The sequence below is a fragment of the Neolewinella aquimaris genome (assembly GCF_014197245.1).
GTDB lineage: Bacteria > Bacteroidota > Bacteroidia > Chitinophagales > Saprospiraceae > Neolewinella > Neolewinella aquimaris.
Genome location: NZ_JACIFF010000006.1, coordinates 230,686 through 346,028, shown reverse-complemented (window position 1 = coordinate 346,028; position 115,343 = coordinate 230,686). Strand labels below are relative to the sequence as shown.

Here is a 115,343-nt window from a genome sequence, read left to right as displayed (position 1 = left end):
CGGCGAGATAGCAGTCTTGTCCGATCTGTGGCGTGTGACCCCGCACGGGTATGATAAGGGCCATGAAATCAGATTAAGTCGTCTTCGTCCTCCTCCTGCGCCTTGCGGCGGCGGCTGCGCTTTTTGGTAACCGGCTTTGCCTTCGGCGGGGGTGGTTTCTTGATCTTGGAAATTACCTTATTCGGTCCTTCCCTCCGTTCACTGGCCATACGGGCCAGGTCCTGAGCGGTTACGTCCATTGCGCCGCTGGCCTGGAGACGCATTCCTTCCAGACTTTTGGTGGTAGTGGGTACGGCTTCCAGTCGCTTCCGATCGATGAGCTTACCGGTAACGGAGCAAACGCCGTACACCTTGTTCTTGATCCGCAGCATGGCATTCTGCAGGTCCTGCACCTGGTCGCGTTTTCGCAGTACCTGTTCGTTTAGCAATTCGAGCTGGCTCACGGAACTGCTGTCCTGAGTATAGTCGGCACCAAACCCTTCGGTGATGTTCTCCGAAAACTCACTGACCTGATCACGGAGCATTTGGAGCTCCTTCTTGGCCTGTTGGTAGGTATCCTTGATGATTACTTTGAACTCTTCGAGTTCTTCGTCGCTGTATCTTTCCATGTCTTAAACTCAATCTGTACGGTAGTCAGGTTAAAGCCGGCGGCTTCTTCCCCGCTAATCCTCGGGCCATAATACGTCCGGCCGGCGTTCAATGTTATGTTTTTTTACGTTTAATGCAAATCTGATGCCCCTTTGTTGACGTTACCACTTGAATAGAGTCACATTCCCGGGGCGTTGTGTGACCAGCATTGTACTTTTGCCCCCCCTAAAAAGATCACCCCATGGCCATCATGATAACCGACGACTGCATCAACTGCGGAGCCTGCGAACCGGAATGCCCGAACAACGCAATTTATGAGGGTGGCGTAGAATGGACGATCTCCGACGGTACGACCATCAGCGCTCCCTATACGATCGAAACCGGAGAAACCATCGACCCCGACGAAGATCAGGAACCGGTGAGCGACGAATTTTACTACATCGTTCCGGATAAGTGCACCGAGTGCGTTGGGTTTCACGAGGAGCCCCAGTGTGCCGCGGTCTGTCCGGTAGACTGCTGCGTTCCCGACCCCGAGCGGGAAGAATCGGAATCGATTCTCGCTGCCCGTCAAAAGACGTTGCACGCATAAACGCGACATTTTCCGTTACTTGAAGCGGGGCAGGACTGTCCTACCCGATCTAAACTTCGTCCGTGCTGCGTCCTACCCTCGCTCTCTGCTTCGTCTTAGCCCTTCAGTTACTTTCCGCCCAGGGAGCTCCGTTGCCCACCAACGAGGAAGGTTACGACCTGATCCGCCGCCTACACCTCCGGTACGGCTTCGAGGGGTTTACCGCTCCCGCGGCCGACCTGAATTTGCGTCCCGCGAGCCGAGGGGATCTCGTGAGACTGGCCAAGACCTACCTGGAACTGCACGGCAGCGAGATGTCGACCGTAGACCGGTACCGGCTACAGGGTTTCTTCGACGACAACAACGAGTGGCTCAGTTTACCGTCACTGACCGAGACGGACGACGGCGACCGTGCGCCGTTCTGGATCGGCGACGACTTTGCTACCGCATCGGAGGAGTCGCCGCTGTACCGTGTCTCCAAGCGGGCACCCATATTCGGCACCTTTTACCAGACCCCGTCCTTCCTGTACCAGTATAACCAGAAAGACTTCTACCTCCGCGTCAACCCGATCGTAGACGCGCGCTACGGGCAGATGACCGACGATGAGCAGGCCTACCTTTTCAACCGCCGCGGATTGCGGTTGCGGGCGGGTTTCGACGACCGGCTGTTTCTACACTTTGAAATTCTGGAGACTCAGTTTGGAGCACCCAACTACATCCGGAATTTTTACCGACGCATTGGTTCCTTGCCCAATGCCGGACTCGTGAAGGACAACCTCAAAATCGATTTTGCCAAAATCAAGCGGGGATACGACTACCTGAACGGGGCGGGATACCTGTCCGCCGACGTGACGCGCCACGTCGGGGTACGCCTCGGGTACGGGCAGCACTTCATCGGCTACGGAGAGCGCAGCCTTTTCCTCAGCGACTTCAGCAACAACTACCCGTTTTTGGAGATCAACTGGCGCATCTGGAAATTACACTACCGCAACCTGTTCGCGGAATTGACTAGTGGACCGCAGGATGTTCCGGGTGGCGACACGCTCCTTCCCAAGAAATTTCTCGTTGCGCACCACCTGTCGATCAATATCGGCAAGCGGCTTTCGGTTGGCCTCTTTGAGGCGGTGGTCCTCAACCGCGATAATGGATTCGAACTTGCTTACATCAATCCCATCATACTCTACCGGACGGTCGAGGGGAGCGTAGGTTCACCGGACAATGTGGTGATTGGGCTGACCGCAGCCTACCAACTTCCCTTCCGAACGGAGGTGTACGGTCAGTTCATCCTGGACGAATTTAAGTACAACGAATTGTTTGTGGAGAAGCGGGGCTGGTGGGCCAATAAGTGGGCTTACCAGATTGGTGCCCGCCACGTGGATGCGTTCGGCATCGACCAGCTTGACCTCGTTGCCGAGCGGAACGTGGCACGACCCTATATTTTCTCCCACGAAGGTTCGAGCAGCTACACTCACTTCGCCATGCCGTTAGCGCACCCGCTGGGAGCAAATTTCGAGGAAAACCTCATCGGCTTCGATTACCGGCCGCTTCCCCGCCTGAACCTCTACGCCCGTGCCTACCTCATAGAGCAGGGAGAGGGCAGCGACGGGATCGTGGTGGGTGAAAACCCCAATCAATCCAGCGATTTGCGCAATGCTACTTACGGCAACGAGATCGGCCAGGGCGTGCATTACTCCAACACCATCATACAGTTGCGCGCCGGCTACGAACTGCGCCCTAACCTCTGGCTGGAGGGCGAATACTTTACCCGCAACAAGGATTCCGACCAGGACGCTCGCGATTTGGAAACGACCCTGATCAATCTGGGCATCCGCTGGAACGTAGCCCGCCGCCCGGAGGCTTTCTAGGAAGTGGGTTGGTGGCTCCTGCGTACCCGCCCTGTAAGCTTTTCTTTGCTGTTCTAATTGCTATGCCCTATGCCGTTACCCTCTCCCGCGTTTGTAATTGAAGAAGATAAACTGCGCCGTAACCTGGAATTGGTGTCCGACGTAGCGGCGAGTGCCGGAGTGGAGATCATTCTGGCCCTGAAGGCCTTCGCGTACTGGCCTGCTTTTCCGACCATTGCGGAGTATTTGCCGGGAGCAACGGCGAGTAGTCACAATGAGGCGATGCTGATCCAGAAACACTTCGGGCGGCGGCCCCATGTTTATGCTCCGGTGTATCGGCCCGCGGAATTCCGGGAACTTGCGGGTTTGGCGGAACACCTTACGTTCAATACCCTGACCGAACTGGAGCGGTACCGGAATACCTGGGAAGACCTCGGCACCAGCGTAGGGCTCAGGGTAAACCCGGAATATAGCCCCGTAGAAACCGACCTGTACAACCCCTCCAATAAACACGGTCGCCTGGGTGAAACCCTTCCTAATTTACCTACGCGGCCCCCGAAAGGACTGAAGGGAATCCACGTGCATACCCTCTGCGAGAGCGATGCGGCGGCCACGGCGACCCTGATCGAGCGGACGCGGGCGCAGTTCGGTCACTACCTGGAGCAAATGGAATGGCTGAACCTGGGCGGCGGTCACCTCATGACCCGGGAGGGCTACGATGTACAGGGGTTGGTTGCTTCCCTAAAGGCTCTGCGCCAGCGCTATCCCCATTTGAAAATTACCCTGGAGCCCGGAAGCGCTCACATTTGGCAAACGGGATATTTGCAGTGCACCGTGCTGGATATTGTGAACAATTACGGGTCGGCGACCCTAATGCTCGACGTGAGTTTTACCTGTCACATGCCGGATACCCTGGAGATGCCCTACCGGCCGGTGGTGCGGGGGGCGAGTGCTGAGGCGGCGGATGGATACCCCTACGCGTACCGTCTGGGTGGCATGAGCTGCCTGGCCGGCGACTACTTAGATACTTACTTCTTTACTCAACCGGCGCGAGTGGGCGACACGCTGGTGTTCGAGGATATGGCGCACTATACAACCGTAAAATCTACCATGTTTAACGGGGTTCCGCATCCGGACATCCTGATGGTGGATGCGGAGGGGGAAGTGGTTACGCGGCGGAGTTTCGGGTATGCGGATTATGAGGGGCGGATGGGGTAGGAATTTTGCGCCCGGATATTTTTCGGTGGACTCGGCGGACGAGCCTCCTGCGTCGGTCGGCCGACGAGGGGAGAACCGGTTCGGCGACGAGGCCGACTAGTGTTTTGCGGAGTTGATGAAGTAGACGCCGGCGAGTAGGACCGCTCCGGCGACCATCGACTGTGCCGAGATGACTTCCCCGTTGAAGAGTCCGCCGAGCATAACCGCGACGACGGGATTGACGTAGGTGTTGGTGGAAACCTTATCGGCGCTCACCTTGCCGAGCAAGTAGTTGAACGCGGTGAAAGCAGCAATGGACCCAAAGACCACCAGGAAGAGCCAGGAGTAAGCGGAGCGGGCGGTGATTTGGGTGTAGCTCCAGCCGTCCCATTCGTTGAGGGAGAGACTGAATATTCCCAGAAAAAGGCCGGCTACGATCATCTGCATGGCGGTGGCACGTACGCGGTTGGGTCCGAGATCGAGCCGCTGCCGCAGGAGCATTCCTGCTCCCCAGCAGAGCATTCCGGACACGATGCCGATGAGCCCCTTGATCGATTCAGCTCCCCCGATGGCAATGGGCTGGGAGATCAACAGGGCCATTCCGCAGATGCTGACGAAGGCGCCAACGAAGGCTTTCACTGAGGGGCGACTGTCCAGTACGAGCCACATCATCATCATGACGACCAGCGGCTCGAAGGCAATAATGAGGGAAGTGGTACTGGTGGGGATGTACTGCTGTGCCCACACCACGGCGCCGGTACCGACGCTCAACAGGAGCACACCGATGATTCCGGAGTTGAGGAGGTAACGGCCCCGGGGGAGGGTACGGTCTCCCCTTAGTACGGTGTAGCCGTAAAGCAAAAATCCGGCAAAGAGAAAACGGGTAGCGCCCATTCCGAACACCGGGATGGAATCGATCGCCCAGTAGTTGGCCAGATAGGTAGCTCCCCAGACGAAATACGTGGTAAAGAAAGCGAGGATGATGAGGAGGCGGTCACGTCCCATAACTAGGCGTACTTTTGCGGGAAATCAAGATTGAGTGATGACCGACTTCGCAAGAATACTTTCCAGCGCCGCTTTAGTTCTGCTCTGCCTGGGCTTTTTTGGTTGCGACCGTTCCGGGGCAACCGATAAGGCCCCCGCAACTGCCACTAGCAACTCCGTAAAGGGAGAAGCGTCCACCGGGGGGCTGAACATCGTATTCGTAAAAGTAGACAGCCTGCAGGCCGGGTACACCCAGGTGGCCGATGAGCTGACGCGGTTGGAAGAAAACTTCAACAAGGCGGAGCAGAACCACAATGCCCGGGTGGCCGCCTTCCAGAAAGAAGTGCAGCGGGTGCAGAATCAGGTACAGCAGGGTCTGCTGGCCCCGAACAAGATTCAGGCCGAGCAGCAGCGGATGGCCAAGAAAGAACAGGAGATCATGCAGCAGCGCGAAATCGCGCTCGGTAGCATTCAGGAGGACCAGCTTCGGATACAGCAGCAGTTCTCCGAGCGGGTCAAGGCGGTGCTCGAGGAGTTGCAGGCGGAGAATAACTACGACTTTATTCTCAATCAGGGTCAGAATTCCGCCGTCCTCATCACCAACGACCGGTACGACATTACGAACCTCGTGCTCGAACGGCTTAATGCTTCGCAGGACAGTCTGCAGTAGATCACCGCATGTCGTTGCCCCTCCTCTTTAAGATCGGTTTTTTGTCGGTAGACATCTGGGACGTCTTCGATGTACTCATCGTAGGGTACCTGATCTACTGGTTGTACCGGCTGCTGCGGGGAAGCATCGCGCTGAACATTTTCGTGGGGATCGTAGCCTTGTTTTTCAGCTACCAGGCGTTTACGGCCCTGGGAATGGACCTGCTGAGCAACATCCTCAATCAGTTTATTCAGGTAGGATTCATCAGCCTGATCATTATTTTTCAACCGGAGGTGCGGCGGTTTCTGCTCCTCCTCGGCAGCGGCACGATCAAGCAACGGGACAGTTTCTGGAATCGTCTGCTGGGCAGGGAGGAGTTCGAGCGGGATAAGGCACCCCAGACCGCCGTAGTCCGGCGCGCGTTTCTGCGGATGGCCCGACAGCGGACCGGGGCCCTGATCGTCTGTACGCAGGAGGCCGATCCGAGCACCGTGATCACGGGCGGCACGGACTTGAATGCCGACATCAGTTACGGGCTGCTGGTCAGTATTTTTAATAAGGAGAGTCCGCTGCACGATGGTGCGGTGCTGATCTCCAATCGCCGCATTGTGAAAGCCAGTGCAATTCTACCGGTGTCCGAGAACAGCGAATTGCCCACGGCGGTAGGCTTGCGTCACCGTGCCGCCGTCGGGGTAACGGAGAAGATCGACGTGGCCTGCTTTATCGTCTCGGAAGAAACGGGTAAGATCTCCTTTGCTTACGGAGGGGTACTGGAACGCGGCATCTCGGAGGAGCGGCTTACGGAGTTACTCGATATGTACCTCTAAAATACCGACTCCTTGTTGCGGCCGATGACGAAGTACAGCAGGGCACCCAGGAAGGGAACAAAGAAAATAATGGCGCCCCAGATGAGTTTTTTCTCCAGGGGATAGGGCTTCTTGATGAGGTCGAGGACGGCGAGCACGATGATGATGAGGGCCAGGATGCTGCCGATGGCCCAGATGCCAATGCCGCCGGCAACGGCTTCGCCGGTACTGACGTCTTCGCCGCAGGCAGTGAGGAGGGTCAGAAGGGGTACGAGGGGAAGGAAACGACGGATATTCATGGTTTGCTGAGTTTGTGATACAACCTCGTTGGTGGGTCGCGGTGTTCGTTGTGACTGGAGATCGCCCCCTTGGCTATCGGGGAGGCAGCCTTGTACTTAACTTAACCGAATGACCACCCAGCAATACATCGACCAACACCGCGACCGCTTTCTTGAAGAGCTCAAAACACTGATTCGCATTCCGAGCATCAGTACCGCCCGCGAGCACGATAAGGATACCCACCACTGCGCCGTACAGGTACAGGAATACCTCGTGCGGGCCGGGCTCGATCGGGCCGAGCTCTACCCTACCGACGGCCACCCCATCGTGTACGCGGAAAAGATCGTTGACGAAAAGGCCCCCACGGTCCTCATCTACGGCCACTACGACGTGCAGCCCGCCGATCCGCTCGACGAATGGGAAACACCCCCCTTTGAACCGACGATCAAGAAAACGGAGAACCACCCCGACGGGGCAATTTTCGCACGGGGCGCGACCGACGATAAGGGACAAATGTTCATCCACCTCAAGGCCGTGGAAGCGATGATCCAGACCGACAGCCTCACCTGCAACGTCAAGTTTATGATCGAGGGGGAGGAGGAGATCGGTAGTCCCAATCTGGTTCCCTTCATCAAAGAGCATAAGGAGAAGCTAAAGTCGGACGTCATCCTGATCTCCGATACGAGCCTGCTGAGTAAGAAGCACCCGAGCGTGACGGTGGGCCTGCGCGGCCTGACTTACCTCGACGTAAAGGTGCGCTCGGCGCGGGCCGATATGCACTCCGGTTTATTCGGCGGAGCGGTGGCCAACCCCATCAACGTACTCTGCGAGATGATCGCCAGCCTGAAGGACGAGAACAAACACATCACCATCCCCGGCTTCTACGACGACGTGCGCTTCCCCAGCGACCGCGACCGCAAACTGATGCAGGACGCGCCCTTCGACGCCCAGGAATACATGAATTCGCCCGGCGTCTTCGGCCTGGAGGGAGAAAAAGGATACACCACCTACGAGCGCACCGGCATCCTTCCCACGCTGGACGTTAACGGCATCTGGGGCGGATTTACGGGGGAGGGATCAAAAACGGTGATTCCCGCTGTAGCCAACGCCAAGATCAGCATGCGCCTGGTGTCGAAGCAGGATCACGAGAAGATCACCAAACTCTTCTCCGATCACTTCAAAAGCATCGCTCCGGAATCCGTTAAGGTCGAGGTGATCCCCCACCACGGCGGCAACCCGTACGTGACTCCCACGGATACGCCGGAGTACAAAGCGGCCGAGGAGGCCATTCAGCAGACGTTCGGAGAAACGCCCGTACCGATGTACGAGGGAGGCTCCATTCCCATCGTCGCCCAATTTAAAGAAGTACTGGAAGTAGAGACCATCCTGATGGGCTTCGGCTTCGATACCGACGGACTGCACAGCCCCAACGAGCACTTCGGACTGTGGAACTTCTACAAGGGGATCGAGACGGTACCGGCGTTCTTCAAGGCCTACGCAGCCAGGAAATCTTAAATATAAAATTTCACATTTAAAATTTTCAGCTGCGCACCCCACCCTCTTCGATGTACTGCTTGCGGACCAACTCGTCGACGGTAGCCTCCCGCACGTTCAGGATGGCACCTGAGAAGAACAGCGTCTTACCGGCCAGGGCGTGGTTGGCGTCGAGGGTTACGATCTTGTCGTCCCAGTCGATGACCTTCGCGTTTACGGCTTTTCCGTTGGAATCGGTGAGGGTGATGTACTGCCCGCGTTCCAGCAATCCCGGTTCGATCTGTTCGCGTTCGTTGTAAAAAATGGAGATGGGGGCCTCGAGCACGTGATCGGGACTGACCTTACCGTATGCGTCGTCGGGAGCGAGTAGAAAGCTGAATCCCATACCGCTCTTCAGGCCGAAAATGCGGCGTTCCCAGGCGGGCAGCATTCGTCCGGTACCGAACATAAATTTGAATGGGTAATTCACGTCCATCCGTTCCAGCAGCGTACCCGAGGGGCCGCCGTCGCGGACTTCGTAGGTCATGGTTACGATGGCGTGGTCGTCGATGGTCATGGTCGTAGATTCAGGATATAGAGGCTATAAAACGGAATTGCGGGAAAAGTTGGGCGGGAACGCAGGAGCGGTACAATTCGGAACCCGAGCTGGCGGGGAGGTCAAACGATTTCGGAATTTGCCGACGAATAGCGGTACGGAGAATGTTGTATTTTCCCAGCCCTAACTACCGCAACATATGTACCGTATTCTCTTACCCCTTCTTCTTTTCGCTTTCCCCTCCCTACACGCACAGACGCGGTTGGTCGCCGATCCCGCCATTAGCGCCGACCACGTGGCCTTTGCCTACGCGGGCGACCTCTGGGTGGCGGACCGCGACGGAAGCAACGTGCGCCGGCTTACCATCGGCGAGGGACGGGAATCTCATCCGGTATTCAGTCCGGACGGTCAAACCATCGCCTTCACCGGAGCCTACGACGGCAACCTCGATGTGTATACGGTACCCACCACGGGCGGCATTCCCAAACGGCTGACCTGGCACCCCTACCCCGACGAGGTGCAGGCCTTCACGCCGGACGGGAAGGGCGTGCTCTTCACCTCCAAACGCGACGTCTTCACCAATCGCTACAACCAGTTGTTCACCATCGGACTTGAGGGGGGCGAAGTGACGCCACTGCACCTGCCGACCGCCTTTCAGGCGGATTACTCCGCCGACGGCAACTACCTGGCCTATACGCCGCTCGGCGATCGCTCGTCTATGTGGAAAAACTACCGGGGAGGTACGGTATCGCGCGTCTGGGTGTACCAAATGGCCGACAGCTCAGTCGTCGAGATTCCCAAACCGGAGACCGGGAGCAACGACAACTTTCCGCAGTGGCTCGACGGGAAGGTATACTTCCGCAGCGACCGCGACGGAGAGTACAACCTTTACAGCTACGATCCGGCGACCCGAGCTACCGACCGGCTGACCGCCTTTACCGACTTTCCAGTCATTGCGCTGAACGCGGGAGCGGGATCGATCGTGTTCGAGCAGGCGGGGTACCTCCACACCTACGACCCCGGAACCCGCGAGGTGAATCGGGTGGAAATCGACTTTGCGGCCGACGTACTTGACGTGCGTCCCCGGTACGTGACGGGCGGACACCACGTGCGCTCCGCCGGAGTTTCGCCGACGGGGAAGCGGCTGGTTTTCGACTTCCGTGGCGAAATACTCACGGCACCCGCCGAGCAGGGGGACGTAGATAACCTCACGCGTTCTCCCGGAGCCCACGAAACGTATCCGGCCTGGTCTCCGGACGGGAAGACGATCGCGTTCTTTAGCGACGCTTCCGGGGAATATGCATTGCACCTGCGCGCCGCCGCCCAGGAGACCACACGGGAAATTGCCCTGAACGGTACGGGATTTTACGCTCACCTGCACTGGTCTCCCGACGCGAATCACCTGGCGTTCGTGGACAACGGCCGTAACCTCTACGTGCTTAACGTCGCCAGCGGACAGGTGAAAAAGGTGGATCAGGATGTGTTCTACTATCCCGGAGAGTACCGCGACCTGTTCGGGTCCTGGTCGCACGACGGGAAGTGGCTGGCCTACTCTAAGATCACGTCAACCAATTTCGAGCGGGCGTACGTATATAATCTTGCGACGGGCGAATCAACTCCCGTTACCGATCCCTTGGTAAATGTTACGGAGCCTGTATTCGATCCTTCCGGTAAGTATCTGTACCTGACGGCTTCAACGGATGCGGGTCCGGTCGTCAACTGGTTCCAGCAGTCGAGCAACGACATGCGCGCCACGAATGGCATCTACCTGATCACCCTGCAGAAGGATGTCGTGTCGCCCATCTTCCACCGAAACGATCGCGAAGGGGAGGACGACGACGCGCAGTTTGAGGCCGCCCTGGAGAAGGAACGAAGTGCGGACAAGCCCAAAAAACAAGCTCAAGAAACGGAAGCACGGGATACCGTTGTCGCTCCCCTGGTGATCGACTTTGACGGACTGGAGACGCGAATCGTTCACCTGCCCCTGCCGAACGGCAACTACGACAACCTGGCCGCACCGGCCGAGGGCGTACTGATGTTTCTATCGCACTCAGATGAGGGATCCTTGATCAACTCCTACTCCCTGGAGGAGCGGGAGGCCACCGAGCTCATTCCCGCCGACTGGTTCGAGGTGACCGCCGACGGAAAAAAACTCTTCGTCGGAAGTTACGGCCGCTGGGGTGTTACGAGCAGGGAGGAGCCTACGTTGGAGGATCTGAAGAGTCCCGACGATTACAGTCTTTCCGTCAAGATCGATCCGGCCGCGGAGTGGAAGAATATTTTCCACGAGATGTGGCGCGTAAACCGCGATTACTTTTACGACCCGAATATGCACGGCGTGGATTGGACGGCCATGAAGCAGAAATACGAGCCCTTCCTCGCCGCAGTGAGGACCAGCGACGACCTATACCGCGTAATGGAATGGATGGGCAGCGAACTCGGCGTGGGCCATCACCGCTTCGGCAGCCAGGGAGAGCCCCTGCGCGAAGTCGAAGAAGTGAAGGGTGGCCTGCTGGGAGCGGATTACACCACGGCGAACGGGCGCTACCGTTTCGCTAAAATATACGGAGGGCTCAACTGGAACCGGGACCTGGCCTCTCCCCTCACCGAGCCCGGCGTGAACGTGAAAGTGGGCGAATACCTGCTGGCGGTCGACGGAGAAGAACTGGTGGCGGGCGACAACCTGTACCGCCTGTTCGAGCGCACGGCGGGCCGGATCGTAGAACTCACGGTAGGCCCCAACGCCGATGGAACAAACTCCCGTAAGGTGATGGTCACGCCAGTCGAAGACGAGTACGACCTGCGCAACCGCGACTGGGTGGAGGGCAACCTGAAAAAGGTGAACGAGGCCACCGACGGGAAAGTGGCGTACGTCTACGTTCCCAACACCGGCGGGGGTGGGTTCGAATACTTCAAGCGCTACTTCTTCCCGCAGGTCGATAAACAGGCCATCATCGTGGACGAGCGCTTTAACGGGGGCGGGCAGATTGCCGATTACTACATCGAGCTACTGATGCGGCCCTACCAGAACAGCTGGACCTACCGCTACGGACAGGATCAGCATGCTCCGGTAGCCTCCATTCGGGGACCCAAGGTGCTGCTCGTCGACGAGACCGCCGGCTCGGGCGGCGACCTGTTTCCCTATTTGTGGCGGCAGAATGAGCTCGGGCCCATGATCGGCAAGCGCACCTGGGGCGGACTGGTTGGCGTACTTGGTTTCCCCGAATTCATCGACGGGGGATCGGTAACCGCCCCGAACGTAGCCTTCTGGGACAAGGACGGCTACCGGGTGGAGAACGAAGGCGTCGCGCCGGACATCGAAGTGGAGCAATTTCCGAAGGACGTGATGGCCGGCCGTGACCCGCAACTGGAACGAGCGATCGAGGAAGTGATGAAGCAGTTGCGAGAGCACCCGACGCCACAGCCGGAGCGTCCGGCCTTTGAGAAACGGGGATCGGCTAAATTTTAAATTGCCAATTTCTAATTTTCAATTTAAAACTGCTGATTCCCCTCCCCTTCCTTCTGGTCGTCGTTGCGCACGCGGCTGCGGCGGTTCTGGGCTTTGAAGTCGATGGCTCCGAACTTGTGGCTGAAGTTGACGCCGAAGCTGCGGAAGGGGATCGTGAAGGAGCTTTCCTGTTCGAAATCGTCTCCGCGGAGGCTGGAAGCAAACACCTTGTCTTCACTGAAGGGGGTGATGATGCGGAGGCCGACGGAGGTGCGTTCGCTGAGGTCGTAGTTGAGGCCCACGCCGTAGATGCTGAAGCTCGGGTTGCTGCCCTGGAGGGTCTGCTGGGGTCCGCGGCCGAAGACGAAGAAATCAGCCCGCAGTTTGTCGCTGAATTTGTAGCTGCCGCCGCCGTTGCCGCTGATGAGGTCGGCCGAACGTTCCAGTTGCTCGCCGCCGACGAAGCCCGTTCCGTTGTAGCGACCGTAGTTGATGCTGGCGCGGAGTTGCAGCTTCTTCCAGAGCGTGAAGGAGGTGAAAAAGTTGGTGCCGTAGGTGTCGCTGCTGCCGATGTTGAGGAAGGTGGTCGTGCTGGCGACGCCGTCGTCGTCGATGGTCAGGAAGCTCTCGATGAGGTCCTTGGTGCCGCGGTAGTAGACGGAGGCGTTGATGACCACCCCCTTGATGTAGGTATTGTAGGCCAGTTCGTACTGGTCGACCACTTCGGGCTGAAGGTCAGGATTACCAATCTGGAGGGAGTTGGGATCGGAGATGGCCGTGAAGGGGTTGATGTAGAAAAGACTTGGCCGCTGGATGCGCTGGTTGTAGCTGCCCTTGAGGTTGCTGAACTGGCTGAGCTTTCTGCTCAGGATGATGCTGGGCAGGAAGTTTTGGTAGCTGTTCTCGAAGCTGGGATTCTCGCTGCGGAACTCTCCGCCGATCTCGGTAGCTTCGTAGCGGGCGCCGGCGACGAGTCCCCAGTTGTCGTTAACGGTCCAGTTGGCGCTGAGGTAGGCGGCGTAGACGTCCTGGTCGTAGAGGAAGAGGTCGGTCAGTTGGGGCGAGTCCGTGAAGGTGCCGCCGTCGTTTGGTTTTACCTGGGTGCGGTAGTCGCTGTCGATGCGGCGGATGACCGTCTTTACTCCGGTCTCGACCTTTAATTTCTCGCCGGCGGGGTGGACGTAATCGAGCTGGCCGGTGTACTCCAGGTTGAGGCCGTCGTTGGTGTTGATGAGATCGCGCTGGTAGATGGGCAGCTCGCCGGTCTGGTCGACGATGTTGTCGGTGCGGCTGTCCTGTCCGCTGACCTGGAAGGCGAGGATGAGTTCGCGATCGGGCTGATCGGGGAAGGTGCGGCGGTAGTCGAGGGTGCCGTCGAATCCGCTGTTGGCATTTTCGCTGTCGTTGAAGCGGGAGAAGCTGACGTTGTCGCCCTCGCCGTAGGTGTCGATCAGGCCGGTCGTGATGCCCTCGCCGCTGCGGGCGAAACGGTTGTAGCGGCCGCTCAGGTTGAGGCTGTTGTAAGCGTTGAAATCGTAGAAGGCCCCGACGTTGCCGTTGGCGCCGAAAAAGCCGGATTCATTTACCCCACTCTGGGTCAGCTGGCGGATGGGTCCGCTGGTGCCGAAGTCAGTGCGGCGGAAGTCGATGAGCGCGTCCCGTTTCCAGCTCCAGAAGCCGTTGACGCCGCCGTTGATGCCGAAGCGGCCGACGAGGGCGTTGACGTTCAGGCCGAAGTTGTTCTGGCGGGTGCCGAGGCTGGAGTTGACGGTGCCGGTGAAGCCCTGGGCGTCCTTTTTCTTGGTGATGATGTTGATGATGCCGCCCGAGCCCTCGCCGTCGTAGCGGGCCGAGGGGGTGGTGATCACCTCTACCGATTTGATCTGGTCGGAGGGGATGCTTTTGAGGGCATCGGCTACGCTGGTGGCGAAGATCGTCGACGGGCGGCCGTTGATGAGGATGCGGAGGTTGGAGGAGCCGCGCAGGCTGACGTTTCCTTCGAGGTCGACGCTCAGCAGGGGTACCTTGCGCAGTACGTCGCTGGCATCGCCACCCTGGTTGGTAGCGTCCTTCTCGGCGTTGTAGACAAGTTTGTCGATGCGGTTTTCGATCAGGCTGGCCTCGCCGGTGACTTCGATGCCTTCGAGCATGACGGCGTCGTTGGCCAGGGCGATGGGGGCAAGCTCGAGGTCGGGGCTTTTCTTGGTGGTCTTCACCTCGGCGACAGTTTGCTCCGTGTAGCCGATGAAGGAGGCTTTGATCTGGTACTCCCCTACGGGAATGTCGGTCAGTTTGAAGCTTCCGTCGGGCTCGGTAAGGGTACCGTTGATCTGGGTTGCTCCGTCGGCGGCCAGCAGGACGATGGTTGCATACTCGACGGGGTCGCCGGTCTGGGCGTCGGTGACGGTGCCCTTGATGGTGCCCTTGATCGCGGGCGGACCGCCGGCGCCGGGGAACTGCGCGAGGAGGGAGGTCGTGCAAAGGCAGAGAAGAAGTAAGAGTGTTTTCATAACAGTGCGATCGGGGCTAAGTAGTGGTAGGATTACGTCCCTAGCATTCCCCTTGTTTCAGGCTTTTCGGGCTGTTCGACGAACGGCGTGGAATACTCTACGATCACCGCTCGTCCGACGGGTTCCCGATCGAAGGCAGCCCATCGGGCAACGGGGAGTTATGCCCTATTTTTGGCCATGCCCGACAACCTTCCCCTACACCACCAGGCCCGCTCGTCCGAGGAAATGACTGCCATCGCGGCGGCTAATTTTAGCGAACTGAGTCGTCGCCGCACCGTCCGCGATTTTTCCGATACGCCGGTTTCGCGCACCGTGATCGAGCACATCGTGCGCACTGCCGCCACCGCCCCCTCCGGTGCCCACAAGCAGCCGTGGCACTTTTGCGTGGTCAGTGACCCGGAGATCAAGCGGCAGATCCGGGAGGCGGCCGAGAAGGAGGAGTACGACAATTACCACGGCCGCATGTCGGAGGAGTGGCTGGAGGACCTGGCCGTGTTCGGGACCGATTGGCATAAGCCCTTTCTGGCTACCGCTCCCTACCTGATCGTAGTGTTCAAAAAGGCGTACGACGTGGGGGAAGACGGCAAACGGCACAAGAACTACTACGTCAACGAATCGGTCGGCATCGCCTGCGGCTTCCTGATCGCGGCCATTCACCGGGCTGGGCTGGTTACGGTGACCCACACCCCCAGTCCGATGAATTTTCTGCAGAAAGTGCTCGGTCGACCGGAGAACGAGCGGGCCTACCTCCTGCTCCCCGTGGGCCTGCCGGCGGAGGATGCCCGGGTGCCAGCGATCGAGCGGAAAGCGCTGGATAAGGTGCTAACTTGGTACTGACTTATCCGTTATATTAGCTGACGCAATCTTTTGCCATGTATATGCCTCCCCTGCCCGATGCGCTGCTGCCGGTTTATTCTTCCAAACGGTTAACCGAGGAAGAATTTGCAGCATTGTGCCGGGAAAGACCGGATTTGCTGGCGGAACTTGAAGTAGACGGAAGACTAAAAATTATGAGTCCGGTAGGGGGCCTAACTGGCAATCGCGAAAACGAGTTTAATGCAGATTTGACGCTTTACGCGCGAGCGCAGGGCGGCAAGGCGTTCAGTGCCAGTACGGGGTTTCGTTTACCCGATGGTTCGATCCGATCCCCCGACGCTGCTTATTTGTCGGACGCCCAGCTCAGCCAACTTTCTCCCGAGCAACTGGAGAAATTCATTCCGGCCGTGCCGGTTTTTATCATCGAAGTACTATCTGTTTCCGACGGTTTACGGGAGGCGGAAACCAAAATGCGCGACACCTGGATCGCCAACGGCGTCCGCCTGGCCTGGCTCGCCGACGTAGACAACCAACGGCTGTGGATCTACCGCGCCGACCACTCCGTTGAACTGGTGAGCCCCCTCGACCGCACCATCACGGGGGAGGACGTGCTGCCCGGATTCACCTTCGATCTTAATCTGCTGACTTAGCTTTAGGGCATGTGGACATGTCACAAATGCCAGCGCCCCTTCCGCCGGCCCCAGCAGCAACATATCTGCAGCGAAAAGACCATCGACGAGATCTTCGCCGGCAAGCCGGATAACGTGATCCTGGCCTTCGATGACGTGCTCCTCGCCACGGCCGATTGGGAGCCTAACCTCATCACTCCCGCCCGCCGCGCCATCATGTTTACCAACAAACGGGCCTGGATGGTCGTGCGCCCGATGGCTAAGGTGCTGGAACTGAGCTTCTTTACCGGCAACGTTATCCACAGTCCCGTGCTGCACCGCTCGGCCCCGGATACAATGGGGAAGACGAAATACCGCCACTCCATCCGCCTGGGCGGCCCGGGAGAACTTTCCACGGAGGCCATCGACCTCATGCGGAAGGGCTACAATTACAGCAACCGCTGAGGCGTGTTCCCCACCCTTTTGCCCATCTTTGCCCCATGGCTACGAAACTCTGGCAGAAAGACTACCCCCTCGACCAACGCATCGCCGACTTCACCGTAGGCCGCGACCGCGAACTCGACCTCGAACTGGCCCCCTTCGACATCCTGGGCAGCATCGCGCACGTCACAATGTTGGAGGAGGTCAGACTGATCGACGGGCCGGCGGCGCGCAGGTGCAAGGAAAAATTGCGGGAGCTGTATCCACTGGCACGCAATGGCCAGTTCGCCATCGAAGATGGGGTGGAGGATGTGCACAGTCAGGTCGAACTCATGCTCACCCGCGCCCTCGGCGACGACGGTAAGAAGATCCACTCCGGCCGCAGTCGCAACGACCAGGTGCTGGTGGACCTGCGGTTGTACTTCCGCCACCGTATTCAGGGCATCGTAGAGCAGACCGAGGAACTTAGCCGTACCCTCACGGAACTAAGCGAGGAACACCACGATAAGCTCATCCCCGGCTACACTCACCTCCAGATCGCCATGGTAAGCAGCTTCGGACTATGGTTCGGCGCCTACGGGGAAGCCCTCATCGACGACCTGCGGTTGTGGAAAGCCGCCTACGATTCCGTAGACCAGAACCCCCTCGGTTCCGCGGCCGGTTACGGCTCCAGTTTTCCGCTCGACCGGGATCGGACGACGGAACTGCTCGGTTTTCGGGAACCGGTCGTGAATGTAGTCGCCGCGCAGATGGGTCGCGGCAAGACTGAACTAACCGTGGCCTTCGCCATTGCGGGACTGGCCCAGACGGTGGGAAAAATGGCTATGGACGTCTGCCTCTACAGCAGCCAGAACTTCGGCTTTCTGCAGTTGCCCGACGACCTTACCACCGGCTCCAGCATTATGCCGCACAAGAAAAATCCCGACGTATTCGAGCTGCTTCGCGGCCGCTGCAATCTGCTGCAAACCCTACCCGCCCAGATGGCCCAGCTGACCGGCAACCTGCCCAGCGGCTACCACCGGGATTTTCAATTGCTTAAGGAGGCCATCTTCCCAGCTCTGGATCAGCTGGAGGATGGGTTGGCCATTGCTCTTTACGCACTGCCCCGCACCCGCGTCCGCGCCCAGAGTTTGCCGACGGATCCACGTTATACCTACCTGTATAGTGTAGAGGCGGTGAATAAGCTCGTACTGGAGGGCGTCACGTTTCGCGATGCCTACGTGCAGGTCGGTAAGGATATTGAAAACGGCACCTTCGTGCCACCTACTGAGTTAAAGCACACTCACCTGGGTAGTCTGGGGAATCTGGGTAACGATCGGATCGCGCAGAAACGCAAGGCGGTGATGGAGGGCTTTAATTTTGACCGGAGCGAGCAAGCCCTGCACGCGTTAACTAGAAAGGGTGGTGAAAGACTGTAAGCCTCCTGCCTGCCGGACTATCCGCGGCGTCCCGATAACGATAAGCTGCCCGCTCTCCAAGGATGGTAGAGGCTATGCGTAATGGAACTGAGTGCCATCCGCTTACTTAGCAATTCCGGCACATTGGCGTTATCTGCATTTAGGTACAGGTAGGACTGGCCGGTTTCTTCGGCAATGCTGCGGACAAGTGTGGTTTTGCCAACTTGTCTTGCACCGAGAACAAGCACGACTTTTCCCCTCCCTAGGCGGGGTTTAATTAGTGGAGCGAGCAGTCGATGAATAATAGTAGCGGTTGTAATCGCTAAATCAATATAAAATTAGCGATTACGGCCGCTCAATCGCTATCTGATTACACCTCCTGCAATTCCACCAGCTTGCGGTAGGCCCCGCCCCGCTCCAGCAGTTCTCCGTGGGTGCCCCGCTCGATGATGCGGCCGCGGTCGATCACGACGATCTGGTCGGCGTTCTGGATGGTGGATAGGCGGTGGGCAATAACTAGTGCCGTGCGCCCCTGCATGAGTCGTTGGAGTGCCTCCTGGACCAGGCGCTCGGATTCGCTATCGAGGGCCGAGGTGGCCTCGTCAAGAATGAGGATGTCGGGATTGCGCAGTACGGCGCGGGCGATGGTGAGCCGCTGTCGCTGCCCGCCGCTGAGTTTGCTGCCGCGGTCGCCGATGTTGGATTGGTACCCCCCGGCCATGGCGGCGATGAAATCGTGAGCGTTGGCGACCCGCGCAGCCTCCTCTACTTGCTGCGGCGAAACTCCCTGCATACCGAACACGATGTTGTTGTAGATCGTGTCGTTAAAGAGGATGGCTTCCTGGCTGACGATGCCGAAGCGGGAGCGCAGTTCATCTAGTTTGAAGTCCCGCAGGTTGCGGCCGTCGAGGGTGATGTGGCCGGAGGTGGGATCGTAGAAGCGGGGCAGCAGATCGGCGATGGTGCTCTTGCCACCGCCGCTGGCGCCCGCCAGGGCGACGGCCTTGCCCCGGGGGATTTCCAGGTCGATGTGCTGGAGGATTTCGGGGCCGTCGGGGCGGTAGCGGAAACCGACGTCGTGGAATTTGATGCCGGAGAAGGTCGGCTTTTCTCCTGAATGCGCTGTACCTGCGTTCCCGCCCAAATTTGGAGGCAGCGGGTCGACTGAAGTCGACGCTACTGGGGGCGGGTCGACTGAAGTCGACGTTATTAAAGGGTTTTTTACGTCGAGGACCGATTCGACCCTTTCCAGTGCGCCGAGCCCTTTTTGCACGTTGTACCACGCCTTGGAGAAATTCTTGGCGGGGTCGATCACCATGTAGAAGGCAAAGATGAAAGCGATGAAGGTGCCCGCCTCCATGGTGCCGGCGAAGACCTCCCGCGAACCGTACAGCAACAACAGCGCGACCGTAGCGATGCCCAGAAATTCCGTGAGGGGGCTCGAAAGATCGCGGCGCCAGAGCAGGCGGATCAGGCGGTGGCGGTAGGTATCGTTGATCTCCGCGAAGCGGCGGGACTGATACTCTTCGGCACCGAAACTTTTGATGATGCGCAGTCCGCCGAGGCTCTCCTCCGTGCGGCTGACGATCTCGCCAAGCGTTTCCTGCACCTCCCCACTGCTGCGCTTCAGTCGCTTGCCGATGCCGCCGATGACCACACCGGTGAAGACCATGAGGCCGAAGACAAAAAGGGTCAGGGATGGACTGACGATGATCATGAAGGTCAGCGAACCGATGATGATAAAAGGCTCGCGGAAAATGGCCTCCAGTACGTTGAGAATGCTGCTTTCCACCTCCTGTACGTCGCCGGTAATGCGACTGAGCAGGTTGCCCTTTCGCTCCTCGGTGAAGTAGCCGAGCGGGAGGTGGAGCAGGTGGCTGTACAACTCGTTGCGCAGGTCGCGGATGATGCCGTTGCGCACCGGCGACATGAAAAAAAGCGCCAGGTAGCGGAAGATGTTTTTGAGGAGGAAAGACAGCAGGATCAGTCCACACACGTATAGCAGGGCCCGTTCCCTACCCTGCTCCGTGATCCACTGGGTGACCAGGTAGCCACCGTACTGCTCCAGGTCGGCCAGGGAGTCGATCGTTTCGGGGGAGGTGGTTACCGGCTCCGTCTGTTCGAACAGCAGGTTAAAGAAGGGCTGGAAAATGGGAATGGACACGACGGTAAATACGGCCGTAAGAATGTTACACGCGATGGCCAGCGCCACGAGGCCGCGGTAGTTGCCCATGTAGCCGAGAAGTCGGCGGAAGGATTGCATGGGGCGAAGATACGAAGGGGGGGCAGGGATTGAGGGGGGAGAGGGGGTGAGGGATTGAGGGATTGAGGGATTGAAGGGGGTTACCTTTGACGGATGATTCAGATTCAATCTTCAACTTTTGATTTTCTGCGGCGGCTGGCGGAGAACAATGACCGGAACTGGTTTGCGGACCACCGTGGGGAATACGACGCAGCGCGGGAGAACGTGGCTGAGTTTTCGGATGCGCTGCTTGAGCGCTTGCGGGAAACCGACGTGATCAGTACGGAAAACGGGAAGAAGTCGCTCTTTCGGATTTATCGTGACGTGCGCTTTAGTAAGGATAAGCGGCCGTATAAAACCAATATTGCGGGGAGTTACACGCGGGATGGGCTGCAGCGGCGGGGCGGGTATTACTTTACCTTTTCTCCGGCGGAAAGTATGGTCGGTGGTGGCTTTTACGGTATTGAAAAAGAGGATCTGCGGCGTATTCGTCAGGAGTTAGGCGGGGACGCGGGTCCCATGCGGGAAATCCTGGGAGCGGAGCAATTTGGTAGGCTGTACGGTCACTTGCGGGGAGAACAGCTTAAGACGGCACCCCAGGGTTACGCTAAGGATCATCCGAACATCGACTTATTGCGGTACAAGCAGTTTTTTGCGGCGCGCAACTTCACGGAAGCTGAGGTGCTTGCCCCGGATTTTCTTGATCGCGCAACGGAAACCCTCATCGGGCTTCGCCCCTTTTTCGATTACTTCAGCGAGGTGCTCACCACCGACGCGAACGGGGAGAGCCTGATCGGGTAAGGCCCGGAGCAATCGCGCGATATATTGCGGCCCAATTCACTCCGCTATGGCCTACTCCCTACTTGTTGTTTCCGATTACCGCGACAGCCTCAATGCCGTGCGGCCGGAGGGCCGGTGGTTCGTGGAACTGTCGAGGAACTACGGTTACCGCATTTCGCTTATGACCCGTCGCGAGGGTGCCAACTACCTGGACGAACTGGAGGCGGCGGGCGTGCGCATCATCGACTGGCATCCGGAGTCTAAATTCGGCAAGGCCGATCGTGACCGCATTCGGGAGGAACTTCACCGGGGCGAATACAACATCATCCACCTGTTCAATAACAAGGCGATCGCCGCCGGCGTACGCGCCGCGAAGGGGTGGCCGGGGAAGGTGGTTACTTACCGGGGCTACACCGGGAACATTCACTGGTGGGATCCGGGGGCTTACCTGCAGCACCTGAATCCGCGGGTCGATCTCATTACCTGCGTGAGCGGGGCGGTGAAGGAAAGTTTTGATCGTCAAAGGTTCTTCGACGACCGCAAGACGGTGGTCGTAGGAAAGGGTCACGATCCGGCCTGGTACGCCGATGTGGAACCGCTGGATCTGCACCGCAGCTTCGACATCCCCGCGGATAAACTCGTGGTCATCATCCTGGCCAACGCCCGGCGGATGAAGGGGATGGATTACCTGGGCACGGCCATCCGGCGGCTTCCGGCGGAGTTGCCTATTCACTTTCTCTTCGTCGGCCGCGGACTGGAGACGACGGAGTTGCGGGTCGACCTGGCCGACAGTCCCTACCACGACGAGGAGGACTACACCTTCACCGGCTTTCGGGAGGATGCGCTTTCCCTGCTCGCCGCGGCGGACATTAGTTTGCTGCCCAGCGTCAAGGGGGAGGGGCTGAGTAAGGTATTGCTGGAAAGTATGTTCCTGGGCCGGCCTACCATCATGACCGACATTGGCGGCAACCGGGGTCTCGGCATCGACGGTGAGACGGCGCTGATCGTTACCGCCCGCGATGAGGATGCGCTGGTCGGGGCCATCACCCGGCTGGCGGAAGACGATGCATTGCGTAAGCGGCTGGGGCCGGCCGGACGGGCGTACATTACCGAGCACTACCGGGCGGAGCAGTCTGCCCGTGAGCTCGACGCGGCCTACCGGCGGGTCATGCAGGGGTGACGGGGAATGACGTTTCACATTTTGCAGTGCACGCCTTACCTTACCACAGCAAAACCACCATCAATGCAGTACCGCTATTTAACCTTACTCTTCCTGCCTGTTCTTCTGCTTTCTTGCGGAGGCGGCGAAGCCACCAGGGCCGACGATATGGCCACCCCGGAAGAGGTGATGACTTCCGCCGGAGAACCCATGATCGAGGGCAGCGGCGAATGGACCGACCTGCTCGCGGGCGACATCGGCGACAACTGGCACACCTACGGCAAGGACGCCCCGGGAGCCGCCTGGAAGGTCGACGACGAAGGCGCATTGTACCTCGACGCATCCAATAAGGGTGAGCACGGCGTCGTAGGCGGCGGCGACCTTGTCACCAACGAAAGCTACGATAATTACGAATTCGAACTCGACTGGAAGATCGGCGAGTGCGGCAACAGTGGCATCATTTACAACGTCATCGAGCACGACACCCTCCCCTACCCCTGGCTGTCCGGTCCCGAAATGCAGATCCTCGACAACTCTTGCCACCCCGACGCTGAGATCGTGACCCACCGCGCGGGCGACCTCTACGATATGATCACCGGCGAACCCGAGAACGTGAAGCCGGCCGGCGAGTGGAACTCCATCCGCCTGGTCGTGAAGGACGGCTACGTCGAGCACTGGCAGAACGGAGAGCGGATCGTCACCTACACCGGTGAGGGCGAGCCCTGGAAAGCGATGATCGCCGAGTCCAAATTTAAAGACTATCCTACCTTCGGATCTTCCACCTCCGGAAAGATCAGCCTGCAGGACCACGGCGACCCCGTTTGGTTCCGCAACATCCGCATCCGCGAGCTCAGCTCGAAGTAGACTTACCTCACTGCACCAAATATTTTAGATCATGCTTGTTGATTCACCTTCCGCCGGTAGCGTTTCCGGTATTCCCGCCAACCGCGACCGGCTCTTTCTTGCCGCCTGTGTCTCGCTGGTGGTTACTTCCATGACCTTCGCCATTCGGGCCGGCATCCTCACCGAACTCGGTACGACCTTCGAGCTCACCGGCCCCCAACTCGGCTGGGTAAACAGCATGGCCTTCCTCGGATTCCCCATCGCGATGGTCATCGGCGGACTCCTCTACAATAATATCGGTCCCCGGAATATGATGTGGACGGCCTTCGTGTGCCACCTCCTCGGTCTGATCCTGACCATTTACGCCGGCGACATCGGCCCCCTGAGCGGCTTCTGGGGTCTCATGATCTCAACCTTTTTCATTGGCTTCGCAAACGGATCGGTGGAAGCAGCCTGCAACCCGATGGTGGCGGACATGTACCCGGAGAAAAAGACGCAGATGCTCAACCGCTTTCACGTCTGGTTCCCCGGTGGCATCGTCATCGGCTCGCTGGTTGCCCGCTTCTTCGGCGAGGCCCTTGGCTGGCAGGGGCTCATCGCTACGATGTTTATCCCTACCATCATTTACGCGGTCCTGATTTTCGGACAGGAGTTCCCGAAGGCGAGCGCCATCAGCAACGACACGCGGGAAAACATCCGCAGCCTTGCCAGTCCCCTCTTCCTGTTCATCGTGGTCTGTATGACCCTTACGGCCACCACCGAATTCAGTACGACTCAGTGGGTCGAGAAGATCCTGGGCGCCAGCGGTGCCAGTCCGATGATCGTGCTGGCATTGGTTACGGGACTGATGGCCGTCGGTCGCTTCTTCGCCGGACCGATCGTGCACAACCTTAATCCTACGGGAGTACTGCTCATTAGCGCGGTACTGTCGACCATTGGCATTTACCTCCTGAGCACACTAACCGGCGGGTCGGTGTACTTCGGCGCCATCGTTTTTGCCCTCGGCATCTGCTACTTCTGGCCCACCATGATCGGATTTGTCGGAGAGTACATTCCCCAGACGGGTGCCCTCGGCATGTCGCTGGTGGGCGGTGCCGGCATGCTCGCCCTTGTAATTTGGAACCCAATCATCGGAGGCTGGCTCGACGACGCCAAGGCCACCGCCGAAGTTGCGGGTGCTACTGGACCCGAAGCGGACATCATCGCGGGACAGGCTACCCTATCCACCATGATGTGGTTCCCCATCATCCTCATCGTCCTATTTGCCGGCCTCTACATCTACATGAAGAACCGCCCGAAGGTGCATGCGGACGAGGCCATCCTCAATCCGGATGCCATGTCTACTCCCGGCTCCGCCCGGTAGTTTCTGCATAAGGCAGCTGTGGCGGGTCCGCAGGTGCAATGGAAATGCCTACTCCAATGCTTTTGGGGTGGGCATTTTTTTTGATCAAGGACGAGGCCCTCCGGGCCGACCCTGTACCGCCGGACTCTCCAGCGCGTAAATACTACGTTTGCGTACCTTCCTTTTCTTAGGGACAGACGACACGGGTCATAGAAAGTCACCGTCAAGCGGAAGACCGCTGAAACCACAACAACGCGCATGAAACACCAGAAAAACTTCCTCTTAATTTTGGTGACAACGCTGGCGCTGTTTGGCTGTCACATGCTCCGGGCACAGACAGTCGACATTGTACCCCGCCCTCAGGAAATTCTGATTGGCGAAGGGAGTTTTATGGTCGATGAGCAGGTCCAAATTGCCGCCTCCGCGAAAAGCAGGGAAACGGCCGTCATCCTGCAGAATTACATTGCTGAAATAACGGGATACCAGGTTGACATAGTTGAAGCTACGGGGCTGGGAAGTAACATTATCGGCTTCGAATTGGATGAAGAACTAGCGGAGGAGGCGTATCGGCTGGTGATCACAGACAAAGGGGTACTGATTCTCGCCGCGTCCGCTGCCGGTTGGTTTTATGGCGTACAGAGCTTGGTTCAGTTGTTCCCCGATCGTACGGATGTGCCGGAGCGCGTTTCCACCTTTCGGATCCCCGCCCTAACCATCAACGACGCACCCCGCTTTTCGTGGCGGGCGTTCATGCTCGATGAGGGGCGATTCTTTAAGGGGGCCGAGCAGGTAAAGCTTCTGCTTGATGAAATGGCCCACTTGAAGATGAACGTGTTTCACTGGCACTTGGTCGACGATCAGGGGTGGAGGATCGAAATCAAGAAATACCCACTACTCACCGAGATTGGTTCCAAACGCAAAAGCTCTCAGGTTGGGCCCCTAAAGTGGGAAAGCCCCATCCAGTCGGCGGAACCACACGAGGGATTCTATACGCAGGAGCAGATCAAAGAGATCGTAGCGTATGCGCAGAAGCGGCACATCACCGTCGTTCCCGAGATCGAGATGCCGGGACACTCGAGTGCGGCCATCGCCGCCTACCCGTGGTTGGGTACGGCCAAGAAGGAAATCGAGGTGCCGATCAGGTTTGGGGTCAGTGAGGATGTGTACGACGTCAGCGATCCGAAAGTAATTGAGTTCCTCACGGACGTGCTTGATGAGGTGATCGAGCTATTTCCTTCAGAGGTTATTCACATCGGTGGTGACGAGGTCAAATACACCCACTGGAACTCCTCAATCTCCGTCCAAGAGTACATGCAAGAAAACGGGCTGGTCACTCCCGCCGAATTGCAGGTTTTCTTCACGAACGGCATCTCCCAATATTTACAGCGCAAAGACCGCAGGATGATGGGCTGGAACGAGATCATGGGGCACCAACTTCACGACTACCAGGATGCGGCAAAGACCAAGTCCGATCAAAAGTTAGCGGAATCCACCGTCGTTCACTTCTGGAAGGGTGACCTGGAACTGGCCACCCAGGCAGCCGAGTCCGGTTTCGAGATCGTTAACTCGATCCACAGCAGTACTTACCTCGACTATAGCTATACCAGTATTCCCCTTTCCAAAGCCTACGCCTTCGACCCCGTTCCGGAAAATCTGGACCCCAGGTACAACGATAATATCATCGGCACCGGCTGCCAAATGTGGGGAGAATGGATCCCTACCGACGGTCAGATGCATTTCCTGGCTTTTCCGCGTATCGCCGCCTACGCCGAAGTAGGGTGGACGGAGGTGGAGAACAAGGATTTCGACGCCTTCAAAACAGCATTACCCCGACTGCAGCAGCGGTGGTCGCGCAAAGGGATTTATTATGCGCCGGACTCGGTGGTGGAAGGTGAATCGACCGCTAGCGAGTAAGGTGATGCCAAGGATGAGCCCTTCTAGGGCGACCCTGAGATGCGGGCGATACAGGGTCGGCGCAGAGCGCCTCATCCTTGAGACCGCCGCAAAGAGCACCGCCACGACGGGGCGCTATTTATTGGGCGGACTAACCATACTTGAGAAGATGAACCGCTTCATTGATTTCTTGAAGCAACTCTTTCTTGAAGAGGATAAACTGCCCCCTCATCTTTAACGAAAAACTGAATTTCTACTTCGTCTTCCTGAGTGATTTCAGCAATCATTTTATCACCGGCCCATATTTCTGCCACCAGATTTTCTCTATCTGGAACGCTCGCTATTTCGATAGTTATATTCATCATTCGATTAAGCTTATGAATGTTTTACGGTCGGCACTGAATCTTGCGCCTAGTCCGTTTGGTGCCCTTATCATATCGGTAACGATGATCACTCAACAAAAAAAGCCGCTCCCCCCATCCGGGAAAGCGGCTTTTCAGACTTCCGATGCGTTGCGGAGGCTGGACTGGTGCTTAATCCAGGCTACCCGCACGCTTACCGGCGGAGTAGTTGATCTTGAGCTGGTTGCTCTTGCGGAGCTTGGTCTTGACGTCCTGTACGATGCCCATGGTCACGTCGCCGTCGACACGTAGGGAGGAGGTGATGCGGGGGCGCTTGTTTTCGGGCAGTTTTACCTTATGCTGCTCGAGGAACAGGGGGATGTCATCGACGGTGGAGATCTTGTCGCCCAGTTGGATGCGGGGGGACGTTCCGTAGACCGACTGGTACTGTTGGGTGGGACGGCCGATGTAGATGTAGTTGACGAGAGATTTCTCGTCGAGTTTCGTGAGCTGGGTGGCTTCGGGGGTATTGACCTGCAATTTGAGGTCGGAGTCCCGGAGTACCGTTACCATCATGAAGAAGAAGAGCAACATGAAGATAATATCCGGCAGCGAGGCGGTGGAGATGGCGGGCGACGACTTACCGCGCTTCTTGCTAAACTTGGACATAGTAGCTGTATATTTTTTAGTTCGATGCTAGGGGCTAGATGATCCCGGTGAGCATTTTGGTGGGCGGCGGCCAGGATAGAGAGGGCCGGGCAGTTGAGACACTTACCCGGCCCTTCGATCTTGGTTTACTGCTCCTCACCGAAGTTGGTGGGTTCCGCTTCGGAAAGTACCATCGGTATTTCGTCGCGGATCGCCTTCCGCTGGGCGAAGGGCATTTCCTCGGAGTAGGGCTGTCCGTAGCGACGTTCTGACAACTCGTCCCAGAGTTCGTCGTAAGCGCCCTTTAGCTCGTTGTAGACGGCCAGGTAGGTATCGTAGTTGGTACCGCGGTCGTTCTTCAGCGAGATGATGGCGTTACGGGGTCCTTCAGCCAGGTCGGGACGCTTGGTGGGATTCATGATGAATTCCTTGGCGCGTTCGCGTAATTCGCCAATGCGGGCCGGCTCCTCGCGGACGAGCAGCTGGTTCTGTGCGTTAACGAGTACGGAGAATACGTTGCGCTCCTTGAGCCGCGTGATGTCGGGTTCTTCGTCGGACCAGGGTGGCAACTTCACGAGGATACCCTTGTCTTCAGCAATAGTGGTCGTGACCAGGAAGAAGATCAACAGGAGGAAGGCGATATCCGCCATCGAGCCTGCATTGATCTCGTTATTCATCCGGTCTCTCGTTTTGGTCTTTGCCATGGTCGTAGTCGGTTTGTAAATGTTACTTAAAGATACCGCGAATGCCGAACACTATAAGCGTCAGGAAGGCCAGGCCGAGCATGATGAGCGCGGTGAGGATTGACCCACTGATGAACTTCAGGTTACCGGGAGTAATGGTGGCTTCCTGAGAAGTTTCGAACTTGTTGATGGCGTTGAGGATCTCGGGGTCGGTTGGTTCTCCGTTGCCCATGGAATAACCGATGAACATGATGAGTACCAGACCGATGAGTCCGGCGATTCCCTTGAGCGAACCCTTGGGGTTACTGGCCATTTGGGTGATGCCGAAGATCAGCGCTACCACGAAAGCCAGGCCGGTCAACAACAGCGACACGTAGATGCCGAAGTCGAAGATGCTGGTGTCGTAGGCTTCGGGTGATTTATCGTTCTGCAGGAGCAGTTCCCGGGTAGTGGCGTCGGCCGAGAAGATCGCGGCCAGGAAGATAACGGTGATCAGCACTCCAATCCCGAAGGCCATCGCTTGGCCGTACTTGTTCAAAAATGAATACATAATTGATTGGATTTTGCGAGCGACCGATTAAAGCCGGGGACGGGTGAAGGTATTGTTGGTGGCCATAATGTCGACCAGTGCGATAGTGGCGTCCTCCATCTTGTTAACGATACCGTCGATCTTGTTGACGATGTAGTTGTACAGGATCTGCAGGATAATGGCGACAACCAGTCCGAATACCGTAGTCAGCAGGGCTACCTTAATACCACCGGCAACAACTGCGGGGCTCAGGTCACCTACCGTCTCGATGCGGTTAAAGGCCTGGATCATACCGATTACCGTACCCATAAATCCAAGCATGGGAGCAATGGCGATGAAGAGCGCGATCCACACGAGGCCGCGTTCCAGCAGGCCCATCTGTACCGAGCCGTAGCTCACGATGGCCTTTTCGACGGCATCAGGACCTTCGGCGCTGTGACGAAGTCCTTCGTACAGTACGCTGGCGGTGGGGCCGGGGGTAGACTTCGCGACTTCCTTCGCTCCCTCTACGTCGCCTGCTTCGAGGCGTTCGCCAATACGGGATAGCAGTTTGTCGGTGTTGGTGGAAGCGAGGTTGAGGGTGATGATCCGCTCAATACAGAACGCAAGACCGAGGATCAGACAGATGAGTACGATCGCCATGAAGCGCCAGTCCCCATCGATGAAGTTTTTCTTCAGAACCTGAAAGCCTTCGGATTCTTGTGCTGCCAGGTCCGCTGCGGAGAAGGCTACCAGCGAAAGAACCGCCAGTGGTTTAAATAGATGTCGCATAGCCGTATTTGAGGTTTGACGAAATTGTTTGCGTAATAATAAGATGATGACGACACGCATCCTGGCGTGAGGTACTGCGGAGAAGAAGGGATTCGAACCCTCGATACGGGGATACCGTATATACGCTTTCCAGGCGTACCTCTTCAACCACTCGAGCACTTCTCCTAATAAAATTCTTGTCAATGACGGCCGTCATCCATTGATGAAAGCCGGGAGTTGTGGTGAGTTGAGGGGGGTTACCGTATAAACGCGTTAGCCTGCGGCTGATCGTCGTTCCTCCTCTGAGTTCCAGGCGTACCTCTTCAACCACTCGAGCACTTCTCCTAATAAAATTCTTGTCAATATACCGCTTCTCCATTAAGAGGCGGGGCAGCGCCGTTCAGTCGGCCAGGGCCGCGGGCATAGACGCAAAAATTGTAAAAACGATCAACAAAACAAAATTTTTATCGGCCCCCGATGAAATAAGCAGCTGCCATTGGTCGTCTTTCTCTTCCCCTCAAGCTAAGACATTTTCCGCAAAGCGGTCAAGTTCAAACAGTTGCCGCGCATTCGCGGAGGTTATGTCTGCTACTTCCTTCACCGGCAATTCCCAGAGATCAGAAATTTTTTTCGCGATGTGGGTCAAATAAGACGTTTCGTTGCGCTTCCCCCGGTAGGGAGAGGGTGCAAGATATGGCGCGTCGGTCTCTAAAACGATTCGATCTTTGGCTACGGCCCTAATGACCGGATCCAGCCCCCCGTTTTTGAAGGTGGCTACCCCCCCGATTCCCAGGTAAAATCCGTAGTCCAGGGCCCGTCTTGCCTGTTCCTCATCCCCGGTAAAGCAGTGGAATACCCCACGCAGCCTTTTGTCCCCAATTTTTTCAATCAACTGCAGAAGTTCGTTCAGGGCCTCGCGGGCATGGATGCTGATGGGAAGTCCGTACTCGATCGCCCAGTGGCACTGCCGAAGGAAAGCGTCTTCCTGCTGTCTCCGGAAAGTTTTGTCCCAGTAAAGGTCCATGCCGATTTCACCGATCGCCACCCAACGACGCTCCTTGAGCCGGCGCTCTACCTCGGCCAGCTCCTCCTCGTAATCGGCCCCGACGCTGACGGGATGCAAGCCGATCATGGCCCGGCAGAAGTCCGGATGTCGGCTTTCGAGTTCCAACATCTGCTCGTGGGTGCTGCGATCGATGGCGGGCATTAGGGCCAGCCTTACCCCGGCTTCCCGCGCCCGCTGGAGCATTGCTTCACGATCCTCGGAGAACTTGTGGCTGTAAAGGTGGGTGTGGGTATCGATTAACATTTTGGGGAGGGTAACTGGGTGCCATACCTTTGCGACTATGGCTAAGAAGAAATTTTACGTCGTATGGATGGGCCATGTTCCCGGTGTCTACACCGACTGGAAATCCGCCAAGCAGCAGGTCGACGGCTACAAAGGTGCAAAGTATAAATCCTTTCCCGACCGCGGTCAGGCCGAAGCGGCCTTCAAAAACGGATTCGGCAGCTACATGAAGCAGGCGCTCTCCGCTTCTTCCGGAAATTCATCGCTCCCGCGTCCCCGCCAGAGTAGTTTTCCGACGACCGAAACGATCATCGGTAAAAGCATCAGCGTCGATGCCGCCTGCTCGGGCAACCCCGGTAGGATGGAATACCAGGGCGTCACCACCTCCGGTAAACGGCAGATATTCCACCGGGCCTTCCCGCTGGGCACCAACAATGTCGGCGAGTTTCTGGCCCTCGTACACGGGCTGGCATTCCTGCAAAAACAGCAACAACCCGACCTACCCATCTACACCGATTCAAAGATCGCCATGGGCTGGATCAGGAAGGGGAAGTGTAAGACCACCCTACCCCGGAACGCCAAAACCGAAGAGCTCTACGCCCTCATCGACCGCGGCGAACAGTGGCTACGCGACAACAAGATCACCAACCCCATCTATAAGTGGAAGACCGAAGTATGGGGCGAAATTCCAGCGGATTTCGGGCGAAAATAATCGTCCCGCCACACCACCAAAAAACAAAGTCTCCCGCCAAAGGCGACTACCAACAAGCCCACGAGCGAGACTAACCGCCGACGGCGACTACCAGCGAGACTGCGAGCGATACTAACCGCCAAAGACGACTACCAGCGAGCCTGCGAGCGAGACTAACCGCCGAAGGCGACTACCAGCAAGCCTGCGAGCGAGACTCCTACCCTCTCACAAATTTCATCCGGTACTTCAAATCAATGTCCCCCTTCCTGATCTTTTCGAGTTTGCGCTTGACCAGTCGTTTCTTCAAGGGTTTGAGCATTTCGGTGAAGAGAATGCCTTCGATGTGGTCGTATTCGTGCTGGACGACGCGGGCGTTCATGCCGTTGAAGGTGCGGGTATGGGTGTCAAAGTTTTCGTCCTGGAACCGGATGGTGACTTCCTCGGGACGGTCGACGTCTCCGGTGATGTCGGGGATGCTGAGGCAGCCTTCTCCGTAGCTCCAGTCGTCGCCGGCTTCTTCGAGGATTTCGGCGTTGATGAAGACCTGGTGGATGCCTTCCTCCTCCTTCCCTTCCTCCTGCATGGGTCGGCTATCGATGACGAACAGGCGGATGCTCCGTCCGACCTGGGGCGCGGCCAGGCCTACCCCATTGGCTTCCTCCATGGTTTCCCACATATCGGAGATGAGCTGCGCCAGATCCGGATAGTCCGGCGTAATGGGTTGGGCGACTTTTTTTAGTACGGGCTGGCCGTAAGCGTAGATCGGTAAGATCATCTATTTCAATTTGCACTTGAGTACACGAGTGGACCGGGGCAAGTTTACCTTCTTTCCTCCAAAAAATCCTGCAGAATGATGGCAGCCGCAATGCGGTCGACCTGCGTTTTGTCGCGCCGTTTCTTTTTCTTCATTCCCATGGCCAGCATGCTTTCCCGGGCACGGCGACTGGTGTTGAATTCGTCCTGGCGGTGGATGGCAATGCCCGGAAAGCGTTTCCGAAATTTGCGCTCGAAACCGACGATCTCCGTTTGAATCGGATTGGTACTCCCATCCAGCGCCCGGGATTCACCGACGACCAGGTCACTGACCTCTTCCACCTGCAGGTAATTTTCCAACCAGTCGAACAGCTTTCCGGTCGGAACGGTTTCGAGGCCGCTGGCAATGATCTGCAGGGGATCGGTGGCCGCGACGCCGCACTTTTTAATTCCGTAATCGATGGCTAGAATGCGCATGGCCCGAAGTTAGGTGGTTTCGACTTCGAGCACTTCCGTTTCGGATTCCTCGTGGCTGAATCGGTTGGCAAACCGACGAATGCCCCGGCGGGATTTGTACATCAGCCACATCATGACGGGTACGACCACTAGGGTGAGGAAGGTAGCGAATACGAGTCCGTAGATGACGGTCCAGGCCATCGGTCCCCAAATAGCGGTATTGTCGCCGCCGATAAAGAGCCGGCCGTCCCAGTTCGCGATGAAGCTGAAAAAGTCGAAGTTGAACCCAACGGCCAGCGGAATAAGCCCCAGCACGGTGGTGATGGCCGTCAGCAGTACCGGGCGTAAACGGGTCGCCCCGCCCTCGATGATGGCCGCGCGGATGTCGCTGAGTTCCAGCTCGGAGATCTTGTCCAGCCCCTGCTCCTCCACCTTTTCCTGCATGAGCAGCGTGGTGTAGTCGATCAGTACGATGGCGTTGTTCACGACCACCCCCGCAAGCGAGATGATGCCCACGCCGGTGAAGACCACGGAAAAGGTGCCGCCGAAGAAGAAGTAGCCCAGCAGTACCCCGATGGTAGAGAGAATTACCGAAGTAAGAATGATGAAGGGGGAGCTGATGCTGTTGAACTGGGCCACGATGATGATGAAGATCAGGAAGAGCGCGAAGACGAAGGCCCCGAGCAAAAATCCGACGTCCTCCTGCTGTTGCTGCTGCTCGCCGGTGAACTCGTACTCGAATCCCTGGGGCAGGTCGTAATCCTGCAGGGCGGCGTCGATCTCGGGAATGATGTCGTTGGCGACGTACCCTTCGAGCAGGTTGGAACTGATGGTGATGACGCGGTCGAGGTCCTTGCGCTTGATGGAGCTGTAGGTGGAACTGTAGTCCACGCTGGCTACCGTACTGATTGGCACCTGCGTGATGCGGCCGGTAGCGGGGTCACGGAAGGTGATGCGCTGGTTGAGCAGGTTCTCCACCTTGTTGCGGTCCCGTTCGTTGAGGCGGATGTAGATCGGGTACTCGTCTTCCCCGAGTTTGTACTTGCTGATCTCCTTACCGTAGACGGAAGTGCGGAGGGCGGAAGCGATTTGGAAAGTCGATAGCCCGTACCGCCGCGCGGCCTGCCGGTCGACCTTCACGAGCAACTCCGGTTTGCCGATCTTAATGTCGGCGCTCAGTTGTTCGATACCGGGGATGCCCTGGAGGTTGATGTAATTAATAACGTCGTCCCCGAGGGTTACCAGCCGGTCAATGTCTTCTCCGCTGATCTCAAGGTTGATGGGCTTGCCGGTTGCGGGTCCGTTGGCGTTCTGGTCGACGCTTACCTTGACGCCGGGCAGTCCCCGGACCGTCTGCCTGATTTCTTCCAGGATGGTGCGCGTGCTTACGTCCCCCCGGTCCCGGAAGGGAACGAAGCTGACGGTGATCCGCGCCTTATTTGGCGTAAAACCCGGTTCGGGCGGGGTATTGGGGTCGGAAGTGTTCTCACCGATCTGGGTAAGGACGGCCTCCACGATGTCGTCGTAGGGTTCGAGCAGGTCCAGGATGCGGGTTTCCAGGACCTTGGTCACTTCATCCGTGGCGCCGATGTCGGAACCGAGGGGCAGTTCCACGAAGGCATTCACGTAAAGGGGGTCGGCGGAGGGGAAAAACTCGATCTGTGGAGGGAATAGAACGGTAAGTACGAGCGACAGCACGAGCAAACCGACGGTACCCACGATCATCGACTTGCTGAAGCGCAGGGCAAAACCGATGAAGCGGTCGTACTTTTTTTCCAGCCAGGGCAGGAAGCGGTCCTGGAACACGAAGGAACCCGGCCGCAGCAGGAAAAAGTAAACCAGGGTCACCACCGAAGCAATGACCATCAGGTTGAACAGCCAGGCGGCGCCCAGCAGCAAGCCGATCAGTCCGATGACCATCATGGCGCCGGCGGTGATGAGGGTCGACCGCACCTTGCGCCGACGGCCGGCCGCCGATACGGCCCGTTTGTCTACCCGCATCAACCGGCTCGCCAGCACGGGATTAATGATGAGGGCTACGATAAGCGATGACAGCAGGACCAGGATCAGCGTAATCGGAAAGTACTTCATGAACTCCCCTACAATACCCGGCCAGATGGCCAGCGGCATGAAGGCGGCCAGAGTAGTCGCGGTGGAAGCAATGATGGGCCAGGCCACCTCGCCCGCGCCGTACTTTGCCGCCCGGTCGGACACTTCGCCCAGCTGCATGTACCGGTAAATATTTTCAACGATTACGATGCCGTTATCGACGAGCAAGCCCAGCGCCAGGATGAGGGCGAACAGCACCACGATGTTGAGGGTAACGCCGCTGAGCCAGATCCAAAGGATGCCCATGAGCATGGACAATGGAATGGCGATGCCCACGAACAGGGCGTTGCGTAGGCCCAGAAAGAAAAGCAGGACGACGACCACCAGGATTACCCCGGATATGATGCTGTTCTCCAGGTTGTCGACCTCGCTGCGGGTGTTGTCCGACTGGTCGTTGAAGTAAGTGATGCTCAGGTCGTCCGGGAGTTGTTGCTTCACCCGCGCTACCGTTTCGTTGACGCCGTCCGAGGTACTCAGAAGGTTTTCGCCGGAGCGTTTGATCACGTCGAGACTGATCACCGGCAGGCCGTCGGCCCGGGCGATACTCTTGGGATCCTCGTAGCCGAAGGTAACCTCAGCGATATCGCGCAGGTACACCAGCCGCTGGTTCTCGTTTTTGACGATGGTACCGGACAGTTCTTCGGCGTCACTGAATTCACCCACGACGCGGATGGCCCGGCGAACGCCGTTGTTGACGATCTCTCCGCCCGACAGCGTAAGGTTCTCCCCCGTAATGGCGTTCTCAATGTCCTGAAAGCTGATCTGCAGGCTTTCCATTTTACGCACGTCGACCGCGATCTCGATCTCGCGCTCCTGGATTCCCTTCAGGTTTACGGCGCTTACGCCGTCGACGTTCTCGATCTCGTCCTCCATGAGTTCGGCGTAGCGCCGCAGCTCTTCCGGGGGGAAGTCGCCGCTCATATTAATGGTTACGATGGGGAATTTGGAGAGGTTGATCTCCAGTACCGTGGGGTCGGTGTCGAGGTCGGTGGGCAGTTCCGCCTTGGCGATGTCTACCGCGTCCTTGACGCGGCGCAGGGCATCGTCGAAGTCTTCGTCGGAGTTGAACTCGACCGTGATGACGCTGAAATCCTGGATGCTGGTCGACCGGATCACCTTCACGCCGTCGACGCCCTGGAGTTCCTTTTCCAGGGGGCGGGTGACGAGACTCTCAATGTCGGCGGCCGAGTTGCCGAAGTAGGGCGTGTTAATGTAGACCTGGGGCAGCTCGACTTCGGGGAACTGCTCCTTCGGGACCTGCTCGTAGGCGTACAGACCGAAGATCAGGATCATGATCGCCAGCAGGAAGACGCTGGTGCCGTTGTCGACCGCTAAGTTGGTGAGCCCGAAGGTCCGTTTCTGCTGGTTCGCCATTATTTGGTCGGATTGTCGGTGGTGCCAGTCTGTACGGGCGATTGGCTGAGGGCGATCGGCTGTCCGTCGGTGAGTCCGCGGCTGCCGCTGGTGATGATCCGCGCGCCGGCGTCCAGGCCACTCTCGATCACGGCCCGGTTGTTGTAGTTCCGGCCGGTGCGCACGTACGTTTTGCGCGCCACCAGCTCACCATCGACCTCCTGGGCGGTAAACACGTAGCGCTGGCCATCGACGTCCTGCTGGATTTGGTCCTGGCTCACGACGATCAGGTCCTGGGCTTCGAAGTCGAGCACCTCTACTTCCGCCAGGAGGTTGGCCTTTAGTTGGCTCACGTACTGCCGCGGTACGTCCACTTCGATTTCGAAGGTGCGGTTGGCGGGATCTACGGTGCGCCCGATACGGCTGACCGGGGCATTGAATTCCAGGTTCAGGGCGGGAACCTTCACCTTTACTTGCTGGCGCAGTTTCACCTTGGTGAGCAGGTCTTCGGGGGCGTCGGCCACTACGTCCAGGTCGTTGGTGTTGATGATCGAGAGAATCGGTGCGCCGGGCATGGCACTTTCCCCGGTACGCATCATTACCTGTTCTACGGTACCGCTGAGGGGGGCGTAGACGTTGCGTTTGTTGGCCTGCACGTCGATGCTCTTCAGCTGCTGCTGCAGCCGCTCGTAGTTGTTCTTGGCCTGCAGGTACTGAATTTCCGAGCCGATGTTTTGGTCCCAAAGTTTCTGCTGCCGTTCGTAGATGGTCTTGGCCAGACTGGCGGCGGTTTCCAGTTCCGCGCGTTGGGTCTCGGTACCTTCTACGTCGAGGGTAGCGACGAGCTGTCCCTTGCGGATCGGGTCGCCCTCTTCAAAGTTCATCCGCAGGATTCGGCCGGGAATTTCCGGACTGGCCACCGCACTTTCCGAAGCCCGGACGGTAGCCTGTACCTCGGCAAAGTTGGAAAAGCTGCTGGGGGCCACGGTTTCGTAGGCCACCAGGGTGGCGTTGGGGGCGAAGGAGGGATCCACTTCCGCCAGCTTCACTTCCAGGTCTTCCACTTCCTTGGTGAGGGTGCGTAGTTCGGCGCGGCGGGTGCGCAGCGCTTCCTGGATTTCCTCCGCCGTTTCCGGGTTCGTTTCTTCCGGGGCGGGACCGCAGGTGCTGAGCAACAGGGTAAAGAGCAATGAAACCGAGAAGTATCTCATGATGGTATGGTGTAGCTTGGTGAACGGGCGCCGGGTGGCATCCTTTCTAGCGCCCGAGGGCGAGGTAAAGGTCTTCTTTGGCGACCAGGGTGTCGTACAGGGCGTTGAGGTAGTTGGCCTGGGCTTCGTACAGTTGCTGTTCGGCCTGCACGGTTTCTATGCTGCTGCCGACGCCTTCGCGGTACTTGATCTGCGTGGTGTCGTAGATCCGCTGGGCGAGGTCGAGGTTCTCCCTGGTCACCTGCATCCGCTGGCGGGCGGTGTTAAAGGTGCCGCGGGCATTGCGTACTTCCAGGTCGATGCTGCGGGCGACGTCGTCACGCTGATTAACCACCTTTTCCTTATCGAGGCGGGCACGCTGGAGCCGGGCGCTGCGTCCGCCGAAATCGTAAATAGGGATCACCGCGGAGACACCGACTACCACCGTTGGTGCCCAGAAGCCGTCGGTAAAATTATTGCCCTGGTACTGGTACTGGGCGGCGGCGGAGGCATCGAGCCGGGGCAGGTAGGCGGCCTTCTGGAGGTCAATGTTAAGGTCCTGGAGCGCGATGGTCTGGTCCAACAGCCGAATCTCACTGCGCTGCTGGTAGGGGACGTCCGAAGTAAGGGCGGCGGCGTCTACTTCGAATTCGAGTTGGGCCAGATCGTCGGAGACGCGCAGCTCCTGACCTTCAGGGTAGTTGAGAGTAAATTTCAGCGATCGGAGGGCATTGTCCCGCTGCTGTTCTACGTCGCTGCGGCTGCTCATCAGGTTATTCAGGCTGAGGCGGAGGCGATCCACGTCGAGTTGCTCGACGAAGCCGGCATCGTACTGGGCCTGGGTTTCCCGCAGGAGTTTTTCCAGGTTCTCGATGTTTCGATCGATGATTTCCAGGTTAGTGGATAGCAGCAGGACCGGAAAGTAGCTGCGCGTCACCTGGGTTCTGACCTGACGCTGGGTGTTCTCTAGTTGTAGGTTGAAGTAATCGCGGCTGGCGCGGGCGGCCCGCAGTCCGACAAAGTAGGATCCGTCGAAGATCATGCTGCTTACGCTGATCCCACTGGTGAAGGAATTCTTGAGCTGAAAGGCGATCGAGGTCGGTGCATCGGGGTCGCCCTGCGCAAAGGCTTCGGGCAGCGGGAGTACCGGCACCTTAAGGTAGTGCAGGAAATCGAGGGAGCCGTTGATCTGGGGCAGACCGGTACTCAGTCGTTCGCGCACATTCTGCTCAGCGTCCAGAATGTCTACCCGGGCGTTGCGGATGGTGTTGGAATTGAGGAAGGCGTAATCGACCGCATCTCGCAGGGAGTAGACCGGTGCCTCCGTAGCTTCCTCCTGAGCGATCAAACCGATGCTCGAAACCAACAGCAACAGGAAGGGAGTGAAGAATTTCATAGACTAGACTTAAGGTAAATCCTCTTGCTTCAGGTAATGGTCCAGCCGGTCGCGGCCGAACTGATTTACGATGCCGTTGAAGTGGTAACTGCTGTGCTGGCGGATGATCTCCGAGAGCGGACGCTCCTGGGCCGGAAACACCCCCCGGTCAACCACCATCATGGTCATGCCTACGTAGAGGTTGGCGATCACCTCGGCGTCGATGTCGGCCCGGTAGAGGCCCTCCTCCATGCCCCTTTCGAGGTTGTTGGACACGCTGAGCAGGAACTCGCGCTGGTGATTCATCACCATGGAATGAAACAGTTCGGGGTAGTACTTGCGCAGGTCGTGAAGGGTGGTAGGAGATACTTTGCGCATCTGCCGGATGAAGTAGCGACTATTGCGGAGCAGCTCGTCGATGGCGTCGGCCGCCTGGTCACTGTGCTGGCGCAGCACCTGGATATCACGGCGGGTATCCTCTTCGAGCACCAGCTGGATCAGGTCCTCCTTATTATCTACCATTTGGTAGAGCGTCTTTTTGGAGATTCCCAGTTCCCGGGCGATGTCGTCCATGCTCACGCTGCGGATGCCGATGCTCCGAAACATGTCGCCCGCCTTCTCCAGCACCTTGCGGTTGTCCTTAATTTCTTCTATCACGCCGCAAAGAACGGGGGAAACTTTGAATAGTTTCTGAGTTTCCGTCGTTTTCTTTGCTTTAGCGGGCTTTTTTAGCACCTGCGGACCCGCCCCCTGTGTACTGTGCCGGCATGGAGGAATAAAAAGGTGAGCAGGTTGGGATTACTGCCGATCCGTGAGCAGGCGTAGCCCTAAATCGATGAGTGATTCCACCGTCTCGGCCGGCTGCTTACTGAAGGTGCCCAGGGCCCGGTTAGCGAGGAGGGCGGAGATGGAAGCGGCCCGGTGGCCGAGGAGCCGGGTGAGGCCGTAAATGCCCGAGGTTTCCATTTCAATATTGGTGATCCTCAGATCTTCATCGCTGAACGTCCGCAGCGCATTCAGGATTTTTGGAGTCATACCGCTCGGCAGGCGAAGGCTGCGGCCCTGGGGGGCATAAAAACCGGCCGCGGTGAGGGTAATGCCCGCTGCCAGTTCGGCCGCCGCGGGATGATTCATAAAGACGGGCAAGTGGGGGCGGACTACCAGCGGAGGTACCGGAAGCGTTACTCCTTCGTCGTCGAGGTGGTCGGTAAGGGCAATCACGAGGGGATCCGGCTCTCCCTGGTTGAGATAATAGTGCAACAGCCCGTCGAGTGCGAGGGCCGCGTGGGAAAGCAGAAAGCTATCGAGGGGCAGGTCGGACTGAAAGGAGCCGCTGGTACCGAGGCGCAGAAAATCGAGGGAAGTAAGCTCATCTTTGACTTCCCGGGTCCTGAGGTCGATGTTGAAGAGTGCATCGAGTTCGTTGATGACGATGTCAACATTATCAGTGCCGATGCCGGTGGATAGGACGGTGATGCGTTCCCCGTCTAGCTCACCGGTATGGGTAACGAATTCCCGCGCTTCCACCTTCAGTTCCACCCGATCGAAGCGACGGCTTACCTGATGCACGCGCTCGGGGTCCCCGACAGTAATGATCTTCTCCGCGACCTGGCCGGGAAGTAAGTGAAGGTGATAGACCGATCCGTCGGGACGTAGAATGAGTTCGGAACCCGCGATCATGCCTCCTGCCCGAGGTTGTTCACTTGTTCCTTTAGCGTTTCCTCCTGAATTTCCTTGCGCCAGTAGTGGCTGACGGCTTTACCCTTGTTCACTACGATGGCCTGCGGGCTTGCGTGATCCACCCCGAGTCGTTCCGCTATTTCACTGGAGAGGTCCTTCGCATACTGGATCACGATGCCGTGAATGTCGATGTCGTGCTTGGCATTGGCGATCTGCACCTGGGCACGGGCGCTGAACGGACAGCTGTTGCTGTGCTTGAAGATCACGATCGGATGGTCCTGCGAGGCCTGGAGGGCGGCGTCGAGGTCCTGGGAGGTTGACATGGTATTGAACATGAACACACAACGCCGGCTCGGGGCCGGGGTTCGCGGAAGGGAGCGGCGTGCCTTGCCTTACCTTTGTGCTTCGTCTTCCGCCTAACCATCTGCCGATATGAAACAACCGCGCCGTTTTCAACGCTCCCAGGCCCGCAACTCCAGCAACCCACCCGGCCTGGACCGCGAACCCGCCGAGCTGATCGGCATGCGGCTCAATAAGTACATCGCGCACTCCGGCGTGGCGAGTCGGCGAACCGCGGGGGATATGGTTAAGGCCGGCAAGGTGAAGGTGAACGGCGAAGTGCTGGACAATCCGGCTTACCAGATAAAGGAGGGAGACGTAGTGGAGTACGAAGGCAATGTAGTAGCCCCCTCGGAGCGCTTCGTGTACATACTTCTCAATAAGCCCCGCAACGTCATCACCACCACCAACGACGAGCACGACCGGACCACCGTGATGGACCTGCTCGATGAACCCGGCTTGAAGGGACTCCGCCTTTTCCCGGTCGGCCGGCTTGACCGCGATACTACGGGATTGCTCCTTATCACTAACGACGGAGACGTCACCACCCGCCTTACCCACCCGAGATACGAGACCTCTAAGATCTACGAAGCGACGCTGGATAAGCCCTTCAGTCCCGACGACCTGGCCCAGATGAAAGCCGGATACGACCTTGAAGACGGCCCCTTCCTGCCCGACTGGGTGCGCTATTCGAAGGAGGACGAACCCACTAAGGTTACCCTACAGATTCACAACGGACGGAACCGCATCGTACGCCGTGCCTTCGAACACTTTGGGTATACCGTCGATAAACTCGACCGGACTTACCTCGCCGGGCTGACGAAGAAGAACCTGCCACGCGGGTTCTATCGCTACTTGTCGGAGGAGGAGGTGCGGAGGCTGAAGTACTTTAGGTAAGCGCCGTTGCGGGGCAGGGTCTATTGCTTGACGTGTATATCCATCTGCGGGAAGGGGATGTTGATGTCGGCGGCATCGAAGGCCTTCTTCACGTGCTCGTTCAGGTAAATCAGGGTAGGCCAGTAATTGGCGTTCTCGGTCCAGACGCGAAGGGCCATGTCGACGCTGCTGTCGTTGAGGGTGCGGACAAAGATATCGACGCCCCGGTCGAGGAGAACGTTGGGGGTGGCTTCGGCAACGGAAAGGAGGGTGGCGCGGGCGTGGTCGATGTCGTCGCCGTAGCCGATGCCGAAGGTCATGTCGAGGCGACGGACACCCAGGGCGGTCATATTTTCGATGGCGTTGCCCATCACCTTGCCGTTAGGGATGATGATGAGCCGGTTATCGACGGAGGTAAGGATGGTGTTGAAGACCTGTATCTCCTTTACCGTTCCGGTGTACCCGCCCGTAGTGACCAGATCGCCAACCTTGAAGGGCCGGAAGGTGAGCAGGAGGATTCCGCTGGCGAAGTGGCCGAGATTTCCCTGGAGTGCCAGGCCGATCGCCAGGGAGAGGGCGGAGAGAATGGCGATGAAGGAGGTGGTCTCGACGCCGAACATTCCGGCGATGGACAGGATCAGCAGCACCTTCAGTCCGATGCTCAGGAAGCTGGTCAGGAAGCCGGAGACGCTGATGTCCATGTTCCGTTTCTGAAATAGGTGGCGGAGCTTTTCGGTAAGCCAGTTGATGAGCCAGAAGCCTGCGACCAGCAGGAAGATGCCCACCAGTATTTTGAGCGCGATGGCTAGCAGGAGGGGCTCGTAGTCTTCCCACAATTGCCCGAAATCTATCATAAGGTTGGGGTTAGTTGGGCGGCAAGATAAGACGGTGGAGAGGTTGCCGCCGGGCCGTACTAAGGTAAAAATCCGTACTTTTGCAACAAATCCGTTTAAAATAGCCGTGTTTCAACCCCAGAAGAAGGTCGTCTATACCGCCGAGCAGGCCCTGGAAGCGCTTCAGCACTACTGCGCCTACCAGGATCGCTGCCACAAGGAGGCCAGGGAAAAGCTGCACGAGCTCGGATTTTACGGCGATCCCGCGGAAGAGGTGATCGTGGAGTTGATTCACGAGAAATACCTCGACGAGGAGAGGTTTGCGCGCTCCTATGCCAGGGGAAAATTCAAGATTAAGCGGTGGGGTCGGTACAAGATCCGCGCGGAACTCAGGCAGCGACAGCTTAGTGCCTATTGCATCAAGCAGGCGATGAAGGAAATAGACCAGAACGAGTACTACGGTACGTTGTGCAGCGAATTGGAACGGCGCAACGGAGTGGAGAAAGCGGGGCAGCACCCCTATCTGCGGCGCCGCAAGCTGGCCGATTATATGGTGAAACGGGGATTTGAATCGGGCCTGGTGTGGGAAGCCATCAAGGAGTTGGAGCTTTAGCCGACATTTGCCCGGGGGCTGCCCGTCAAAACCCGCCGCGCCGTCATCTGTTCCACTGATTAGAACGCTTTCATCAATGTCTGAATTTCGCTCCCGAATTTTCCTCCTGTCCTTCGCCCTGGTTTTGGCCCTTACCTCTTGCGGTAGCGAAGAGTTCCAGCGCACCCTGCAACCCACGCCGTCGGCCTTCGGGCAGATCAATAGCCTGGTCGTGGTCGCGGATAGTAGTACCTGGAAGGCCGGTGTGGCAGATTCGGTCGCTTACTTCTTTGAGGCACCGTACATCATTCTTCCCCAGCCCGAGCCCATTTTCGACGTGCGCTTCATTACTCCCGAGCGGGTAGTAGCCGAGCCCACCTGGGGACAGCTCCGCAACTACGTCGTACTGGCCGACCTGAGCGATACCGACAGCCCGACCACCCAAATGGTCCTGAATGACCTGAGCGACGATAAGATCCAACAGGTACGTACCGACGGATACGGGACCGCCGTTGCCAAGAACAAGTGGGCTACGGGGCAGCAACTCGTCTACATCATGGGGAAGAATCACGATGCCCTGCTGACCGGTTTCGGAAAGGTTTATCCCGGCGTCGTAAAGCGAATCAAGGAGGGGGAAGACGAGCGTATGCGGGTCACTACTTACTTCGAGGGCATCAATCGGCGGCTGGGGGATACCATCCGGCAACTTTCCGGTGCCTCACTCGATATTCCCGGCGGATATGTGCGCGTTCCCCTCGATACGGACGATGTCGTCTGGCTGCGCAAGGAGGTGCAGGGTGCCAGTCTTAACATCATGGTTACTAAGGTACCCTACGAGGATAAGCGTCAACTGTCGAAGGAAGGGCTTAAAGAAATCCGGGACCGCATCGGCAAAGAGTACGTGAGTTCGACTACGGAAAATACTTACATGCGGATCAATGATACGGATCTGCCCATGTTTACCGAGGCAACCGAACTGAACGGGGCATTTGCCATCGAGGGCCGGGGCATTTGGGAAATCGAAAACGACTTCCTGGCCGGCCCCTTCGTCTCCTATCTACTCAATGATGAAGCGGAAGATGAACTCGTACTGGTCGACGGCTTCGTGTACGCCCCCGGCCGACGCAAGCGCGACCTGATGGAGGAAGTCGTGCAAATTATTCGGTCGGCTACCGTGAATTAGCCCGCTTTCTCTCGTTCTTCCACCGCCCTAACTTATTTCTGATGAACGATACCGACCCTTTACGTTACCCCATCGGCACGTTTACCGTGCCCGAAACCGGGGATGAAACGCTGCGATTGCAATCCATCAAGCGAATCGGCAGCTTACCGGAGCGGCTCGAAGTACTGGCTGATGAACTAAGATCGAGGAAACTGCTGGACACCCCCTACCGTCCCGGCGGTTGGACGGCCCAGCAGGTGATTCACCACCTTGCTGACAGTCACCTACACGCTTACCGGCGACATAAGGTGACGCTGGTTGAAGATCATCCTACCCTGGTTCCCTATAATGAAGGCAGCTGGGCGGAGCTTCCCGACGTGGCGGCGGTACCGGTACAGGCCAGTCTGGACATCCTGAGGGGATTGCACCTGCGCTGGGCCGTACTGCTTGCGCAGTGTACCGATCGGCAGTGGAGGCGGACGGCCTTTCACCCCGGCAGTGGGATCACCTATCATTTGGACACCCTGGCGGCACACTACGCATGGCACGGGGATCATCACTTAGGCCACCTTAGGATCGTACTGGAGAACAAATAAGCGCATGGGTTGGCAATATTTTGTGATTGTGCGGCACATCCCCGAAATGAGGCAATAGAATTTTCCGTTCTTACCATATATGTATATTTAATTTCGTTTTGCCTTAAGTGTCAGGTAATTGCAAAGTTGTGACGAACACCTGCTGTACTGAATCGGTTTGGGGGATACACACCTATTGAGCATTTCGCACCACTATTAATTTCCCCAACAAACCAATTTAATTTATGACGTTCAATTTATCCTTCAGCCGGCTCAGCCTGCTGCTCCTTGCCGTTATGGCACTAGCCTTCACCTCCTGTAACGACGACGACGATACCATTCTCGGTATTGACTTCGACGACGACGGCACCTTGTTTCTCTCTTCCAACACCAGCGGAATGGTGGGCGTAATAAACCTCGAAGACGGCGCACCGGACATCGAGACGTTTACCGCCTCGGGCAGCGATGCCGACGGACTGTACTACGATACCGATGAGGGCAACCTGTATCAGGTAGACCGGACCAACAACATCTTGGTCGAGTACAACGACGTGATCGATGACCTCGACGATCCCAACGGCGTAGATGTCGAATCGCGCAGCACTTCCGATTTCACCAACGGCCGCGGTCTCGCTTACCGCAACAAGCAGTTTGTCGTGGCCCAACAGGGTAGCGACGCGAACGACAATACCAACCGCCTGGTGGTGTACGACATTCTGTCGGGCAGCGGCATCCAGACCGGTTATGTTTACGAAACCGACATTGCCCTCTGGGGCATTGAATTTGTCGGCAGCGACCTCTATGCCGTGGTGGACAAAAGTGATTCGGTAGCCGTTTTCACTAATTTGCTTGGCAACGCCCCCGGCGATACGCTGACGCCCGACCGCTACATCAAGGTCGACGGGATCGTCCGCACCCACGGACTTGAGTACAACGCCAAGGACGATATTATGATCCTCACCGACATCGGTGATGCCGGATCGGATACCGACGGTGGACTGGTTGTAATTCGCAATTTCTCCACGATCGGCAGTATCACCTCCGTAGGTGCCGACGGCTACACCAAGATCGGTGGAGCTGCTACCATGCTGGGCAATCCGGTTGACGTTGATTACGACGAAGACACCGACCGCATCTACGTCGCGGACCGCGCTACCGCCGGTGGGACCCTGCTCATCTTTGAAGGAACTGCTTCGGGTAATGCTGCTCCCATCGAAACGCTTTCCTTCCCCGGACTGAGTTCATTGTACCTGCACCGGGACAACTAGATTGTAGTTCTCGTGCTAAAACGTGAAGCGCCCGTTCTCTGTTAGGAGAGCGGGCGCTTTTCTATTGTGGGCTCTACTAAAGCGCGGCAGCGATGCGATCGCCGAACTCCCGGGTTCCGACTTTCGTGGTGGGCCGGAGGTCCTCCGTGCCGACACCCTGACCCAATACCTTGTTGACGGCGCCACGTATTGCACTGGCTTCTTCCCGCAACTCCAGGTGGTCGAGCATCATGGCGGCGGAAAGGATGGCGGCAACGGGGTTTGCGCGGTCCTGTCCGGCCCCTTCCGGCCAGGAGCCGTGGATGGGTTCGAACATGCCTACGGTGGAGCCGATGCTGCTGGAGGGCAACAAACCGAGCGATCCGGCCAGCACGCTCGAAGCATCGGAGAGGATGTCGCCGAACATATTACTGGTGACGATCACGTCGAACTGGGCGGGGTTGAGGATGAGCTGCATGGCCGCGTTGTCGACGAACATGAAGTTGAGCTCCACGTCTTCGTTTTCCTGAGCCAGTTCGCGGGTGATCTCCCGCCAGAGGCGACTGCTTTCCATTACGTTGGCCTTATCGACCAGGGTGAGCTTGCCGCGGCGGGCGCGGGCCTCCACGAAGCCCATTTTCACGATGCGTTCGATTTCCATGCGGGTATAAGTGCAGGTATCGAAGGCGGTGTTGCCGTTGTCTTTTCTGCCCTTCTCGCCGAAGTAGATGCCCCCGGTTAGTTCCCGAACGATGAGCATATCGACGCCCTTCATTCGTTCGGGGCGCAGGGGACTCAGGTCGGCCAGTTCGTCGTAGCTCGCTACGGGGCGCAGGTTGGCAAAGAGGCCGAGTTCCTTGCGCAGTCTGAGGAGTCCCTGCTCCGGACGCACCTTGGCGGAGGGGTCGTTGTCGAAGCGGGGATGGCCGATCGCGCCGAAGAGCAGGGCGTCCGACTTTTTACAGAGGGACAGGGTGTACTCCGGGAGGGGATCGCCGGTCTGATCGATCGCTACGGCGCCTACGGGAGCCTTGGTGTAGGCAAACGTGTGTCCGAATTTGTCGGCGACGACGTCGAGCACCTTGATTGCTTCGGCGATGACTTCGGGGCCGATACCGTCTCCGTCAAGTACGGCAATATTGAAGTTGGGCATAAATTCTCAGCTGTGGTTTTGCTTAGAGGCTATAATCTAACCGTTGGTTTTCGAATGCTTCGATCTTCTCGCGCTGGCTCAGCAGGAAATCGATGTCGTCGTATCCGTTCATGAGGCAAGTCCGCTTGTACTCGTCGATTTCGAAGCCGGTTACCGTGCCGGTTTCCTCGTTCGTAAAGGTTTGCTCTTCGAGGTTGACGGTGAAGCGGGCGGCCGCGTTTTGCTCGATGGTGCGGAAGGCCTCGTCGAGCACGGTGGGGCTCACGGTCACCGGCAACAGGCCATTATTCAAGGCATTCCCCTTAAATATGTCGGCGAAGTAGCTGGACACCACCACCCGGAAGCCGTAATCCTGAATCGCCCAGGCGGCATGTTCCCGACTGGATCCGCAACCGAAGTTGGCCCCGGCAAGCAAAATTTCGCCCGAGTACGTCGGATTATTCAGCACGAAATTCTCCTTCGGCTGGTTCAGTTTGTCGTAGCGCCAGTCGCGAAACAGGTTTTCCCCGAACCCCTCGCGGGTCGTCGCCTTCAGAAAGCGGGCGGGAATGATCTGATCCGTATCCACATCCTCGATGGGCAGGGGGACGGCGGTGGAGGTGAGTGTTTTGAAGGGATTCAAAAGTTGAAAATTTAGATCTCAGATTTAAAATTGAAAATTTCCAATTTAAAATTTAGTTGGCACCTCGGGTAGACGGTTGTTTTGACGAACCCTTAGAGAGACTTGGCTTACACCCGCATGCAACTCAGGAGGCCATTTTCATTTGCACCTTCTTAGCGCTGGAGGTGAAAATAGCGATCAATTCGGTCGATTCGCGGATAAGCGCCAGTACGTCCTCTTCGGGAAGGTACTTCAGGTAGTAGATGTACCGGAGGGTATTGCGTGATTCTCGTAATTCTTTGAGCCCGAGCTTCAGCTTGTGCAGAAAGTCGCGGGAAGATTCCGCGGCCCGTGTTTCTCCGTAATGAAAACCCGGGGAACTAGCGGATCGAACGAGTTGATGCGCAGCGTTCTTAGCATCATAATATTGCTCGATTGGAAGGCGGCGGGTTAGCAGTGTGCAGTTTACACCAAACATAATGAGGCGGGCCTCCAGTTGATCAGCAGTCATTTCTCTAGTGGTAAGTGGGTCAAAACCAAAAATCACTGCTAAACTAACAAACAACAAATAGTGGTACAAATTTTAAATACCCAATTTTAAATTTTAAATTCTCTTACATCCACAATCTTCCCCGCCACCGCCGCCGCCGCCGCCGTCAGCGGACTGGCCAGTATTGTACGCGCGCCGGGGCCCTGCCGACCCTCGAAGTTGCGGTTGGAGGTGGATACGCAGTAGCGGCCCGCGGGCACCTTGTCTTCGTTCATGCCCAAACAGGCGGAGCAGCCGGCGCCGCGGAACTCGAAACCGGCGGCTTCGAAAACCCTGTCCAGCCCCTCGGCGATGGCCTGCTTGGCTACTTGCTGGGAGCCTGGGACCACGATGCCAGTGACGTTTGCTGCGATCCGTTTGCCCTGCACCAGCGACCCCGCCAGACGAAGGTCCTCGATGCGGCTGTTGGTGCAGGAGCCGATGAAGACGTAGTCGACCGGCATGCCCTCCATGGGTTTTCCGATCTCCAGGTCCATGTACTGCATGGCCTTTTCCATGCTGGCCTCGCCGTGTAGCGCGCTGGCCTGGGGGATGCGGTCCTTCACGCCCATACCCATGCCCGGATTGGTGCCGTAGGTGATCATGGGCGGAATTTCCTCCGCACGGTAGGTGTATTCGATGTCGAAGGTGGCGTCGGCGTCGGTGGGCAGGGTGCGCCAGTGGGCAACGGCCTTTTCCCATTCTTCTCTCTTGGGGGCGAACTCCCGGCCCTCGAGGTAGTCGAAGGTGGTCTGGTCGGGTGCGATGAGTCCGCCGCGGGCCCCCATTTCGATGCTCATGTTGCAGACGGTCATGCGCCCCTCCATGCTCAGGCTGCGGATGGCGGAGCCGGCGTATTCGACGAAGTGGCCCGTACCGCCGCCCGTACCCAGCTTTGCGATGACGTAGAGGATCAGGTCCTTGGCCGTAACGCCGGGCTGCAGGTCGCCCTCGATGTTGATGCGCATCTTGCGGGGCTTTTCCATCAGTACGCACTGGGTAGCCATCACCTGCTCGACCTGGCTGGTACCAATGCCGAACGCAATCGCGCCGAAGGCCCCGTGGGTGCTGGTGTGGCTGTCGCCGCAGACCATGGTGATGCCGGGACGGGTGATGCCGAGCTCGGGCCCGATCACGTGCACGATGCCCTGGTAAGGGTGGCCGAGTCCGTAGAGCTCTACGCCGAATTCGGCACAGTTGGTGGTGAGCATTTCCACCTGCTTGCGGCTGAGCGGCTCGGCGATGGGCTTATCCTGGTCCTTGGTGGGTACGTTATGGTCGGCGGTGGCTACGATGCGGTCGCGGCGCAGCAGGGGGATACCGCGCTGGCGCAATCCGTTGAAGGCCTGCGGGCTGGTCACCTCGTGGATCAAGTGACGGTCGATGTAGAGCACCTGGGCGCCACCGGGGACGGAAGTGACCACGTGAGCGTCCCAGACTTTATCGAAAAGGGTTGGCATAGCGAGTTCGAAGATTTGACGGGCAAAGATAACGAGTCGGGCGGCGGCGCGCGGGTGCAAGGGCATTCAGGGAAACAGCTATGTCCGGTGGCTAATCGACCGGTGTTTATCCCGAAGTCGTGCGGTGCTCCGGTATCGCCAAAAAATAACGGCACGTAAGCAAAGGATTCGCTGGGTACGCGGGTCAAAAGGGCAAAATCATAAAATGAGCGGGCCAATCCGTGACATACCCTCTACGATGAAGAAGCTACGTATGCGAAATCGAAATAGGTGTCTTAGTGTTTTATTGGTGGTAAGCTTGTTCGCATCCTGCGGGAGCGAGCAAGCTACTACTCCTACCCTCCCCTACTACGCCGACGCGACGTTCACGCCTTTCTGGCTCGCCCCGGACAGCGATTCACTCGCCACCTTCCACCAAATCGGTTCGTTCGAACTGGTCGATCAGGAAGGCGACACGATCACCGAGGAAAGCCTGGCCGGGAAGGTTTACGTCACCAACTTTTTCTTCACCGCCTGCCCCGGCATCTGTCCGAAGATGACCAACAATATGACGGTACTGCAGGACGAGTTTCGGGATGATCCGGAGGTAGTGCTACTGTCCCACTCGGTTACCCCCCGGTATGATTCGATTCCCGTACTGCGGAATTATGCCGAAGCGAACGGCGTCGAGTCCGGTAAGTGGCACTTACTTACTGGCGATCGGGATGCGATCTATGCTCTCGGTCGCGAAGCTTACTTCGTAGAGGAAGATCTCGGCCTGGAACGCGAACGGGACGATTTTTTGCACACGGAAAACTTTGTGCTCGTCGATCGGAACCGGCACATCCGGGGTATCTATAATGGTCTCAGCATGACGTCAGTAAACCAGCTGGCGAAAGACATCCGGACCTTACTGGCAACGGGCGGGTCGTAGATCAGGCGGCTACGCCCTTCATCATCTGCTCCAAGTCGGTGTCCTCCACTTCCTTCTTTTGGTCGGCAATGGCAAGAAACTCCTGGTAAACGTCATCGAGCTGCACCTTGGTCAGGTTGTAGCCGAGGAGCTTGAAGCGGTAGGCCAGGGCGGCACGGCCGCTGCGGGCGGTGAGGACGATCTTGGACTGGTCGACGCCGACTTCCGCCGGATCGATGATCTCGTAGGTATCGCGACGTTTGATGACGCCGTCCTGGTGGATGCCGCTGGAGTGAGCGAAGGCGTTGTCGCCGACGATTGCCTTATTGGGCTGCACCATCATGCCCATGCTTTCGCTGACCAGGTGACTGGTTTCGAGCAGCAGTTTCGAGTTGATGTTGGTGTACAGATCGAGCTGGGGGTGTTGCCGCATGATCATGACGACTTCCTCGAGGGACGTATTGCCGGCCCGTTCGCCGATCCCGTTGATGGTGCATTCGATCTGGCGGGCACCGTTCTGGACGCCGGCGATGGAGTTGGCGGTGGCCAGGCCGAGGTCATTGTGGCAGTGAGTACTGAGGGTACACTTATGGATGCCGTTGACGTTATCGCGCAGGTAGGCGATCTTGGCTCCGTACTCTTCGGGCAGACAGTAGCCGGTGGTATCGGGAATGTTGAGGACCGTGGCACCGGCGTCGACGACGGCCTGAATGACGCGGGCCAGAAACTCATTGTCGGCCCGGCCGGCATCTTCGGCGTAGAACTCAACGTCTTCGACGTAGGATTTTGCGTGCTTGACCGCGGCGACGGCTCGTTCGATGATTTTGTCGGGGGTAGTACGTAGTTTGTACTGGATGTGGCTGTCGCTTACCCCGATACCGGTGTGAATGCGGGGGCGGCGGGCCACCTTGAGGGCTTCGGCGGCTACGTCGATGTCGTTCATGACGGCGCGGGTGAGGCCACAGACGACTACGTCCTTGACCGTCTGGCCGATCTCGACTACGGATTTGAAATCGCCCGGACTGGAGACTGGGAATCCGGCCTCGATCACGTCTACTCCGAGCAGCTCGAGCTGGCGGGCAATGACCACCTTCTGGCGGGTGTCGAGCTTGCAGCCGGGCACTTGTTCGCCGTCGCGGAGGGTGGTGTCGAAAATTTGGACTTGGTTAGTATTCATACTTGTTGCGGGCCGGTTAGCGGGCTTCTTATATCTTTAGGGCTTATTCTGGCAGAACTTAGTCGATCACATAAAAATACCGCTTCCCCGGAGAATGCGGGGAGGCACGACCTCATATAATCTACCGTAATGCTACGTGGGTGTCAAAGGAATTGTTCTGTAATGCTTTGACATTCAATCTTATACTGAAACAGTTTATACAATGCCTAAGCAGAAGACCGACGACCTACTCAAACTGGTGGCTTCCCTCAACCGCGCCGAAAAGCGTCACTTCCGCTTGTTCGTGAAGCGCAACCAGCAGGCGGATGCGGACATCCTCTTTCTCCAGCTCTTCGATATCCTCGAACGCACCGGTGAATACGACGAGGCTTATCTGCTTAAACGGATCGAAGGTATAAAAAAGTCGCAGCTGAGCAACCTTAAGGCACACCTGTACAAGCAGTTGCTCACGAGCCTGCGCCTGCTCAACCGCAACAAAGACGAAGAAATCACCCTGCGCGAGAACCTCGACTATGCCCGCATCCTCTATAACAAAGGCCTTTACCGCCAGTCGCTCGACATCCTCGACAAGGTAAAAAAGCGCGCCATCGAAGTAGAATCGAACACCATCGCCCTGGAGACGGCCCAGTTCGAAAAACTGATCGAAGGACAGTACATCACCCGCAGCATTAAGGGAAGGGCGGACGAACTCAGCCAGGAGTGTGACGTACTCACCCAGAAGATCAGCGACTCCAACGCCTACTCCAACCTCTCCCTCCGGCTTTACGGCCTCTACCTGAAGGGCGGGATGGTCAGCAGTGCGGAAGAATCGGAAGCCGTCCTCTCCTTTTTCCGCGAGAACCTGCCGAAAGGGGATTTTGAGGACCTGGACTTTTGGGGCAAGGTCTACTACTGCCAGAGCTACACCTGGATGCACCTGATGCGTCAGGAGTTCCCCCTCTGCTACCGCTACACCCAGCGGTGGGTGGAATTGTTCCGCGAGAACCCCCGGATGATCGAGGCCAATGCCCCCCTTTACCTGAAGGGGCTGCACAACCACCTGGCCAACCTCTTCAACATGTGGCAGTACGATAAATTTATCGCGGAGCTGCACCACCTCGATCTTTTCCCCCACCAGTTCGACCTGACGAACAACGTCAACGTAGCCGGACTGTACCACCTTTACCAGTTCGATCACCAGATCAGGAGGCACTACATGGAGGGCACCTTCACCCAGGGACTGGGCCTCGCGCCCCAGATTATGGAGGTCATCGAAGACAATCGCTACAATTGGGACGACCACCGGCACATGGTCTTTTACTACCGCATCGCCTGTCTGTACTTCGGAAGCGGCGACAACGATACGGCCATCGACTACCTCAACCTGATCATCAATCAGCGGAGCCCCAATTACCGGTCCGACATCCAGGCCTATGCCCGCATCCTCAGCCTGATCTGTCACTTCGAAATGGGCAACGTGCAACTGGTGGAGTATCAGGTGAAATCGGTGTACCGCTTCTTGTCTAAGGTGGAGCATCTGCAACAAACCCAGCAAATCATCTTCCGCTTCCTGCGGCGCATCCCCCGCATCCGGGAGGAGGACCTGCGCGACGAGTTCATCAAACTAAAGAAACGGTTGGACGAGATTGCGAAGATTCCCTACGAGTCGCGCCCCTTTACTTACCTCGATATACCGAGCTGGCTGGAATCCAAGATTGAGGGAATCTCCGTACAGGAGGTGATCCGGCGGCAATTCGAAGAGAACAGGCAGCTGGCCTAGGGTGAAACCGGAGAAGGTTAACTGATGGCCTCAGCGGTGGACTTCCGTTGCGGGGCGGCGGGGCGGGGCGACAACACTGCCTCGCGGGCGGCCTGCATGGGAATACCGATGCAGCGCTTTTCCATGTACTGGAGCATGCGGTCCATCAGCTCCCGGGCCTGGGGGTCGAGGTCTTCGAGCTCCTTGCGGAAGACTTTATTGACCGCGTTGTGGCGGATGGCCTTGATCTGCCCCGGAACTTCGACCATGGCGCGCTCGATGAGACGGGTCTGGTAGAGGGTTTCGGTTTCGACGAGGTGGCGCTCGATGATTTCGTGGGCCAGGTCGACCTCGCGGCGGCGGAAGTCCATGTTCTCCTCCGCCAGGGCACGCAGGTGCTCGATGGCGATGTAGGTAAATTCATAACGGGCTATGGTGCTTTCGGCGACGTCAGCCGGGACGCCGAGGTCGACTACGATCTTATCTTTCGGAGACTCGCCGGCCAGCAGCGATCCGAACAGTTCCGGCGTGATGGTTGCGTGAGCCGCGGCCGTGCAGACGAACAGGACGTCGAATCCATCCCGGTAATCGCTTAATTCTCCCAGGCTCAGTGCCCGTCCGTTCTCGAATCCACTTACCAGCTGCTCGGCGCGTTTTACGGTACGGTTGGCGATGGTGACGTTGGCGTAGCCCTGCTTGCGCAGAAACTTGGTGACCAGGAGGTTGGTCTGCCCGGCACCTACCAGCAGAATCCTGGCCTTCCGACTGGGAGCGTACCGTTGCAGTTGTTGCATGGAAAGCGAAACGACGGAAACGGATTTTTCACCGATGCGGGTGTTCGCGTAGATGTCCTTCGCGGCGAGGACGGCCTGGTTGCAGATGATGCGCAGGTCGTCGCCGATCAGTCCCCACTTCCAGCAGCGCTCCTGACTTTCCCGTAGCTGACCCAGTATTTGCCGTTCACCGACGACGAGGGAATCGATCGAACCGGCTACTTCATATAGGTGCCGGATCGCGCGCAGTCCGGAGAGGTGCTTCAGGCGGGTCAGTCCGGCGGCCGGGAAGGGCAGCAGGGAACTTTTGAATACGTCGTCCACCTTTTGGTCCGTCGTGAAGAGGAGCAGGATGCGATTGCAGGTGGAGGAATAGAATATTTCGTTGACCATTCCGCGGTCCCGCAGCTGAGCGAGCCGCTCGTGCAGGCCATCTCCCCCCTCAAACGCGGTTACCAGCTCGCCAATCTCTTTGAGTTTGGCATTGCGGTGGGTAAGCGTAAGAATGTGAAAGTGCTGCAGCATGGATGGGGTCGGAACGGTCACAAAGATAAATTAAGCGGAAAAGGCTTCTGTCATAATGGAGTAGAAATAGGCACCACTAGACTTCCGTGCGATCATTCTAGCACCCTTTAAACACCCTAGGCCGCATCCTGGATGATGGCCGAGAAGTACCAAGCGTAAAACAACAGTAAAACATAGCCCTCCCAGCGGGTGATCTTGCGGTTGTTGCTCATGACCCCCAGCAAAACGGTCATGACGATCATCAGGGGCAGGTAAGTCGTGATGATCTCGGGAGGGATAACCAGCGGACCGAAAAAGCGCGGAATGGCCATCACGATGAAGGTGTTAAAAATGTTGGACCCGATGGCATTGCCCACTGCGATCGACGCCTTGCCCCTACGCGCCGCCGCCAGACTCACGGCCACTTCGGGAAGGCTCGTCCCGACGGCTACGGCAGACAGTGCGATCACGGTGGGTGCCACGTTCAGGATGGTGCTGATGCCGGTGATGGCCTCGATAACGAAACTGGCAGCCAGGCTCACCCCGGCACCGCCGACGATCAGCAGCAGATAGTCCTTCACCCCGGCTCCGGGACGGTCCTTCTTGTCGGGCTTGTCCTGGTCCTTAAAGCTGTACGCCAGAAAAATGACGATCCCCCCGAGGAACAGGAAACACTCGAAGATCGACAGATTACCATCCATTACCGTGAAGTACAGCAGGAAGGCGCTGCCCCACAGGAAGGGAATGTCGATGTGCCAGAGGTTGTAGTCGAGGTCGATGTTCTTCACCACCACGGCGGTAAGCCCGAGCACCAGGGCGATGTTGGTGATGTTTGACCCCACCACGTTGCCGATTACGATCTGGCTGGTGCCGTCGAGTACCGAGACAATGCTCGTAGCCAGTTCCGGCAGCGAAGTGCCGAAGGCCACGATGGTGACTCCGATGATGAACGGACTTATGCCCAGCGACAGACCGATGCGCTCGGCCGACTCCACGAAGCGGTCGCTCGACCACAGCAGCGCCGCGATCGCAACGACAAAAATTCCAATCTGTATAGCTAAATCCATGGTCAGGCGGTACGGGGCGTAGTGGACACGCTGTCATCAAAGGCCGGCAGCGCCGCCATCAGTTGGTTGCGTAGGGACTGCAGGCGGTCGTGCGACTTGCTGCGGCCGCTGAACCGCCCGGCCCAGAAGGCCCGGTAAGTGACCCAGTAGCGTAGGGCAAATAGGCCGGATACGGGCAAACTAAGCAAGTAAAGCCAGCCCTGACCGCCGGGATATATCCAATTAAGTAGGAGGGTTTGCAAGAGGTAAAGCAGGGGCAACACTACCCACGAACCGAGGGTCTGCACCGTAGCTTTATAGCCGCGGTCGATGCCGAGTGCCTTCCAGATCGCATTGATTGCCACCAACCAGGGCAGGTGATTGATCAGGCCGTACAGGAAGAGCGGCAGGGCAAGGAAGAGCCCGGGGGTATAATTGCGCCGGGGGTGGCTGCTGTATTCGAGGTCCTGCCGGCCCTCCGCGCGCAGCAGGCTATCGTACTCACTCGCCAGGGCGCAGAGCGATTCGCGTTGGTCTTCCCCCAGTTCGCGTAACCAGGTGAGGATGCGTTGGGTGCGGTAGTGGTGGGCCGAGACGGTCATGGGGCGGTCGTTTTGGACGCTCCGGTCGATGCGGCGCAGGCACCTTTCTTCGGTCTTGTTTTTGGTGTGGATCAGCAGGCCCTCCATACGCTCGCTGAGCAGGTTGGTCAGGCCGCGGACCGCCCGCATGGGGCTCTTTTCGTACTGTTCGCGCCATTCGGCGGCGACGATCGGTTCGCCATAGCGCACGAAGGCGCGGCTGAAGCAGGTAGTGGGACTTTCGTAGTTGATGCCCACGGGCTGTAGGGTTATTCCCAGCTTCCACCCGTTGCGGGATTCTCCCTCGAGGGCCAGGCTGGCCGCCCCGGCTTTTACTTTTCGCAGTTTGCGCTCAAGCTCGGAGTAGGCCTCCGGGGCGATGTACATGATCTTGCCCGTTTCCAGGGCGTTGAAGGTGCGGTTGAACACTTCTTCCTTACTGCCCTTATCGGCGCCGGCTTCCTTGTCCTTGGGGCGGGCTACCGGTATGCAGAAGGGGTCGATGATGAAGGCCGTCACGGGGTTCATCCACAGTCCCGCGTTGGCGAGAAAGTAGGTCTGGTAATCGAGGTGAATGCCGGCCATGAGCGGATCGGCCAGGGTGTTCGGGTGATTGCCGCACAGCAGCGTGGGGCCGGGGTGGTTGGCGTAGTGCACCCCCTCGGTTTCCATCGCGGGGTAAAAGGTGCGGAGCATCCAGCGACTCAGGAAGTGCAGGACCCAGAAAAAGGGTTTGGACATAGTCAGTTGGTAAACGGGGCTGCAAAGTAGGCATAAAGCGCAAGCCGGTCACGACTCGAAGCCGATCAGGTAGTCGCGCACCAGCTGGTCGAAGATCCCTCCTTGCCCAAAGTGAAATTTCACTTCCACGGGCAGGACGAAGACGGGCAGCTTCTCCGCGGCGATGTATTCGCGGTGCACTTCCAGGCGGGTAGCATCCTTTTCCGTCGTAATGATGGCGCGGTGGCGCCCCGGCATTTCTTCGAAGCGTCGCTTCAGGTTCGACAGGTCGTTCGCGCTGAAGTAGTGGTGGTCGGCGTAGTCGAGGCTGCGCACGTTTTTGGCGGCGGTGCGCAGGTGCGAGAGGAGGTAATCCGTATTAGCAATGGCGGAAATCAGGAGGACGTCGATCCCTTCTTCCATTCTCAGGCGGTAACGGTGGTCGAGCAGGTAATACGGGGTAGCGTAACCGTAGTAGCTGAAGAACACCCGCTGGTGCGGCAGGGGGTCGATCTCTTCGATCAGACGGTCGGCGGCGGCGCGGTCGAGGTTGGGGGGACACTTGCTGACGACGATCACGTCGGCCCGCTCGTACCCACTGCGCCATTCCCGCAGGCGGCCGCTGGGCAGGAGGTAGTCGCGGGTGAAGGGGAGGGCGTATTCGGTAAGTAGGATGTTCAGGCCCGGCTTGACGGCCCGGTGCTGGAAGGCGTCGTCGAGCAGGACCAACTGAATGTCGGGGCGGCGGCCTACGATCTCCGGAATGGCAAAGGCCCGTTCTTCGGCAACGGTGACCATCACGTCGGGAAATTTGCGCGCGTATTGCAGGGGTTCGTCGCCGACGTCCTCCACCGGCATCTCCGGCCGTACTTCCAGGAAGCCCCTAGTCTTGCGGCGGTAGCCCCGGCTGAGGGTAGCAATGTTGATGTAGGGGTCGAGCAGCCGGATCAAGTACTCGATGTGCGGCGTCTTCCCCGCCCCGCCTACCGATAGGTTTCCGACGCTGATCACCGGCACCGAAAAGGAAATGCCCCGCATGATGCCCCGCCGGTAGGCCCAGTTCCGAAAGCCTACCCCCGCCCCGTAGAGCAGCGACAGGGGGGAAAGCAGCAATTTGGCAACGGTCGATTGTACCACGGAACAGCAACACCTTAGCAGCGGTGAATAGTTTAGGCGGGCTTACTTGGGTGGAGTGGGCTCTGGTCCGAGACTTTTTTTTCCAACGCAGATTTAAGCAGATTTTCTTCGCGGATTTTCGCGGATTTGCTGCCGCTCGGCTTTGCTCGGCGTAAAACGCCTCGACCTTAGGTGGTGTTGCTGCCGCATGGGTCTGCTCGGCGTAGAACGCCTCGACCTTTTAGCGGCTCGACTTTAGGTGGCGTAGAAGAACTTGCGCTTGCCCAGGATGCCAGATAGGGCTAGCATTACCAATGCTACTGCTCCTGCGATTCCCGCCCAAAAGATGGGTGGCGCGTCCTGTTGTTCTACGGCGACGGCGACCAGGGCCCAGGCTACCGTGAGGGCGTAGATGCCGTCGTTGCGCAGGCCCAGGTAAATGCCCAGCGAGATTAAGACCAGGACGAGGGCGGTGGCGATGTAGATGGCTGTTTGCGGAGCGAAGGATACCCCCAATTGATCGAGGGCGAGGGCGGTGGAGATGACCGTTGCCGCGCTGATCCAGCCCAGGTAAATGGAGGGGGCGAAGTAAGTCCAGCCGTACTGCGGATCGCCTACCTCCCGAACGTGGGCGCGCAGGGCGAGGTGGGCACCGATGAGGGCTACGAGGTGCCAGAGCAGGTCTACGAATCCCCACAGCTGGTTGCTGCCCAGGCTGATCGGAACGAAGGCGATGCTCGCCAGGCCGGCAACCGTGAGAAAGCGGTAAGCGCGGCGGAGGGGGACCGTATCCCGGTCTACCTTCAGCTGCAGGGCGGAAAAGATCAGCATGCCGGTGAAAATTACGCCCCAGATGGAGAAGCCGTAGCCGGCGGCGTCTACCCGGGTGTCGACGTCGTCGGTGAAGCGGTCCTGGGAGACATCGAGCAGAATGGGCAGGTAATTGACCACCGGCACCAGGATGAAGGTGGCCAGGAGGGCGTAACGCCAATTGCGGGTGGCGGGGGAGACGGGCATGGGGTGAAGGTTTTGGGTATACAACCGAATGCATGCTGTGGGGTTAATTCAGCGTACTATAATAATCGAACCTGCTATGGCTCTCCAGCCCCACTTCGGAAAACAGGGCGTGCTGCTCGTCAACCTGGGCACGCCGGATGCCCCCACGCCGGCGGCGGTCAACCGCTACCTCGGGGAATTCCTGACCGACCCCCGGGTGATCGACAACCTCCCCGGCGTAGCCCAGCAACTGCTTGTGCGGGGCATCATCGCACCGATCCGCTCGGGTATCGTGAACCCCTTCAAGGCCGGTGGATCGACCAAGCTCTACCAGGAACTGTGGACGGAAAACGGCAGTCCGCTTAAGTATTACGGAGAAGTGGTGACCGAAAAGGTTGCCGCCGCCCTGGGCGACGACTACGTCGTGCGGCTCGCCATGCGGTACCAGAGCCCCAGCATTGAAGCCGCCCTCGGTGAACTGCTGGCCGAACAGGTTTCGAGCATCCTTGTTTTCCCGCTCTTCCCCCAGTACGCCAGTGCCACCACCGGCTCGGTACACCAGGAAGTGATGCGGCTGCTGAGTAAGCAGCAGACGATCCCCGACGTGAAACTCGTCAACAGCTACTACGAGCAGCCGGAGTTGATCAAGGTATTTGCCGACAACGCCCGCGACCTTGGCGACCTGGATCGCTACGATCACATCATCTTCAGCTACCACGGCCTGCCCCAGCGGCAACTCAAGAAGGCCGACGACTGCAATCACTGCTACGTGGTCGACGGCTGCTGTGGGAGCATCTCCCGCGTCAACCAGTTTTGCTACAGCGCCCAGTGCCACGCCACCACCCGCGCCATCGCGGACAACCTGGGCCTGAGTCCCGACCGCTACACGACCAGCTTCCAGAGCCGACTCGGGTTCGACGACTGGGCCAAGCCCTACACCATCGACGTGCTGGAGGAGTGGGCCAAGGAGCGGGGAGCGAAGAAGATCTTGTGCTTCAGCCCGGCCTTCGTCGCCGACTGCCTGGAAACGACCATCGAGATCGGGGTGGAATACCAGGAGGAGTTCGAAAAGTGGGGCGGCGAGCGGATCGACCTCGTACCCAGCCTCAACGACGATCCGCGGTGGATCGCCGCACTAGCGAGCATGATCCGTCAGGAAACCCGGGAAGCAGTAGCATGAAGGAAGCCTACTTTATAAGTGGTATCGGTACCGAGGTGGGTAAAACGGTCGCGAGTGCGTTTCTGCAGCTTGCACTCGATGCCGACTACTGGAAACCGGTGCAGGCCGGCGACCTTGCCTTCGGCGATACCGAACGGGTACGGGAATGGACCGGTCTGCCGAATGAGCGCTACCATCCCGAACGCTACCGGCTAAATACACCCGCCAGTCCCCACTACGCTGCCCGGCTGGATGGGATAGAAATAAAGTTGGCCGACTTCACGCTGCCGCCGCAGCGCGGGCGTCCCCTATTGGTGGAGGGGGCGGGGGGCTTACTGGTGCCAATCAACGAACGCCACTGCATGATCGACCTGGCGATTCACCTGGACCTTCCGGTGATCCTCGTTTCCCGACATTACCTGGGTAGCATCAACCATACGCTGCTGAGTTTGGAGGTGCTGCGGGGACGCGGGTGCAAAGTCGGTGGCATCGTATTCAGCGGCGGCGATAACCCGGAGTCGGCACGGATCATCGAAAAAATGGGAGGGGTACCCATAATCGCGACACTTCCCGAATTGCCGGTGGTGAATCGGGAGGCACTACGCAAGCTGGCTGCGCAAACCGAGCTTAACTTCACGCCTTCGTGAAAGTTCTCATCGTCCGCTTTTCGTCCATCGGTGACATCGTACTGACTTCGCCGGTCGTGCGCTGCGTAAAATTGCAGACCGGGGCGGAGGTGCACTTTCTCACTAAGAAAAGCTTTGCAGCTACCGTACGGCATAATCCGTACATCGACCGCCTATGGCTGATCGAGAAGAACCTGTCGGAGATCGCCGGCGACCTGACGGCGGAAGGCTTCACCCACCTGATCGACCTGCACGGCAATCTGCGGACGCTGGAGCTGAAGCAGCGGCTGCGGTTGGGAAACCTACGGCGTGGTCGGAAACCTCCGCGAACGGCCACCTTCGATAAGCTTAATGTTCAAAAATTTCTGCTGACCCGCTTTCGGATCGACCGCATGCCCGATCGGCACATCGTGGATCGCTACCTCGATGCGGCGCAGGACATTCTCGGGGTAACGGACGACGGGAAGGGGCTGGATTACTTTATCGGCGTGGAAGAAGGCGTACAGGCTCCCGACGTACCCTACGTGGCCTTTGTGATCGGGGCGGCCCATGCGACGAAGCGACTGGAAACCGAGCAGATGATTGAAATCTGCGCCGCCCTACCCTGCCCCGTTGTTTTATTGGGTGGGCCCGCCGAGGCGGAAATGGGCGAACAAATCGCGGCGACCGGGACGCACATTGAGAATGGCTGCGGAAAGTATTCGCTGAACGGTTCGGCCGACCTGGTGCGGCGGGCGGCGGTGGTGATCACCCACGACACGGGTTTGATGCACATTGCCGCGGCCTTCCGGCGGCCGATCGTGAGCGTATGGGGGAATACCGTGCCGACCTTTGGGATGTATCCCTATTTGCCGGATGGGCCGGCGCACGTGACGGCCGAGGTGGGGGGACTAGACTGTCGTCCCTGTTCCAAGATCGGTTATGCGGCATGCCCACAGGGGCACTTTCGCTGTATGCGGGATCAGGACCTGGTGGGGATTGCGCGGGCTGCGCTACTCGCGGTCGAAGCGTAGTTCCTGAAGGACCATCCGCTCTCCCTTTTTGGCTACGTAAATATAGACCCGGTAGACGCCGGTGCTGGTGGTCAGGTTACCGATGCAGTATTCCGCGTTGTCTGATTTCGAGGAGCCCTGGTGTACCTGGCTGAAGTTAGAGGGTGCGTTAGCGGAGAAGAAGGAGGAAAGTTGCTGAACGGCTCGATCGCGCGAGTAGAGATTTTCCTGTCCCAGTACGCTTAGTTCTACCTCCGTATCCATCATGGCGGCCAGGGAGGAGGTGTTACCACTTCCCAGCGCCTTGGTGATGTCACCGATGGTTTGGGCAGTGGCCATATCGGTTGCCAGCAGGGGCGAGATCACGATGGCCAGGGTGAGCAGAATGGAGTTCATGGGGTAAAGTTTGTACTTATAAAACAACGGTGCGATACAAGAGGGTTAATAAGGTGACGTTAAATTACAACCCCCTACCTTAACCAGTTCACGGTAGCTAATGTAGGGGAGGGGCACCGTTGAAGCCCCTTATTTTACTAACTAACAGAAAACACTGCCCGGGCGGTTTGTTGTTTATCACAATTAACACTACCTTTGCGGGCCGCAAACAGCGGTATAAATTTCAGCAGCCATGGACGCCATCTCCTTCGTACAAGAACAAGTCAGCAAAAAGAAAGAATTTCCCAAGTTTCGCGCCGGTGATACCGTCGTAGTAGACTACATCATTACGGAGGGAGAGAAATCACGGATTCAGCAGTTCCGCGGTGATGTGATCCAGATCAAGGGAGAAGGCTCGACCAAGACCTTCACCGTCCGCAAGATCTCCAACAGCATCGGCGTAGAGCGTATCTTCCCCATGTCCTCCCCCAGCATCGACAACGTTACCATCGTCAAGAACGGTAAGGTGCGCCGCAGCCGCCTGTTCTACCTCCGCGACCGCGTAGGCAAGAAGGCGCGCATTAAGGAGCGCCGCGTCTAATTAGCTATCGCCCGTCGAACGGTTTAAAACCGTCCAACGAGTAACAGCCCCGCCAGCCCGTCCCTTCACCACGAGGGGACGGGCTGCGTTTTTTACGGAAGTTGGTACGGCCATGATACTACCGGATACTCCTGTAGAATGCAATGCCGATATTGCGGCATGACACACGCAGAACGCGCCGCCGACTTCCTGCTCGACGAGGCCCGCACCGACTGGCACGACGAATCGTTGTGGCAGGTGCGCGGCAAGCGGGACACGATCGTGCATGCGATCCCCGAATGGGAAGCATTGCGCCAGCTGGGCTCCGACATCAAGGACAACGTCCTGAGTAACCTGGACACCTACCTCGAGCAGTTCGAACGACAGGCCACGGCCAATGGTGTCACCGTACACTGGGCGAAGGATGCGGCCGAACACAACCGGATCGTCCACTCCATCCTAGCGCGCCACCGGGTGAACCGCATCGTAAAATCCAAGTCGATGCTTACCGAGGAATGCCACCTCAATCAGTACCTCAAGCAGCAGGGCATCGAGGTGATCGACACGGACCTCGGTGAGCGCATCATTCAGCTGCGTAAGGAACCGCCCAGCCACATCGTTATGCCGGCGATCCACCTGAAGAAGGAGGAGATCGGTCAGCTTTTTTACGAACAACTGGGCACCGACGAAGGGGCGAGCGATCCGCAGTACCTCACCGAAGCCGCCCGTCAGCACCTGAGAGAAAAGTTTCTCGCCGCCAAGGCCGCGATCACGGGGGTCAACTTTGCGGTTGCCGAAACGGGCGGAATCGTCGTCTGCACCAACGAGGGCAACGCCGATATGGGTGTCCACCTGGCTCCGGTACAGATCCACTGCATGGGCATTGAGAAGGTCATTCCGCAGGCCGAACACCTGGGAGTATTCACCCGCTTACTGGGCCGCAGTGCCACCGGACAACCCATAACGATATACACCAGTCACCACCACCGACCCAAGGAGGGGGGGGAGATGCACGTGGTCATTGTCGACAACGGCCGTACCGAACAGCTCGGCCGGGAGGAGTTTCGCAACAGCCTGAAGTGCATTCGCTGCGGTGCCTGTATGAACACCTGCCCGATCTACCGGCGCAGTGGCGGACACAGCTACGACCACACCATACCCGGACCCATCGGCAGTATCCTTTCGCCGGGCATCGATCTGAAAAAACACGGCGACCTGGCCTTCGCCTCGACGCTCTGCGGCAGTTGTTCCGATGTCTGTCCCGTCAAGATCGACATTCACGATCAGCTGTATAAGTGGCGGCAAATGGTCAGTGAAGAAGGTCTACTGCCCAAGACTAAAACCATCCCGCTTGCCGGGGCCGGTACTGTACTGAGCCATAATGGCCTCTACAATATCATGGGCAAAGCGGCCCGGGTTGCCCTCAGTCATGCCCCCCGCGTGCTGGTATACAATGGAATGAATCCGTGGGGGAAGACCCGCGAGCTACCCGAAGTTCCTAAAGAAAGCTTCAAGGAGTGGTACGCCCGCACCCATAAATCCAAATTTTGAGCAGCAAGCGTAACATCCTCGAGCGCATTCGCGCGAACAAACCCGGTCCACGTCCGCTACCCGCGCTGCCTCCGGATCCTTTGGCGGGGGCGCAGGAGCAATGGGAAGCGACCTTCCGGGCCGTCCTGGCCGCCAGCAAGACCACTTTCATTACGACCGCGGACCTTCCCAGTTACGTAAGGGGCTTTGAAGACAAGACGATCGTATCGACGGTCGCCGGCGTACCGGGAAACCTGGACCCACACAGTATAGCAGATCCCTTACAACTTGCCGGGGTGGAGCTGGCCGTACTGCACGCCCGGATTGGCGTAGCGGAGAATGGCGCCATGTGGGTAAGCGAGTCCGAGGCGGTGCACCGGGTGCTGCCCTTCATCACCCAACACCTGATTCTGGTGGTGAAACGCGATGATCTGGTAGGAACCATGCACGAGGCCTACCGGGCCATCGACATTCAGGAGACTGGCTTTGGAGTGTTCATAGCGGGGCCGAGTAAAACGGCGGACATCGAGCAGAGCCTGGTGATCGGAGCCCATGGTCCGCGCAGCCTGCTGGTGTGCCTGGACTAGCGCCGGAGCGTACACGAAGCGTAAACTTTAACACTTTTTCGTAATACTTAGGGCGGGCAAAGCGTTTAGTAACGCACCTGACTAAACAATCAGGTACCCACACCGGGTTCGCGCGGCAATTGCACCAGTACCGCGCTACCCATCACCAAACCAACGCCATATGGCTACCATTCAGAGTAATCCAGATCCTAAGTTTACCCCTTCTCCCAGGCCGAAACCCAACCGCACGCCCCTCCTCGCGGGGATCATCGGCGTCCTCCTCATCGCCCTGATCGCCCTCGGTATTGGGTTCATGAACCGGGGTACCGATAATGCCAAACTTTCGACCGACCTGGTGGAAATGGAGCAATTCAAGGCACAGGCCGAGAAGCAGTACTACGAGTCGCTCGCCGAACTCGAGGAAATGCGCGGCAGCAACGAAGAGTTGAACGCCATGATCGATCAGCAGAAGGAAGAACTTCGCCTGCAGAACGAGAAGATCACCAGCCTGACCAACGATTCGCGTAACCTCGCCGCCGCCCGCCGTGAACTGGCCGACCTTAAAACCAAGACCACCGGCTACCTGGCCGAACTCGAAGAGCTCCGCACCGCAAACGCCAAACTGGCCGAAGACCGCGACCGCCTCTCTACCGAGCGCGACCTGCTGAGCAGCGACCTGCAGGTGAGCCAGCAGACCAACGAGCAGCTCAACAGCGAGCGCGCCGTGCTCGTGAGCGAACGTGAACAACTGGCCACCAAGAACAACGAACTGAACCGTAAGGTCAACGTTGCCAGCGTGATCAAAACCAATAACATCACCGCGGAAGGACAAAAGCAACGCAACAGCGGCCGCTGGGTAACCCGCACCAACGCCAAGAACGTCGAGCGCATCTACGTATGCTTTAACAGCCTCGACAATGCCGTAGCCCGTGCCGGTGAGGAAACCTTCCAGATGCGCGTCATCAACCCCAACGGTGAGACCATGAGCATCGAAGCCGAAGGAAGTGGCGTACTCACCACCGACGACGGAGAGCAGGTTCCCTACACCAAAACGGTTCCCTTTGATTTTCAGGGAGACGCCGCCAATCACTGTGCGGAGTGGAACGTCCCCGGCACCGAGTACGTCGAAGGGGTATACACCGTAGAACTGTACAACAAAGGTTTCCTGGTGGGCAACACCCAGCTGGAACTCAAGTAAGCAAGTCAGCCATTTATAACGGGGCTGCCTCCAACCGGGGGGCAGCCCCGTTTGTATTTGTGGCGTGACCGTTGACGACTACACCGCCGAACTGATCCGCCAGGATTTCGACCTGCCCCGTGGCTCAATGACCGAGGCCGACCTGCTGCACTGGCTGGCGCAGCGGGTGGCCGAGCTTATGGTGCACCGAATGGAATACCTGATGAGCCTCTGTTATACCCTGGACCTTTCGGAGGAGGAGGTTGCTATTGTTCTGAGTCCCGTTGCTCCCGCGGCCCCGCACGAAGGTTTGGCCCGGTTGCTCTACGAAAGACAGTGCAGAAGAGCCGAGACAAAGCGCTCCTACCCCACCACCCCACTCGACGACGATGATGCCTGGTAAACCGACCCAACGCGATCGGCACGACCCGCCGGCCGAGTACGCCGAACGGATGAGCGGCCCGGTACCTGACTATCTCCACCGAGTGGAACGACAGACCTACTTGAAGACCGTTGCTCCGCAGATGATCACCGGATCACTTCAGGGGCGAATGCTGGCCCTGCTCGCTACTTTACAGCATCCCGTGCGTGTACTGGAACTCGGCACGTTCACGGGTTACGGTACGCTCTGTTTGGCGGAGGGGCTGGCGACGGGCGGGACGATCGATACCGTCGAGGGTAACCCGGAAATGGCGTGGCTGGCGGAACGGCACTTTGCGGATTCGCCGTTCGCCGACAGCATAAACCTTCACGTAGGGCAAATTTCGGACTGGTTGCCGAAGCTCACGGGACCGTTCGACCTGATCTACGTCGATGCCGACAAACAAAGCTATCCCTACTACTTTGGGATACTGGTGGACCGCCTGCGTCCCGGTGGTTTACTGCTGGCCGACAATGTGCTCTGGGACGGTAAAGTCGGCAGTAAGGGGCCGGACCCCGATGCGGCGGCTCTGCGGGAGTACAATAGGCTGGTGCTGGAGGATCCACGGCTTGAAGTGGTGGTACTGCCCATTCGGGACGGTTTGTCCGTAGCCCGTAAAAGCTTGGTTTAGGCGGGTTTACCCGAACAAGCCCCGGGGTGAGTAACATATACAAATGTGTTATTTACACAGAACAAAAACCAACCAACTATGCAATTCATCACCACGAAAGATCAAAAAACGGGAAAGGAAGTCAAGCTACGCTACCAGGAGTACGGTAGCGGCAAGCCCGTCGTATTCATTCACGGCTGGCCGCTTTGCGGCGATATGTTTGAGTACCAACTGGAGCCGTTGAGCCGCGAAGGGCTGCGCTGTATCGCGTACGACCGCCGGGGTTTTGGCTACTCTTCTAAAGTTGGAGACAGCTATAACTACGATACGCTGGCCGACGACCTGAACGCGGTACTGACCGAGCTCGACCTGCGCGACGTAACCCTCGTCGGATTTAGCATGGGCGGCGGCGAAGTCGCCCGCTACATCGGTAAGTACGGAGAGGACCGCCTGGCGGCCGCCGTGCTCGTCAGCTCCGTAACTCCCTATATGCTTAAGACCGACGACCACGAAGGCGTCGAGTGGGACGTATTTCAGGGCATGATCGACGGAATACGGAAAGACCGTCCCGAATTCCTGGCCAACTGGGCAAAGAATTTTTACGGCGTCGGTCTGCTGAGTCACCCGGTTAGCGATGCTTTCCAGGCCTGGACGCTGGGTATGGCACTGACGGGTTCGAGCACCGCCGCCATCGACTACATTGCGGCCTTCGGAAAGACCGACTTCCGTCGTGACCTCCAGAAATTTACGATCCCTACCCTGATCGTACACGGTGAGGACGACAAGATCGTACCCGTTAAAGTCGGTGGAGACGCCACCAAGGAACTGCTGCCGAGCGCCATCTACCACAAGTACGACGACGCACCCCACGGATTGTTTTATACCCACAAGGAGCGCCTCAACCGGGATATTCTTTCGTTCGTGAGGACAAAGGCCAGCACCGAGCGGGAGATCCCCATCCGGTAGCTAAGGATAGACCTTAAATGAAAAAGCCGGCCGTTCCCTCGGGAACGGCCGGCTTTTTTTATGCCGACACTTCGGCGGCGGCGGCTACCGCTTCTTCCTTCGGGAGTCCTTCGATCCCGTTGACCGTCGTGTACTTGAAACTCAGTTTCTTGTCGGGGTAGATGTAATTGAAGGCCGACTGGACCGCCAGGGTTCCTTCGTGGAAACCGCAGAGGATGAGTTTGAGCTTTCCGGGATACGTGTTGATGTCACCAATGGCGTAGATGCCCGGTACACCAGTACTGTAATCGCGGGTATCAACTTCGATGGCGTTCTTGTCGATGGTGAGGTTCCAGTCCGCAATCGGTCCGAGCTTGGGCGACAGGCCGAAGAGTGGAATGAAATCATCGACGGCGACGACGACTTCCTCACCCGTCTTGTGACGAACGGTGACGCCCGCTACCTCCTCATTTCCGACGATCCCGACCGCCTGGGCATTGGTGACCAGGTTGACGCGACCGGATTTGGCCAGCTCGTGCACTTTCTCCACGCTGTCGAGCGCACCGCGGAAACTGTCGCGGCGGTGGACAAGGGTGACCTCGCTGGCTACGTCGGCGAGGAAGATGGTCCAGTCAAGGGCGGAATCTCCACCACCGGCCAGCAGTACTCGCTTGTCGCGGTAGACCTCGGGATCGCGGATCACGTAGGCTACGCCGCTGTCTTCAAATCGTTCAATGTTGGGGATGGGCGGTTTGCGGGGTTCGAAGCAGCCCAGTCCGCCGGCAATGCAGATGACCGGGGCCTGGATTACGGTACCGCGACTGGTAGTGAGCTCGTACATTTTTTCCCCTACCTGCCGGAGCCTCTCGGCCCGTTCGCCGAGGGTAAATCCTGGATTGAAGGGCTTGATCTGCTCCATCAGGTTGTCGACCAGGTCGCCGGCGAGGACGCTCGGGAATCCCGGAATGTCGTAGATGGGTTTTTTGGGGTATATCTCGGTCAGCTGACCACCGGGTTGGCCGAGGCTATCCACCAGGTGACAGCGCAGCTTCAGCAGGCCGGCTTCGAATACCGTGAAGAGTCCGACGGGGCCGGCACCAATGATGATAATATCTGTCTGAATCATGATATAGCTTTAATGTATCTCGAAATGATCCGGTTCAAGTCGGTGGGAATTAGACGTGTAATCCGCACTCATCCTTGTCGCTTCCGGCCCAGCGCCCATCGCGCCCGCGCCCGGGGCGCGTGCAGTGGGTACAGCCGATGGAGCCGTACCCCAGGGCTTCGAGGGGGTGGCGGGGCAGCTTATCCTTTTCGAGCAGGTAGAGAAATTCCCCTTCCTCGATGTCGATGAGGGGGTGAAAGTGTATGAGCCCGTCGACTTCTTCGAAAATCTCCATCGCGGCCCGATTCATCGTCTGGTAGCTGTGGACACCGGACATCCAAACCTTGTGGCGTGCCTTTACGGCGCGGAGGGGCAGAACCTTATTGTAGTGGCAGCAGCGCCCGGGCTGGCTTTCCCACATTTTGGTCTCGCGGGTCAGCGCGTGCTTTTCCGGGTCGGGAAGGATCTCAACGACTTCGAGTCCCGTGAGCTGTGCCAGGGTATCCTTATATGCCATCGTTTCCGGAAAGTGGTAGCCCGTATTGAGCATGTGTACCTTCTGGGCGGCGTTAGCACGGCTGACCAGCGTAAGCATGACGACCGACTTGGTGCCGAAGCTGGAGGTGAATAAGACATCGTCTACGGGAAAGTACTCGTAGAGTCGGCGAATACGCTCCTGAAAATCCAGGGAGGCATACTCTTCATTTAGTGCGGCCAGGTTGTACGTGACGGCGGTGTCGGAATGGGGCAAGCTCATCAATTCAGGGTATTTTCATCCGGCTTTAAAGTGGGATCTTCTTCTCCGGTTGCGGAGGCTACCAAACAACCGCCGGGGGGACAGCGATGGCCCGTACGGACCGAGGCAAGTAAACCGCTCGTAAGCGTATTGAGTTCGCGGACCTTCGACTGGAAATCACCCGTAAGCCGATCCCGAAACACCTTAAGGCCATCGATCAACTCGGTGGTTTCAACCTCCGGCAACTCGGCTTCCAGCCACTGGCGAAAGCGCTTCGCGAAGGTTGGGCTCTGTCCGTTGGTACTGATGGCGACCTTCAGCGGACCGCGGGTTACGATGCTGCCGAGGTAGAAGTCACATAGTTCGGGCGTATCGGCAATGTTGCAGAGGCGACGGTGGGCGCGGGCAGCTTCCCATACGGAGTGATTGACGTTGCGGAAGTTGGTAGCGGCAACAACGAGGTCGGCTTCCCGAACGTCGTCGGGGTTGAACTCACGACGGTACCAGGTGACCGTACCGCCGGATGCCGTGTACCAGCGTCCGGCGGCTTTTTCCGGAGAGGCCGGCTCCTGCGCCCCCGCCCCACTTCCCGTCTGCCCTTCGAGGAGCGCGCGAAGCTCCTCCCCCATCCACGGGGCAACCACGGTGACGCGGGCGTTGGGACTGCTCTTCAGGATGAAACTGAGCTTCTCCTCGCCGACCTGCCCGGCACCCACGACCAGCATCTGCAGGCGGTCGAGGCGGAAGAAAGCGGGATAGAGTTGGTTGGTCATGGTAGGGATAAGGGTATAGCAGTTTAGGTATTTTTCAGGTGCTTTATCCGGTGCTCAAAGTCGGCGTGTTGCCGTACCGTTTCGCCTAAAACTATAATCCCCGGCCCTTTATCCCGTTCGGCGGCTACTCGCTCGGCAATATCGTTAACGGTGCCTACCCAGCATTTTTCGTTGGGTCGGCTACCGTTCTGGATCACCATAGCGGGCAGTTCTCCCCGACCCTCAGCGTCCCAGAGGGCGCAAATTTGGTCGAGCCGGCCAAGTCCCATCAGGATGATGACAGTAGCTCCGGAGCTGGCCGCACGGAAAAGATCATCGCTCAGTCCGCCATTACGGGTATGGGCGGTAATGACCCAGAAGCTGTCGGCATACCCCCGGCTGGTGGGCGCTACGCCCTGTAACTCCGGCAGGCTGATGCAGCTGCTGATACCGGGAACGACTTCGACGGGGATACCGTGAGATTCGGCATAGGCTTTTTCCTCCTGTCCACGACCGAATACGAACGGATCGCCGCCCTTCAACCGAACCGCGTGGCCGTATTCCCTCGCCGTGGTGACGAGCAACTCGTTGATTTCTTCCTGCTTCTTGTAGTGGCAACCGGCTCGCTTGCCGACGAAGATGCGCTGGCAGTGCGCCGGCGTCTCATCCAGCAATTCGTAGTTACTCAGGGCATCGTACAGCACGACGTCGGCGGTGGCCAGGGCCTTCAGCCCCTTGCGGGTGATGAGGTCTGGATCACCGGGGCCGGCACCTACCAGGGTAATTCGGGCGGAAGAGGAAATAGAAGCCTGCATACGTGTTATGCTTTATAGTATTCACTGACCACTTGCTTGTCCAACTGCCGCTCGCGGGTCGCGATGGCTTTGCTGACAAAAGCGCGGGCGTCCGCAAGATACGTAGAAACAAACTCAGTAGTAGGCTCCGTATTTTTGATACGTAATACGTAGTTTTTGAAGTCAGTGATTTCGGGAAAGCGTGCACCGAAATGTTCCTGAAAATCACCGAGGATGCCGATGTGGGTATTGCACTTCACGTCTTCAGCCAGCAACAGCGCCTTGGCAGCGGTGACCATGGCTGAATATGCGTGGTAACCGGCGTCGGCGGGGGCTCCTCCTTCCAGGCTGCGGCCGGCGGCGATGAGCTTGTTGCTGCTGTCGTTGAGGATGGCTCCGATGACGTCGAGGCTAACGCCGGCGCATTCCCCCACGCCGATCTCCTGCTTGTAGTCTTCGTCCTGTCCCCAGTCGTAGAATTCTTCGTCGGCGATCTCGCTGGTGTCACCGAGGTGCTTCAGCAGGCCGTAGAAGTAGCGCTTGCCCTGCCGCTCGGCGTAGTCGTTGTAGTATTCTCCCTCGTGGGCCTGGTCCTTATAGTCGAGGAAAAGAATGCGAACGGCCTCGGGGACCCGGCGGGTGGGTACTTTGATCACCTTCTGGGCAATGAAGCCGCGGCCGTCGGGCGCGATTCCTCCTCCCACCACTACCTGCATGGCGGGGGCGATCCGATCGCCGACCCGAATGCTGGATCCGTGGAAGCCGATGTTGGCGGCCATGTGCTGGCCGCAGGCGTTCATGCACCCGCTGATCTTGATGCGGATGTCGTTCTCCGTGACCATCTCGGGAAATTCGTCCCGTACCATTGCTTCCAGTACCTGGGCGAGTCCGGTGGAGTTGGTCACGCCGAGGGCACAGGTATCGGTACCGGGGCAGGCGGTGATGTCGGCCGTAGTGTCGTAGCCCGGCAGACCGAGGTCGAGGGCGTAGAGGGCATTGAATAGGTGGGGCAGCGCGGTGGGGGGCACGTAACGCAGCACCATGCCCTGCTGTACGCTCAGGCGGATGTCGTCGCTGGCGTGGGTCCGGATCACGCCGGCCAGGAGGCGCGCCTGTTCGGCTTCGAGGTTGCCGAGCGGGATGCGGATGGCTACGGCGCGGTAACCGCCCTGCTTTTGCTCTAGTACGTTGGTCTTGATCCACTCGGCGTAGACGGAGGCGTCGACGGGTTCGACCGGGGGGAAGTTGTCGGCCGGTACCTGTCCGAGTTGGGGGACGAGCGAAGGATCGATCTCGTAGGTCTTGTTGGCAATGGCGGGCCATTCTTCGTGGATCAGTTCCATGAAGCGCTCGAAGCCGAGGTCCTTGATGAGGAACTTCATGCGGGCCTTCATGCGCTTTTCACGCTCTCCGTAGCGATCGAACACCCGGATGGCCGCCTCCTGAAAGGGAATAATCTGGTCGGCCGGCAGAAATTCGAAGGCAGTGTGGGCGACCATCGATACCGCGCCCAGTCCGCCACCGACGACGACCTTGAAGCCCCGCTTCCCGTCTTTGATGCGGGGGATGAAGCCGAAGTCGTGAAAATAAGTGAAGGCGCTGTCGCGATCGCTGCTCGAAAACGCCGGCTTGATCTTGCGGCCCATCTCCTGGCAAATGGGGTTGCGCAGGAAGTAGTCGAAGGTGGCGTATACATAAGGACTCACGTCGAAGAGCTCCTCGGGGTCCACGCCGGCGAGGGGGCTGGCCGTGAGATTGCGGACGGTGTTGCCGCAGGCCTCGCGGGCCGTCATGCCGGCTTCTACCAGTTCCTTCCAGATGGCCGGGCTGTCGTTCAGTTTCACATAGTGCAACTGTACATTCTGCCGGGTGGTGATGTGGAGGCGTCCGTTGGTGTACTTCTCCGATATATTGGCCAGGGCAATAAGCTGGTCGGGAGTAATGTGCCCAAAGGGAATCTTGGTGCGAAACATGTGCACACCCATTTGCCGCTGTCCGTAGACGCCGCGGGTCAGGCGGTAATGCTTGAAGCGGTCCTCGTCTTCCTTGCCCCGCTGGTAGGCATAGATGCGTTCGGTTAGTTCGTCGATGTCCGCGCGGTTGGCGGCGTCTAGGTGGGTCAACTGGGGGGCTGCGGTCGCTTTCATATGACCAAAGTACCCGTAAGGGGGCCGTCCGTTCGAATGGAAGCAGGAACAAACGATCATATGAACGGACAATCGAAGCACCGAACACCCTATAGTACAGCCATATACACATTGATACATCTATATTCAACAGAATCTTAACATATATTTATAGTTACATGTATTAGGGCGGGGGCGCGGGAGCAACGTAATTCAGGCGAGCAATGACGGTCACCCGGCGTGGATTCCGCTGACGATACTCATTGTCTGTTCACCTTGTGCTTTCTGGCGTCAAAACGGGCCATGGGGTGTCGCCACCCCCATTGTTAGGACAAACATCTCCGAAATATAGCAGCCGACATAATAAGACGGATTTCAAAATTATGTTCTTCTAAATCGTAATCAGAAAAATCATAATCTACTATTGTGTTAATTTCGGAATTATTATCTGCTAATCTCGTTAATTGTGCGTTAAAGGTTAAAGTAATTGGCAAATAAAATTGTGTATGTCGAACTCCTTAGCCTATATTTGACATCACAAGGGGTTGCGCCCCCTTTCCTTTTTGCTTTTGTCTTGGGTTGCACACCCCTTCTTTCATTCTTCACTAAAGTCTATCTATACATCTACGTCTACACTAACTGTTAACCGGCAGTAGCGTCGGATCCCGCTTCGGGAAATAATCCCAAATTGAAACATTGTTAGTTATGGACGTCAAGTCTCTCAACGATCAGGAACTGATCAACCTCTACCTCACTGGCCAAGACCGTGCATTCGAAGAACTGCTCGGCCGTCACCAGCAAAAGATTTACACCTCGATCTACCTCTTCACGAAGGATCACAGCAAAGCGGAAGATATCTTCCAGGAGGTGTTCATCAAGATCATCGATACCCTGCGCCGCGGCAAGTACAACCACGAAGGCAAGTTCCTCCAGTGGGCCATGCGCATCTCCTACAACATGTGTGTAGACTCCTTTCGTCGCAACAAGCGCCGCCCACAGGTCGGACAGACGGAAACGTTCAACATTTTCGATGTTCTCCAGTCTCCGGAGGACAACGCCGAACAAGGCATGATCCGCAGCCAGACCCACGATAAGGTCCGCAAGCTGGTCGACGCCCTGCCCCCCGAACAACGTGAAGTCGTCATTCTGCGTCACTACGCCGACATGAGCTTCAAAGAAATCGCAAAGCTCACCCGCGTAAGCATCAATACCGCCCTCGGCCGGATGCGCTACGCCCTGATCAACATGCGCAAGATGGTAGAGGAGAAGGAGATCGTGCTGCAGTAGCCGCCTCCCCCTCAGCCCGAAACGGATATAACAAAACCCCGCTACCGAACCAGGTAGCGGGGTTTCTTTACGTCCCGTGCCCCCGAAAGGACTACACGCCCTCCGAAAGCGGGATGGGGAACTGGGTGAATACGTCGTCGCCGGCCCGGTCGATCGGCAGGAAGTTGGCGTTAAGCCGGCCGTAGCGGCGCAGGTCCCACATCCGGTGGCCCTCCCCCCAGAGGCTGTAACAGCGCTGGTAGAGCATCTCGTCGATGAGGGCTTCCTGGGTTACCGGACCGGAGTAGTCACCAATATCGGCAGCGTTCCGGATGATGTTCAGGGCACGTTCTCCTTCTTCTAGATTTCCTAGATTGATGTTAGCCTCGGCGTAGATCAGTACCAGCTCCTCATTGCGGATGATGTCGATGGGGGAAGTAGCGGTTGCGTACAGAGCCGTTTCGTAGGCGCCGTTCAGGCCGTCCTGCCCGGTGTCCTGCACGCGCAGGCGGAACTTGTCCAGGCGCTCATCGCCGGGGGTCGCGTTGGCAATGATGCGGGGATGCACCACCAGTTGATCGCCGCTCTGCCCTTCTTGCTTGTAGAGGGGGTTAAGCAGGTCGCCGGCCACCGTACCGAAAATGTGTTCTACACCCTCACTTAGGTCACCGTCCAGGTTTAGGAAACTGGCATTAACGTAGCTAAGTGCCCGATCGTAGCGGGCGGCATGGGTGGCCACGCGTGCCGCAATGGCCCGGTTAAACTGGCTGAACGTTTGTGGAGTATTGAAGCCCCGAAATCCTTCCGATAGAAAAAAGGGAAATTCAGCACCGCTAAGGGCGCTATTGGCACCATCCAGTAAGTCCAGAATGGCATCATAGCTAGCGTCCTGGCTGAGGAAGGGGCCGAGGTTTTCGGGGTCGCTGACGTCGAGTCGGATGCCGTTGGTCCCCAGCATATCCAGTACCTGGCTGAGCATGTAGGCTTTGATCGTGTTGCCAAAGGCGCGGTACCCCTGTTTTTCGGCTTCTGAAACGGAATCGGTGTTGTCGAGGGCTTCCAGGAGGATATTGACGTTCTTCACTACCTGGTAGCGGGAGTTGAAGGGCCCGGTGATGTAGAAAGTGTTGTTATCCAGCTGGAGATCGCCCTTTCCGAGTAGATCTTCCGTGTTGCGGGGATCGGCATCGAAGATGTATAGCTCCCGGGCGATGGTACCCGACGCGGTCACGTAGCCCGCCATACCGTTGCGCATGCCGGCTTCGATTCCGGTGACCAGCAAATCTAGCTCGGCCTTGGAGGCATTGGTCAGCACGCTATTGATACTGGGTCCGTTGGGGTCGAATTGTTCCTCGATTTCACAGGAAAAAACGAAGAGCGCCAGCAAGCCGAGCAGGCTTAAGATGTTATACTTTTTCATTTTAATCGATTTTCGCTTGGTTAAAAATCAAATCCCAAGTGGAGGTAAAATTGGCGGCTGCTCGGGAAGGGGGCTACCTCAATATTGGTCGATAATCCGCTACCCCCCTTTACCGAGGTCTCGGGGTCGTAGCTGCTGTAATCGGTGATGGTGAAGATGTTGCGGCCCGATATGCCGACCTTAAGCCCACGGATCACGTCGCTGTTAAGGGGGATGCGGTAGTTGATGCCGGCCTCGCGCAGGCGGAAGTAGGATCCGTCTTCAATGAAGCCGGTGAGGTCATCGTACTCCCTGGGGGTAGTGTTCCCTAAGTTAGTTAGTAGGCGGGTCAGGTTGAGTAGTTCGGAACCCTCTCGCCAGTGGAAAAGGAAGTTGATGTCGAGGTTCTGAAACAGAGTGAAGTTGTTGTTCCAGCCAAACTGGAAGTCCGGTTCGGTATCGCCGGTCTGGGTGGGGACACCGTCGACGTTTTCCCACAAGCCGGTGATGGGTGATCCTTCGTTGATGTAGAAGGTGCCCAGGCCAAGACCGAAGGCAACACCGGGGGGTACGAAGCTGGGGATGTCTTCGCCCTCACTGCCATCCGGAACACCCAGGCGGGTGATCTCACTACGGTTGAACCAGAAATTCAGCGTGGTGCGGTAGTAGAAGTTGTCCTCGCGTACCGGATTGAGGCCCAGTTGAAACTCAAACCCCCGGTTGCGGAGGTCAAGGTCGTTGCGAATTTCGTTGGAGAAGCCCGAAGAGGTTGGCAGCGAGCGGTCGTACAGCAGATCCTTTACGTCGCGGATGTAGTAGGTTGCCGTCAAGCTGACCTTGTTGTCAAACAGTCCCAGATCCGTACCGAACTCCATTTCCGAGGACGTTTCCGGCTCTAGGGTACTGTTTCCCTGTTGACCGTCGACCGTAAAGCCCCCGCGGCCGCCGATGTTGTTGTTGGTCAGAGAGGTGAAGAGTCGCCCGAAGGAGGCGCTGTTGCCGGTCACCCCGTAAGCGGCCCGCAGCTTAAACTGATCGATGGGGCCGCTGGTGTTCCAAAAATCGAACTCGTTGAGGTTAACGGCGACCGAAGCCCGGGGAAAAGTGAAGAACTTATTCGGATCGCCGTTGAGGGAGGATTTGTCGAAGCGGAGACCCCCGGTGAGAATAACCCGATCGTACAGGTTGACCTCCTCCTGGACGACGTATCCAAATTCCTCTACGTTGAGCAGCGTCTGGTCGATCTCCTGGGCGGCTCCCTGCCCGAGATTGGTCTGCAGCGGGATCAATTGGGTGCTCTGGGTGAGGAGCTGGTCGGCGGACTGGTTGATGTAGGTTATACCGGCCTGAGTGGTGAAATTGATGCCGCTATCGGTATAATAGTCATGGACCGCGATCGCGCTGTAGTTGTAGTTGAACAGATCGTTCTTTCCTTCCGCCAGGAATCCATTTTGCCGGCCCCGTTGGGATTGGAAATTCTCCGGAACGTAGACAAAGGTTTTGGACAGGATGAAATCGAGCCCGCCGTTGAGGACCAGATTAAGGGTTTGGTTGTCCTGCTGGAGCAGGCGGTAATTGACGTTGATGCCCTGCAGGACGCGGTTGATGTCTTCCTCGTTCCGGGTTTGGTCGCGGGTCTGCAGGGGGTTGCCGGAGAAGTTGGGGTTATCGGGATAGTTGCCGTCTTCATCCGGAAACAGGTTAACGTAGTCGCGGGTGAAGGCCAGGGTGTAGCCATAAGAGAGTCCGCCCTCATTCTCGTTGCCGCTGAACGACCGCGATGCCGAGGAACGCACAAAGTTGGTATTCGACTGGATCTTCAGGCGATCGTTGATCTGGTGGGTGAGGTTGAGCCGGGCGGTAAAGCGTTCGTAGCCGGTGCCCTTGATGATGCCGTCTTCGTCGCGGTAGCTGCCGCTCACGAAGAAGTTGGTTCTGTCGCTGCCCCCGCTCACCCGGAGCCGGCTGTCCGAAATGAAGCCCTTTTCACCGTAGATGATGTCTTCATAATCAAAGATCTCACCGCGGGCCTGTGCTGCTTCGAAGGCCGCGCGGGCGGCTTTTCCGGCGGCAATCTGATCCGGAGTAGTTCCTCCAAATTCCTGCTCCACCTGGTCCGCCGTGAAGGTGCGGCGCCCCACCTTCTTGATGATGGTGTTGAAGCCCAGGTCCTGGTTGAAGCTCACCTTGGTTTCGCCGGCTACCCCCTTCTTGGTGGTGATGATGACCACGCCGGCGTTGGCCCGGGTTCCGTATATCGCCGCAGCGGAAGCCCCCTTCAGCACTTCGATGCTTTCGATGTCGTCCGGGTTCAGGTCGGCAATGCGGTTTGAGGCGGATTCCTCGGAGGCGCTGTTGGCTCCGGAGGCATTGCGGGAGCCGCTCGGCAGTTCGACGTTGGAGATGTACACCCCATCTACGATGAACAGGGGTTGGTTGTTACCGGAAAGCGAGGATACTCCCCGCAAGCGGACGGCGTAGCCCCCACCCGGCGCGCCGCTGGTCTGGACGATGTTTACACCGGTAAGCTTACCGTACAGGGCCCCGTCGACCGTCTGCTGGCTGGTGACCCCGGTGAGTTCCTCCCCGCTCACTACGGAAACGGCGTTGGCCAGGTTAGATCGTTTGATGGTAGATGCCAGTCCGGTGACCACTACTTGCTCGAGGTTAGCGACGTCCTCATCCAGGGTGATGTCAACGGGAGCCATCCCCCGACTTACCTCGACCGTCTGGGGCACGAAGCCCGTGTAACTCAGTCGCAGGGCATTGCGGTCGTCGGGAACGTTCACGGTAAAGTTTCCGTCGAAATCGGTGACCGTACCGGTAGTGGTACCGACCACCAGCACGGAGACTCCGATCAAGGGCTCACCGTCCGTATCCTTTACGGTACCGGAAACGGAATACTGGGCGTGAAGCAAACAGGGCAGCGCGATGGCAAAAATCAGGCTACCGAACAAACGTCGGGGAAGACTATGCATAGTAGAATAATTATTAAGTGTGACAAACAGCAAACGATGGAGGGCGAAAATTCGCTGCTAATGCCCGATAAATGTAAGGCAGTTTGGCAATTACACAAGTTTAAGCCCGGCATATTGGACAAATTATAGTAGAATGTCTCATACGACCGAAAGGGATCTGCGTCGGATACCGCGCAACGCTCCGAATGTGTCGGGTATCTAGGGGGTAACCCAAAGCGTCGGCTTTCCTTGGGGAAGACCCCGCACCCGCGGCCCCGCAATTATTACCTTTGCGGCGGATTACGACAACGACTCCACCAACCCTGTATGCTCCGCACCCCCACTCCACCCCCATCACCCCCGACTCACCTGCTGGGTGTATTGCGTACCCTGTGGCAATGGCGCAAACCCGTCCTGATCACGACCCTGGCCGGCGCGGTGCTGTCCGTGATCGTTTCGCTCTTACTACCCACCTACTATACGGGCTATACCTCCTTCGTGGTCATCAGTCCGGAACAGATATCGATCGAGAGCACCTTCGGCACCGGCAACAACCGCATTCAATTCTACGGGACCGGCGACGACATCGACCGCTTGCTCAGCATTGCGGAAAGCAACCAGCTCATCGACTATATGGTGGATACCTTCAACCTGTACGGGGTGTACAAATTAGACAGCACTACCCTCAAGGGCCCCGTGCGCGTGCGCGAAGAATTTCAATCCCTCTACGAAGTGGAGCGCAACCCCCGGGACATCATTGAGCTCACCATCGAGGACCGCAACCCCCGCCGGGCCGCCGCCATGGCCACTGCCGCCCGCCGGCACATCGATGCGATCAACCTGTCCTTGATCCGTTCCATTCACCAGCGCAACGCCTCCGGACTGGAGCAGGAGGTGACGGACGGCGAACGCAGGCTGAACGACTTGAACACTTCCCTGGCCGAGGTGCGTCGCCAATCGGGCGTCTACAATACGGAGGCACAGAGTGAGGCCCTATCGATGTCGTCCTCCGCGATCGACCAGCGGCTGGCCGCTACCGAGGCCCGCCTCGGGGCCTTCCGGGAAAACGGGCGGCAGGACAGCATCGCTAAACTGACCGTCGACCTGGCCGGTTTGCGGGAGGGCCGTAAGCTGCTGGATGGCCAACTGGACCGGCTGAACGCCAGCATCGGCCAGATTGAGAACATGGAGGAGGCCCGGATCAAGGCCAACGAAGCCCTTACCGAAAGCCGCACCCGCCTCAAACAGTACCAGAGCGTCCTTTCCGGCGACCGGCGCACGCTGGAGGTTATCGAGGAGGCCCAGGTTCCGCTGGTGAAGAGCTCCCCGATCCGGTGGCTGATCGTGGTCGTCACCACCGTGGTCACCTTCTTTTTTGCCGTGATCGGCGTACTCCTGCTGGACAGTGGCCGGCGGTACGACTGGGGAAGCATTACCCGGTGAACGCTTCGCTGCGCGTATACTCGGGTTACGCCGCGATCGTACTGCTGTGCGCGGGTGTGGCCCTTGCCTCCGGGGCCTACTGGCTCGTGGGGGTACCCGTACTGCTGTGGGTCTTCGCCCAGGCGATCGTGGATTTCAAGCCACTGTTTTGGTTGCTGTTGATCATGATTCCCCTAGGGACCGAAGTTGCCCTTCCCGGAGGCATCGGTACCGACTTGCCTACGGAACCCATCGCGGTCGGGCTGACGGGCCTACTGCTTATTCACGCGGCGCGGCACTGGCCGCAGTACGATTACCGTGCCTTTGCCCACCCCATTGCCCTGCTGCTCTACCTGCACGTAGGGTGGATCATCGTGGCCACCGGCTTTAGTGAGCTCACCCTGATCAGCCTCAAGTTCTCGTTGGCGAAGTTGTGGTACGTGGGTGCGTTTTTCCTGATGCCGCTGTTGCTGCTGAACACTCCGAACCGCGTTACCCTATTCGTTCACTGCGTGTTCTGGCCCCTGCTGTTCGTGGCCGTTCAGTCGTTGGTACGGCACGCCGGCTACGGATTCAGCTTCGCCGATCAGTTTCGCACCCTCCACCCCTTCATGCGCAACCACGTCAGCTATGCGGGTTGCCTGACTACTTTCGCGCCCTGGTTCGGCTACCTGGTCTGGCAACGTCGCCTGCGGGGAAAACCGTACCGGTGGATGCTGTACGGACTCGGTTTCGTGTGGCTGCTCGCCATTTCGCTCGCCTTTACCCGCGCGGCCTACGTGGCCCTGGTGCTGGCGGGTGCCGCCTATTTCCTGATCCGTCGGCGCTGGATAAAGCCTGCCCTGGTGGCGGCGCTGCTAGCGGGCGTAGGGGCGGCCGTGTACCTGACTTACGACAACAATTACCTCGACTACGCACCGAATTTCGACACGACCATAGCGCACCAGGAATTTGACGACCTGATCTCGGCAACCTACAAACTGGAGGACATTTCTACCATGGAGCGCTTTTACCGCTGGGTCGCCGGGGGGAACATGGTGCCCTACCGCCCGGTCACGGGGTTTGGCCCCGGCAACTTCGTCGAACTGTACGAGGCGTACACCAACAACAACTTTCAAACCTACGTGAGCGACAACCCCGAGCGTAGCGGCATTCACAACTACTACCTCATGACGCTGGTGGAACAGGGATATGTGGGACTGATCATTCTACTTCTCTTCCTGGCGGGTATTCTGGTGTTCGGCGAAGCACTGTATCACCGCCAGCGCGACCCCCTGGCCCGGGCCGCCGTTATGGCGGGCCTACTGTCCGTGGTCATCGTCGAAGCCTTCTGTATCATCAACGACGTACTGGAGACCGATAAGATCGGTAGCCTGTTCTTCATCGCTACCGCCGTCGTGATCACCATGGGGACCTACCGCCTACCCGATCTCGGACTGGAAGAACAACAACCCGAAGAGGACGCCCACGCCGCATAGAACACTCACGATCAGGTAGGTCGCTGCGGTAAGGCCGTGCCCGTTCTGGACGAGCTGCAACAACTCAGCGGCAAAAGTGGAAAAGGTGGAGAACCCTCCGCAGAATCCGGTAAGTAAGAACAACTGTCCGGTACGGGAAAGCTGCCCCCTGAGCAACAACGACAGACCGACGCCGAGGATCAGGCAAGCCAGCAGGTTTGCTACCAGGGTGGCCCACGGAAAATGGCCGTCGGAGAACGAGGGCGGGGGTAGAATGACCGCGATCCCGAAGCGTGCAAGCGCCCCGAGTCCACCACCCAGGAACACCCATACCGCGCTCACGCCGTCTGCCGTACCCGTGCGGCATGTTTGTTCCGCTTCACCCGGCTGGCGTGCTTGTTTAGCATGTAGGTAAGCCCCACCGCCAGGGTGATCTCGATTGCGAGAATAAGGTGAAGATCAAGCAGGGGATCCAGGTACAAGGCCAGGCTGATGAAGACCAGATTCACCATCGCCAGTACGAACGTAGCCTGCGCGTGACTCAGGTTGGAATCGATGAGCAGGTGGTGAATGTGGCGGCGATCGGGCTTCATCGGACTGACCCCGCGAATGGCCCGCGTGATGAATACGCGAATGGTATCGAAGAGGGGAATGATCAGGATACCGACCGCTACGCTGATCGGATTGGCGAATCGGTATTCGGCCGGAATGCCCCCGGTAGAGCAGATGTCGATGAATTCGACCGTCATCACCCCCAGCAGCATCCCGATTACCAGCGCGCCCGTATCCCCCATGAAGGTTTTTTTACTCTTCGACATATTGTAGTAGAGGAAGGCCAGCAGCCCACCGGCGGCAGCCAGGGCCAGAATACCGAGGTGCGCCATGCCGACAACGAAGAACCAGGTACCGAAGCTCAGCATGGCGATGATCCCTACCGTTCCGGCCAGCCCGTCGATGCCGTCGATCAGGTTAAAGGCGTTCGTGATGACCAGCAGGGTGAATACGCTGAAGGCAATCGATAACCAGTAAGGCAGGTCGCGCGACACGTAGAAGAGGTCGTACAGGCTTTCGAGCCGCACCTCCCCCCGGGTGACCAGGATCGCGATCGCAATCACGAGGCCCGCCGTCTTCTTGCCCGCCGAGAGCTGGGAGATGTCGTCTTTCGTCCCGATCATAAACACGATCACCAGGGCGCTGAGGATATATTGCAACCCACTCCACTGCTCGATCGGGGTAAGCAGTAAACCGCAAAATAGTATTCCTAAAAAGATCGGAATCCCGCCTAAACAGGGTGTAATGATGTCGTGACTGCTTCTTTCTTCCGGAAGCGCGACGAGTTTTTTCTCGATCGCGATACGGATCACGTTGGGCATGATCGCAAACACCAGGGCAAAGGATATCAGAAAGCTGAGTATAAATTCTAACATACGCAAGGGCTTAACGAGTGTAGTGTGTGGGACGCTAATCACTTAATAAAGTACGCGTAGGGCATCGCGCCGTCTCGGAGAGAGCCGATATTCCGCAAAGATAACAGCCTTACTCCTATTATAAAATATCAATCCAGCTACCACGGTCCGCGTACCTCACCTGACTTAAAAATAAGCCCGCCGCCGGTGCGCTAAGGGGTTTGGGCAACCGCTGCTGTCGATCTAACGCGGTTCGTACCGCCGAAAGTTCGAGTTTCCCCGCACCTACCTGTAGGCACATCCCCACGATCAGTCGCACCATGCCGCGAAGAAAGCGGTTGGCGGAGATGTGGTACACCATTTCCGTTCCGTCGAATTGCCAGCGGCTCTCCGTCACGTTACACTTCATGGTAAAGGCATCGGAGTTGGTTTTGCAGAAGGGCGCAAATTCGTCGTACTCAAGCACCACTGCCGCCGCGGCCCGCATTGCTTCACGATCAAGGTGCTTCAGGGCCGGGAGCCACGCTACGGTGTCGGTGCGGAAGGGATCCTTCACCAGGCTGATGCGGTAAGTATAGGACCTCCCCGTTGCACTGAACCGCGCGTGCATTTCCGGGGGCACGCCGAAGATCCCGCTCAGGGCAATGTCGTCCGGCAGGTAACGATTCAACCGGGCCAGCAGCCGTTTGGGCAGGTCGCCCGCATAGTCGAAGTGAGCAACGTACTGACTGGCGTGGACCCCGGCGTCGGTGCGGCCACATCCCACCAGTTTGACCGGACTACCGAGAATGGTGATCAGTGCCGTATCGATGGTCTCCTCTACGGATACGGCGTTGGGTTGCCGCTGCCAACCGGCGTAGGCGGTGCCCCGGTAGGCGAGCTCGACGGCGTAACGGGTAACCTTCACAACAACGATTTCTTTTTCGAACGGGTCACGAAGGGCTGGTTCAGGTAAAAAGGTTCGTAGGCGGCCACACCTTGGCGGCGGGGCGCAGGTCCAAGGAGAAAACGGGCAGCCAGCGCATTTGGTGGGCCAAAGCTAAAGGCGTTGTCGTCATCGAGCGCCTCACGGACACGGTGTTGGCCGGGCCCGCACACCAACATTTTACCCAGGCCGCCGCCGCCGAGCAAGTGGCCGCGCCACCGGGGATCACCGAGCCTGACGTTCATCACCTCAGTGAGCGGCGCACAGTCAGCGGCGGAGAACACCTGACCGAATACCTCACCCCGCCGGGAATTGATCGTAGCAAACAGCTTGTCGGCGTCGCCGGGGGCTGCCACCGCGCGGGCCACCGCCTCGAGGGTCGGAACTGCGCTGAGGGAGAGATCCGGCAGCGCAACGCAGAGCCCCTTGGCCGTTGCCGCCCCGACGCGCAGGCTGGTGTAGCTGCCCGGTCCGTCGCTGATGAGGATTTCGGTCAACTCGGGGGCGGTAACTCCGGCCTCCCCCAGCACCTGCTCGATGAACAGCGTCAGGTGGCTGGCGTGTTGCTGCACTTCCGGCGACGTGACCTCCGCAACGATCGCCCCGTCGCGGGCAATGGCCACCGAGCATACCTCGGTGGTGGTTTCTAGTAGCAGTTGTAGCCTCATCAGGTCAGCAGCTCGTTGGGCGACCAGAAAACGCGATCGAAGTCGACGACCACGCTGTCGCGTATGGTTACTCCCTCCTCCTCCAGTCGTTCTTGCATCAGGGTCGGAGTGGAAAAGTGGTTGCGGCCGCTGAGCTCGCCGCGGCGGTTCACCACGCGGTGGGCGGGTATATCGTCGGTGACGGTGACGCCCCGGAAGAGGGCCCAGCCCACCATACGGGCACTGCCGAGCGTAAGGAAGTCTGCAATCGCGCCATAGGTGCTCACCCTGCCCGGGGGGATCAGTTTAGTGACCGCCCGCACGTCGTCGATGTAGTGGGCCGCCAAGCCTAGCGGTGAATTTCCCGCGCCATGCGCTTGTCCTTGTCGGAGCGGGGCATCGTGCCGAAGACGTAGTCCCACAGGGGTTGGGATACTCCGAAGAGTACTTCATCCTCACTGTAGTGGTGAATGGAGTGATTGACCCACAGGGCCCGCAAAAAGTTGCGGGGCGGGGCGTAGATGTGGACGGTATAGTGTACGACAAGGTAGAGGGCGTAACCGACCACGAAGCCGGCGAGGTAGGAGAACGAATACTGCCCCAGCACGAGCTCAAACAGGAAGAGCAGGCTGGTGGCCAGGATGATGGCGACCAGGGGTGGCATGGCGAGCCGCTTCTTATCCTTGGGGTAGTCGTGGTGCATGCCGTGCATTTTGTAGGTCGCATTCTTGTAGGCTTCCGAGGCGCCGTGCGGCGGGTGATACACCCAGCGGTGCACGGCGTATTCCATGAAGGTGAAGCCCAGGATGCCGGCGAAAAAAACCAGCACGACGGTCAGGAACGGGATGTCGGTATTGGCCGCCGTGTACCACAGTAGACCGATGGCATACACGAAGAAGATGATAATGGGCGTGGCGATATGGGTCTGCGTCAGGCGATTGAGAATCTTGTTCTCAAACATCGGCGGCGACTCATTCGCATTGGACTTGAATTTTTGAGTGCGGGCTTTCATCGAAATGAATTAGCTGTTATGTAATATGTATCAACCCGCAGCTTTACACCAGGTTGAACCGTTGCTTGATCTTACGGCCGTACATCCGCTTATACACCCGGTACATCCGCTGCAAATGCTTCACGCTGTAGGTTGCCGGCTCCCCGTTCGGCTTGAGGTATCCCTGCTCCTGCATCCACTCGTCATTGAAGACCTTGCCCAGGTACTTACTGCCGTGGTCGGGGAAAAGGACGACCACTACGTCGTCCGGAGTCAGCTGTTTACGCATTGAAAATACGGCTTCCAGCGCGGCGCCGCTACTGTATCCCAACAACAATCCTTCGCGCTGGGCGAGTTCGCGTACCCGGAGGGCCGCCGCCCGGTCGCCGACCTTGATGAACTCGTCGATCAGATCGAAGGCCACGTTGTCGGGGATGATCGTTTTTCCAAGCCCCTCCACTTTCCAGCTGAAGATTTCGTCGGGGTCGAATACCCCCGTCTGCCAGTACTTCTTGAGTACCGAACCGTAGGCATCCACCCCGATGATGTTGACGTCGGGATTTTGCTCCTTGAGGTAGCGGGCGGTGCCGGAGAGGGTGCCACCGGTACCGGCACAGCACACGTAGTGGGTAACTTTTCCGGCCGTATCCTTCCAAATTTCGGGCCCCGTGCTGTAGTAATGGGCGCCGCTGTTGTCGAGGTTCCAGTTTTGCCGCAGGTAGAAGCTGTTCGGAATGGTACCGGCAAGTTCTTCGGCCCTGCTGTAGTACGACTCGGGGTCCTCGGGGGCGGCGTCCTTCGGGCACAGGACGATCTTGGCGCCCAGGGCCTTCAGCAGGGCCTGCTTTTCGGGACCTGCCTTGTCCGAGAGGGTTAGGATACACTTGTACCCTTTAATGGCCGCGATCATCGCGATGCTGAACCCCGTGTTGCCGCTGGTGGCCTCGATCAGGGTGGCACCGGGATGGATGCGTCCCTTGCGCTCGGCCTGTTCGATCATGTACAGCGCCGCGCGGTCCTTGGCGGACTGCCCCGGGTTCATCGATTCCATTTTTCCGTAAACGGTGGCCGGAATGCGACTGCCGCAAATGCGGTCAAGTCGGATAAGGGGGGTGTTTCCGATAGCCTGTAGGACACTGTCGTAGCGCATAGTGTAAGAGTAATTTGGACCGGGGGCGCGGTCCCTGAGAGTTTGACCAAAGGGCCAGTAGGTAGTGCTAGCATCCCCTGATTACCGGCGAAGTTAGGGGTTAGGTCCTTAACGCCACGACCCCACCCGTGGTTTGACTTACTATCTTGCGCACCACTCCGCTGCGTGACGCAAAAGTACGGCACCGGTCCATTTGTAATTTATCCCCTCCCCAAAACATGGCCAAATTCAGTGTTTCCCTCAAGGCCAGGCTTATCCTGGAAGACCGGGGCCGGATCCTATTGCTTAAACAGACCAAGCCAAACGGCGGCAACTACAGCCTGGTCGGGGGTACGATCGAGCGTAAGGAATTTGCCGTGGCGTCCCTCATCCGGGAAAGCTACGAAGAGGCCGGCATCGAACTCACCCCCGCCGACCTTACCCTGGTGCACGTGTTGCACAAGCGCTACAAGAAGGCCCACCGCATCGTCCTGTACTTCCGCGCCCACCACTACGAGGGCGAACCCGAAAGCAAGGAGCGTAAGAAGTTTGAGAACGTGGAGTGGCACCCCTACGATACCTTGCCACCCAACCTGACGCTGACGGTTCGTCACGTGCTCAAGGCGTACAGTCGGGGTCGGCTCTACTCGGAAATGGAAAAATAATCGTCGCGCCGGCTTACCTTAGTCCCACGTTGCCTATCGTGTCCTTCCCTTCCGGTCCATCAACGAACCGGAATATGACAAAACTAGTAAATGCCTCCGCCCCGCTGCGGATGCGCGACCTCGCGATCGCGGAACGGCCCCGGGAGAAGCTACTCCGCCGTGGTCCCAGTGCCCTCACCGATGCCGAAGTGCTCGCCGTCCTGCTCCGCACCGGCGCCCGCGGCACCTCGGCGGTCGATCTGGCCCGCAGAATTCTGCTATCCGTCGATCACGACCTACACGAGCTGGCCCGCCGCCAAGTAAGCGACCTGACGCGGATCAGCGGGATGGGCCGGGTAAAGGCGATGCAGGTCGTCGCCGCTCTGGAACTGGGACGCCGCCGCGAGTCGGCCACCCACCGCGATCGGCCCTGCCTGTCCAGTAGCGAAGCCTGCTTCCGGTACCTGCGTCCCCGCCTGGGCGATCTGGCGCACGAAGAATTTCACCTGCTCTGCCTCAACCGGGCAAACGAATTGCTGGCCGCCCACCTCATCAGTCGGGGAGGCACCACGGGTACCGTAGCCGATGCCAAGACCATCTTTCGCACCGCCCTGCAGCACGGCAGCGTGACCTCCTTGGTACTGGCCCACAATCACCCCAGCGGACAGACGCGGCCGAGTACGGCCGACGTGCGCCTGACCACCAAACTGTGCCGTGCGGCACGCAGCCTCGACCTACACGTGCTGGACCACCTGATCGTAGCCGGACACCGCTACTACAGCTTCGCGGACAACCACCTGCTGGAGCAGGAAGAATAGATAAGGGAGAAAGCATATCTTCGCGCTTCCTAACCACATAGCGGCTGACTTGCTTACATTGGCATCAGCGACAAACCGAACGCAATGGCTTCAACCTCGGATATAAAGAACGGATTTACCTTCCGCCACAACCACGACATCTACAGTGTCATTGAGTTTCAGCACGTCAAACCCGGGAAGGGAGCCGCCTTCGTGCGCACCAAAATCAAGAGCCTTTCCACCGGTCGGGTACTCAGCGAAACCTTCCCCTCCGGCCACAAGGTGGATGAGGTGAGGGTCGAGCGGCACAAGATGCAGTACCTGTACAAGGATGAGATGGGCTACCACTTCATGAATACGGAGAGCTATGAACAGGCCACCATTCAGGAGGTTATGATTGACAACCCCGGCTTCATCCGCGAGGGCGACACCATCGAAGTGCTCTACAATACCGAGGACAGCACGCCCCTCACCGTAGACCTGCCCCAGTACGTGGAGATGGAAATCACCTACACCGAGCCGGGGGTAAAGGGCGATACCGCCACCAATACCCTGAAGCCGGCAACCATCGAAACGGGGACCGAAGTACGCGTCCCCCTTTTCGTAAATACCGGTGACCGGATCAAGATTGATACTCGCAGTGGCTCTTACGTGAGCCGTGTTTAACCATACGCCCAGAACATGACACTAAAAGATATCCAGGAACTGATCAAGCTCGTTGCCAAAAGCGAGATATCGGAATTCAAGTACAAGAACGAGGGGGTAGCCCTGCACATTCGCGGAAAATCGTTCAGTCGCCAGACCACCCAGGCGGCCGGCCCCTCGATCATCAGCATGCCCGCGCCCGTAGCCGCACCGGCTCCGGCCGCTCCCGCCGCACCGGCGGCTCCCGCCCCCCCTGCCGCCGCGGCCGCCGCCGGTGGCGCCCAGCCCGCCGCGGAAAGCAAGCAGGCATCGAACCTCGTCGAGGTGAAGTCGCCCATGATCGGTACGTTCTACCGGTCCGCTTCCCCGGACAAGCCCCCGTACATCAAGGTCGGTGATCGCATTGCCAAGGGCGATACGGTATGCATCGTGGAAGCGATGAAACTGTTCAACGAGATCGAATCCGAGGTAGCCGGCAAGATCGTCAAGGTGCTCGTAGAGGATGCCCAACCGATCGAATACGACCAGCCGCTCTTCCTAGTAGACCCGTCTTAGCAAAAAGTATGGCCCAGAAATTCAACAAAATCCTCATCGCCAATCGCGGTGAGATCGCCCTGCGCATCATTCGTACCTGCCGGGAGATGGGCATCAAAACCGTGGCGATCTACTCAACGGCCGACCGCGAAAGCCTGCACGTCCGCTTCGCCGATGAAGCCGTCTGTATCGGCCCGCCGGCCTCCGCCGAAAGCTACCTGAGCATCCCGAAGATCATGGCCGCCGTGGAGATCACGAACGCCGATGCCGTCCACCCCGGATACGGCTTCCTGAGCGAGAACGCCGACTTTGCCGAGATCTGCCAGGACTACGGTATCAAATTTATCGGCCCCCGCCCCGAGCACATCCGCAACATGGGCGATAAGATCACCGCCAAGGACACGATGATCCGCGCCGGCGTACCCGTCGTACCCGGCGACGGCACCCTCCTCAAAAGCGCGGAAGACGGCATGACCCGCGCCGAAACGATGGGATATCCCGTCATGATCAAAGCCACGGCGGGAGGCGGCGGTAAGGGAATGCGCATCGTCACCCGGAAGGAGGACTTCGTCAATCTATGGAACAGCGCCCGTGCCGAAGCCAAAGCCAGCTTCGGCAACGACGGCATCTACATGGAGAAGTACATCGTGCAGCCCCGCCACATCGAGATCCAGGTCATCGGCGATCAAAACGGCAAGGTCATTCACCTCAGCGAACGCGATTGCAGCGTACAGCGCCGCCACCAGAAACTGCTCGAAGAGTGCCCCAGTCCCTTCATGACCGACGAGCTGCGGCAGAAAATGGGTGAGGCAGCCATCAAGGCCGGCGAAGCCATCGGCTACGAGGGAGTAGGTACGGTAGAATTCCTGGTTGACGCCAACCGCAATTTCTACTTCATGGAGATGAACACCCGCATCCAGGTGGAGCACCCCGTGACCGAAGAGAGCATCGACCACGATCTCATCAAGGAGCAAATCAAGGTAGCCTACGGTGAGCCGCTGAGCGGACAGAACTACTACCCGAAAGGACACGTCATCGAGTGCCGGATCAACGCCGAGGACCCCTGGAACGATTTCCGCCCCAGCCCGGGTAAGATCACGAGCTTTCACAGTTCGAAGGGCCACGGCGTGCGGGTAGACACCCACGTATACGCCGGTTACACGGTGAGCCCCTACTACGACAGCATGATCGCCAAACTGATCGTGCGGGCCCCCACCCGTGCCGAGGCGATCACCAAGATGGAGCGGGCCCTGGACGAATTCATCGTAGAGGGGATCAAAACCACCGTGCCCTTTCACCAGTGGCTACTCAAGCAGGACGATTTCCGCAACGGAGATTTCGATACCGGCTGGCTGGGTAAACAGAATATGCCCAAGTAGCCGCCGGCGCGGTGGTCTAGACCGCCGCGCCCACCTTACGCAACAATGCGATCGTAGCCTTGATGCCCGCGTCGGGGGTCATGGAGTTGCCTTCGTACTCGATTCCCATCCAGCCCCGGTAGCCGTGCTGCTTAACGATACCGAGCATGCGCCGGTAATCGGTGTGAATTTCGTTGCCCTCCTTATCGAAATCGTGGGTCTTGGCGGAAACGGCCTTGGCGTAGGGCATCATTTCCCGAACGCCCTGGTAGCGGTCGTACTCCTTGGCGCAGCCGTTGCCGCTGCGTTCCATGCAGAAGTTGCCGAAATCCGGTAGGGTGCCGCAGTTTTCCTGCTCCGTGGCGGCGATGACCCCGGCCAGCCAGCCGCCGTCGCTGCTGTACCCGCCGTGATTCTCCACGATCACGTTTAGTCCGGCCTGCTGACCGTATTCCCCAAGGCGGCGGAGTCCGTCGGCGGCCGCGGCGGCGACTTCCTCCCGGCTACCCCGGCCGGCGGCGTTTACGCGAATGCTGTGGCACCCCAGATAGTGAGCGGCGTCGATCCATTTGTAGTGATTTTCGACGGCGGTCGTGCGTTCGTTGGCGTCGGTAGCACCGAGGTTGCCTTCGCCATCCACCATGATCAGGAGGGAACGAACGTCGTGGTCGGCGGCCCGCTGCTTCATTTGCGCCAGGTACGCCTGGTCCTTGGCGTGATCCTTGAAGAATACGTTGACGTACTCGGCACCATCCAGCCCGTAGGTGTTTCGGGTGATGCCGGCAAAGTCGAGGTTGTCAATTTCTCCGGCGAACAGTGCCTTGTGCAGGCTCCACTGCGCCAGGCTGATGTCGAACCACAGGTCACCTTCCGGCGCGCTGGGAGGCGGGGTGGCGGCAGCCGGGGAGGTAGTGGGGGTTCCACAACCGGAGAGTACGGCGGTACCGACTACGCCGGCCGTGTAGAGAAATTTTCTTCTTTGCATGATGTAGGAATCTTAATTATGGCCGGAGAAAGGTAACACAAGCCCGGTAAATAATCGCTCCCCACCCACGTTGGCCGTCGTTGGCATACATTGCACTTGAGGATTTGCCCCGCACCCGCGGCCCCGCCCAAACGCATACGCCCCATGAGAATAGTCAACCTGCTGCGATCGAAGGAAGAAAAGGCCGTCACGGGCCGGAGGAAGGCCGGCGCGCCACCCGGCACCATGATCTACACCGGGGAGCAGGAGTCGGAAACCACCCACGTACACCTGACGCAGTACCACGGAGACTATTTCGAGGCGCAAAGCAGCGTGGACGAGCTACCGGAACCCCGCTCCGAACGGGCTACCCTCTGGTACGACGTGCGGGGCCTCCACAACATTGCCCTTATCGAGCGGGTCGGGCGCCAGTTCGGCATGCACTCGCTGGCCCTCGAGGATGTGGTGGACGTACACCAGCGGCCGAAAATAGAACTGATGGAAAGCGGGGTACTCATCATTGTAAAGGCCTTCGCCTTCGATCGTCCCAACCGGCAGCTGAGTACGGAGCAAGTGTCGATCTACCTCGTCGACGGGAAGGTGCTGACCTTTCAGGAAGACGTCGGCGACCTGTTCCGCAGCGTGCGCAAGCGCCTGGAAACCGCCACGGGGCGCATACGGAGCCGGGGGGCGGACTACCTGGCCTACGCCCTGGTGGATAACCTGGTCGACAAATACTTCACGGTCATTGATCAGATCGAGGAGGAGCTGGATCAGCTCGAGGAAGAAATTATGGGGGATGCGGAAATCGGCACCAAGTCGAAGATCCACGACCTACGGCTGGCACTGCTGACCCTGCGCAAGAGCATCAGTCCGCTACGGGAGCTGACGGGTCACTTCAGCGATACGGAGAACCCCCTGATCACTTCCGATACCCAGGTGTACGTGCGCGACCTGCGCGATCACGTCATCCAGATCACCGACCTCGTGGAGACATACCGCGACGTGACCAACGGCTTATACGACCTGTACGTGAGCGAGATCAGTTTCCGGATGAACAGCGTGATGCAGACGCTGACGATCGTATCGACGATTTTCATTCCCCTGAGCTTTCTGGTGGGGGTATACGGGATGAACTGGGAGAATATGCCCGAGCTGCGCACCCGCTACGGCTACTTCGTTTTGTGGGGGGTGATGCTGTCCATCATCGCCGGAATGCTGGCCTGGTTCCGGTCGCGGAAGTGGATTTGACGGCCGGGGCGGCGGGGCGGTGGAGTCTGCTAGCGGGAGAAGTCGTAAATTCGCCCGCTCAACCATGCCTAGAGGTCTTATGAACAAACGTACCCTCACCATCATCGCCATTCTGCTCGCCCTGCTCTTCATCGGAGCCCTCGTATGGGGTGTCACGACGAAGAGCAAACTGGAGGCCAGCTACACCGAAAAGTCGGACGAGGCCGAACAGTTGACCCTGCTGCGCGACAACCTGATGAAATCAGTGGACAGCCTCGACCAGGCCTTCCGGGAAGTCAGCGGGGAAAACGCCGAACTACAGGGGCAACTCACCGAAGCGCAGGAGACCGCCAAACGGGCCCTTTACGATATGCGACAGGCACAGAAGTCGCGAAAAAACGACAACGACGTGGCCTATAAAATGCGGCTACAGATCGAGGACCTCATCAACGTGCGCACCATGCTGGAAACCAGCATCGTGGAGCTCACGGAGGAAAACGAGGACCTGCGCAAACGCAACGTCGTACTCCGCCAGGACCTCAGCACCGCCAAGACGGAGGCTTACGAAGCCACGAAACAGGTGGATAACCTGAGCCGCATGAACGAAAGCATGGAGGCCGACCTCGAGCGCATGACCCTGGGGGCCTTCAAGGCTACGGCCATTCAGGTCGACCTGCTGCGTAAGAACGGCAGCAATACGGCCAACGCCAGCCGCGCACGCCGCATCGCGGTGAGCTTCGACCTGACCGACGTACCCGCCGAATACCTCGGTGTCCGTCCCATCTACCTGGTCCTGACGGATGCCTCCGCCACGCCGGTGATCAGCGAAAACCCCGTGCGCGCCACTTCGATGGTCAACGGTGCCGAAAAGCCCCTCATCGCCCTCGAGGGCCGGGACGTAAACCTGGAAAGGAACCAGCGCATCAGCTTTACCCACGAACTATCCGACAAGCTGGCGGAAGGCTTCTACCGGGCCGAGATCTACACCGACGTCGGTATGCTGGGTTCCGCCAAAGTGCAGCTGCGGTAAATAGACGGAGGTTGTATTCACGGGGAATTTTAAAGTGACGACGAATGGTATTTTTGGAGTTTGAAAAGCCGCTGGAGAAACTTTACGAACAGCTGGAAAAGGTAAAGGAGGTAGGAGACGACGGCGTCGTAGATATGGACGCAACGATCCAGGAACTCGAGGGCCGCATCAAACAGACCCGCCGCGACATCTACAGCAACCTCAGCGGCTGGCAGCGGGTGCAGCTGAGTCGCCACCCCGAACGGCCCTACACCCTGTACTACATCGAGCAGATGTGCCGCAAATTCGTGGAGCTCCACGGCGACCGCTACTACGGCGACGACAAGGCCATCGTAGGGGGCATCGGGAATATGGACGGGCAGACCGTGGTCATCATCGGCCACCAGAAGGGCGTCAACACCAAGATGCGGCAGTACCGCAACTTCGGCATGGCCAACCCGGAGGGTTACCGCAAGGCCCTGCGCCTCATGAAACTGGCCGAGCGGTTCGGCTTTCCCGTTATCTCACTCATCGACACTCCGGGTGCCTTTCCGGGCATCGAGGCCGAGGAACGCGGACAGGCGGAAGCCATCGCCCGTAACCTCTTTGAGATGGCCCAGCTGCGCGTACCCATCGTGTGTGCGGTGATCGGGGAAGGGGCCAGCGGCGGCGCCATTGGCATCGGACTGGGCGATCACGTGATGATGTTGGAAAACACCTGGTACTCGGTGATCTCGCCGGAAAGTTGCAGCAGCATTCTCTGGCGGAGCTGGGACTATAAAGAAAAGGCGGCGGAGGCACTAAAACTCACCGCCGAGGACATGCACAGCTTCGGCATCGTCGAGGAGATCGTAAAGGAACCCCACGGTGGGGCCCACTCCGCACCGGATGAAATGGCGAAAACGCTGAAGCGGCAACTGAAAAAAGCCATTGCCGCCATTCAGGAAAAATCCGTCGATCAGATGATCGAGGACCGCATCAACAAGTACGCCGCGATCGGGCAAGTAACCCACGCCAAATAATCCCTATGCAAGCTAATGACCCCGAATTTAGCGGCACCGGCGTGGCGCTCATCACGCCGTTCCGGGCCGATAAGTCGATCGACTACCCCTCCCTGGGCGGAATCATCGACTACGTAATCGGGGGCGGGGTCGACTACGTGGTCAGCCTCGGCACCACCGGTGAGGCCATCACCCTGAGTACCCAGGAGTGCCGCGAAATCCTCGATTTCACTATCCGCCACGTGGACGGACGGGTGCCCATCGTGGCCGGATATTTCGGCGGCAACTACACCGAAAAGCTGGTCAACTTCATCCGCGACTTCAACTTCGACGGCGTGGCGGGCATCATGTCCAGCAGCCCGGCCTACAGCAGACCACCCCAGGAGGGAATTTACCAGCATTATATGCGGGTAGCCGAGGTAGCGCCGCGCCCCCTCATCATTTACAATGTTCCGGGCCGCACCAGCAGCAACGTACTGCCCGAAACCGTGCTGCGCCTGGCGGAAGAAAGCGATCGCTTCGCCGCGGTGAAGGAGGCCAGCGGAATTCTCAGCCAGGCCACCGAGATTTTGCGCCACCGTCCGGACCGTTTCGGTGTGCTCTGCGGCGACGACCCCCTCGCTACGGCCATGATTGCGGTCGGCGGCCACGGCGGAATCAGCGTGATCGCCAACGCCCTGCCCAGCCACTTCAGCCGCATGGTCAAAGCCGCCCGGGAGAATCGGGTCGACGAAGCCCGGCAACTCAACTTCGATATGCTGGATGTGCATCCCCTGCTGTACTGCGAGGGCAATCCGGTAGGCATCAAGGCGGCCGTCTCGCTGCTCGGCCTGTGCGGAAATCACCTGCGCGTGCCCCTGGTGCCCCTGAGCGAACCCTACCGGGAAAAGCTCCGTCGGGTACTCTCCCTGGTTCCGGACCTCGACCTGTAGGCAGCCGGCGTAACTTTGCCCGTGATGCGCTTCGCTAAATTTCTCGGCATTCTGCTGCTGCTTGTGCTGCTGCCCTTTGCGGTGGTCGAATTGTTCGGCGGACCCATCGCGCGGCAAGTCGTACAGGCGCTCAACCGGCGGCTGCAGACCGAGATCGTCATTGAGCACTACGACCTCAGTTTGCTCCGCGCCTTCCCCTACCTCGCGGCCGATTTGCGGGGAGTGACGGTCGCGGGCAGCGACGGCAGCCGGCTCCTGGAGGCGGACCACCTTTCGTGCATGCTCAACCTGGGGAGTCTCTTCGGCAAAATTCGCATCAGCGGAATCCTCGTCGAGGACGGCAAACTGCAGCTCTTCACCGACCGCGACGGCAACACCAACTACCAACTGGCGGGCTACACTTCGGTAGGCGATCGGGCGGAGGAGGGCGGGGACGCAGGTGCGGAGGGAGTTGAATTCGCAGCGGAGCGGGCGCGGCTGAACAACGTCGTGCTCATCTACCAGGATGCCCAGCTCAACGTAGACGCACTCGTCACGGTAGACCGGGCTACTTTCAGCGGAGACTTCGGCGCTGCCAAATACCTGCTGGAAACGGAGGCGAACCTGCGGGTAGACTACATCGACCAGGGGGGATACCGTTACCTCGACGGAAAGGAATTTACCCTGGAATCGGTCACCGCGATCGACCACGCCCTCGGTGGCTACGAATTCTCTCCCCTCCGGATCACCTCGGGCGACCTGACGCTGGAAACCACGGGTTTCGTGACACCTACGGAGGACGGCCTTACCACCGCACTCAACATCAGCAGTACCTCCGGAAATCTGGCGGACGTACTGCAACTTCTGCCCCCGTCCTATACCGGCAGCCTAGCGGACTGGGAGACGCGGGGTAGGCTTTCCCTCTCCACGGCCGTCAATGGTGCGTGGACTCGCAGCACATATCCCCGCATCGACGGCAAACTTGAATTTACCGACGGCCGCCTCGATAGTCCCCGGATGAACGTCGGGGCCCGTAACATCGACCTGGCCGCCACCTTTGCCTACGTGAACGGTCCGCGCGGGGGGGTGCAGACCCTTGCCGTAGAGCGGCTTACCGGGACGTTTTCCGGAGAACCCTTCGACCTGAAACTACGGCTGGAGGACCTGGAAGATCCCCGCATCACATTTGCCGCCGACGGCAGTCTGCCGCTGGCTACCCTGCCGGCAATGCTGGGGGAAGGAGCCGTAAGCCGGAGCGATGGAGTGATGCACTTTCGGGACGTCACCCTGAGCGGGTATTACCGTGACATGGTCGATGCCCGCAGAATGGGGAGGGTATCATCCGCTGGGACCATACGGTTGGTAGACGGAGAATTTACGGTGAACGACAAGGTGCTTTTCCTTCCTTCCGGAGAGCTGAAACTGCTGGACAATGCCGTGGAGGTGACCGATCTGGCCTTTGCGATGGAGGAGACCCGGGCGGTCCTTTCCGGAAGAGCTACGAACCTGATACCGGTACTCTTTGCCGATAGCCTCAACTCCCGTGACGCCGCGCTGGAGTTTACCGCAACCCTCTCCGGGACGGTAATCGACGTAGGGGAACTGCTTGCCCTATCTGGTCCCGCTGAGGAAGCCGCGCCAACAGCTATTCCCGCGGAAACCACACGCAGGGTGCGGCTTACGGATTTGCTCGACGGCCGTTTCGAAGCGGAAGTGGAGGCATGGACGTGGGATGAGATGCACGGAGAAAATTTTCGGGGGCAGCTCATTTGTACTCCCGGTCAACTCACCCTGCGGGGGCTTACCGAGGCCATGGCGGGGGCTTTCCGACTGGACGCAACGACTTACTTCCGGGAAACCAACCGCGTCGATGCCCGGATCACCGCGTCGAAGGTGGATGCGGAGGAGTTCTTTTATCAGTCCGGCAACTTCGGTCAGGAGGTGCTGACGGCGGACCACCTGAAGGGAGAGTTGAACGCGCGCATACTGCTTGAACTGGCCTTCGACGATCGGGGGGAGATAGACTACGACCGCCTGCACGTACTGGCGGGCCTGGAGATCCTCGATGGAGAGCTCCGTGATTTCCCCATGCTCGAGAACTTCGCCTTTGCGCTGAAATCGGGAGATCTGGAGCGCGTGCGCTTCACGCATCTGGCCAACTACTTCGAAATCAGCAAGCGGACCATTTATATTCCCGCCATGCTCATCCGCAGCAGTGCCATCAACCTTACCCTGAGCGGCAGGCATACCTTCGACCAGGAACTGGAATACTACGTCAAGGTTAACGCCGGCCAGGTGATCGCCAATAAAATTAGCCGCCACGATAGGGCACTCGAAGTACTGCCCGCCCTCAATGGCCTCTTTAACCTGTACTATACCATACGGGGTCCGCTGGAGAGTTATGTCGTTGATAGCGACAAGCGAGCGGTCAAGGCCGACTTCATCCGCAGTGAAGCACTGCGAAATCGCATCAAGCAGGCGCTCGATCTACGTTTTCAGCAGCCGATCGAACTCCTTCCCCCGGTTGACGATGAGGATATAGCAATTGATTAAGCGGGTGTCCGCCCCCGGCCATAACACGGGACCGGCTGGCGACGTTTGTGAGGTGTACTATGAACATCGACACGTCCCCTTGCGCCAACTTCTCCTCATCCCCCTACTGCTCTTACTGACTGCCGTACTGCCGGCTCAGATTTCCGCACCAGAATTTTTGTGTACCCGTTCCGAGGCGGGCGGCGAGATTCTAACGTGGACAAACGTACTCAGCGATTGCGGCCCGTACGAGGCTACCGAGATATACCGCAGCACTACCGCCGACGGCCCCTATACCCTACTGACGGCCATCAACGACGCCACGGCAACGGAGTACCGGGACGAAAATCCCGGCGGGCAGCAGCTTTTTTACTATTTGCAGTACCGCTACGCCTGTCCGGATACCACCGCCCTGACCAGCGATACCCTCGATAATTTTATCCCGGCCACGCCGATCTTAGAGTACGTAAGTATTGAATCCGGCGACGTGCTGCTAAACTGGCAGTTGTCGGAATCTCCGGAAGTGAGCGGCTACGTTGTCCTGGAGATCACGCCCTCCGGCACGACGCCGATTGACACCGTCGGGGGCGACGTAACGTCCTACCGGATTACCGGCGTTCCGGAAAATGAACTGACCTCCCGACAGTATCGCATCGCGGCCATTGATCCCTGTGGGAACGATAGTCCGCAGGGAACCATCCTATCCGGAGCTGACCTGACCGGCACGGGCGGTGAAGATTGCGATGCGGACGTCGTCGTTACGATCGACGAAGCGACCCTGGCTACCTTCCTTCCAATCGCGAGCCTGGAGTTGTTCGTTGCTACCGATGGTGGGCCATTCGTAGGTCAGGGAACGGCCCCCGGCGACTCCCCTACCCTCACTTATGACCTCGCGAACGACGGGGAGGAGCTATGCTTTTACGTTACGGCCACGCTGGCCGACAGCGTCGGTGAGGCCCGTTCCGCCGTATTCTGTAAATCAATCGACATCTCGCAGCCCGTCCGGAGCTTTGCCGTATACGGAGTAGAGCAGGAAGACGGTGGTGGCCTGAGGTTCTCCGTCGATTCCATCCGTAACGCAGGCGCAGTTTCCACCACCCTGCTGATCGATGGAATCGGGCGCGCGGATAGTGTGCTGCTTCCCGGACTTGCCGCTCCCGGCGGGGAACTTGCCCTCACGGTACCGACTGGAGTGCTGCCCGGCGACTCCCTTCGCTTCGTGCAGTCGGACTCCTGCGGCCGAACGATCACGACCAATGCCGTCAGTCCGGTATTTCTGCAAGCTACGGGGTTGCCCGAGTCGGCTACCCTCGACTGGACGCCACTGGTCAACGGGCTGCCCGGATCGCTTTCCTATACCGTTCTGCTGGTCAGGCCCGATGGTTCGCTCGATCCCGTCGCTACGAACCTGAGCGCGCTCACCTACACCGATGAAAGCGGGTCGGGGGATTCGATCCGGTGCTATCGGATCCAGGCCAACTTTATTCCCGCGGGACAGGACACCACTTATTCCTTTCTCTCCAACGAGAGCTGTGTGGCCGGTGAGACCGACTTTTACCTTCCCAACGTCTTTAGTCCTGCCGCCACTCAGGACGTGAACCGGGAATTTCGTCCCTTCTTCTCCGTTGCGCCCGTGCTTCAGGCCTATCGTCTGCTGGTATTTGACCGGTGGGGTGCACTAATCTTCGAGTCCGACGACCCCTTCCGGGCCTGGAATGGCGACTACGGCGACCGCGCCGCGCCGAGCGGTGCCTACATTTATACCCTCTCCTATACTACCGCTGCCGGAAACTTAATGACGCGCAGTGGCGTTGTGCAGCTACTCCGGTGAAATAAACCGGCGAGAAAGTTTGGCGCTACCGTACGGTCGCACCTACTTTTGCCCTCCCCTGGTTGGGTGGCCGAGTGGCTAGGCAAAGGTCTGCAAAACCTTGTACGGCGGTTCGAATCCGCTCCCAACCTCTTAGAAACCGCGTCGGGCCGAGCCCTTCGCGGTTTTTTTGTGCCTTGCTCCTGCGTCCCCGCCCCGTGCGATTGCAAGATGCCGTGCGCTGTTTGCGCCGGTAGTTACGGGCAAGATTTGCCTCCGGAAGTGGCCGTGTTCTCGGTTGGTGGATGCCCGGTTTACCTTTCCGGTCAGGAAACCCCTCCCTAATTGTAAGTAAATACCGTTAATTTTTTCGGATTATCGGTCGGCCATAAAGTCGGGATTATAGCGTTTGCTGTATTCCAATCAATTTCAGCACCTGCGACCCCGCCCCTGGGCATTAGATGTATTGATTATTTATGGAATAAAATTTAATTTACATCAGGCTTCACTATGAACCGATAACTTCTCTTTCCATGCCGCTATATTACTTTCCCGCGCGCTGTGCGCCCGCCGGGGCAATAGCTCTGTGCGCCCTACTCCTCCTGCTGCTTTCCGGGGAACTGTCGTCTCAATCCGGCCAGATCCCCCAGGCATTCTCCCAACGCTACCTCTACGAGCCCGAATGCGCGGCCGTCGGGGGCCGCCTGCAGGTATTAGCAGACCCTACCGCCACCAGTGACGAATACGTAGCGCCAGACGGGGCGGTATTCCCCGATACTGCTCCCGGCGACGATCCGGAAGATTACGTCCGTCTTCACTTCGATCCTGAGGCGGATGGGGCCGGAGAGGTCGATTATTCCCCTTACTTCCTGGTACGGCAGACCGACCCCGGCCCCGTTGCCCTGTGGCTGCGGACCAACGGCGGCACCTGGAAGCTATACACCTACACCACCACCTACGCCCGGATCGCTGACGGGGGGTGGGCCTGGGTGCCCGACGGGCTTGAGTATGAAGCCGACAACGTACTAGGGCTGGACGGCGATACCCTGCGAACGCTAGATGTGGCCTTCACCCGTGCCGATCAGCAACTCGACCAGGTGTACCTCGAATCCATCCATTTTAATTGGTACGTATTTCGCTCGCTGCGCCCGTTTGAATACGACCTGTCGGGAACCAACTGCCCCGATTTTTACAATGAGCCACCGGTGGCGATCCTGGAGCCGGGAAGTGAAGTGATTGTCACGCCGTTCACTAGCATCGTCCTTGATGCCTCGTCATCCTACGACCCCGACGGTACGATATATATTTACGACATGAAGGGTCCCTATCGACAGGAAGATTACGATCCCCACCGCCATGAGCAATCCTCCATCACCGTATACCCGGAATTTCAGGGGGTAGGCAAATTTATAGCTACGGTCTACGACTTTTACGGCGCGAGCGACACCGACACCTCGCTCTGGAAAATTATTCAGCGTGACCAAGGAGAGGATCCTGGTCCGTATTTCCGCATCAGCGCAAAGTGTGCGGAAGTAGGGGATAAATGGACGCGCAGGGCCGATCCACAAAATGCGAGCGGTGCGATTGCCGTTGCCCCGTCTGAGTCGTCCGTTGACCAGGTACCGGCGGATGTCCCGGCCAACAAACTGCGTTTTGTAATTCCCGATGTACCCAAATACATTAATGATGCAAATGACCCATCGTATGATGTACTCGGGGTATTCTCCCTGCCGGAAACTAAGGGAAATTGCCTCTGGATAAATACCAATGGCGCGGGATGGCGCAGGTGGGAAGTAATCGAGGCGGTTTCCATCCTCCAGGGGATACACCTGGCGCCCGGCGATAACGTGATCGAATTGGCCTACTGCAGTCCTGATCTTGAAGTGAGATACTTGAACTTCAGTCCGGATATCGGCCTGAATCACCCCTACCGAATTTACACTGGATTGAGTAGCTCCAGTTCGGTCACCGACATCACCTGCGATGAACCGATGACGTCCAAGTTCTGGCTGGAAGCCGAATGCGCCCAGCTCGGGTCATCCTGGAAAACGGGCCGTAGTGCTGACGCGTCAAACACCACTTACGTCGTGTATCCCCGCGGTAATAGCACGAGCGCACCTCCGGTGGACGTTCCCGCCAATTACGTTCGGTTTGACCTGCCCAATACCGCGGCGGGCACCTATTACCTACAGGCCCGGATCAGTGCCCCAACCAATCTGGACGACTCGTACTACGTGCGGGTAAACGGGGGGGAATGGTATGCGTGGAAGACGGGAATCCGGCAGGGGGTCGGCTTCCGGTGGAATATGTATCCGGGCGGGCCGATTACGCTCAACGCCGGCTCCAATACCATCGACTTCGCCTACCGGGAGGACGGAGCGCAACTGGATAAAGTATACCTCAGCAGAATGGCGACACCCATAACCGGGAAGGGTGAGGAGGATGCAAATTGTCCCGCCCCGGTGGTTCCGTATACCGGTCAGTGGCTGGAAGCCGAGTGTGCTGATTACGGGAAGGCTTGGACCCTGGCCGGCGATGCGGCAGCCTCCCAGGGCGCTTACCTCGTCGAACTTGGCAGAAATGCGTTAACTGCTCCCCCGCCCGATGCGGCGGACAACATCATCCGATTTAACCTGGATCTGGGTGCCGACTTCACTGCGGCTCCCCTATTCCTGTACGGCCGCATCAACGCGCCCTCCGGGGACGACGATTCTTTCTGGGTCAGGCTGAACGGCGGTGAGTGGTATGCCTGGAAGTCCATCCGCCACGACCGTCCGGGCTTCCGCTGGAACCGCCTGCCGATCGCGCTGACCGGTGCGCAGGGCCAGCTCAACCACCTAGAATTCACTTACCGCGAGGATGGCACGAAACTAGACCGGATTTACGTCAGTACCATAGATCAGTTGCCGCCGGACGAGGAATCGGTAGCCGATCCGGCCTGCAGCGTAGGGATAGCCCTGGAGGCCGAATGCAGCAACTCCCAAGGCGGTTGGACCACCGTGCGGGACAGTCGGGGGGCTAACGATCAGTTCATGGTCTTCCGGGGAGACCGCCAGCTTAACGAGCCCACCACCCACCTTGAAGCTCAGGAGCTCATGTATACCGCTGTGGTACCCACCGCGGGTCAGTACTATCTGTTCCTCCGGATGAATGCGCCGGACAACAGTCGCAATTCCGTCTGGGTGCAGATCGACGACGGGAAATGGATCAAGATGTGGGAAGAAATAGGGGGTGCTCAGTTGCACACGAACGATTTCGAATGGCGGAAGGTCAATGACGACGGCATAGCGGTTTCTTTCTCACTCACTCCCGGTCGGCATAACATCTACATCGCGAACCGGGAGCCCGGCACCGCCATCGACCAATTGTACCTCACCACGCTCTCAGACGGCCCGGTATTTTCTTCCCCAGACGCCACTAAGCTGCCCGATGCCCCGGCTTGTCCCTACGTACCTAAGTCAGTGGTGCACACGAGTGGTCCCAATAGCAGTGCCGCGGCGTCCGGCAAAGAGATCGGGCAGGTTGATCTTTACCCCAACCCGGTGGTCGACGAACTGACCCTCGACGTGTATGGTGACTATGCCGGAACCGTACGAGTGCTTGTTTACGACACTGCCGGGCGCCGCGTACGGATACTGGAATACGCCAAGGAGATCGGCCGTCTCCGTGCGGTGCTGCCCGTGGTCGACCTGCCCTCCGGTATCTACCGACTCGACGTCACCGAAGGCGATCGCCAAACGCATAAATCTTTTGTGCGACGGTAAGGAAAGAAGTCGGGCCGAAGTCGTATCTTTGCGCCTCCTAAGCCACACCCTGGCGAGGGAAGGGGAACAGCCGCCCCCGAAGCGGCCCGACTTTTTAACCTTTTAAACCCATCGCGTCATGCAAGTAGACGACGATAAGGACCCGCAAGTAGACGGGACCGAAGAGACCTCCACCGATTCCATCACTCCGGAGGCAAGCCAATCAACCGACGATCAAGCCACTCCCGGCACCGAAGAGGAAACTCCGGCCATCACCGAGACCCAGTCTAAGGTAAACCCCGGCCCGGAAGCCACCGCCGACGATATCGCCCAGGCCACCGACGACGCCGAAGACAGCCTCGACGACGCAGGAGACGACGACGAAGAGGATGACGACGAAGACGAAGCCGACAAAAAGCGCCAGGCTAAGGTAATCCGTAAGGAATCCTCCCGCGTTTCCGTTGCCCTCACCGAAGAGGTGAAGGAAGAAGCCGTAGAAATCGACGAAGCCGACACCAGTGGCGCCACCGGTTCGGCCCACGACGCCTTCGCCTGGGACGCCATCGCCAAGATCGACAACCGCTACAGCCAGTCGGAGCGCGAGGCAATGGAAAAGGAGTACGAAGCCTCCATGACCAATATCCAGGAAGCCGAAATCATGTCGGCCAAGGTATCGGCCATCATCGACGGCGACGTGATTCTCGACCTTAACTACAAGAGCGACGGACTGCTGCCCCTCTCCGAATTCCGCGACCAGGACATCGAAGTAGGCACCACCGTTGAAGTGTACGTCGAACAACAGGAAGACGAACGCGGACAGCTCGTACTGAGCCGCCGCAAGGCCAAACTGCTCCGTGCTTGGGATCGCATCCGCGACAGCTACGAAAACGGAACCGTCATCAACGGTAAGGTGATCAGCAAGACCAAGGGCGGCCTCATCGCCGACTGTGGCGGACTGGAAACCTTCCTCCCCGGATCGCAGATCGACATCAAGCCGATCATCGATTACGATGCCTACGTAGGCAAAACGATGGAGTTCAAGGTCGTGAAGATCAACGAGACCATCAAGAACGCCGTTGTTTCCCACAAAGCCCTCATCGAGAGCGATCTGGCCGAGCAGCGCGAAGCGATCATCGCCAGCCTCGAGCGCGGTCAGGTACTGGAAGGTATCGTCAAGAACATCACCGACTTCGGGGCATTCCTCGATCTGGGTGGCGTCGACGGCCTCCTCTACATCACCGACATCAGCTGGGGACGGATCAACCACCCGAGCGACGTACTCGAACTCAACCAGAAGGTCAACGTGGCCGTACTGGACTTCGACGAGAACAAGAAGCGGATCAGCCTCGGCCTCAAGCAGCTGCAGCCCCACCCGTGGGAAGTGCTCGACGAGACCATCACCGAAGGCAGCACCGTCGAAGGCCGCGTAGTCAACATCGAAGACTACGGTGCATTCCTCGAAATTCAGCCCGGTGTCGAAGGCCTGGTACACGTAAGCGAAGTGACCTGGAGCAACCAGCCCATCAACGCCCGCGAGTACTTCACCGTCGGCGAGACCCGCAACGCCCGCGTTGTGACCATCGACCGCGACGACCGCAAGATGTCGCTCTCGATCAAGCAACTGCAGCAGGATCCCTGGGATACCATCAACCAGACCTTCCCCGTCGGCTCGCGCCACAACGGCAAGGTCAAGAACCTCACGCCCTACGGTGTATTCGTTGAGCTCAACGACGGCATCGGCGGCATGATCCACATCAGCGACCTCAGCTGGACCAAGCGCTTCGGCCACCCCAGCGAGTTCGTGAAGGTAGGCGACGACATCGACGTCGTAGTACTGGAAGTGGACGAGCACAACCGCAAAATGTCCCTCGGACACAAGCAGCTCGAGGAGAACCCCTGGGATTCGTTCGAGTCGGTCTTCCCCGAAGGCAGCTACCACGAGGCCACCGTACTCCGCAAGGATGACCGCGGCGCCATCGTACAGATGCCCTACGGACTGGAAGCCTACGCTCCGATCAAGCTCATGCGCAAGGAGGACGGCAGCATCGCCGAAGTGGACGAGACCCTGACCGTAAAGGTCATCGAGTTCGATCGCGATCAGAAGAAGCTGATGGTCAGCCACAGCCGCTACGTAAACGACATCCGCCGCGAAGCCAAAGACACCGTTGTCCGCGAGCGCCGCGAGGAGCAAGCCACGACCCGCAAGGCCGTCAAGCAGACCAACTCCAGCAACGAGCGTTCTACGCTGGGTGACCTGTCAGCCTTCGAGCAACTGCGCGAGCAGCTCAATACCGAGAATGAAAACGAGGACGAGGATTAATCCCCCCGCCCGCTAAATTCACACAGGCCACTCTACCCCGGTAGGGTGGCCTTTTTTGGTCAGCCTATGCAACGAATCACGGAATACTACGGCCACGGTAAACTCCTTCTCACGGGAGAATACTTCGTACTGGAAGGCGCAACCGCACTGGCCATCCCGACCAAGACCGGGCAGCGGTTCACCGTCGGCCCACTCTGGGGTGACCTGCGCTACGACCTGGAGTGGATCATCGACGACGGGACCGCCGCCCCCCGCCGTGAGTTGTTTTTCCTACGCGAAGACTGGGCTGCCTCCACCAAGCCGTCGGCCAATCCGGTGAAGGCGCGACTGCAGCAACTCTTTCGGGCTGCGGAACAACTGCGTCCGGGCTGTACGACGGCACTGTACCAAAAAAAGGTAGCTACGCGCCTCGAATTTCATCCGGACTGGGGCCTGGGCAGCAGTTCCACCCTGGTCTACTTCCTGGGGCGGCTCCTCGGGGTGAACCCCTACAAACTACTGGAGCTTTCCTTCGGGGGAAGCGGTTACGACATTGCCTGCGCGGGAGCGACCGGTCCCCTACTCTACCGGCGCATGGGTAGCTATCCCGAAGTGACGGAAGTTAAGTGGTCGCCTACCTGGGCGAGCAAAACGCACTTCGTGTACCTCAACCGCAAGCAAAACAGCCGGGAGGGCATTTCTGCCTACCGCGCCGCCGAAAAGTCACCGCGAACGCTCGGGCAAATTACCCAACTTACCCTGGCCTTGGTCGATGCACCGGACCTGCGCGCCGCCGCCCGCCTCCTGAACGATCACGAAAAAATAGTGGCGAATACACTCGGTGTGCAGCCCGTAAAGGAGCGGCTGTTTCGGGATTTTCCGGGTGCGACGAAGAGTCTCGGGGCCTGGGGGGGCGACTTCATCTGGGCACTGAGCGAACTGCCCCGGGAAAAGGTGACGGGCTACTTCAACGAGCGAGGCTACCCTACGGTTATACCCTACAACGAAATGGTTCTCTGAGTATGAGCAAGTGGAAAGAAGCGGTAGTGAAAAGAATCGAGCAGCGCAGCCCCACGGTGCGTAGTTTCTGGCTCTCCCTGCCCGATCGCGAACGCCTCGAATTTCGACCCGGACAGTTCCTCACCCTTGACTTGCCCATCAGCGAGCGGCGGCGAGAACGGTGGCGCAGCTACTCCATTGCCTCCGCCCCCGACGACACCAATGAGGCCGAGCTCTGCATCGTGCAGCTTCCGGGAGGCAAGGGCACCCACTACCTGTTCGAGGAGGCAGCAGTCGGAACCGAGCTGCTCACCAAGGAACCCGGCGGTGTATTCACCCTACCCGAACGCCCGTTGGACTATGACGTAGTCATGGTGTGTACCGGCACCGGCGTGGCCCCCTTCCGCTCCATGTTGCTGCAGCGGCTGGGACACGAGACCCGCCACTTTCACCTGATCTATGGTTGCCGCACCCCGGAAGACCTGCTTTACCGCGACGAACTGGAACGGCTGGCCGAGGAATTTTCCAACTTCACCTATACGGCTACCCTGAGTCGGGAAATGCCGGCGAACGAGACCCCCTTCGAGGTACTGCCCGGCTACGTGCACCAGGTGTACGAACGCGATTATGCCGAGGTCCGTAGCGACGTACGTTTCTACCTCTGCGGCTGGAGCCAGATGGTGGATGAGGCACGCGAGCGGCTCCTGAAAATGGGCTACGCGGAGGAGCAGGTTATTTTGGAGCTCTACGGTTAGCCGGTTATCTTTGCGCCGCTTCGGGCCCATAGCTCAGTGGTTAGAGCAGCGGACTCATAATCCGTTGGTCGTAGGTTCAAATCCTACTGGGCCCACCAATTAGGTACTCGGGCGGGGACGCAGGTGCAAGGTTCACTCCAAAGAGCAGCGAACCTCGGTTCCCGCCCCCGGGTTTTAGCGATAAACGCCAAGACCATGCGATTCAATCACGCTCCCTCCCGCTACCGCTTCTTCGACGCCAAAAGCCAGCAACCCCTCCTCGCGGAAGACGACAAAGACAAGCCAAAAACCGACAAAACCCCCAAAAAAGACTTCCAAGACCAGGACGACGATGACCTCAAAAACGTCGACCAGAGCAAGGGCGGGTATGGGCACGGGACTGGGTATGATAAGGAGTAGGTTAGTACGGTAGTATTTTAGTACGGTAGTACGGTAGTAGTTTAGTACGGTAGTACGGTAGTGTGGTGCAGCATGATAATGACTACCCGCTACCGTACTACCCAACTACTGTACTACCGTACTACCGTACTACCTCCCCCTCCTCTCCTCATCAATCGCCTGCACCAGTGCCTTTACTTCCGTGGTGAAGTCTTTGTCTAGGATCCACTTTAGGTAACTGGGTTCTTTGGCGAATACTTCGGCGACGGGTTTGCCGGCGTGTTTGCCGAAATTGAAGAGTGGTGTGCCGTCCGGTCCTCGTTTGAGTCGGCGGGTGGCGTCAAGGAAGCGGTCGTCTTTGCAGAAATCAGCGACGGCGTCCATACTTTCGAAGGGTGAAACGATGGTGCCGTTGTCCTTTTCGAAGGTTGCACCGGCGTAGTGTTTCAGTTGTCCTTTGAATACGTCTACGGTTGCGCGCACGTCGGCCAGGGCATCGTGGGCGTCCGTCATTTCTTTTCCGGCGTAGAATTTGAGTGCGGCGCTGAGGGTGCGGGGCTCCATCTGGTAGAAGATGTGCTGGGCGTCGATCAGCCGTCGGTTGGTGGTGTCAAAAAAGATACCGACCCGGTAGAATTCTTCTTGTAGCAAGGGTACATCGTAGCGGTTGGAATTGTAGCCGGCAAGGTCGGCGTTTCCGATGAAGGTGTGGAGCTCGTGGGCTACCTGGGTGAAGGTAGGTTTGTCCTCGAGGTCAGCATTGCTGAGTCCGTGAATGGCTTCGGCCTCGGCGCTGACGGGTACCGTGGGGTTGATCTTCATTTCCAGCTCTTCGGAAGGGCTGCCGTCGGCGAATAGTTTGATCATTGCAATCTGGACGATCCGGTCGCGGGTCAGGTTCAGGCCGGTAGCTTCCAGGTCGAAGAAAACGAGGTCGTTGGAAAGGGGGAGCATACTTTGGTGATTGTGGGAATTATGGCGCGAAACGAATGGATCCGGGCGGATGCCAAGGTACGCTACCCTGCCGTGAGCTGGTGGTAAAGCTGGTTGTAGGCGGCGATCATCCGGCTTACCGGAAAGTTAGCTTCGACGTAAGACCGGCAGGTACTGCGCTTTAAAGTGGCTGCTTCGGTAATTGCCCCGGCAAGTGCGACAGTATTCCCCGTAGGTACTAATTTGCTAATGGCCGGCGTCACTATTTCCGGAACGGCCCCACTCGAAAAGCCGGCCACCGGCGTCCCGCAGGCCAGCATCTCGAGGAGCACCAGTCCGAAGGGTTCCTCCCAAACCGAAGTGAACAAGCCGACTGCCGACCGGGCGGTAAGTTGGGCTATTTCACGTTGACTCAAGTGCCCCAGGTACCGGGCATCTTCACCGAGTAAGGGAGTGATGATCCGGGAAAAATAGGTCGGATCACTGATCGGGCCGGCCAGTTGCAACCGGTACCCTGCTTCACGGCAGGCCTCGATGGCAAATTCGGCACCCTTCTCCGGGGTCAGACGCCCGTACCAGATGGCCGTGTTTGCCTGCGCCGAGCCAGACCATTCCCACTCATCACAATCGATGCCGTTGTGGATCACCGAACAACGCTGGCCCGTATACCTTCTCCACTGTTGTGCCAGGTGCTCGCTAATGGCCACGAAGGCTGATCCCCCGGGCAGACGTGCGGCCAGCGCGCCGGGCACCAGGCGGCGGTACGGTGGCGTGTGCAGCGTGGTCACCACCGGACACTTCACCCAGGCGGCGAACAGGGCAGGGACAAGGTTGATCGTGTTGTTGTGCACGAGATCAAAGGGCTGGCTGCGAAGAAAGGATAGGGCCTGCCGGTAACCCGTTAAAGTAGTAACCAGCGTGAGTCCCGGGATTTGTTGAGATCCGGGCCGCGCAATCAGGGTGACTTCGTGGCCGAGCCCGACCATGCCCTTCGCCAGTTGGACGGTGTGTTTTTCCAGTCCACCCGCGTAGGGTTCTACCAGGGGAAACTCCAGCGGGGCGAGAATGGCAATGTTCACGACGGCTAGACCAGCAGTTGTTTGATGCCAACGGCCAGGTGCTCTTTCTTATACCCGAGCTTTAGCTCCAACTGCCGGGCGACGGCCAGACCGGCGGAAAGTTGCTCCGGACTGAGGCTTGCGGCGTAGGCGGGGCTCCAGCGTTCGATGAAGATGTTCTGGGTGCGGTAGAAATCTGGTGCCAGGTTGAGTACCTGCAGTGACTGGACCAGATTGAGGATCCAGTCCCACAGTTCGGGTTTCTTGAAGGCCTTCGTGGTGAGGGTGTACAGGCAGTGGGCCGCGTCGTTTTCAAGCTTAGCGGTTTCTTTCCAGCGGTGATTCCAGTGCAGGTGATCCGTGACCAGTCGCTGTAGGCGGGGCCGGTCGGGGGTATGGTCTCCCGTAAGCAGGTCCGTCAGGCGGCGGCGAATGGTAAAGTCGATGGCGGCAAGGTAGCTGTCGGGCAGGGGCAGGTCGTTGGCCCGCATGGTGCTCATGAGCTGGTAGTTGTCGTAGTACACGTCAGAGAAGCTCGCCGCGGCTATTTCGAGGGTACGGTCGGTCATTTTGAGCAGGATCTTGCGCTTCTCGTCCCGGAAGAGGTGCCAGATCGAGAAGCTCTGGGTGCCGAAGTTGTCCTTCATCAGGTTGATCACCTCACTGACGTGACCGACCCGGAATTCCCGCTCCAGTTCGGGCAGCAATTTCTGAAACTCGGCGGCGGTCATATTCTGGCAGATCTCACCGATCATGGCCTGCTGACCGAGGTAGAGAACGGAAAAGCTGAATTCCGAGTAGCTGTTCGTGATGTTGGACAGAATGGTCATCCTACCTACGGACAGGCGAAAGTTGCCGGCCCGGAAGTGGTGCAGGGAATGGTTTTGGCTGCGGTAGTTGAACAGCTCCAGCCGCGAGGGCTCTTCCTCAAAAAGGCTCGATGCGGCGAAGTGCATCCCTACCCGAAGCAGACCGACCCGGGCCGGAACAACCGTATTCCGGTAAGCGGTCGCTGCATTGGGCAGTACGTTGCTTTCGATTTTTTCCAGCGCGGCAATGAATTGGGGCTGTAGGTCCTCGCCGGTGATTACCTCACACAGGTGAATGGCACGGTTGGCGTACTGCAGCACCTGTAGGGTTTCGATACCGGTCACCTCATTAAAAAACCAGGCGCAACTGGTGTACATGAGCATCGCGTGCCGCTGCATCTCGAGCAGTCGCAACATCCTGATCCGCGTATCGGGCTGAACTTCCCTATTGACGGACCAGCGATCCAGGAAGGCTTCCGGTTGTCCGGGTGACCGATCAAGGACGAGTTCGATGTAGGCGTCGCGGGCTTCCCAGCAGTCCCGGAATAATTTTCCGGCCTCCCGTTCGTACGCCTGGATGATTCGATCGCGGATAGCGTCAAGTGCGGCCCGCAGCGGAGCGCGCCAGCGCTGGTGCCATCCCGGTCCGCCGCCGGTCTCACAGCCGCAGTCGCTGCGCCACCGCTCGACGCCGTGCACGCACGACCAGGAACTCTTTTCGTGAATCTGCGCTTCCCACTTGGGCGGATGATTTTCCAGGAACTCTCCGTAATTCGTGAGGTGATACTCCGGGTTCTTCTCAATTACGTCGAGGGCGGCGGCCAGTGCCATCTCACCCTTCGCGTGGTGATGGCCGTAACTTTCGCCGTCGGTGGCGATGTGGGCCAGTTGTACCTCGTCGCTTCCGTCGAGGCTGTGCATCAACTTCTCGGCCAGGTACCGGCCGTCGTTCAGTAAGCCCTCGAAGGCAACTGCTTTTGCCACGTCGCCGTCGTAGAAGAACAGGGCGATGCTGCGCCCGCTCGGCAGATCGCACCGGTACGCTCGCCGGGGGTCTACTCCGCCGTGTACCTTGTCCCACTGTTCCTCTCCGGTCCGGCGAACGGCTTGACACTGCCGTGGCGCGAGGATGGTATAGGAGATTCCGTTGTCCACGAGTGCTTCCAGGCAGTCCGTATCCACGGCGGTTTCGGCCAGCCACATCCCTTCCGGTTTGCGGCCGAAGCGGAACTCGAAATCGGCGATCCCCCACTTGATCTGCGTTTGCTGGTCGCGCGCGTTGGCCAGTGGCATGATGATGTGGTTGTAGCTCTGCGCTACCGCCGACCCGTGCCCGCCAAACTGCGCCTGACTGTGGCGGTCGGCGGCCAGAATCCGTTTGTACGTACCACTATCGTGTTGCTGGAGCCACGACAGCAGGGTGGGGCCCATATTCCAGCTGATGCGGGCGTAGTTGTTGGTGATCTTCTCGATGTGCTGGCTGTCGTTCAGGACGCGGGCCGTTGCATTTGGCGCGTAGCATTCTTCGTTGATCCGTTCGTTCCAGTCGTGGTACGGGGCGGCACTGTCCTGTATTTCAATCGTTTCGAGCCAGGCGTTCTCCCGTGGGGGTTGGTAGAAATGACCGTGAATGCAGATGTACTTCTTGGGGCTAGTAAACATGGGGCAAAGATAAACGGAGGATCGTTTGTCGGGGCGACGGGTAAACGATGTGACCGCAGATCAAATATCGCGCGCCCCGAACTCCAAGAACGCAGTTAGGGTTGCAATAAGTGCATTGATTCCTTTACACCCCCGATACCTCCGGCAATGAGACGCGACTTCGTAAGGATGGGTTTTTGGCTAACCCTGACCTATCTGCTTATCTACTTCATATATACCATCTGAAACCGCATCAATCGAGTGCGAATACTTTCGACGGTCAACCCTGATTGCACTGCTACGTTGTAACTGAAGGGCACTGCACCTGCGTACCCGCCACATACTCTTAACCCAAAACACAGCACAAGCATGTTCAAATTACCCGATCTTCCGTATGCCTTTGATGCCCTCGAACCCAGCATTGACGCCCGTACGATGGAAATTCACCACGGCAAGCACCACGCCGGATATACCACGAAATTAAACGCCGCGGTGGAAGGCTCGGAGATGGCCGACAAGTCCATTGAGGAGATCCTCGCCAACGTAAGCTCCGCCAGCACCGCGGTCCGCAACAACGGCGGCGGATTCTATAACCACAGCCTGTTCTGGAAAGTAATGAGTCCCAACGGCGGCGGTAAGCCCAGCGGTGAACTCGCACAGGCCATCGACCAGGCGTTCGGTAGTTACGATTCCTTCAAGGAGAAGTTTTCCGACGCAGCCGGCAGTCGATTCGGTTCCGGGTGGGCCTGGCTGATCGTTAAGAACGGCGGTGGACTTGGCATTACTTCCACTCCCAACCAGGACAATCCGCTGATGGATGTCGCCGACGAACGCGGCACGCCCATCCTCGGCCTGGACGTATGGGAGCACGCCTATTACCTGAATTACCAAAACCGCCGGCCGGACTACGTTTCCGCTTTCTTCGACGTGGTGAATTGGGATGAGGTAAGCAAGCGCTATACCGAAGCGAAGTAAATTCTCCATACCGCATAAAAAAAACCGCCACCCGGTACCGGGCGGCGGTTTTTTTATGCGGTATGAATACCCTTTACGATGCCATTGCCTCCCGTGCGGCGGAGCGGTAAGACTCCATCTTTTCACCGTCGGCGTTACGGTAGCGCGGGCCACATTTCTGCAGCACGTCCTTCATGTCGTCGTCGGATAGCGTAGCGAATTGCTCAACGGTCTTTACTCCGGCTTCTTCGAAACGGGTGGCCATCGTCGCGCCTACTCCGCTAATTTTGGTCAACTCGCTGGCTGGGCCCTTGGTGGAGGGGCGGCCGCGACGACCGGTACCGGTACCGGTTTCAGAGCTTTTGCGGGCAGTGGCGGTCTTGCGATTCGACTTGGCGGCACCCTGTGTCTTGCGGGGACGACCACGGCGTGACTTTGGTGCGGTCTTTTCGGCGGCGGCTTCACTTACGGTGTCGGGGGCATCGGAGACGGCCTGTGCCATTTCTTCCGAAGAGGTGCTGTTGTCTGAAGCGGAAGTGGCTACCGGAGTAGATTCCTTCTTCGAGCGGCTACGGAGTGCACCGGTAGACTTCGTTTCCTTTGACTTGTTGTACTTCCGCTTGGACTTAGCCTTAGGCGTTTCTCCGGCGGCGGAATCGGGAACTTTCTTCGTCTTCTTTTTGGAGACTTTCAGTTCCTGTTCGAGGCTGGCGATCTTCTGCTCCAGGCTTTTGATTTTAGCCTTGGCGGATTTGAGCTTCTTCTTGGTTTTCTCCTGCTTGTTAACGCCATCAGAGAAGGCTTCCTGGGCGGCGTCGAAGCGCGACATGATCGCCTTTAATTCTTTTTTGAAACTGGCCATTAATATCAGATTTGAGTGAATAGATCGATAACCGCGCTGCCCCCGAACGAGCGGGAAATGCGCTGACTATTGAATGTGAAACGATTTAGTTAATGTTGAGCCCTTTGTATCAAACAACTTTGATTATGTCTTTCTAGGGAATGGTGCTTATAAGAAAGGGTGGGGGCTTAGATCGAAGCAGACAAATGCTCCATTATAATGCTAT

Annotated in this window: 107 protein-coding genes and 3 tRNA genes (1 of these 110 running past the window's edge); 56 read left to right on the top strand and 54 right to left on the bottom strand. The window is 58.3% G+C overall.

Annotated features, from left to right (window positions below):
- Together GGR28_RS13225 and GGR28_RS13220 are read right to left on the bottom strand one after the other, a co-directional pair.
- Positions 1-64 carry the 5' portion of a gamma carbonic anhydrase family protein gene (locus tag GGR28_RS13225; protein ID WP_183496275.1) on the bottom strand. 452 nt of this gene lie to the left of the window's left edge, so 64 of the gene's 516 nt are visible here — the first part of the coding sequence; the start codon lies at positions 62-64; its stop codon lies beyond the left edge, outside the window.
- Between the two features lie 4 nt (positions 65-68).
- Positions 69-608 carry a TraR/DksA family transcriptional regulator gene (locus GGR28_RS13220; RefSeq protein WP_183496274.1) on the bottom strand — a complete coding sequence of 180 codons (540 nt, stop codon included), beginning with the start codon at positions 606-608 and terminating at the stop codon, positions 69-71.
- Between the two features lie 221 nt (positions 609-829).
- Between GGR28_RS13220 and GGR28_RS13215 the strand changes: the two genes are divergently transcribed.
- The 3 genes from GGR28_RS13215 (at position 830) to nspC (ending at position 4,218) form a co-directional block, all read left to right on the top strand.
- Entirely contained in the window at positions 830-1,177 is a 348-nt protein-coding gene (locus GGR28_RS13215) for a 4Fe-4S dicluster domain-containing protein (RefSeq protein ID WP_183496273.1), read from the top strand.
- A 62-nt stretch (positions 1,178-1,239) separates the two neighbouring features.
- Complete coding sequence (locus GGR28_RS13210) at positions 1,240-3,021, top strand: nitrogenase component 1 family protein (protein WP_183496272.1); 1,782 nt, start codon at positions 1,240-1,242, stop codon at positions 3,019-3,021.
- Positions 3,022-3,090: 69 nt separating this feature from the next.
- Positions 3,091-4,218: a carboxynorspermidine decarboxylase gene (nspC, locus tag GGR28_RS13205; RefSeq protein WP_183496271.1), complete on the top strand. Its 1,128-nt coding sequence runs from the start codon at positions 3,091-3,093 to the stop codon at positions 4,216-4,218.
- Between the two features lie 96 nt (positions 4,219-4,314).
- Here the strand turns inward: nspC and GGR28_RS13200 are convergent, their stop codons facing one another.
- A complete protein-coding gene (locus tag GGR28_RS13200; RefSeq protein ID WP_183496270.1) occupies positions 4,315-5,202 on the bottom strand; it encodes an EamA family transporter in 888 nt (295 codons plus the stop codon).
- A 37-nt stretch (positions 5,203-5,239) separates the two neighbouring features.
- On the opposite strand from GGR28_RS13200, the gene GGR28_RS13195 reads away from it, so the two are divergent.
- Together GGR28_RS13195 and cdaA are read left to right on the top strand one after the other, a co-directional pair.
- Positions 5,240-5,851, top strand: a complete 612-nt coding sequence (locus GGR28_RS13195) for an OmpH family outer membrane protein (protein WP_183496269.1) — start codon at positions 5,240-5,242, stop codon at positions 5,849-5,851.
- Between the two features lie 8 nt (positions 5,852-5,859).
- Positions 5,860-6,657 (top strand): diadenylate cyclase CdaA, encoded by a 798-nt coding sequence (cdaA, locus tag GGR28_RS13190; protein WP_246416713.1) that lies wholly within the window; start codon positions 5,860-5,862, stop codon positions 6,655-6,657.
- Here the strand turns inward: cdaA and GGR28_RS13185 are convergent.
- On the bottom strand, positions 6,654-6,935 hold the full coding sequence (locus GGR28_RS13185) for a PLD nuclease N-terminal domain-containing protein (RefSeq protein WP_183496268.1): 282 nt from the start codon (positions 6,933-6,935) through the stop codon (positions 6,654-6,656). The genes cdaA and GGR28_RS13185 overlap by 4 nt on opposite strands.
- Before the next feature lie 109 nt (positions 6,936-7,044).
- Here GGR28_RS13185 and GGR28_RS13180 point away from each other — a divergent pair, with 109 nt between their 5' ends.
- Positions 7,045-8,430 (top strand): dipeptidase, encoded by a 1,386-nt coding sequence (locus tag GGR28_RS13180; RefSeq protein WP_183496267.1) that lies wholly within the window; start codon positions 7,045-7,047, stop codon positions 8,428-8,430.
- 25 nt (positions 8,431-8,455) lie between these two features.
- On the opposite strand, the gene GGR28_RS13175 is transcribed toward GGR28_RS13180, so the two are convergent.
- Entirely contained in the window at positions 8,456-8,965 is a 510-nt protein-coding gene (locus GGR28_RS13175; RefSeq protein WP_183496266.1) for an FKBP-type peptidyl-prolyl cis-trans isomerase, read from the bottom strand.
- A gap of 178 nt (positions 8,966-9,143) precedes the next feature.
- Here GGR28_RS13175 and GGR28_RS13170 point away from each other — a divergent pair, with 178 nt between their 5' ends.
- Positions 9,144-12,413 (top strand): S41 family peptidase, encoded by a 3,270-nt coding sequence (locus tag GGR28_RS13170; protein WP_221233884.1) that lies wholly within the window; start codon positions 9,144-9,146, stop codon positions 12,411-12,413.
- Positions 12,414-12,436: 23 nt separating this feature from the next.
- Here GGR28_RS13170 and GGR28_RS13165 read toward each other — a convergent pair whose 3' ends face one another.
- The gene (locus GGR28_RS13165) at positions 12,437-14,902 is read right to left on the bottom strand and encodes an outer membrane beta-barrel family protein (protein ID WP_183496265.1); all 2,466 of its coding nucleotides are present in this window, start codon (positions 14,900-14,902) and stop codon (positions 12,437-12,439) included.
- A gap of 177 nt (positions 14,903-15,079) precedes the next feature.
- Between GGR28_RS13165 and GGR28_RS13160 the strand changes: the two genes are divergently transcribed.
- From GGR28_RS13160 to argH, 4 genes are read left to right on the top strand one after another with little or no spacing between them, the layout of a single operon-like run.
- On the top strand, positions 15,080-15,739 hold the full coding sequence (locus GGR28_RS13160; protein ID WP_183496264.1) for a nitroreductase family protein: 660 nt from the start codon (positions 15,080-15,082) through the stop codon (positions 15,737-15,739).
- Positions 15,740-15,774: 35 nt separating this feature from the next.
- Complete coding sequence (locus GGR28_RS13155) at positions 15,775-16,368, top strand: Uma2 family endonuclease (protein WP_183496263.1); 594 nt, start codon at positions 15,775-15,777, stop codon at positions 16,366-16,368.
- Between the two features lie 9 nt (positions 16,369-16,377).
- On the top strand, positions 16,378-16,791 hold the full coding sequence (locus GGR28_RS13150; protein WP_183496262.1) for a DUF5655 domain-containing protein: 414 nt from the start codon (positions 16,378-16,380) through the stop codon (positions 16,789-16,791).
- Between the two features lie 35 nt (positions 16,792-16,826).
- Positions 16,827-18,185, top strand: coding sequence for an argininosuccinate lyase (gene argH, locus GGR28_RS13145; protein ID WP_183496261.1), 1,359 nt, complete (start codon positions 16,827-16,829; stop codon positions 18,183-18,185).
- Between the two features lie 17 nt (positions 18,186-18,202).
- On the opposite strand, the gene GGR28_RS19490 is transcribed toward argH, so the two are convergent.
- A complete protein-coding gene (locus GGR28_RS19490; protein ID WP_183496260.1) occupies positions 18,203-18,412 on the bottom strand; it encodes an AAA family ATPase in 210 nt (69 codons plus the stop codon).
- A gap of 122 nt (positions 18,413-18,534) precedes the next feature.
- Entirely contained in the window at positions 18,535-20,427 is a 1,893-nt protein-coding gene (locus GGR28_RS13135) for an ABC transporter ATP-binding protein (protein ID WP_183496259.1), read from the bottom strand.
- Positions 20,428-20,520: 93 nt separating this feature from the next.
- On the opposite strand from GGR28_RS13135, the gene GGR28_RS13130 reads away from it, so the two are divergent.
- The 5 genes from GGR28_RS13130 to GGR28_RS13110 all read left to right on the top strand — a co-directional run bounded on the left by GGR28_RS13130 (position 20,521) and on the right by GGR28_RS13110 (position 26,444).
- On the top strand, positions 20,521-21,207 hold the full coding sequence (locus tag GGR28_RS13130; protein ID WP_183496258.1) for a DUF2461 domain-containing protein: 687 nt from the start codon (positions 20,521-20,523) through the stop codon (positions 21,205-21,207).
- A 46-nt stretch (positions 21,208-21,253) separates the two neighbouring features.
- Complete coding sequence (locus GGR28_RS13125) at positions 21,254-22,366, top strand: glycosyltransferase family 4 protein (protein ID WP_183496257.1); 1,113 nt, start codon at positions 21,254-21,256, stop codon at positions 22,364-22,366.
- A gap of 63 nt (positions 22,367-22,429) precedes the next feature.
- Positions 22,430-23,209, top strand: a complete 780-nt coding sequence (locus tag GGR28_RS13120) for a 3-keto-disaccharide hydrolase (RefSeq protein WP_183496256.1) — start codon at positions 22,430-22,432, stop codon at positions 23,207-23,209.
- Positions 23,210-23,240: 31 nt separating this feature from the next.
- Positions 23,241-24,551, top strand: a complete 1,311-nt coding sequence (locus tag GGR28_RS13115) for an MFS transporter (RefSeq protein ID WP_183496255.1) — start codon at positions 23,241-23,243, stop codon at positions 24,549-24,551.
- Between the two features lie 237 nt (positions 24,552-24,788).
- Entirely contained in the window at positions 24,789-26,444 is a 1,656-nt protein-coding gene (locus tag GGR28_RS13110; protein ID WP_221233883.1) for a beta-N-acetylhexosaminidase, read from the top strand.
- 158 nt (positions 26,445-26,602) lie between these two features.
- On the opposite strand, the gene GGR28_RS13105 is transcribed toward GGR28_RS13110, so the two are convergent.
- The 7 genes from GGR28_RS13105 to GGR28_RS13075 form a co-directional block, all read right to left on the bottom strand.
- Positions 26,603-26,788, bottom strand: coding sequence for a hypothetical protein (locus tag GGR28_RS13105; protein WP_183496254.1), 186 nt, complete (start codon positions 26,786-26,788; stop codon positions 26,603-26,605).
- A gap of 168 nt (positions 26,789-26,956) precedes the next feature.
- A complete protein-coding gene (locus GGR28_RS13100; RefSeq protein WP_183496253.1) occupies positions 26,957-27,433 on the bottom strand; it encodes an ExbD/TolR family protein in 477 nt (158 codons plus the stop codon).
- A 125-nt stretch (positions 27,434-27,558) separates the two neighbouring features.
- Entirely contained in the window at positions 27,559-28,116 is a 558-nt protein-coding gene (locus tag GGR28_RS13095) for an ExbD/TolR family protein (protein WP_183496252.1), read from the bottom strand.
- A 22-nt stretch (positions 28,117-28,138) separates the two neighbouring features.
- On the bottom strand, positions 28,139-28,645 hold the full coding sequence (locus GGR28_RS13090; RefSeq protein ID WP_183496251.1) for a hypothetical protein: 507 nt from the start codon (positions 28,643-28,645) through the stop codon (positions 28,139-28,141).
- Positions 28,646-28,672: 27 nt separating this feature from the next.
- Positions 28,673-29,395 (bottom strand): MotA/TolQ/ExbB proton channel family protein, encoded by a 723-nt coding sequence (locus tag GGR28_RS13085; protein WP_183496250.1) that lies wholly within the window; start codon positions 29,393-29,395, stop codon positions 28,673-28,675.
- A gap of 77 nt (positions 29,396-29,472) precedes the next feature.
- Positions 29,473-29,560, bottom strand: a tRNA-Ser gene (locus tag GGR28_RS13080).
- 331 nt (positions 29,561-29,891) lie between these two features.
- Positions 29,892-30,683 (bottom strand): TatD family hydrolase, encoded by a 792-nt coding sequence (locus GGR28_RS13075; RefSeq protein ID WP_183496249.1) that lies wholly within the window; start codon positions 30,681-30,683, stop codon positions 29,892-29,894.
- 37 nt (positions 30,684-30,720) lie between these two features.
- Here GGR28_RS13075 and GGR28_RS13070 point away from each other — a divergent pair, with 37 nt between their 5' ends.
- A complete protein-coding gene (locus GGR28_RS13070) occupies positions 30,721-31,374 on the top strand; it encodes a ribonuclease H1 domain-containing protein (RefSeq protein WP_183496248.1) in 654 nt (217 codons plus the stop codon).
- A 196-nt stretch (positions 31,375-31,570) separates the two neighbouring features.
- On the opposite strand, the gene def is transcribed toward GGR28_RS13070, so the two are convergent.
- From def to GGR28_RS13030, 8 genes are all read right to left on the bottom strand, one after another.
- Entirely contained in the window at positions 31,571-32,128 is a 558-nt protein-coding gene (gene def / locus GGR28_RS13065; RefSeq protein WP_183496247.1) for a peptide deformylase, read from the bottom strand.
- Positions 32,129-32,172: 44 nt separating this feature from the next.
- Positions 32,173-32,583 carry a Holliday junction resolvase RuvX gene (ruvX, locus tag GGR28_RS13060; protein WP_183496246.1) on the bottom strand — a complete coding sequence of 137 codons (411 nt, stop codon included), beginning with the start codon at positions 32,581-32,583 and terminating at the stop codon, positions 32,173-32,175.
- A 9-nt stretch (positions 32,584-32,592) separates the two neighbouring features.
- A complete protein-coding gene (locus GGR28_RS13055; protein WP_183496245.1) occupies positions 32,593-36,045 on the bottom strand; it encodes an efflux RND transporter permease subunit in 3,453 nt (1,150 codons plus the stop codon).
- Complete coding sequence (locus GGR28_RS13050; protein WP_183496244.1) at positions 36,045-37,235, bottom strand: efflux RND transporter periplasmic adaptor subunit; 1,191 nt, start codon at positions 37,233-37,235, stop codon at positions 36,045-36,047. The genes GGR28_RS13055 and GGR28_RS13050 overlap by 1 nt, the downstream gene beginning before the upstream one ends.
- Before the next feature lie 46 nt (positions 37,236-37,281).
- The gene (locus GGR28_RS13045) at positions 37,282-38,610 is read right to left on the bottom strand and encodes a TolC family protein (protein ID WP_183496243.1); all 1,329 of its coding nucleotides are present in this window, start codon (positions 38,608-38,610) and stop codon (positions 37,282-37,284) included.
- A 9-nt stretch (positions 38,611-38,619) separates the two neighbouring features.
- Entirely contained in the window at positions 38,620-39,246 is a 627-nt protein-coding gene (locus GGR28_RS13040; RefSeq protein WP_183496242.1) for a TetR/AcrR family transcriptional regulator, read from the bottom strand.
- 141 nt (positions 39,247-39,387) lie between these two features.
- Positions 39,388-40,269 (bottom strand): nucleoside phosphorylase, encoded by an 882-nt coding sequence (locus GGR28_RS13035; protein ID WP_183496241.1) that lies wholly within the window; start codon positions 40,267-40,269, stop codon positions 39,388-39,390.
- Positions 40,266-40,592 (bottom strand): monothiol bacilliredoxin BrxC family protein, encoded by a 327-nt coding sequence (locus GGR28_RS13030; RefSeq protein ID WP_183496240.1) that lies wholly within the window; start codon positions 40,590-40,592, stop codon positions 40,266-40,268. Before GGR28_RS13030 ends, GGR28_RS13035 begins: the two co-directional genes overlap by 4 nt.
- Positions 40,593-40,701: 109 nt before the next feature.
- Here GGR28_RS13030 and GGR28_RS13025 point away from each other — a divergent pair, with 109 nt between their 5' ends.
- Positions 40,702-41,505 carry a pseudouridine synthase gene (locus tag GGR28_RS13025; RefSeq protein WP_183496239.1) on the top strand — a complete coding sequence of 268 codons (804 nt, stop codon included), beginning with the start codon at positions 40,702-40,704 and terminating at the stop codon, positions 41,503-41,505.
- A gap of 20 nt (positions 41,506-41,525) precedes the next feature.
- On the opposite strand, the gene GGR28_RS13020 is transcribed toward GGR28_RS13025, so the two are convergent.
- Positions 41,526-42,338: a mechanosensitive ion channel family protein gene (locus GGR28_RS13020; RefSeq protein ID WP_183496238.1), complete on the bottom strand. Its 813-nt coding sequence runs from the start codon at positions 42,336-42,338 to the stop codon at positions 41,526-41,528.
- A 106-nt stretch (positions 42,339-42,444) separates the two neighbouring features.
- On the opposite strand from GGR28_RS13020, the gene GGR28_RS13015 reads away from it, so the two are divergent.
- From GGR28_RS13015 to GGR28_RS13000, 4 genes are all read left to right on the top strand, one after another.
- Positions 42,445-42,930, top strand: coding sequence for a regulatory protein RecX (locus GGR28_RS13015; RefSeq protein ID WP_183496237.1), 486 nt, complete (start codon positions 42,445-42,447; stop codon positions 42,928-42,930).
- Between the two features lie 76 nt (positions 42,931-43,006).
- Positions 43,007-44,092: a DUF4837 family protein gene (locus GGR28_RS13010; protein WP_183496236.1), complete on the top strand. Its 1,086-nt coding sequence runs from the start codon at positions 43,007-43,009 to the stop codon at positions 44,090-44,092.
- 41 nt (positions 44,093-44,133) lie between these two features.
- Positions 44,134-44,667 carry a YfiT family bacillithiol transferase gene (locus GGR28_RS13005; protein ID WP_183496235.1) on the top strand — a complete coding sequence of 178 codons (534 nt, stop codon included), beginning with the start codon at positions 44,134-44,136 and terminating at the stop codon, positions 44,665-44,667.
- Positions 44,668-44,891: 224 nt separating this feature from the next.
- A complete protein-coding gene (locus GGR28_RS13000) occupies positions 44,892-45,914 on the top strand; it encodes an NHL repeat-containing protein (RefSeq protein WP_183496234.1) in 1,023 nt (340 codons plus the stop codon).
- 76 nt (positions 45,915-45,990) lie between these two features.
- Here the strand turns inward: GGR28_RS13000 and leuB are convergent, their stop codons facing one another.
- From leuB to leuC, 4 genes are all read right to left on the bottom strand, one after another.
- Positions 45,991-47,046: a 3-isopropylmalate dehydrogenase gene (leuB, locus tag GGR28_RS12995; RefSeq protein WP_183496233.1), complete on the bottom strand. Its 1,056-nt coding sequence runs from the start codon at positions 47,044-47,046 to the stop codon at positions 45,991-45,993.
- Positions 47,047-47,068: 22 nt separating this feature from the next.
- Positions 47,069-47,668, bottom strand: coding sequence for a 3-isopropylmalate dehydratase small subunit (leuD, locus tag GGR28_RS12990; protein ID WP_183496232.1), 600 nt, complete (start codon positions 47,666-47,668; stop codon positions 47,069-47,071).
- A 124-nt stretch (positions 47,669-47,792) separates the two neighbouring features.
- Positions 47,793-48,158, bottom strand: coding sequence for a four helix bundle protein (locus GGR28_RS12985; protein ID WP_183496231.1), 366 nt, complete (start codon positions 48,156-48,158; stop codon positions 47,793-47,795).
- Positions 48,159-48,244: 86 nt separating this feature from the next.
- Positions 48,245-49,636, bottom strand: a complete 1,392-nt coding sequence (leuC, locus tag GGR28_RS12980; protein ID WP_183496230.1) for a 3-isopropylmalate dehydratase large subunit — start codon at positions 49,634-49,636, stop codon at positions 48,245-48,247.
- A 289-nt stretch (positions 49,637-49,925) separates the two neighbouring features.
- Here leuC and GGR28_RS12975 point away from each other — a divergent pair, with 289 nt between their 5' ends.
- Positions 49,926-50,549 (top strand): SCO family protein, encoded by a 624-nt coding sequence (locus GGR28_RS12975; RefSeq protein WP_406603758.1) that lies wholly within the window; start codon positions 49,926-49,928, stop codon positions 50,547-50,549.
- A gap of 1 nt (position 50,550) precedes the next feature.
- On the opposite strand, the gene GGR28_RS12970 is transcribed toward GGR28_RS12975, so the two are convergent.
- Positions 50,551-51,705: a 2-isopropylmalate synthase gene (locus GGR28_RS12970; RefSeq protein WP_183496228.1), complete on the bottom strand. Its 1,155-nt coding sequence runs from the start codon at positions 51,703-51,705 to the stop codon at positions 50,551-50,553.
- 202 nt (positions 51,706-51,907) lie between these two features.
- On the opposite strand from GGR28_RS12970, the gene GGR28_RS12965 reads away from it, so the two are divergent.
- On the top strand, positions 51,908-53,464 hold the full coding sequence (locus tag GGR28_RS12965; protein ID WP_183496227.1) for a hypothetical protein: 1,557 nt from the start codon (positions 51,908-51,910) through the stop codon (positions 53,462-53,464).
- Positions 53,465-53,481: 17 nt separating this feature from the next.
- Here GGR28_RS12965 and GGR28_RS12960 read toward each other — a convergent pair whose 3' ends face one another.
- The 5 genes from GGR28_RS12960 to GGR28_RS12940 all read right to left on the bottom strand — a co-directional run bounded on the left by GGR28_RS12960 (position 53,482) and on the right by GGR28_RS12940 (position 59,200).
- The gene (locus GGR28_RS12960; RefSeq protein ID WP_183496226.1) at positions 53,482-54,762 is read right to left on the bottom strand and encodes a glutamyl-tRNA reductase; all 1,281 of its coding nucleotides are present in this window, start codon (positions 54,760-54,762) and stop codon (positions 53,482-53,484) included.
- Positions 54,763-54,857: 95 nt separating this feature from the next.
- Positions 54,858-55,787, bottom strand: coding sequence for a calcium/sodium antiporter (locus tag GGR28_RS12955; protein ID WP_246416708.1), 930 nt, complete (start codon positions 55,785-55,787; stop codon positions 54,858-54,860).
- A 2-nt stretch (positions 55,788-55,789) separates the two neighbouring features.
- A complete protein-coding gene (locus GGR28_RS12950) occupies positions 55,790-57,088 on the bottom strand; it encodes a 1-acyl-sn-glycerol-3-phosphate acyltransferase (protein ID WP_183496225.1) in 1,299 nt (432 codons plus the stop codon).
- Between the two features lie 48 nt (positions 57,089-57,136).
- The gene (lpxK, locus tag GGR28_RS12945; RefSeq protein WP_183496224.1) at positions 57,137-58,204 is read right to left on the bottom strand and encodes a tetraacyldisaccharide 4'-kinase; all 1,068 of its coding nucleotides are present in this window, start codon (positions 58,202-58,204) and stop codon (positions 57,137-57,139) included.
- 234 nt (positions 58,205-58,438) lie between these two features.
- Positions 58,439-59,200 (bottom strand): hypothetical protein, encoded by a 762-nt coding sequence (locus GGR28_RS12940; protein ID WP_183496223.1) that lies wholly within the window; start codon positions 59,198-59,200, stop codon positions 58,439-58,441.
- Positions 59,201-59,276: 76 nt separating this feature from the next.
- On the opposite strand from GGR28_RS12940, the gene hemH reads away from it, so the two are divergent.
- From hemH to GGR28_RS12925, 3 genes are read left to right on the top strand one after another with little or no spacing between them, the layout of a single operon-like run.
- A complete protein-coding gene (gene hemH, locus GGR28_RS12935) occupies positions 59,277-60,359 on the top strand; it encodes a ferrochelatase (RefSeq protein WP_183496222.1) in 1,083 nt (360 codons plus the stop codon).
- Entirely contained in the window at positions 60,356-60,985 is a 630-nt protein-coding gene (bioD, locus tag GGR28_RS12930) for a dethiobiotin synthase (protein ID WP_183496221.1), read from the top strand. Before hemH ends, bioD begins: the two co-directional genes overlap by 4 nt.
- Positions 60,982-61,977 carry a glycosyltransferase family 9 protein gene (locus GGR28_RS12925; RefSeq protein ID WP_183496220.1) on the top strand — a complete coding sequence of 332 codons (996 nt, stop codon included), beginning with the start codon at positions 60,982-60,984 and terminating at the stop codon, positions 61,975-61,977. Before bioD ends, GGR28_RS12925 begins: the two co-directional genes overlap by 4 nt.
- On the opposite strand, the gene GGR28_RS12920 is transcribed toward GGR28_RS12925, so the two are convergent.
- Complete coding sequence (locus tag GGR28_RS12920; protein ID WP_183496219.1) at positions 61,957-62,352, bottom strand: DUF4783 domain-containing protein; 396 nt, start codon at positions 62,350-62,352, stop codon at positions 61,957-61,959. The genes GGR28_RS12925 and GGR28_RS12920 overlap by 21 nt on opposite strands.
- A gap of 232 nt (positions 62,353-62,584) precedes the next feature.
- On the opposite strand from GGR28_RS12920, the gene rplS reads away from it, so the two are divergent.
- The 7 genes from rplS to GGR28_RS12885 all read left to right on the top strand — a co-directional run bounded on the left by rplS (position 62,585) and on the right by GGR28_RS12885 (position 68,181).
- Entirely contained in the window at positions 62,585-62,932 is a 348-nt protein-coding gene (rplS, locus tag GGR28_RS12915) for a 50S ribosomal protein L19 (protein ID WP_183496218.1), read from the top strand.
- A gap of 159 nt (positions 62,933-63,091) precedes the next feature.
- Positions 63,092-64,462 (top strand): lactate utilization protein B, encoded by a 1,371-nt coding sequence (locus GGR28_RS12910; RefSeq protein WP_183496217.1) that lies wholly within the window; start codon positions 63,092-63,094, stop codon positions 64,460-64,462.
- Positions 64,459-65,028, top strand: a complete 570-nt coding sequence (locus GGR28_RS12905; RefSeq protein WP_221233882.1) for a LutC/YkgG family protein — start codon at positions 64,459-64,461, stop codon at positions 65,026-65,028. The genes GGR28_RS12910 and GGR28_RS12905 overlap by 4 nt, the downstream gene beginning before the upstream one ends.
- Before the next feature lie 160 nt (positions 65,029-65,188).
- Complete coding sequence (locus GGR28_RS12900; RefSeq protein WP_183496216.1) at positions 65,189-66,205, top strand: hypothetical protein; 1,017 nt, start codon at positions 65,189-65,191, stop codon at positions 66,203-66,205.
- A 64-nt stretch (positions 66,206-66,269) separates the two neighbouring features.
- Positions 66,270-66,587, top strand: coding sequence for a hypothetical protein (locus tag GGR28_RS12895; protein WP_183496215.1), 318 nt, complete (start codon positions 66,270-66,272; stop codon positions 66,585-66,587).
- Entirely contained in the window at positions 66,574-67,236 is a 663-nt protein-coding gene (locus GGR28_RS12890) for an O-methyltransferase (RefSeq protein WP_246416706.1), read from the top strand. The genes GGR28_RS12895 and GGR28_RS12890 overlap by 14 nt, the downstream gene beginning before the upstream one ends.
- Before the next feature lie 78 nt (positions 67,237-67,314).
- The gene (locus tag GGR28_RS12885; protein WP_183496214.1) at positions 67,315-68,181 is read left to right on the top strand and encodes an alpha/beta fold hydrolase; all 867 of its coding nucleotides are present in this window, start codon (positions 67,315-67,317) and stop codon (positions 68,179-68,181) included.
- A 58-nt stretch (positions 68,182-68,239) separates the two neighbouring features.
- Here GGR28_RS12885 and GGR28_RS12880 read toward each other — a convergent pair whose 3' ends face one another.
- Genes GGR28_RS12880 through GGR28_RS12860 form a run of 5 tightly spaced genes read right to left on the bottom strand, consistent with a single transcriptional unit; the run spans position 68,240 to position 73,694 of the window.
- Entirely contained in the window at positions 68,240-69,286 is a 1,047-nt protein-coding gene (locus tag GGR28_RS12880; RefSeq protein WP_183496213.1) for an NAD(P)/FAD-dependent oxidoreductase, read from the bottom strand.
- A 49-nt stretch (positions 69,287-69,335) separates the two neighbouring features.
- Positions 69,336-70,022 carry a phosphoadenylyl-sulfate reductase gene (locus tag GGR28_RS12875; protein ID WP_183496212.1) on the bottom strand — a complete coding sequence of 229 codons (687 nt, stop codon included), beginning with the start codon at positions 70,020-70,022 and terminating at the stop codon, positions 69,336-69,338.
- A complete protein-coding gene (locus GGR28_RS12870) occupies positions 70,022-70,774 on the bottom strand; it encodes a precorrin-2 dehydrogenase/sirohydrochlorin ferrochelatase family protein (protein WP_183496211.1) in 753 nt (250 codons plus the stop codon). The genes GGR28_RS12875 and GGR28_RS12870 overlap by 1 nt, the downstream gene beginning before the upstream one ends.
- A 23-nt stretch (positions 70,775-70,797) precedes the next feature.
- On the bottom strand, positions 70,798-71,568 hold the full coding sequence (gene cobA, locus GGR28_RS12865; RefSeq protein ID WP_183496210.1) for a uroporphyrinogen-III C-methyltransferase: 771 nt from the start codon (positions 71,566-71,568) through the stop codon (positions 70,798-70,800).
- 5 nt (positions 71,569-71,573) lie between these two features.
- Positions 71,574-73,694, bottom strand: a complete 2,121-nt coding sequence (locus GGR28_RS12860) for a HEPN domain-containing protein (RefSeq protein ID WP_183496209.1) — start codon at positions 73,692-73,694, stop codon at positions 71,574-71,576.
- 684 nt (positions 73,695-74,378) lie between these two features.
- Between GGR28_RS12860 and GGR28_RS12855 the strand changes: the two genes are divergently transcribed.
- A complete protein-coding gene (locus tag GGR28_RS12855) occupies positions 74,379-74,960 on the top strand; it encodes an RNA polymerase sigma factor (protein WP_183496208.1) in 582 nt (193 codons plus the stop codon).
- Between the two features lie 91 nt (positions 74,961-75,051).
- Here GGR28_RS12855 and GGR28_RS12850 read toward each other — a convergent pair whose 3' ends face one another.
- Together GGR28_RS12850 and GGR28_RS12845 are read right to left on the bottom strand one after the other, a co-directional pair.
- Complete coding sequence (locus GGR28_RS12850; RefSeq protein WP_183496207.1) at positions 75,052-76,359, bottom strand: RagB/SusD family nutrient uptake outer membrane protein; 1,308 nt, start codon at positions 76,357-76,359, stop codon at positions 75,052-75,054.
- A gap of 20 nt (positions 76,360-76,379) precedes the next feature.
- On the bottom strand, positions 76,380-79,316 hold the full coding sequence (locus tag GGR28_RS12845) for a SusC/RagA family TonB-linked outer membrane protein (RefSeq protein WP_183496206.1): 2,937 nt from the start codon (positions 79,314-79,316) through the stop codon (positions 76,380-76,382).
- Between the two features lie 306 nt (positions 79,317-79,622).
- On the opposite strand from GGR28_RS12845, the gene GGR28_RS12840 reads away from it, so the two are divergent.
- Both GGR28_RS12840 and GGR28_RS12835 read left to right on the top strand, forming a co-directional pair.
- Positions 79,623-80,738 (top strand): Wzz/FepE/Etk N-terminal domain-containing protein, encoded by a 1,116-nt coding sequence (locus GGR28_RS12840; RefSeq protein ID WP_183496205.1) that lies wholly within the window; start codon positions 79,623-79,625, stop codon positions 80,736-80,738.
- Positions 80,735-82,195, top strand: coding sequence for an O-antigen ligase family protein (locus GGR28_RS12835; protein ID WP_319936729.1), 1,461 nt, complete (start codon positions 80,735-80,737; stop codon positions 82,193-82,195). The genes GGR28_RS12840 and GGR28_RS12835 overlap by 4 nt, the downstream gene beginning before the upstream one ends.
- On the opposite strand, the gene GGR28_RS12830 is transcribed toward GGR28_RS12835, so the two are convergent.
- From GGR28_RS12830 to GGR28_RS12800, 7 genes are all read right to left on the bottom strand, one after another.
- Entirely contained in the window at positions 82,139-82,516 is a 378-nt protein-coding gene (locus tag GGR28_RS12830; RefSeq protein ID WP_183496204.1) for a fluoride efflux transporter FluC, read from the bottom strand. The genes GGR28_RS12835 and GGR28_RS12830 overlap by 57 nt on opposite strands.
- Positions 82,513-83,601: a glycosyltransferase family 4 protein gene (locus GGR28_RS12825; RefSeq protein WP_183496203.1), complete on the bottom strand. Its 1,089-nt coding sequence runs from the start codon at positions 83,599-83,601 to the stop codon at positions 82,513-82,515. The genes GGR28_RS12830 and GGR28_RS12825 overlap by 4 nt, the downstream gene beginning before the upstream one ends.
- Positions 83,602-83,719: 118 nt before the next feature.
- Entirely contained in the window at positions 83,720-84,487 is a 768-nt protein-coding gene (gene truA / locus GGR28_RS12820) for a tRNA pseudouridine(38-40) synthase TruA (protein WP_183496202.1), read from the bottom strand.
- Positions 84,484-85,173, bottom strand: a complete 690-nt coding sequence (tsaB, locus tag GGR28_RS12815) for a tRNA (adenosine(37)-N6)-threonylcarbamoyltransferase complex dimerization subunit type 1 TsaB (RefSeq protein ID WP_183496201.1) — start codon at positions 85,171-85,173, stop codon at positions 84,484-84,486. Before tsaB ends, truA begins: the two co-directional genes overlap by 4 nt.
- Positions 85,173-85,499 carry an MGMT family protein gene (locus tag GGR28_RS12810; protein ID WP_183496200.1) on the bottom strand — a complete coding sequence of 109 codons (327 nt, stop codon included), beginning with the start codon at positions 85,497-85,499 and terminating at the stop codon, positions 85,173-85,175. Before GGR28_RS12810 ends, tsaB begins: the two co-directional genes overlap by 1 nt.
- 2 nt (positions 85,500-85,501) lie before the next feature.
- Complete coding sequence (locus GGR28_RS12805; RefSeq protein WP_183496199.1) at positions 85,502-86,164, bottom strand: sterol desaturase family protein; 663 nt, start codon at positions 86,162-86,164, stop codon at positions 85,502-85,504.
- A gap of 43 nt (positions 86,165-86,207) precedes the next feature.
- Positions 86,208-87,293, bottom strand: coding sequence for a PLP-dependent cysteine synthase family protein (locus tag GGR28_RS12800; RefSeq protein ID WP_183496198.1), 1,086 nt, complete (start codon positions 87,291-87,293; stop codon positions 86,208-86,210).
- Between the two features lie 218 nt (positions 87,294-87,511).
- On the opposite strand from GGR28_RS12800, the gene GGR28_RS12795 reads away from it, so the two are divergent.
- The 5 genes from GGR28_RS12795 (at position 87,512) to accC (ending at position 91,271) form a co-directional block, all read left to right on the top strand.
- Positions 87,512-87,937, top strand: coding sequence for an NUDIX domain-containing protein (locus GGR28_RS12795; protein WP_183496197.1), 426 nt, complete (start codon positions 87,512-87,514; stop codon positions 87,935-87,937).
- A gap of 74 nt (positions 87,938-88,011) precedes the next feature.
- The gene (radC, locus tag GGR28_RS12790) at positions 88,012-88,734 is read left to right on the top strand and encodes a RadC family protein (RefSeq protein ID WP_183496196.1); all 723 of its coding nucleotides are present in this window, start codon (positions 88,012-88,014) and stop codon (positions 88,732-88,734) included.
- 84 nt (positions 88,735-88,818) lie between these two features.
- Positions 88,819-89,379, top strand: a complete 561-nt coding sequence (gene efp / locus GGR28_RS12785; protein ID WP_183496195.1) for an elongation factor P — start codon at positions 88,819-88,821, stop codon at positions 89,377-89,379.
- 15 nt (positions 89,380-89,394) lie between these two features.
- The gene (gene accB, locus GGR28_RS12780; protein ID WP_183496194.1) at positions 89,395-89,913 is read left to right on the top strand and encodes an acetyl-CoA carboxylase biotin carboxyl carrier protein; all 519 of its coding nucleotides are present in this window, start codon (positions 89,395-89,397) and stop codon (positions 89,911-89,913) included.
- An 8-nt stretch (positions 89,914-89,921) separates the two neighbouring features.
- Positions 89,922-91,271: an acetyl-CoA carboxylase biotin carboxylase subunit gene (gene accC / locus GGR28_RS12775; protein ID WP_183496193.1), complete on the top strand. Its 1,350-nt coding sequence runs from the start codon at positions 89,922-89,924 to the stop codon at positions 91,269-91,271.
- A gap of 16 nt (positions 91,272-91,287) precedes the next feature.
- Here the strand turns inward: accC and GGR28_RS12770 are convergent, their stop codons facing one another.
- The gene (locus GGR28_RS12770; RefSeq protein ID WP_183496192.1) at positions 91,288-92,235 is read right to left on the bottom strand and encodes a sugar phosphate isomerase/epimerase family protein; all 948 of its coding nucleotides are present in this window, start codon (positions 92,233-92,235) and stop codon (positions 91,288-91,290) included.
- Between the two features lie 144 nt (positions 92,236-92,379).
- Between GGR28_RS12770 and corA the strand changes: the two genes are divergently transcribed.
- The 13 genes from corA to GGR28_RS12705 all read left to right on the top strand — a co-directional run bounded on the left by corA (position 92,380) and on the right by GGR28_RS12705 (position 108,902).
- Positions 92,380-93,465 (top strand): magnesium/cobalt transporter CorA, encoded by a 1,086-nt coding sequence (corA, locus tag GGR28_RS12765; RefSeq protein WP_183496191.1) that lies wholly within the window; start codon positions 92,380-92,382, stop codon positions 93,463-93,465.
- Positions 93,466-93,544: 79 nt separating this feature from the next.
- Complete coding sequence (locus tag GGR28_RS12760) at positions 93,545-94,474, top strand: hypothetical protein (RefSeq protein ID WP_183496190.1); 930 nt, start codon at positions 93,545-93,547, stop codon at positions 94,472-94,474.
- A 44-nt stretch (positions 94,475-94,518) separates the two neighbouring features.
- On the top strand, positions 94,519-95,475 hold the full coding sequence (locus GGR28_RS12755; RefSeq protein ID WP_183496189.1) for an acetyl-CoA carboxylase carboxyltransferase subunit alpha: 957 nt from the start codon (positions 94,519-94,521) through the stop codon (positions 95,473-95,475).
- Positions 95,476-95,480: 5 nt separating this feature from the next.
- On the top strand, positions 95,481-96,386 hold the full coding sequence (dapA, locus tag GGR28_RS12750; protein ID WP_183496188.1) for a 4-hydroxy-tetrahydrodipicolinate synthase: 906 nt from the start codon (positions 95,481-95,483) through the stop codon (positions 96,384-96,386).
- Between the two features lie 24 nt (positions 96,387-96,410).
- Positions 96,411-98,918, top strand: coding sequence for an AsmA-like C-terminal region-containing protein (locus tag GGR28_RS12745; RefSeq protein ID WP_183496187.1), 2,508 nt, complete (start codon positions 96,411-96,413; stop codon positions 98,916-98,918).
- A gap of 79 nt (positions 98,919-98,997) precedes the next feature.
- The gene (locus GGR28_RS12740) at positions 98,998-100,728 is read left to right on the top strand and encodes a T9SS type B sorting domain-containing protein (RefSeq protein ID WP_183496186.1); all 1,731 of its coding nucleotides are present in this window, start codon (positions 98,998-99,000) and stop codon (positions 100,726-100,728) included.
- A 60-nt stretch (positions 100,729-100,788) separates the two neighbouring features.
- Positions 100,789-100,859: transfer RNA gene (locus GGR28_RS12735), tRNA-Cys, on the top strand.
- 381 nt (positions 100,860-101,240) lie between these two features.
- Complete coding sequence (locus GGR28_RS12730) at positions 101,241-104,471, top strand: T9SS type A sorting domain-containing protein (RefSeq protein ID WP_183496185.1); 3,231 nt, start codon at positions 101,241-101,243, stop codon at positions 104,469-104,471.
- A 118-nt stretch (positions 104,472-104,589) separates the two neighbouring features.
- Positions 104,590-106,770, top strand: a complete 2,181-nt coding sequence (gene rpsA / locus GGR28_RS12725; protein ID WP_183496184.1) for a 30S ribosomal protein S1 — start codon at positions 104,590-104,592, stop codon at positions 106,768-106,770.
- Positions 106,771-106,836: 66 nt separating this feature from the next.
- Complete coding sequence (locus tag GGR28_RS12720; protein WP_183496183.1) at positions 106,837-107,769, top strand: GYDIA family GHMP kinase; 933 nt, start codon at positions 106,837-106,839, stop codon at positions 107,767-107,769.
- Positions 107,770-107,771: 2 nt separating this feature from the next.
- Positions 107,772-108,503, top strand: coding sequence for a ferredoxin--NADP reductase (locus tag GGR28_RS12715; protein ID WP_183496182.1), 732 nt, complete (start codon positions 107,772-107,774; stop codon positions 108,501-108,503).
- A 22-nt stretch (positions 108,504-108,525) separates the two neighbouring features.
- Positions 108,526-108,601: transfer RNA gene (locus GGR28_RS12710), tRNA-Ile, on the top strand.
- A 97-nt stretch (positions 108,602-108,698) separates the two neighbouring features.
- The gene (locus GGR28_RS12705; protein ID WP_183496181.1) at positions 108,699-108,902 is read left to right on the top strand and encodes a hypothetical protein; all 204 of its coding nucleotides are present in this window, start codon (positions 108,699-108,701) and stop codon (positions 108,900-108,902) included.
- A gap of 129 nt (positions 108,903-109,031) precedes the next feature.
- Here the strand turns inward: GGR28_RS12705 and GGR28_RS12700 are convergent, their stop codons facing one another.
- The 3 genes from GGR28_RS12700 to GGR28_RS12690 all read right to left on the bottom strand — a co-directional run bounded on the left by GGR28_RS12700 (position 109,032) and on the right by GGR28_RS12690 (position 113,343).
- Complete coding sequence (locus tag GGR28_RS12700) at positions 109,032-109,835, bottom strand: 3'-5' exonuclease (protein WP_183496180.1); 804 nt, start codon at positions 109,833-109,835, stop codon at positions 109,032-109,034.
- 62 nt (positions 109,836-109,897) lie between these two features.
- The gene (locus tag GGR28_RS12695; protein ID WP_183496179.1) at positions 109,898-110,893 is read right to left on the bottom strand and encodes a glycosyltransferase; all 996 of its coding nucleotides are present in this window, start codon (positions 110,891-110,893) and stop codon (positions 109,898-109,900) included.
- Positions 110,894-110,898: 5 nt separating this feature from the next.
- On the bottom strand, positions 110,899-113,343 hold the full coding sequence (locus GGR28_RS12690; protein WP_183496178.1) for a DUF3536 domain-containing protein: 2,445 nt from the start codon (positions 113,341-113,343) through the stop codon (positions 110,899-110,901).
- A gap of 348 nt (positions 113,344-113,691) precedes the next feature.
- Here GGR28_RS12690 and GGR28_RS12685 point away from each other — a divergent pair, with 348 nt between their 5' ends.
- On the top strand, positions 113,692-114,297 hold the full coding sequence (locus GGR28_RS12685; protein ID WP_183496177.1) for a superoxide dismutase: 606 nt from the start codon (positions 113,692-113,694) through the stop codon (positions 114,295-114,297).
- Between the two features lie 73 nt (positions 114,298-114,370).
- On the opposite strand, the gene GGR28_RS12680 is transcribed toward GGR28_RS12685, so the two are convergent.
- The gene (locus tag GGR28_RS12680) at positions 114,371-115,138 is read right to left on the bottom strand and encodes a hypothetical protein (RefSeq protein ID WP_183496176.1); all 768 of its coding nucleotides are present in this window, start codon (positions 115,136-115,138) and stop codon (positions 114,371-114,373) included.
- Positions 115,139-115,343: the final 205 nt, after the last annotated feature.

Bases quoted from the DNA above. Each gene is read 5' to 3' on its own strand.
- radC (WP_183496196.1), top strand. From the start codon at position 88,012: ATGACAAAACTAGTAAATGCCTCCGCCCCGCTGCGGATGCGCGACCTC.
- GGR28_RS12955 (WP_246416708.1), bottom strand. From the start codon at position 55,787: ATGGATTTAGCTATACAGATTGGAATTTTTGTCGTTGCGATCGCGGCG.
- GGR28_RS13175 (WP_183496266.1), bottom strand. From the start codon at position 8,965: ATGACCATCGACGACCACGCCATCGTAACCATGACCTACGAAGTCCGC.
- GGR28_RS13220 (WP_183496274.1), bottom strand. From the start codon at position 608: ATGGAAAGATACAGCGACGAAGAACTCGAAGAGTTCAAAGTAATCATC.
- GGR28_RS12690 (WP_183496178.1), bottom strand. From the start codon at position 113,343: ATGTTTACTAGCCCCAAGAAGTACATCTGCATTCACGGTCATTTCTAC.
- GGR28_RS12875 (WP_183496212.1), bottom strand. From the start codon at position 70,022: ATGAGCTTGCCCCATTCCGACACCGCCGTCACGTACAACCTGGCCGCA.
- hemH (WP_183496222.1), top strand. From the start codon at position 59,277: ATGGCTCTCCAGCCCCACTTCGGAAAACAGGGCGTGCTGCTCGTCAAC.
- accC (WP_183496193.1), top strand. From the start codon at position 89,922: ATGGCCCAGAAATTCAACAAAATCCTCATCGCCAATCGCGGTGAGATC.
- GGR28_RS12805 (WP_183496199.1), bottom strand. From the start codon at position 86,164: ATGAAAGCCCGCACTCAAAAATTCAAGTCCAATGCGAATGAGTCGCCG.
- GGR28_RS12715 (WP_183496182.1), top strand. From the start codon at position 107,772: ATGAGCAAGTGGAAAGAAGCGGTAGTGAAAAGAATCGAGCAGCGCAGC.
- GGR28_RS13045 (WP_183496243.1), bottom strand. From the start codon at position 38,610: ATGAAATTCTTCACTCCCTTCCTGTTGCTGTTGGTTTCGAGCATCGGT.
- GGR28_RS13115 (WP_183496255.1), top strand. From the start codon at position 23,241: ATGCTTGTTGATTCACCTTCCGCCGGTAGCGTTTCCGGTATTCCCGCC.
- GGR28_RS13025 (WP_183496239.1), top strand. From the start codon at position 40,702: ATGAAACAACCGCGCCGTTTTCAACGCTCCCAGGCCCGCAACTCCAGC.
- tsaB (WP_183496201.1), bottom strand. From the start codon at position 85,173: ATGAGGCTACAACTGCTACTAGAAACCACCACCGAGGTATGCTCGGTG.
- GGR28_RS13055 (WP_183496245.1), bottom strand. From the start codon at position 36,045: ATGGCGAACCAGCAGAAACGGACCTTCGGGCTCACCAACTTAGCGGTC.
- GGR28_RS12845 (WP_183496206.1), bottom strand. From the start codon at position 79,316: ATGCATAGTCTTCCCCGACGTTTGTTCGGTAGCCTGATTTTTGCCATC.
- GGR28_RS13005 (WP_183496235.1), top strand. From the start codon at position 44,134: ATGAACGATACCGACCCTTTACGTTACCCCATCGGCACGTTTACCGTG.
- argH (WP_183496261.1), top strand. From the start codon at position 16,827: ATGGCTACGAAACTCTGGCAGAAAGACTACCCCCTCGACCAACGCATC.
- GGR28_RS12880 (WP_183496213.1), bottom strand. From the start codon at position 69,286: ATGATTCAGACAGATATTATCATCATTGGTGCCGGCCCCGTCGGACTC.
- GGR28_RS12940 (WP_183496223.1), bottom strand. From the start codon at position 59,200: ATGCCCGTCTCCCCCGCCACCCGCAATTGGCGTTACGCCCTCCTGGCC.
- rpsA (WP_183496184.1), top strand. From the start codon at position 104,590: ATGCAAGTAGACGACGATAAGGACCCGCAAGTAGACGGGACCGAAGAG.
- leuB (WP_183496233.1), bottom strand. From the start codon at position 47,046: ATGCCCAACTTCAATATTGCCGTACTTGACGGAGACGGTATCGGCCCC.
- GGR28_RS12720 (WP_183496183.1), top strand. From the start codon at position 106,837: ATGCAACGAATCACGGAATACTACGGCCACGGTAAACTCCTTCTCACG.
- GGR28_RS12745 (WP_183496187.1), top strand. From the start codon at position 96,411: ATGCGCTTCGCTAAATTTCTCGGCATTCTGCTGCTGCTTGTGCTGCTG.
- GGR28_RS13130 (WP_183496258.1), top strand. From the start codon at position 20,521: ATGATTCAGATTCAATCTTCAACTTTTGATTTTCTGCGGCGGCTGGCG.
- GGR28_RS13150 (WP_183496262.1), top strand. From the start codon at position 16,378: ATGTGGACATGTCACAAATGCCAGCGCCCCTTCCGCCGGCCCCAGCAG.
- GGR28_RS13095 (WP_183496252.1), bottom strand. From the start codon at position 28,116: ATGGCAAAGACCAAAACGAGAGACCGGATGAATAACGAGATCAATGCA.
- GGR28_RS13120 (WP_183496256.1), top strand. From the start codon at position 22,430: ATGCAGTACCGCTATTTAACCTTACTCTTCCTGCCTGTTCTTCTGCTT.
- dapA (WP_183496188.1), top strand. From the start codon at position 95,481: ATGCAAGCTAATGACCCCGAATTTAGCGGCACCGGCGTGGCGCTCATC.
- GGR28_RS12860 (WP_183496209.1), bottom strand. From the start codon at position 73,694: ATGAAAGCGACCGCAGCCCCCCAGTTGACCCACCTAGACGCCGCCAAC.
- GGR28_RS12800 (WP_183496198.1), bottom strand. From the start codon at position 87,293: ATGCGCTACGACAGTGTCCTACAGGCTATCGGAAACACCCCCCTTATC.
- GGR28_RS13100 (WP_183496253.1), bottom strand. From the start codon at position 27,433: ATGTCCAAGTTTAGCAAGAAGCGCGGTAAGTCGTCGCCCGCCATCTCC.
- leuC (WP_183496230.1), bottom strand. From the start codon at position 49,636: ATGCCAACCCTTTTCGATAAAGTCTGGGACGCTCACGTGGTCACTTCC.
- GGR28_RS12890 (WP_246416706.1), top strand. From the start codon at position 66,574: ATGATGCCTGGTAAACCGACCCAACGCGATCGGCACGACCCGCCGGCC.
- GGR28_RS13050 (WP_183496244.1), bottom strand. From the start codon at position 37,235: ATGAGATACTTCTCGGTTTCATTGCTCTTTACCCTGTTGCTCAGCACC.
- GGR28_RS12900 (WP_183496216.1), top strand. From the start codon at position 65,189: ATGGCTACCATTCAGAGTAATCCAGATCCTAAGTTTACCCCTTCTCCC.
- cobA (WP_183496210.1), bottom strand. From the start codon at position 71,568: ATGCAGGCTTCTATTTCCTCTTCCGCCCGAATTACCCTGGTAGGTGCC.
- GGR28_RS12885 (WP_183496214.1), top strand. From the start codon at position 67,315: ATGCAATTCATCACCACGAAAGATCAAAAAACGGGAAAGGAAGTCAAG.
- GGR28_RS12755 (WP_183496189.1), top strand. From the start codon at position 94,519: ATGGTATTTTTGGAGTTTGAAAAGCCGCTGGAGAAACTTTACGAACAG.
- GGR28_RS13195 (WP_183496269.1), top strand. From the start codon at position 5,240: ATGACCGACTTCGCAAGAATACTTTCCAGCGCCGCTTTAGTTCTGCTC.
- ruvX (WP_183496246.1), bottom strand. From the start codon at position 32,583: ATGCGCATTCTAGCCATCGATTACGGAATTAAAAAGTGCGGCGTCGCG.
- GGR28_RS13215 (WP_183496273.1), top strand. From the start codon at position 830: ATGGCCATCATGATAACCGACGACTGCATCAACTGCGGAGCCTGCGAA.
- GGR28_RS12985 (WP_183496231.1), bottom strand. From the start codon at position 48,158: ATGACTGCTGATCAACTGGAGGCCCGCCTCATTATGTTTGGTGTAAAC.
- GGR28_RS13125 (WP_183496257.1), top strand. From the start codon at position 21,254: ATGGCCTACTCCCTACTTGTTGTTTCCGATTACCGCGACAGCCTCAAT.
- GGR28_RS12850 (WP_183496207.1), bottom strand. From the start codon at position 76,359: ATGAAAAAGTATAACATCTTAAGCCTGCTCGGCTTGCTGGCGCTCTTC.
- GGR28_RS13165 (WP_183496265.1), bottom strand. From the start codon at position 14,902: ATGAAAACACTCTTACTTCTTCTCTGCCTTTGCACGACCTCCCTCCTC.
- GGR28_RS13090 (WP_183496251.1), bottom strand. From the start codon at position 28,645: ATGTATTCATTTTTGAACAAGTACGGCCAAGCGATGGCCTTCGGGATT.
- GGR28_RS13170 (WP_221233884.1), top strand. From the start codon at position 9,144: ATGTACCGTATTCTCTTACCCCTTCTTCTTTTCGCTTTCCCCTCCCTA.
- GGR28_RS13010 (WP_183496236.1), top strand. From the start codon at position 43,007: ATGTCTGAATTTCGCTCCCGAATTTTCCTCCTGTCCTTCGCCCTGGTT.
- GGR28_RS13135 (WP_183496259.1), bottom strand. From the start codon at position 20,427: ATGCAATCCTTCCGCCGACTTCTCGGCTACATGGGCAACTACCGCGGC.
- GGR28_RS12965 (WP_183496227.1), top strand. From the start codon at position 51,908: ATGCCTAAGCAGAAGACCGACGACCTACTCAAACTGGTGGCTTCCCTC.
- GGR28_RS12825 (WP_183496203.1), bottom strand. From the start codon at position 83,601: ATGTTAGAATTTATACTCAGCTTTCTGATATCCTTTGCCCTGGTGTTT.
- GGR28_RS13070 (WP_183496248.1), top strand. From the start codon at position 30,721: ATGGCTAAGAAGAAATTTTACGTCGTATGGATGGGCCATGTTCCCGGT.
- GGR28_RS13020 (WP_183496238.1), bottom strand. From the start codon at position 42,338: ATGATAGATTTCGGGCAATTGTGGGAAGACTACGAGCCCCTCCTGCTA.
- GGR28_RS13180 (WP_183496267.1), top strand. From the start codon at position 7,045: ATGACCACCCAGCAATACATCGACCAACACCGCGACCGCTTTCTTGAA.
- rplS (WP_183496218.1), top strand. From the start codon at position 62,585: ATGGACGCCATCTCCTTCGTACAAGAACAAGTCAGCAAAAAGAAAGAA.
- GGR28_RS12795 (WP_183496197.1), top strand. From the start codon at position 87,512: ATGGCCAAATTCAGTGTTTCCCTCAAGGCCAGGCTTATCCTGGAAGAC.
- GGR28_RS12840 (WP_183496205.1), top strand. From the start codon at position 79,623: ATGCTCCGCACCCCCACTCCACCCCCATCACCCCCGACTCACCTGCTG.
- GGR28_RS13085 (WP_183496250.1), bottom strand. From the start codon at position 29,395: ATGCGACATCTATTTAAACCACTGGCGGTTCTTTCGCTGGTAGCCTTC.
- efp (WP_183496195.1), top strand. From the start codon at position 88,819: ATGGCTTCAACCTCGGATATAAAGAACGGATTTACCTTCCGCCACAAC.
- GGR28_RS12685 (WP_183496177.1), top strand. From the start codon at position 113,692: ATGTTCAAATTACCCGATCTTCCGTATGCCTTTGATGCCCTCGAACCC.
- GGR28_RS13185 (WP_183496268.1), bottom strand. From the start codon at position 6,935: ATGAATATCCGTCGTTTCCTTCCCCTCGTACCCCTTCTGACCCTCCTC.
- GGR28_RS12730 (WP_183496185.1), top strand. From the start codon at position 101,241: ATGCCGCTATATTACTTTCCCGCGCGCTGTGCGCCCGCCGGGGCAATA.
- GGR28_RS13200 (WP_183496270.1), bottom strand. From the start codon at position 5,202: ATGGGACGTGACCGCCTCCTCATCATCCTCGCTTTCTTTACCACGTAT.
- GGR28_RS12680 (WP_183496176.1), bottom strand. From the start codon at position 115,138: ATGGCCAGTTTCAAAAAAGAATTAAAGGCGATCATGTCGCGCTTCGAC.
- GGR28_RS13105 (WP_183496254.1), bottom strand. From the start codon at position 26,788: ATGATGAATATAACTATCGAAATAGCGAGCGTTCCAGATAGAGAAAAT.
- accB (WP_183496194.1), top strand. From the start codon at position 89,395: ATGACACTAAAAGATATCCAGGAACTGATCAAGCTCGTTGCCAAAAGC.
- cdaA (WP_246416713.1), top strand. From the start codon at position 5,860: ATGTCGTTGCCCCTCCTCTTTAAGATCGGTTTTTTGTCGGTAGACATC.
- GGR28_RS12770 (WP_183496192.1), bottom strand. From the start codon at position 92,235: ATGCAAAGAAGAAAATTTCTCTACACGGCCGGCGTAGTCGGTACCGCC.
- GGR28_RS12970 (WP_183496228.1), bottom strand. From the start codon at position 51,705: ATGAATACTAACCAAGTCCAAATTTTCGACACCACCCTCCGCGACGGC.
- GGR28_RS12855 (WP_183496208.1), top strand. From the start codon at position 74,379: ATGGACGTCAAGTCTCTCAACGATCAGGAACTGATCAACCTCTACCTC.
- nspC (WP_183496271.1), top strand. From the start codon at position 3,091: ATGCCGTTACCCTCTCCCGCGTTTGTAATTGAAGAAGATAAACTGCGC.
- GGR28_RS13110 (WP_221233883.1), top strand. From the start codon at position 24,789: ATGAAACACCAGAAAAACTTCCTCTTAATTTTGGTGACAACGCTGGCG.
- GGR28_RS12705 (WP_183496181.1), top strand. From the start codon at position 108,699: ATGCGATTCAATCACGCTCCCTCCCGCTACCGCTTCTTCGACGCCAAA.
- corA (WP_183496191.1), top strand. From the start codon at position 92,380: ATGAGAATAGTCAACCTGCTGCGATCGAAGGAAGAAAAGGCCGTCACG.
- def (WP_183496247.1), bottom strand. From the start codon at position 32,128: ATGATCTTACCGATCTACGCTTACGGCCAGCCCGTACTAAAAAAAGTC.
- GGR28_RS13075 (WP_183496249.1), bottom strand. From the start codon at position 30,683: ATGTTAATCGATACCCACACCCACCTTTACAGCCACAAGTTCTCCGAG.
- GGR28_RS12760 (WP_183496190.1), top strand. From the start codon at position 93,545: ATGAACAAACGTACCCTCACCATCATCGCCATTCTGCTCGCCCTGCTC.
- GGR28_RS12870 (WP_183496211.1), bottom strand. From the start codon at position 70,774: ATGACCAACCAACTCTATCCCGCTTTCTTCCGCCTCGACCGCCTGCAG.
- bioD (WP_183496221.1), top strand. From the start codon at position 60,356: ATGAAGGAAGCCTACTTTATAAGTGGTATCGGTACCGAGGTGGGTAAA.
- GGR28_RS12950 (WP_183496225.1), bottom strand. From the start codon at position 57,088: ATGTCCAAACCCTTTTTCTGGGTCCTGCACTTCCTGAGTCGCTGGATG.
- GGR28_RS13160 (WP_183496264.1), top strand. From the start codon at position 15,080: ATGCCCGACAACCTTCCCCTACACCACCAGGCCCGCTCGTCCGAGGAA.
- GGR28_RS12910 (WP_183496217.1), top strand. From the start codon at position 63,092: ATGACACACGCAGAACGCGCCGCCGACTTCCTGCTCGACGAGGCCCGC.
- GGR28_RS12920 (WP_183496219.1), bottom strand. From the start codon at position 62,352: ATGAACTCCATTCTGCTCACCCTGGCCATCGTGATCTCGCCCCTGCTG.
- GGR28_RS13030 (WP_183496240.1), bottom strand. From the start codon at position 40,592: ATGTCAACCTCCCAGGACCTCGACGCCGCCCTCCAGGCCTCGCAGGAC.
- GGR28_RS12700 (WP_183496180.1), bottom strand. From the start codon at position 109,835: ATGCTCCCCCTTTCCAACGACCTCGTTTTCTTCGACCTGGAAGCTACC.
- GGR28_RS13035 (WP_183496241.1), bottom strand. From the start codon at position 40,269: ATGATCGCGGGTTCCGAACTCATTCTACGTCCCGACGGATCGGTCTAT.
- GGR28_RS13155 (WP_183496263.1), top strand. From the start codon at position 15,775: ATGTATATGCCTCCCCTGCCCGATGCGCTGCTGCCGGTTTATTCTTCC.
- GGR28_RS13000 (WP_183496234.1), top strand. From the start codon at position 44,892: ATGACGTTCAATTTATCCTTCAGCCGGCTCAGCCTGCTGCTCCTTGCC.